Below are 113,975 nucleotides of genomic sequence, written 5' to 3' on the forward strand. Positions count from 1 at the left end.
TGGCGAGGCGTGGACGGCCTTCGAGGGCGACCTCCCCGACGAGGAGGCGGTCGTCGACGCCTTCCGCGAGCGGCGACCCCGAACCGTCATCCACCGCGGCGGAGCCGGCCACCAGCTCCGCGGGCTCGTCGAGTTCGCGCACCTCGGCTACGAGAACACGTGGGCGAAGCTCGACCGGATGTTCCTCTCGGGCAACGAGCCGACGCTCCCGTCGAACGTCGCCTACGAGGGCCGGTTCGACGACGTGAGCGTCTACGAGTAGCGACGGTCGGACGCCCGGGCCGCAGCCATCGACGCCGCCGAGCGGCGTCGCTACCGCGCGCCGCTCACAGTCCGAAGCCGGCCGCGGCCTCGGAGGCGGCGGAGAGGTCCAGGTCCAAGTTGACGACGTAGGTGTGAATCGCCCAGAAGGCCGCGAGCTCGATCGCGGTGATGACCACGGTGACGAGGTCGGCGTACTTGCTACTCGTCGTCACGCCGCTCGGCAGGCCGTACTCCGTGTCCGAGAGCGGGTGGAACAGCGCGATCCCGCGCCGGCTCCCCACCACGTCGAGGACGTAGTGGGTCAACACGCCGATCCACACGTACTGGAGGTTGCCGAAGACGATCGGGTACGCGAGGAAGACCGCCAGCACGGGGAGGCTGTGGAGCGTCTTGCGGTGCCGCCCGAAGGCCGTGTCGACGTCGGGGAACAGAGCCCCCAACACGACCGGGACGGTGATCTCGGCGACCGTCGTCGCGGTCGCGGCGTCGAGTCCGGGTTCGACGATGAAGCCGAGCCCCAAGGCGAGCAGCAGACCGTTGAGGACGTGGCCGCGTTTGTTCATGTCTCGGAGAACGGCCATCGGTAAGTCAAACCACCGGATCGCGGCGGCGGCCGCCGCGTCGAGACGGTCCCCCGCTGCGACGCGCGCTCCGGGCGAAAGAGCCACGGCGGGCGCGCCCGACCCGCCCGTATGGAGTACGAGGAGCCGAAGTTCTTCCACGTGATGCAGTACGCCGCGGCCGCCGACGGCGACGTCATCGACATGGTGAGCGGCAACCCTGACTGGGAGCCGCCCGCCGCGCTCCGTGAGGCGCTCCGCGAGTACGCCGACTTCCCGCCCGCCGACTTCCAGTACCCGCCGAGCGAGGGGCTCCGCGAACTCCGCGAGGCGATCGCCGAGCGCCGGGGCGTCGACCCCGGGCGCGTGGTCGTCACTAACGGGACCGGCGAGGCGAACTACCTCGCGATGGCCCGCGCCTTGGACCGCGACGCGGGCGACGAGGCGCTGCTCATGGACCCGGTGTACCCGTACTACCCCGGGAAGACCCACCTGCTCGGCGGGACGCCGACGCTCGTGCCGACGACGCGCGACGGCGGGCTCGACGTCGACGCGATCCGCGAGGCGGCGAGCGAGGACACGGCGCTCATCGTTCTCAACACGCCGAACAACCCGACCGGAGCCGTCTACGACCTCGACGCGGTCCGCGAGGCGGTCGCCGTCGCGGAGGCGGTCGACGCGCTCGTCGTCGTCGACGAGGTGTACGGCCGGTTCGACCTCTCCGGCTCGTTCGAGTCGGCGCTGGCGCTCGGCTCCGACCGCGTGGTCGTCACCGGCGGCTTCTCGAAGTCGATGGCGATCACGGGCTTCCGCGTCGGCTACGGGATCTTCCCCGAGGCGCACGTCGGCGACGCCAAGACGCGGCACATGCTGGTGAACGTCGCCGGCGCGCGACCCTCCCAGCACGCGGTGTACCACGCGCTCGCCGAGACGCCGCCGGAGTACTACGCCAAGTCGCGGGACCTGCTCGCGGACCGCGTCGCGGCGTTCACCGACGCTCTCGACGCGGCCGGCGCGGAGTACAGCCGCCCCGAGGGGGCCTTCTACGTCCTCGCGCGCTTCGACGACTTCCCCGGCACGATGGCGAACGTCAAGCGGCTGGTCGACGAGGCCGGCGTCGCCGGGATGCCCGGCGAGGCGTTCGGCACCGCCCGCAGCGATTGGATCCGGTTCGCCCTCGTGACGCCGCGCGCGGCCGAGGCGGCGGAGCGACTCGCGGACTACTTCGGCGGCGGACCCGCGCCGCGGTGAACACCCGTCTCGACGCCGCCCGCCGCCGGGCCCGACGCCGCGCCGCAACCCTCATCGACCGCGGACTCGACTCGCGACGGCCACCGACAAGACCGCGAGAAGGGCCGCGACGACCCCGAATCCGGGGTTTTGGTCGTCGGTGGTCCCGTCGCCGCCGTCGGCCCCGTCTCCGTCGCTTCCCGCCGCCCCGTCGTCGGAAGCGTTCCCGGTGTCCTCCTCCGACGGGTCGACGCCCGTCACCGTCACCGGGTCGGACGCCGTGTCGCCGTCCCGGGCGACGACCGTCCGGTCTCCCGCGGTCCGTATCGGCACTTCGAGTTCGCCGCGGTCGTCGGTCTCGCCGACGGCCTCGCCGTTCACCTCGACGGTCACGCCCGCGGCCGGCTCGTCGTAGGCGTTCCGCACCGTCACGCGCGTCGTCTCTCCGACGATGACGCGCTCGTTCGACGGGGTGACGGAGAGGGCGGCGTTCCGCTGTGCGGTGACGTTCGCGGTCACCGGCGACTCCCCCACCCTGACGCGCTCCGGCGACGCCTCGTACCCGTCCTTGACCACCGCGACCGTGTACAGGACGTTCACGGGAACGGTGAGCGAAGCCGACCCCTCCGTCACGCTCACCTCTCCGTCGTACACCGGCGAGGACACCTGAATCGCTCCCGTCTCGATCGGAGCGGGCGGGTCGAAGTGGTCGTCGAGCGCGCGCACGTCGAGGGTCGTGGTGCCCCGCTCTATCGACACCGTCGCCGCCGCGTTCGCGCCCGCCACCACCTCGCGCTCCACCTCGACGTACCCCGGCTTCACCACGGCGACCTCGTAGGTACCGCGCTCGAGGCGCGCCGTCTCGTAGACGCCCTCGTCGTCCGTCTCGCCGCGGTCGACCGTCCGACCGTCCTCGTCGCGGACCCGGACACTCGCGTCGGCCTGCGTCCGGTTCTCGCCGTCGAAGACGGTCAGCGTCGCGGTCCCGCTCCGGGCGACGCCGAGGTCGACGGTCGACTCGGTCGCGTTGGCGATCCGGAGGGGTCGGTTCCGGACGTACGTGTCGTCGTCGACGCGCAGCGTGACGCTCGACCCCTCGGGAACGTCGAGCAGGACGTTCCCGTTGGTCGCCGTCGTGCCCGAGGCGGTCCCCGTCTCGCCCGCGTCCGTCTCCCACGCCGCCTCGACCGTCGCGCCGCCGACGGCGTCGCCGTCCTCGTCGGTCACCGAGACGGTGAGCGTCACCGGGTCGGCGGCCATCGCGCCACCGGTCGCGGCGACCGCGATACAGAGTACTGTCGCGCCGACGAGCGCCGAGCGTGCGACATCCATGGACGAGTCGGACGGCAGTCGGCGGTATTGGTATGTGCTAATTACCCTGATAAACGTGACCGTACCGGTCCGCCGCGGAGACCGAGCCCCCGGCACCGGGGCCGCGTCGCGCTCGAACACGGGCGTCGACGGAACCGTCTTCACGACCCCGCCGCGGCGTCGACAGAACCGTTCCCACGACTCCGCCGTATTCAAATACGCGCGCGCAGACCAACGCGTATGGAGCAGATCGACGACCAGTACGCGCCCGCGGACGTCGAGGCCGCGGTCGACGAGTACTGGGACGACCACGACGCCTACGAGGCGGCGAAGGAGGCGCACGCCGACGACCCGCCGTTCTTCTTCGTGGACGGCCCGCCGTACACGTCCGGACAGATGCACCTCGGGACCGCCTGGAACAAGACGCTGAAGGACGCCGTCATCCGGTATAAGCGGATGACCGGCCACCGCGTCACCGACCGCCCCGGCTACGACATGCACGGGCTCCCGATCGAGGTGAAAGTCGAGGAGGAGCTCGGCTTCGAGAACAAGCGGGACATCGAAGAGTACGGGATGGAGTCGTTCATCGAGAAGTGCAAGCAGTTCGCCCTCGACAACCGGGCGGCGATGGACGAGGACTTCGAGTCCATCGGCGTCTGGATGGACTTCGAGGACCCGTACGAGACCATCTCGCCGGAGTACATGGAGGCCGCCTGGTGGGCGTTCTCCGAGGTCGCCGACAACGGGCTCGTCGAGCAGGGGAAGCGGTCCATCTCGCAGTGCCCGCGCTGCGAGACCGGGCTCGCCAACAACGAGGTCGAGTACGAGGACGTCGAGGACCCCTCCATCTACGTGAAGTTCCCGCTCGCCGACCGCGAGGGGAGCCTCGTCATCTGGACGACCACGCCGTGGACCATCCCCGCGAACACCTTCGTCGCCGTCGACGAGGGGCTCACTTACAACGCGGTCCGCGCGGAGAAAGGGGGCGAAGCGGAGCTCCTCTACGTCGCCGCGGAGTGCGTCGAGGACGTGCTCGGCGAGGGGCGCTACGAGGACTACGAGGTCGAGGCGGAGCTCTCGGGCGACGAGCTCGTCGGCTGGGCGTACGACCATCCCCTCGCCGACCGCGTCGCCGAGTACCCCGACTTCGAGGGGGCCGGGCGGGTGTACGCCGCCGACTACGTCGAGGCCGACCGCACCGGGCTGGTCCACTCCGCGCCGGGGCACGGGGAGGAGGACTTCCACCGCGGCACCGAACTCGGGCTCGACGTCCACTGTCCGGTCGGGCCGAACGGCGAGTTCGAGGCGGCGGCCGGCGAGTACGCCGGCCAGTTCGTGCGCGACGCCAACGACGACATCATCGAGGACCTGGTCGCGGACGGCCACATGCTCGCGCACGGCACCGTCGACCACAGCTACGGCCACTGTTGGCGCTGTGACACCGGGATCATCCAGCTGGTCACCGACCAGTGGTTCATCTCGATCACGGACGTGAAAGACGACCTCCTCGACAACATGGAGGAATCGGAGTGGCACCCCGGGTGGGCCCGGGACAACCGGTTCCGCGACTTCATCGAGGACGCGCCCGACTGGAACGTCTCCCGTCAGCGCTACTGGGGCGTCCCGATCCCGATCTGGGTCCCGGAGGACGCCGAGGCGGGAAGCCTCGACGAGGACATGATCGTGATCGGCACCCGCGAGGAGCTCGCCGAGCGCGTCGAGGAGGCGGTCGACCCCGACTCGATCGACCTCCACCGCCCCGCCGTCGACGGCCTCACGATCGTCGAGGACGGGACGACCTACCGCCGCGTCGAGGACGTGTTCGACGTGTGGCTCGACTCCTCGGTCGCCACGTGGGGCACCCTCGGCTACCCGAGCGACGAGGCCGCGCACGACGAACTGTGGCCCGCCGACCTCATCATCGAGGCGCACGACCAGACCCGCGGCTGGTTCTGGTCGCAGCTCGGCATGGGGACCGCCGCGGTCGGCGAGATCCCCTACGAAGAGGTGTTGATGCACGGCTTCGCCAACGACGAGGACGGCCGGAAGATGTCGAAGTCGGTCGGCAACATCGTCACGCCGGAGGAGGCGATCGAGCGCGCCGGCCGCGACCCGCTCCGCACCTACCTGCTCAGCCACGACCAGCAGGGCGTCGACCTCGCGTTCGAGTGGGACGGGCTCGGCGAGATCCAAGGCAAGCTCAACATCCTCTGGAACGTGTTTCGGTTCCCGCTGGAGTACATGGACCTCGACGGCTACGACCCGGCGGACGCCGACCTCGCCGACGGCGAGCTCGAGCTCGTCGACAAGTGGGTGCTCTCGCGGCTCCAGTCCGTGGAGGCCGAGGTCGCCGCCGCCTGGGACGACTATCAGGTGAGCGACGCCGTCAACGCCGTGATCGAGTTCGTCACGCAGGACGTCTCGCGCTTCTACGTCAAGGCGGTCCGCGACCGCATGTGGGAGGAGACCGACTCGGCCTCGAAGCGCGGCGCGTACGCCACGCTCGCGACGGTCCTCGACGAGGTGATCCGGCTGCTCGCGCCGATCGCGCCGTACCTGACCGAGCGGATGTACCAGCGGCTCGACGGCGGGGCGACGACGGTCCACGCGCTGTCGTACCCCGAGCCGGACGCCGACCTGCGCGACCCGGACCTCGAACGCGACGTGGCAGCCTTCCGCGACATCGAGGAGGCGGCCGCGAACGCGCGCCAGCAGGCCGGCCGCAAGCTCCGCTGGCCCGTCCCGCGCGTCGTCGTCGAGACGGGCGACGAGGCGGTCGCGGCCGCGGTCGACCGGCTCGAATCGCTGATCGCCGACCGCGTCAACGCCCGCGAGGTGGTCGTCACCGACGCCTTCGACGAGCTGGTCGAGACCGCGGAGCCGCAGATGGCCGCCATCGGGCCGGCGTTCGGCGGCGACGCCCAGAAGGTCATGGAGGCGGTTCAGGGCGCGACCCGGGCCGAGGTCGAGGGCGGCGCGGTCGCCGTCGACGGCGAGCCCGTCGACCTCGACGACGAGATGGTCGAGTACGTCGCGGAGCCGCCGGAGCACGTCTCCGGGGCCGACTTCGAGGGCGGCGCCGTCTACGTCGACACCTCGCTGACGCCCGACATCGAGTCGGAGGGGTACGCCCGCGACGTGATCCGCCGGATCCAAGAGATGCGCAAGGAGCTCGACCTCGACGTGGAGGCGCGGATCCGCGTCGGCGTCGCGGTCGACGACGACCGCGTCGCCGGCTTCGTCGACGACCACGCCGACCTGATCGCCGGCGAGGTGCGCGCCGACGCGTGGCTCGACGACGCGAGCGACGCCGCCGACGCGGAGGGCGGCCTCGTCGAGGAGTGGGCGGTCGAAGGCGTCGCGGTCACGATCGGCGTCGAGCCCGTCGCGTAGCGACCCCGCCCGCGTGATTCTGGCCCGACGGGTCGCGGTTCTCGCCCGGGCGATACTGTGGCAACAATTCGCATCCCGAAACCTATAGGTGCGTTCTTTACTCACGGTCGAACATGGATGTCCGGGCGGCTCGGCCCGACGACGCGGAGGACCTACGAACGGCGGTCTCGCGAGCCCGCGAGGAGTCGGTGTTCGACGACATCGGCGCGCCCTTACTGGACGTGTCCGCCGCCGGGGTCCGCGAGGCCGCCGCCGAGGCCGAGTGGTCGTTCCTGATGGAGCACGCTCAGGAGGGGCCCGTCGGTCTGGCGATCGCACACCCCGACCCCGACGGGACGGAGGCGGAGCTACTGGCGCTGTGGGTCCACCCGAACCGCGCCGGCGAGGGAGTGGCGGACGAGCTGCTCGCTCGCGTGGGGACCGCGCTCGCCGGGCAGGGCGTCGAGGTGCTCCGCGCGACGGTCCCCGCCGATCGACCGAGCGCGGAGGAGTTCTTCAGCGCGCACGGGTTCGCGCCCCGCGGGACTCGACGCAGCCCGGCGGGCGACGAGTCAATCGTCGTCGCCGACCCGCGCGCGCTCGCTTAGTCGCGGGCGCGACGGTCGAAAAAACGGTCGGCTCCGCGCCGACTACTTCAGTCGCTCCTGAAGGAACGAGGGATGGGCGGCGGTGACGCCGTCGACGCCGAGCAGCTTCTCGGAGATGACGTCGCCGAGCTCGTCGCCGTTGCCGGCGCGGATCTCCGCCATCAGCATGTGGTCGCCGGAGGAGGTGTACAGCGCCTGTACCTCGTCGAGCGACTTCAGCTCCCGCGTGGCCTCCACGTACTGGCCGGAGTCGACGTCCATCCCGACCATGGCGATCGACTGCGACGAGAGCTTCTTCGGGTCGACCTCCGCCGAGTAGCCGACGATCACGCCTCGCTCTTCGAGGCGGTCGATGTACTTCCGCACCGTCGGCTTCGAGACGTCGGCTCGTTCGGCGATCTCCCCGCAAGACGCCTGTGCGTCCTCTTCTAACACAGAGAGGATCCGTTCCTCCGTCGATACCGTGCTCATACGAGTACGTTTGTCACCAATGAAAAAATACCTTGCGAATCAAAAAACGAACCCGCCGCGCCGTGAACGGCCACCGACTCCGTTCAGGCGTGTTTGTCGAGGAACATGTCGTGGGAGCGCTCCCACTCGTAGTCGTCGTCCCAGTAGCGCTCGGCGAGCGGCTCCTCGGGCATCTCGCCGATCGTCTGCTTCTCCTGGCCGTAGGAGGGGCGATCCTCGTCGACGTAGAAGCGGCCGGTGAGGACCTCGCCCTCGTACAGCGACTCCTCGGTCTCGCGCATCATCTCCGCGGCCTCGACGCGGTCCGTCTTGTCGAACTCGTAGTCGTCGGAGTCGTTGACGTCGATGTACGGGACGTACTGGCGCGCGTCCTTGTTCCAGGTCGGGCACTGGGTGAGGAAGTCGACGTGCGCGAACCCGTCGTGTTCGATCGCCTCGGTGATGATCTCCTTCGCCTGGTTCGGGTTCACCGCGGCCGTGCGGGCGACGTACGAGGCCCCGGCGTTGAGCGACATCGAGAGCGGCTTGATCGGCTCCTTGGCGCTGCCGGAGGGCTGCGTCTTCGACTTGTGGCCCTTCGGGCTGGTCGGGGAGGTCTGCCCCTTCGTGAGCCCGAAGATCTCGTTGTTGAAGACGATGTACGTCATGTCGTGGTTCTCCCGGGCCGTGTGGATGAAGTGGTTCCCGCCGATCCCGTAGCCGTCGCCGTCGCCGCCAGCGGCGATCACTTCGAGGTCGGGGTTCGCCAGCTTCGCGGCGCGGGCCACGGGCAGCGAGCGCCCGTGGATCGTGTGGAACCCGTACGTGTCGAGGTAGCTGTTCAGCTTGCCCGAACAGCCGATCCCGGTACACAGCAGCGTCTCCTCGGGCGTCCGCCCGACTTCCGGGAGCGCCTGCTTGAGCGCCTTGAGGACGCTGAAGTCACCGCAGCCCGGACACCAGGTCGGCTGCGGCTCCACGCCGGGCGTGTACTCGTCGCGGTCGATCTCTCGCTCCTCTCCGATCGCTGAAAACGTGCTCATTGGTTAGTCACCTGCGGCTGGGACGAAGGTGGTCTGGTGGCCGGGGGCGTCGCCGTCGCCCTCGACGATCGCGGCCTCGAACCCGTCGACGACCTCCGCCGGCTCGAACGGGTTCCCGTTGTACTTCAACAGGCTCGACAGCCGCTCGCCGTAGCGGCCGAGGTTCTTCTGGACGAGCCCGCGGAACTGTCCGGACGCCGTCATCTCGACGACGAGGACCTCGTCGACGCTCTCGACGAACGCCTCGACCTGCTCGGTCGGGAACGGCAGCATGTCGGAGACGCCGTACGACTTCACCGAGACGCCGGCGTCGTTGAGGCGACCGACCGCCTCCTCAACGGTCCCCTGCTGGCTGCCGAACGTGAGGATGCCGTACTCGGCGTCCTCGGGGCCGGCGTACGATCCCGTGTCCTCGGTGTCGAGGTCGTCGCGGATCGCCGCCAGCTTCTCGGCCCGCCGGTCGATCTGCGCGACCCGGTTCTCCGGGGACTCGCTGATGTGACCGGTCGGGTCGTGCTCGTTGCCCGTCGCGAGGAAGCGGCCGCCCTTCTGGCCGGGGATCGACCGCGGCGAGACGCCGTCGTCGACGTCGTGCTGGAAGCGGTGGAACTTCCCGTCCTCGCTGTGGGGCTGCTCGGACAGCGCGTCCTCCGAGAGCGTCTTCCCGAGCGTCGGGTTCGGCTCGCGGTCGAAGTGACTCTTCGGAACGTTCTTCAGCTCGCCGCCGAGCTTCTGGTCGTACAGGAGGATCGTCGGGATCTGGTACTCGTAGGCGAGCCGGAAGGCGAGCCGCGACTGCTCGTACGCCTCCTCGACGGTGCCGGGAGCCAGCACGACGCGCTGGGAGTCGCCCTGCGAGGTGTAGAGGACGTGTTCGAGGTCGGACTGCTCCGGTTTCGTCGGCATCCCGGTCGAGGGACCGGCGCGCATGGCCTCGACGAGGACGACGGGCGTCTCCGTCATCTCGGCGAGCCCGAGCGGCTCGGACATCAGCGCGAACCCGCCGCCCGAGGAGCCGGACATCGCCTTGACGCCGGCGTGCGAGGCCCCGACCGCGAGCGCGGCCGCGGCGATCTCGTCTTCCACCTGCTCGGAGATCCCGTCGAGCTTCGGCAGGTTCTGGGACATGATGGTGAACACCTCGGTCCACGGGGTCATCGGGTAGCCGGAGATGAACCGGCAGCCCTCGTCGATGGCCCCGTAGGCGATGGCGTCCGACCCGGACATGAGCAGCTGCGTCTCGTCGTGTTCGCCCGTGGGGACGGAGACGTCGGGCGCGTCGACGTCGTACTCCTCTTGGACCTGCTCGTAGGCGGTCTCGAGGATCTCGAGGTTCGGATCGAGGATCTTCTCCGGCATCGCGTCGCGCATCAGGTCCTCGACGTGGTCGAGTTCCATGCCGGTCAGCGCGCAGGTCGCGCCGACGCCGGCCGTGTTGCGCATGACCTCGCGACCCATGTCGCGGGCGAGCCCGCGGAGGTCGAGAGGGTATACGTGCCAGTCGTTCTCCTCGACCCGTTCCTCGAAGTTCGGAATCTCCGAGGCGTCGAGCAGCCCCTCGTCGTAGATGATGACGCCCCCCTCGCGGAGTTCGTCCAAGTTCTCCGAGAGCGGTTTGATCTCCTCGTTCCCGTAGACGGCTTCCTCCTGCGGGTTGCGGGCGAACGAGTCGCCGAGCGCGAGCAGGAAGTTGTACCCGTCACCGCGGGATTCGACGGGGCCCGCCGACGCGCGGACCTCGGTGTACGTGTGACCGCCGCGGATCCGCGACGGGTAGTGGCGATGCGTGAAGACGTTGAGCCCCGATCGCATCAAGGCCTTCGCGAAGTTCTGGCTGGTCGAAGCGATCCCGTCACCGGATCCCCCCGAAATCCGCCAGATGAGTTCGTCGTCAGTCATAGTGGTATGTGAGCCCGAGTGGGCCTCGTGGTCCGAAGTTATGCTGGTTCCCTCTTAGGGCTTGCTATGGAATCCCAAGGGACAATGATGAAGGTCTATTAGGGTGTCAAACTTTCGCACACCACCGGGCGAGGGTTCCGCGCCCTTTTACTTCGCCGCGCGCCGAGCGCTCGCATGCTCACGTTCATCGGACTCGGCCTCTACGACGAGCGCTCCGTCACCGTCGAGGGGCGCGAGGCGATACGCGAGGCCGACCGCGTCTTCGCGGAGTTCTACACCAGTCGGCTGGTCGGTGCCGACGTCGCGGACCTGGAGGCGCACCACGGCGTCGACGTCGAGGTGCGCGACCGCCCCGGGGTCGAGCAGGACCCCGAGGCGATACTCGCGGCGGCCGAGTCCGGCGACGCCGCGTTCCTCACCGCCGGCGACACGATGATCTCGACCACCCACACCGACCTCCGCCTCCGCGCCGAGGAGCGCGGGATCGACACGCGCGTGATCCACGGCGTCACCGCCCAGTCGGCGGCGTCGAGCCTCACCGGCCTCCAGAACTACCGGTTCGGCAAGGCGACGACGCTCCCGTTCCCGTACGCGCACGGCGGCGACGACGTCCCGGGGAGCGTGGTCGAGACGATCGAGGCGAACCGGGAGCGCGGGCTCCACACCGTCGTCTACCTCGACATCAAGGTGGGGACGGGCCCGACCGGCCCGGACCCCGACCACGAGGAGTACATGACCGCGGACGTCGCCGCGGGCCTGCTCGCCGACGGCTGGCGCGACGAGCTCGCGGTCGTCGTCGCGCGCGCCGGCTCCCCGGACGCGGTCGTCGCGGCCGACCGGCTGAGCGCGCTGGCCGACCGCGAGTTCGGCGACCCGCTCCACCTGCTCGTGATCCCCGGCGACCTCCACCACGTCGAGGCGGACGCCCTCATCGGCCTCGCCGGAGCCCCCGAGTCCCTCGCCGACGAGTGAATCTCTCGCCGACGAGCGAGCCACTCGCGGTCGCGGCGCGGACCGTCCCGAACCGACCGCACGCTTGATTACCGCGGCCCACGTTACCACGCGGCATGAATGATGTGCCCGTGGACCGACTCATGTCGACCGAGCTGACGACTATCGAGCGGGGGGCCGACGCGGCCGACGCGGCGGAGCAGATGCGCGAGACCGGCGTCGGCTCGATCCTCGTCGTCGAGCCCGACGGGGCGCTGGCCGGGCTGATCACCGCCACGGACTTCGTCGCCCTCGTCCGCGACAACGACCCGAAAGACCGGACGCCGGTCGAGGCGTTCATGACGACCGACGTGGTCACCGTCGGCCGCGGGGACACCGTCGCGGAGCTGGCGGAGCCGACCGCGCACGGCTACACCCACCTCCCCGTGACCGACGACCGCGGGAAACCCGTCGGGATGGTGTCGACGACGGACCTCACGGCGTACCTCTCGCGGGTCGGGTGACGCGTCCCGACTCCGGCCCGCCACCTGCCCGCCCGATCGGTCGGCCGGTCGACGCCGCCGGTTGTGCGTTCCGGAAGAGTAATGACACGAGATAACACACGTCGAGGCATGGATCTCGACGACAGGACCCGCGTCGAAGACGTGATGTCGACGCCGCTGGAGACGATCGGCGCGGACGCCCCGCTCCGGGACGCCGCGAGGCGGATGCGAGACGAGAACATCAGCGCGCTCGTCGTGACGACCGGCGGGGGGTGTATCCTCACGCAGAGCGACGTCGTCGGGGCGGTCGCCGACGGGCGCGACCCCGAGGCGACGACGGTCCGAGACGTGATGACCGAGGACGTCGAAACGGTGACGCCCGACCTCATGCTGGAGGAGGTCGCCGCGATGATGACGATGTACGGCGTGAAACACCTCCCGGTCGTCGACGGCGACTACGTCGGGATGATGTCCTCGACGGACATCGCCGAACACCTCTCCTGACGCGGGCCCGTCCGGACCGGTAACGCGCCGCGGCCGACGCCGCTCACAACAGCAACAGCGGGAGCCCGGCCGCCACGCCGACGGCGATCAACAGGAGGTTCCAGAGGAACACCGGCCTGACCAGTTCCCGCGCGATGCTCGCCGCGAACGCGGTCTTCACGAGGATGCTCGCGGCCGTCCCGGCGACCACGCCCGCGACCGCGGCGTCGACGCCGATCTGGCCGGTCCCCAGCAGCGAGATGGCCGTGGTCGTCGCGGTCCCCGACGACACCAGCCCCGCGAGGAAGGCGGTGGCGACGAATCCGCCCGCGCCGAATGCCCGCTCGGCGACCGCGGAGACGAGCAGTACGATCAGGAAGAGCGCGCCGAAGGTGAGCGCGTTCCGGAGGCTGAACGGCGAGGTGAGATCCGCCTCCATCGACGTGCGCCAGTCGCTGCGCCACACCGCCACGCCGACCCCGGTGAGGGTGATCGCGCCGAGCGGCGCGCCGACGACGAGCGCCGCCTCGGGGACGAAGACGGCCACCACCGCGGCGTTCCGGAAGGCCATCGCGGCGTTCGCGAGCAGGATCGACCCCACCGCGATCTCCCCGAGGTCCGCCCGTCCCTTCGCGCGCTCGGCCATCATCGGCGACGACCGCCGTCGAGTTGACGAGCCCGCCGAAGAAGCCCGTCACCGCGTAACCGCGGCCTTGGTACCGCTTCACCAATACGTAGTTGACGAAGCCGATCGCACTGACCGCGACCACGAGCGACCAGACGAGCCGCGGCTGGACCGCGTTCCACGGGTCGACCGTCTCCGCGGGCAACAGCGGGAAGACGACGAACGCGAGGATGGTGAACTCCACCGCGCTGCGGACCTCCTCGCGCGAGAGCCCCCACGCGAACTGGTGGAGCTCCCGCTTCAACACGAGCAGCAGCGACGAGAGGACGGCCACCGTCACCGACTCGATGAACAGCCCCTCGGCGACGAGCACGCCGACCCCGTACGCGACGAGCAGCGACGCCGAGGTGGTCAGAGAGAGCCCGCCGACGTCGGGCTCCACGAAGCTCCGGACCGCGAGCAGCACCGCGCTGGCGACCACCAGCGCGCCGCCGACGACGAGCAACCCCGGCTCGTCGAGCAGCGAGAACACCGCGGCCGCGAGGCTGACGAGCGCGAACGTCCGGATCCCCGCGGACTTCTGTGACCACTCCCGCTCCAGCCCGAGGAACATGCCGAGCGCGGTCGCCAACACCAGCTTGGCGACGTTCGTCTCCAGGTAGACGAACGGGTCGACTCCGTCTAGCACCGCCGTTCACCCCCGCGCCGCACGCCGCGGCCGGAGCCCGGCGGTCCGTCCCGCGTCCTCGGAGCCATGATCGCCCGTACCCGACCGGTATGGCTATAGTTTGCTATATAGCGGTATATAGACTCACGAGCGACCGGGGTCCCGGCGCCGGCGCTACCGGTTCGTCGGTTCGCGCGGGAGGTCGAGCGCCTCCGTCAGGTCGTGTTCCTCGCCGGTGAGGAGGTAGAGGACGTCCTCCAAGATGACGGCCAGCTCGGGGAGCTCCCGGACCGCGAGGAAGGTGATCGCGATGAGCGCCACCACCGCCAGCAGCTGGCTCATGATCCGGTCGGAGACCAGGAAGGAGACCCGGTACGGGTCGGTCGCGCCGAACATCGTCAACACGAGGTCCGGGTACCAGTGCATGTACTGATTGCCCGCCACCACCGAGATGAACGTCGTCCGCAGGATGTTCAGGACGTAGATGAGCGGGATCGACACCGCGAGCGCGCGGAGCTTCCGGGCGATCGGAGCCTCGACCGCGGCCACGAGCCCGCCGAAGATGGCCATGCTCCCCAACCCCGTACACGCCAACACGATGTGGATGACGACGGTGTGGCCGTCGTCGAGGGTCCACGAGTACGCCGCCTGGTATCCCTCGCTGCTCGTCACCGCCTCCGGCGCGTACCCGAGGAGGTCGATGAGCGCCCCGGTCTGCGTCGCGACGACCTCGATGAGGATCCGACGGGGTTCCGGGACCGCGACGCCGGCGAGCGTGAAGGCCGGGATCGTCTCGAACGGGAGGTAGATGAAGAGCATGATCGCGATGGCCCGGGTGAGCGTGAACAGCGACGCCCGTCCGTCGTAGAGGAGGTATCCCGCGTACACGCTCGCCGGGAACCCGACGAGCGCGAGGATCGACTCGACGTAGCTCTGGTGTTCGAGCGCGAAGTACGGCACCGTCGACAGCCAGAAGAGCCCGAACAGCGCCCACGTCGCGGCCGCGAGCGTGCGCCCCGCGGCCAGCCCGCGGCTGTCGAGCAGCCACGCCGTCGCGAAGAGGATCGCCACGATCCACGCGAACGTGAACGTGTCAGAGATCACGCTCAACACCGCCGGCACGCCGTGGCCGAACATATCCGTGAGGTCCGTCGTCGTCGAATAAAGCCCTTGTCGTTGCGTGCGACGCCGGCGTCAGATCGCCGGGCCGGGAGGCGTTCCGTCACCGCCGGCCGAGCCGCTCGGCCGGCCAGCGACCTTACCGCTCCTCGCTGTCGAGGACGCGGATCTGGTCGCCGCGGACCGTCACCGGGATCGGGACGGTCGCCTCGTACAGCTCGACGGTCACCTGGTCTTTCCCCTCGTCGATGCGCTGGACGCGCGCCTTCTCGCCCTTGAACGGGCCGGCGATCAGCTCGACGATGTCGCCCTCGCCGATCCCCTCCACGTCCGGGGTCGGCGAGAGGAAGTGCTCGACCTCGGAGAACGGGCTCTCGGCGGGCCCGTCGCCGCTCTGGATGACGCCGCGGGCGTGCGGGATCTCGTCGAGGATGCGGCCGAACGCGGTCCCGTCGGTCGCCTCGACCATCACGTAGCTCGTGAGCTGGTCGGGGGCGATGACGGCCTGGATCTCCGGTGCCTCCTTCTCGGCGAGCATGTCGGCGACGGTGCGCTCCTGACTCGCCGTCGTCTTGACCGAGTAGATCGGCATTACGCGCCGACCCCCGGGAGCAGGCTCATGATCGCGAAGATCAGGAACCCGATGAACCCGATGAGCAGGATACCCGCGCCGGCGATCTTCGACACCTGGAAGAACTCGTCGGTGCTCGGCGTGCTCGCCAGCTTCAGCACCCGAATGTAGCTGTTGAGATCGTACGGAACGTCCATGTTACCAGCGGATTCGAGACGAGACGGTTTTTACCTTTTGATGCGGCCCCGGACCGGCACAGCGCGCGTCGCCGGCGGCGTACGAGCGCCGACGCGCCCCGACCGACGCCTATTCCACGTAGTCGATGTCCTCGACGTCGTTCGGCGAGGCACCGCCCTCCGGAGGCTCGCCGTTGCTCCCGTAGATCTGCGGCGACTCGACGCCGGTCACGACGATCATCGTGCGCATCTCCCCTTCGAGCTCGTCGTCGACCGAGGTCCCCCAGATGATCCGGGCGTCGGGGTCGATCCGGTCGTAGATCTCCTCGACGACGCCCTCGGCCTCCTCGATGGACATGTCGGTGCCGCCGGTGACGTTCACCAGCGCCGAGTTCGCGCCGGAGATGTCGACGTCGAGCAGCGGCGAGCGGAGCGCGGACTTCACCGAGTCCTGCGCCTTCGAGTCGGAGTCGGACTCGCCGAGCCCGATCATCGCGACGCCGCCCTTCTCCATCACGGTGCGGACGTCGGCGAAGTCGAGGTTGACGAGGCCGGGCATCGTGATCAGCTCCGTGATCCCCTTCACCGAGCGCATCAGCACCTCGTCGGACACCTTGAACGCCTGCCGGACGGGGAGCTTCCCGACCGCGTCGAGCAGGCGGTCGTTGGGGACGACGATGACCGTGTCGCTCACGTCGCGGAGCCGTTCGAGGCCGGCCTCGGCGTTCGTCCGTCGGACCTCGCCCTCGGCCGTGAACGGCGTCGTGACGATGGCGATGGTGAGCGCCCCCGACTCGCGGGCCGCCTTCGCGACGACCGGGGCCGAGCCGGTCCCGGTGCCGCCGCCGAGCCCGGCGGTGACGAACACCATGTCGGAGCCGTCGATGGCGTCTTGGATCTCCTCTTGGGACTCGATGGCGGCCTCCTCGCCCACCTGGGGGAGCGAGCCCGCGCCGCGGCCCTGCGTCTTCTGCTGGCCCATCAGGATCTTCGTGTCGGCCTCGATGTTGACGAGGTGCTGGACGTCGGTGTTGGCGGCGACCAGCTTCGCGCCGTGGATCCCCTCCTCGGTCATGCGGTTGACCGTGTTGCCGCCGGCTCCGCCGCAGCCGACGACCGTGATGTTCGTCTGGAGGTCTTGGAGGACGTCCTGTAGCTCGTCGTCCGTCATCGTCCCGGTCTGCGGCGGCGCGCCGGCGCTCCCTCCGGCGGCGCTCTCGCCGGCTCCCCCGGCGTCCTCTGCGGGGGCCTCTTCGGCTTCGTCGATGGCGTCCTCAACGATAGAGTCCATTATGTCGTGTCGTTGCGACCCGGACGTATTTATTTTTGCCCGATCGTCTGACGCAGGTCGGACGCCGAAATCGCCGGCGTTCGCGGCCGACCACCGAGTGTACGGCTATCACACCCGCATTCCCCGGGGGCGACGCCGCTTATAAATCAGTCGAGCGCGCGCCCGTCGACGGGGAACCGGTCCGTCCGCGTCCGCGACACCTCTCCCGGCTCGACGGTCTCGCCGTCGACCTCGACGGGCTCTCCGTCGGCGAGCCGCCCGAACGCCGGCCCCTCCGGAACGCTCCGCTCGGCCGCCAGCGCCGGATCGAACGCGTCCGTTCGAGCGACCACCGCGTTCCGGTCGGCCGCCACCTCGACCGCGTCGTAGTCGGCCTCCAGCACCTCCGCCAGCCCCGTCACGAGGTCGCCGTACCCGGGCGTCCCCGGACCGATCGCGAACGCGACGCGGCCGGCGGCGCGGGTCCCGCCCTGCTCCGTGTCGAACGCGACGGCGACCCGCTCGACCGCCTCCCGCGCGGCCCCGGCGTCGAGCCCCTGCGCCCGGGCGAGCAGCTCCGCCGGGAGGTCGCGGACGCGGACCGCCGCCCCGGAGCCGGCGTCGTCGTCCGCGCCGTCATCGGCGTCCGCGACCGCCCCGGTCTCCTCGCCGGGGCTGACCGCCCCGAACGCCCCGGCCGCCTCGTCGACGACCGCGCCGAACCGCAGCCCCTCGTCGACCGGACCGATCGCCGCCTCCAACCGCTCGACGAGCGGGAGCGGAGCGTCGCCGACCTCGCGCACCCACGTCTCGCTCACCACCCGGTAACCGAGGTCCTCGACGACCTCGGTCAGTTCCGGGCGGTCGCCGTCGATCACCGCGCGGTCGGCGCGGCTCCGCTCGAACGCGGCGTCGATCACGTCGCGGTTCGCCGCGGGCGCGCCGAGGTCGGCGAGCGCCCAGTCCGCGCCGACGTGACCCACCGCCCACTCGGTCTCGCGGACGATCCGGGTGAACCGCGGCGCGTAGTGGCCGCCGCCGAAGCCGACGACGTGGCGGGGGCGCGCCTCGGTTCCGGCGTCGCCGAGGTCATCGCCGGCGAGGTCCGCGCCCGTCCCGCGGAGGTCGAGGACCGCCCGCGCCACCGCCGCGGCGGCCTCGGCGTCCGCCCACTGCGGCTCGTCGGAGCCGAGTTCGACGAACAGCGACGGGACGGAGACGGCCGTCGGCCCGTGGTGCGTACACTCGATACCGACCTCGTACCCCTCCGGCGCGTGTCGCGCGAGCGCCTCGACGACGCGCTTCTCCGCGCCGGGGGCGGCCCGCGCCAGCGACTCGGGGTCGCCGCCGTACTCGGCCCCGCCGAAGTTCCCGGTGACGTGCGCGGTCAGGAGTTCGCCCGTCTCCCCCGAGTGCCTTGAGACGAACGCGAGGAACGCGGGGTCGCAGTCGAACGCGGCGGTCGGGTCCGACAGGCGGATGTGGAGTTCGTCGAACTCGCGGAGCTCGAACCCGTCGGTCCGGTAGTACGTTCCGCCCCCGTCGGCGTCGGGGCGCGACTCGTCCTCGCGCGCCTCCCAGTCGCCGACCTCCAGCAGCCGCTCGCCGATGTGCGCCGAGGCGCTGTCGGCCCGGCTGACGACGATCGCTATCACGACACGGACTCCGCCGCCCGCGGCCGAATAGCCGTCGATTCCGGTTACCGACCCGGCTCCGTCGGGCCGCGTCGACCCGGTTCCGCCCTCCCCCGCTACGGGAGCAGCAGGTAGACGAAGACCCCGTAGCCGACGGTGAGGCCGACGCCGTCGACCCGGGTGATCCGTTCGCTGTACGCCATGATGCCGACGACGACGGCCGTGAACGCGAGCAGCGCGGGAAACTCGAAGCCGCGGACGTCCGGGGCGACGCTGATAGGGGTCACCACGGCGACGATGCCGATGACGGCGAGGACGTTGTAGATGTTCGAGCCGACGACGTTGCCGACGCTGAACTCCGCCTCGCCGCGGACCGCGGCCACGACGCTGGCCGCCAGTTCCGGCAGCGACGTGCCGAGCGCCAGCACGGTGAGTCCGATGAAGATGTCCGAGAAGCCGGCGGCCGCCAGCAGCGACTCGCTGCCGTCGATCAGCCAGCGCGAGCCGAGGACGAGCGCCGCGATCCCGGCGACGACGATCGCGGCGTCGCGGCCCTTCGCGTCCGGCATCTCGTCCCGCTCGCTGTCAGTGATCTCCGACTGGTTCTCCCGAACGCGTCGCAGCACCGCGACGGTGAACGCGACGAGCGTCCCGAGCAGCACGACGCCGTCGACGAGTCCGATCCGCCCGTCCCAGCCGAGACCGACCAACAGTAGCGCGGCCAGCACCATGAACGGGACGTCCCGGCGAAACACCGTGTCGGAGACGTCGAGCGGGCGTATCAGCGCCGACACCCCCAACACGAGGCCGATGTTCGCGATGTTCGAGCCCACGATCGCGCCGAGGCCGATGTCGGTCGACACCGTGACCGCGCCGAGCAGGGAGACGAAGAGCTCCGGGGCCGTCGTCGCGAACGCCACGACGGTGACGCCGACCGTCGACGCCTTCAGTCCCACGGCGAGCGCGAGGTCCCTCGCGCCCGCCACGAGCAGTTCCGCGCCGGCGTAGAGGAGGGCGACGCCGCCGGCGATCAACAGCAGTTCGACGAGTGGCGACCCGGGCAGCACGGCTCCGCGTTCGCGGGCGGGTTTCAAAAGGGTCGTGATCCGAGTCGTGATGCCGAACCGCGTGCGGTCGCCTCGTTACGGATCCGCGATCAGGCGTGCGCCGAGCGGAACTCGCCGTGTTTCACGCCGATCGCGAACGCGAGTGCGCCGAAGACGAGCATCGACGGGACGACCATCATCAGCGTCGTCTGGAGGGGCATCATCCCCGCCCCGATGAGGCCGCCGGCGCCGATCGCGACGATCAGTACGAGGACCGCTGCCGCGCGTGGAAGGTCGAACTCCATATCGCTCGTACGTCGCGAGCGATCCTAAACGTTCGGTCTGCGGCGCGGGCTCACGCCTCGAGTATCTCGTCGTCCTCGTCGTCGGGAATCCGGATCTCGCCGTCGAGCGCGACCGACGCGCGGCCGCCGACGCGGACGCCGTCCCCTCCGACGCGCACGCGAACGTGTCCCGGTCGGTCGAGGAAGTGGCCCTGTTCGAACCGGAACTCGTCCGGCTCGTCCCCGTCGAAGGCGTCGACGTGCCGGAGGTACCCGCCGACCGCCCCGCTCGCGGTGCCCGTGACCGGGTCCTCCGCGATCCCGAGCGACGGGACGAACGCCCGGCCGTGGAGCGTCGAGTCGGCGTCGAGCGCGTCGAACGTGAACGCGTACACGCCCGCGACGTCGAACTCCTCCGAGAGGCGCTCGACCGCCGCGTCGTCCGGGTCGGCCTCGCCCAGCCGCTCTAAGAAGTTCACCGGGACGACGAGGAACGGCAGCCCGGTCGACGCGACCGCGACGGGGAGGTCCGCCCCGACGTCGCGCAGCGCCGCGGGATCGACTCCGAGCGCCTCGCCGAGGCGGCCGGCGTCGACGTCGACGACCTCGACGCTCGGGGCCTGCTGCCGCATCCAGACGGTGCCGTCGTCGTCGACCGCGACCGCGAGGTCGCCGACGTTCGTGCGGAGCGTGCGCTCGCCGCCGTCGATCGCTCCCTCGGCGAACAGGGATCCGTAGGTCGCTATCGTGGCGTGCCCGCAGAGGTCGACCTCCGTGGTCGGCGAGAAGTAGCGGAGCCGGTCGTCGGCCGCGTCGTCCCCGTCGGTCAGGAACGCGGTCTCCGAGGCACCGAGTTCGGCGGCGACCGCGGCCAACTGACCGTCGCTCAACCCCTCCGCGTCGGGGACGACGCCGGCGGGGTTGCCGGCCAGCGGCTCCGCGGTGAACGCGTCGACGAGCAGCGCGCGTCGGGTCTCCATGTCGAACCCCTCCGCGGGTCACGGACAAAAATCCTCCCGAGCGCCGCGGCGAAGCGGTCGTCGTCTGCGGGGGCCACTCGAACGGGCCCCTCACTCATCGTTCGCGCCCCCTACCGCGACCGCTTGGATACGTGGGTGTCCGGTCTCGCCGCCGATTCCCCCACCGCCGATGTCAATCCTTTTGCCTACGACCGCGGATGGGTGTGTATGGGCCTCTTCGACCGGCTGCGAGGGAACGACACGCCGCGCGTGGCGTTCATCGGGATCGACGGCCTCTCGTACCGGGCCGTCGCCGACAATCCGGAGACGTTCCCGACGCTGTCGGCGATCGCCGACGACGGCGAGGGCGGACGGATCGACAGCATCGTCCCGGCGGAGTCGAGCGCGTGCTGGCCGACGCTCACGACGGGCAAGAACCCCGGCGAGACGGGGGTCTACGGGTTTCAGGACCGCGAGGTCGGCTCTTACGACACGTACGTGCCGATGGGACGCGACGTCCAGATCCCCCGCGTCTGGGACCGGGCGACCGACGCGGGGCTCGACGCGACCGTCATGAACGTCCCCGTCACGTTCCCGCCGCAGCGAACCGTTCAGCGGATGGTCTCGGGCTACCTCTCGCCCGACCTCGACGCGGCCGCGCACCCCGAGGAGCTCCGCGAGTACCTCACCGACAGCGACTACCGGCTGTCGGTCAACGCGAAGCTCGGACACAAGCAAGACAAGACGGCCTTCTTGGAGCACGCCCGCGCGACGCTCGACGCCCGCGCCGCGGCCTTCGAGCGGTACGTCGAGCGCGACGACTGGGACCTCTTCGTCGGGGTCTTCACCGCCCCCGACCGCGTCAACCACTTCCTGTGGGGCGACTACGAGGACCGCGGACCGTACCGCGATGAGCTGCTCTCGTTCCACGCCGCGCTCGACGAACACATCGGGTCGATCCGCGAGGCGCTCCCGAGCGACGTCACGCTCGTCGTGGGCTCCACGCACGGGTTCAGGCGGCTTCGCCACGATGTCTACTGTAACGAGTGGCTCGAACGCGAGGGGTGGCTCTCCTACGCCGACGAGGACCACGACGCGCTCGCCGACATCGACGACGAAACCCGGGCGTACTCGCTCGTGCCGGGCCGGTTCTACCTCAACGTGAAGGGGCGCGAGCCGGACGGCGTCGTCCCCGAGTCGGAGTACGACGAGACGCGCGCCGAGCTGCGCGAGGCGCTGGAGTCGTGGACGGGCCCCGACGGGAACCCGGTCGCCGACCGCGTCGTCGACCGCGAGACGGTGTTCCGCGGCGACCACGACGCCATCGCTCCCGACCTCGTCGTCCTCCCCAACGACGGGTTCGACCTCAAGTCCGGGTTCCGTCCCCACGACGGCGTGTTCGATTCCGACGGCCCCCGCACCGGGATGCACGCCTTCGACGACGCCGCGCTGTTCGTCGACCACCCGGACGTGACCGTCGAGGACGCCGACCTCCTCGACGTCGCGCCGACGCTCCTCCGGCTCCTCGACGTCGACTACGGCCGCACGGACTTCGACGGCGCGAGCCTCGTCTGAGTCGCTCGCGCCGGCCCCGCTCGACCGCTTCGACCGCGCTCTCCCCGCTCGCCCGTCCCGACCGCGCCCTTCCGGCCTGCCCGTCCCGACCGCACCGGGCGACCGAATTGAAGTGAGTCCGCCCCCACCGCCCGGTATGGAGCGCACCCCGGACGGGACCCCCGTCGGCGTCGACGACCCGTACGCGGTCGCGGGCGTCTGCGACCACCTCACCGACGACGGTCGGTGCCGCTTCGCGCTGACCCGGGCGGGAGACGACCCCGCGTTCGCGGCCGAGAGACGCGCCGACGGCTACGACTGTCACGTCGGTCCCGACGGCGAGTGGCGCGCGTGCCCGCACTATCGGTCCACGACCGACGCGAAGTCCTGCGTCCGATGCGGGCTCGCGGACGTGCGACTGGCGCACGACGAGTCGCGGCCGCTCGTTGAGGAGCATCACCTCTCGTACGGCGGCGACGACTCGCACGAGGTCACGGTCGGACTCTGTCGCTGGTGTCACGCGAAGGTACACGACTCGATCGCCCGGATCGACGACGACGCGAGCCCGGACCCCGAGGCGATCGCGGAACGCGAGCGACGCCGCGAGACGGAACGGTCGGCGTCGGCGTTCGAGGCGGCCAGCGAAAACTACGACCCGGAGGACTGAACGCTCCGTCGACCGACGCGGCCGTCCGGTGCCGCGCGTTTCAGGCGTCGTCGGCCGGCCGGATCAGGTTCGCCAGCGCGACGAGCAGGCCGAGGAACCACCCGAGCGGCACCGAGATCCCGATCCACATCAGTACGTACCCCAAGCCGGGGAGCCCCCACTGCTGGCCGAACGTCTCGAGGTCGAACGCGCCACGGAGCACCTCGTTTATCCCGCCGACCGAGAGGAACGTGTCGAGGATCCACCGCGCGAGTTCGTAGCTCGGGGGGAGGATCAGCTCCTCCAACGTGGGCGTGACGAGGGCGGCGACGACGGGCGGCAGGAACAGCGCGGTCATCGCGAACGGATACGCGAGCAGGACGCTGACGAACCGCCCCCCGACCTTCGAGAAGCCGGCGGCCAGAGCGGCCGAGACGACCGCCACGACGCTGGCCGCGCCGACCGCGATCACGGCGTCGAACGGCAGTTGGAGGTGCGTGACGACCGTCAGTCCGCCCCAGACGACGGCGGCGACGAGGACCGCGCCGGCGACGCCGATGCGGGTGACCGCCGAGTCGAGCTTCGCCGCGTAGTAGCGCGTCGCGAAGCCGACCAACAACAGCGGGTACGTGACCGTGACCAAAGGCGCGCCCAGCACCGCCCAGAGGTAGTAGCCGACCGACTGGACGGTCGTCTCGGGCTTCCACTTGCCCAAGACCGCGCTCGGGTCGAGCTGTCGCGGGAAGACGACCTCCATCCACGTCTCGTGGAGGCGAATCACGTCCAGGAAGAGCGCTTCCACCAGCCCGGTTTGCCCTCGGCGTTCCATTTGCCTCACGTCGCACACGCCACGACGTGAACTTTGTGCCTTCGGCCGCGGCGTTCTCGCGACCGATATCCGCGCCGATAGGCTTAAAGAAGCGTACACGCCTACTTCAAGATATGAAACGACGCGGACTGCTCGCGGCACTCGCGGCGTCGACGTCGGTCGCGCTCGCTGGGTGTGCCGGCGAAGACGGGAGTTACGAGTTCGACGCGGAGCCGGCAGAAGTACCGGAGAGCGCGTACGTGGACGGCTACACCGGATCGGAGCCGGAGTCGTACACCATCGACCGGGAGTTCAACGTCACTGGCGTGAACGCGCGGGTGACGGCGACCACGTGGGTCGCCCGGTACTCCAACCCGACGACTCAGTCGGCGCTGTTCGTGGCGAGTACCCCGAACGCCTCCGTCGCCGGACAGTCGGTCAACCCGCTCGTCAGGGTCGAGGGCGCGGACCTCATCCAGCGGCTCCTCGACCAGATCAATCAGCAGGACGTCGGCGGCGGGAACGCCGACATCGAAACGGACGACATCGAGTCGCGCGGCGAGGAGACTCGGACGATACTCGGCGAAGAGACCACCGTCTCCGTCTTCGCGACGACGATCAGCGCGGAGGTCGAGGGCGCGGGCAACTCGACCGGCTCCGTCGAGGACATCCCCGTCCTCCTGTACATCGCTACCGTCCAACACACCGCGGCCGACGCGGACAGCGAAGACGTGATCGCGGTGGCCGGCATCCACCCGGAACAGGTCGACCAGTCCGATCAGTTGCTCTCGATGATGGAAGCGGTCGAACACTGACTCGCCCCGTCGTTTCCCGCCTCCAGCCCCATCCTGCCCGTCTCCGGTAACACCTCCGCGTTTCCTCGACTGTCACTCGACTGCGTCGCGCCGTTGTCGTGCGATTATTTCTCCAGACGGAAGCTTTCACGTCCGTAAGCCGCTTATAAGCGATCGGCCCGAGTGAGAGATCCCGCGGTGTGACAGGAGCCGCTTCGTGGGGCCGGGTTGAGCACCGACGCCGCGCCGCCCCGAGAGCGATCGCTCTGACATCCGTGGCTCGTTCGCTATGATGGGGACGCGATCGCTTGGATGGTTGACGGCCGGTATCGTCGCTTGCTTCGTGATCGCTGGCGTTGTGCTATTAATTGCTTCAGGAACACCCACAGCTTCCGGGCAACTATGGGACGTGGATAGTGCGAGCGATCTTGAAGTTGGAACTCAGCAGCAACAATCAATCACCAATATTGAGGTTCTTGACGCCAACGAGCCGGTTAAGATTCATGTCGGAGAGCTTGTTGAAGCTGGAGCGAGGCTAGACCACAACACAACATCCTATTGGATAGATGCTGAGAAAAACTCAGTGTATTCTGATGTATACATAGAAAACCCAAATAGCCAAAATGCGACCGTCGTTGTATCTGATTCGGCAATTTCTAGCCCCGGTCGATTTGATCTTCACATTGATAATATTGATACAACAAATGTTACGAGATATAATCAGAGTGGCTCGAAGGCCAATCGCAACATCTCTTATATCGCTGAACAGGGAAGAATAAGATCAGTTGTTGAGTTCGGCGTGTCTTTTCGGGACTCTATCGACATCAATCCAAAAAGGTATAATGAGTCCACTCAATCTATCTCTTACAATTATTCTCATAATAAATTGGATTCAAACTATTCCATTACAATTTGGGAAAATGGGACCACTGGAGGTATTGGAAGAAAAATCAAAACAATAGAGGAACCCAGTGGAAATCTATCTCTCAGAAGTACAGATATTGAGGGCAAAACAGAACTAATCATTGGCCTACATTCTCCATCAAACAAACACGGTTTAGATGCCATTTATGAACTAGACAGAGTAGATCTTAACATTACTGTGCCCGCCGATCTTGTTGAAGGCCCTTTTTACTATAAAAAATCTGAAAGTGAAGACAGAACTTACAGTACTCTTCTATTCGAATTTAATACGAATCTCTCTAATTCGCAGGGGAAAATCAGAACGAACTTTTCTACAAGAGAGACAACAACAGTACGTCTGGGTACTCACTCTAAGAGTTATCATATAGACGACAACCTGCTGTATGTTTATCCAAGTGTAGAGCAAGGTGACCAAAACAACAACATCCAGCCAGAAATTAATGGCATATCAATTGAAAACATTCGATCCACTACAAGCAACACTCTGTATGAAGATAGAAATATTACAGTAAGACGCGTCGACCAAATCATCTCGGAAAATAAAGAATATTTAATAAATCATGGTTCAGATATTGGATTCAATCTAAAAAAGCGAGGTAGATACATTTTCTCAAAACCTAGTGGAGAGTCTATCAAACATATAAACGCCTCTAACTCGACTCACATTCATAAGCTGAATACTGGCAGTTTATCAACCGGTAACTACTCTCTGAATTCTAGTTCTAGAATTAGTAACGCCACAGTCAAGATTCTAAATTCAACGTTCTCAGTTGAGTCAACCGATACAGTGAGCGGGTCTCAGATACCGATTAGTATCTCTGCGAGCGGAACCAAACGGACTGCCGTCCTCAGTCTCTCTAACTCCAATAAAACCGAAGTGTATCTGGAGGAATTTCTCTTAGACAACGCCTCAAACATCAGTAGGTCCATTCCTGTTTCTCAGTCTGGCATCTATACTGTCGGAGTACGCGATCTAAATACCGGTCTCAGTACTACCCAAGATGTTAATGTTGCCAAAGGTAGAACCGCTGCTGTCCGTACGGGCTCTCAGGGTAATCCCCATAGTGGAGGCCATCTCAACCTATCTCTTAATTCAACATATAACCGCTCATCAGTTCATGTAACTGGACCTAATAACACCACTACCACACTCAAGCTGAAAACCACGAATAGAGGCCCTACACCAGTCGAGCTCAACACCTACGCGACACCCCGGTCTCCCTCCGAATTCGTCTCTACCGGATCCGGGGTCAGCGTCGAGTCGGTCGCGGGCGATACCGATCCGCTCTCGCCCGGAACGTACGACCTCACGCTGCGTTCGGAACACGGTACCGCGGTCACCAACGACACCGCGACGGTCACCGTCGAACCTCGCTCGACGAACGACCTGTCCGTGTACACCACGCGGCGCGTCGCCCCCGGCGGCTTCGGGAACGCGACGGGGGTTCGAGACGCGATCGCCGACGGAACGCTCGCCCCCGCGACGTCCGCGACCGCGAACGACACGGTCGTCTACGCGGTGAACGCGACCGGCCTGACCGGGCTCCCGGCGAGCGCGAACGTCTCGCTCGACCGCGGCGCGGACCTCGCCCGACTCGACGGGCTCTCGTTCGGCGTCGCGCCGACGAACGCGAGCACTGCCGACGTTGACGCCGCCGCCGACGGGCTCGGACGAGTACCGAACGAGTCCGCGGTCCACCTCGACCGTCGCGGTCTGTACCTCGTCGCCGACGGCGACCGCGCCTTCGGCACCGAGGATCCTCCCGCGACCGGCCGGTCGTTCGAGGCGACGTTCCGGGTCGACGACGACCGACTGCGCCGGACCGCGACGGGCGACGACCACCGGGTGACGGCCCCGCTGCGTTACGCGTCGGCCGCTCCGGGAGACGACGCCGACGGAAACGAGACGGGAGACGATCCGACGGGGGCTCCACCGGTGAGCGGCGGGCCGAACGACCCGGAGGCTCCGGGCTCGTCCGGGCCGTCGGACGGCTCCGGAGGGTCGGGCGCATCCGGCGGCTCCGGAGCCTCGGGAGGCTCGGCCGGCGGCGGGTCGACCGCCGGCGGTGGTCCGGTCGGGGGCTCGGGCGGGTCGGGAGACCCCGCCGGCTCTCCCGGCCCGGTCGCCGACGGCAACGGTACCGGCTCGGGCGTCCCGTTCGGAACCGGTGGATCGCCGGAGCTGGACGCGAACGGTTCCGCGACCGGCCCGGGGAGCGAGATATCGATCGCTCCCGGCGTGTCCGACCTCCCGCCCACGGTTGGTCCGCCGGAACTCTTCGGCACCGGCCGGTTCGATCGCGGCGCGGACGGCCTCTCGGCGGTCGGGCCGCGGCCGACAGACGGGGGGTCGACCGACGCCGGCGAGCGGGAGAGCAACGACGCGACCGGAGCCGGCTCGGCCGACTCGGCGGAGTCGACCGACGCTCCGGGGGACAACGATCCGTCTCCCGACGAGGCCGCCGCGCGCGACCTCGGATACGACGAGGCGCCGATCCGTTCGACCGCGTACGATCTCCCCGGTTTCGGCCCCGTCGCGTCGCTCGCGGCCCTGGCCGCCGCGTCCTTGGTCGCCCGGCGTCGCGGACGCGGGTCGTAACGCCACGCCCAGCGGCTGCTCCGTCTGCGCGTCGCCGGAACGGGTCACCGCGGTCCGACGACCGCCGGTACGCTTTTGCGCGGCGACGCCGTTCGACCCGGTATGAACGCGACGATCACACCGCCGAAGGAGCGCGCGTGCGAACTGTGCGGGCGCGAAGAGCGGTGGGACGACGAGGCCGACGGGTGGCGCATCGCGGACGACCCCGGCAACGTCTACTGTATCCACGAGTGGGACATCAACGGGACGTTCGTCCCCCTCGAAGAGTGATCGGCGGCTGAACGTTCTGCCACTTCTCTCGGAAAACGTGAAACGTTCGAGACGCGTCGCCGGTAGACGGGTTGGATTGGTACTCGGTACCGCGTAACTTCTGATCGATCCCAAAGTGTGTGATCTATTCACCACCCGTTATGAATAATTACCTTATATTCCCTAATGTGTGTACGATGGATCCTACCCCTATCAGGGTCATACCTTTACCTGTTCACTCGTGAGCAGACGTATGACCAAGTCACGTAGTACCACCCGGGGCGTACGCGACTCGGAGTCCTCGGGTCAGGAGGGGGGACTCGCGGATCCGACGGACGACCGTTCGAACTGCGGTATCGGCGGGGTCGTCGACCTCGACGGCGCGCCGACGCACGAGACCGTCACGGACGCGGTCACGCTGCTCGAGAACCTCGAACACCGCGGGACGACGGGCGCGGAAGAGAACACCGGCGACGGTGCGGGGATCATGGTCGCGCGGCCCGACGAGTTCTTCCGCGAGGTCGTCGACGCGGACCTGCCGGACGAGTACGCCGTCGGCTCCGTGTTCATGCCGCCCGAACCCGGCGTTCAGGCCGAGATCCACGACGTCATCGCCGAGGTGTGCGCGGTCTACGGGCTGGAAGTGCTCGCGTGGCGGTCGGTCCCGACCGACAACTCGGACCTCGGCGCGACGGCGCTCGACTCGGAGCCGGAGGTGTCGCAGGTGTTCGTCGCGCCCGTCGAGGGCGCGGGGCTCGCCCAGCGGTTCACCGAGGTGGGGAACCGCCCCGACGACGCCGACCCCGACCTGCTCGGTTTCGACCGCGCGCTGTACGCCGCCCGCCGCGAGATCGAGAACGCGGTGTCCGGGGTCGACGGCGCCGGCCGCTTCTACGTCTGCTCGCTCGACCGCCAGCGCGTCGTCTACAAGGGCCTGCTGATGGGGTCGCAGATCGCCGACTACTACCCGGACCTGACCGACGAGCGGTTCGCGAGCCACGTCGCCTTGGTCCACGCGCGGTTCTCGACGAACACGCTCGGCGCGTGGCACCTCGCGCACCCGTACCGCAACATCGTCCACAACGGCGAGTTCAACACGATCCGCGGGAACGTCAACTGGATGCGGGCCCGCGAGAACGACCTCGACCACCCGGCGTTCGGGGCCGAGCTCGACACGATCAAGCCGGTGATCGACGACCCGAACCAGTCCGACACCGCGAGCGTCGACAACGCGCTCGAACTCCTCCTCCAGACCGACCGCGACCTCCCGCACGCCCTCCGAATGCTGATCCCGGAGGCGTTCCGCGGCGACGACCTGATGGACGAGGACCGCGCCGACTTCTACGACTACCACGCGTCGCTCGTCGAGCCGTGGGACGGCCCGGCCCTCGTCATCGGCTTCGACGGCGAGCGGGTCGCCGGCGTCCTGGACCGCAACGGCCTCCGCCCGTGCCGCTACGAGGTGACGACCGACGACCGACTCGTCGTCGGCAGCGAGGTGGGCGCGCTCCCGACCGAGCCCGCCGACGTGCGCCGCCGCGGGCGGCTCCAGCCCGGCGAGATCTTCGTCGCAGACCCCGAGGCGGGCCGGATCGTCCCCGACGACGAGGTGTTCGAGGAGCTCACCGACGAGAAGTACGGGGAGTGGGTCGACGACGGTCAGGTCGCCCTCGACGAGATCGCCGAGGAGGACGACACTGCGGCGGGGGTCGGTGCGGACGACGACGCGGTCGGAACCGACGCGGACGCCCCTGACGGCGGCGACGCGGACGGTCCCGAACCCACCGTCCGCGCCCATCAGGCCGCGTTCGGCTACACGACCGACTCGCTGAACCACCTCGTCGAGCCGATGGCGAAAGAGGGGAAAGACCCCGTGGGGTCGATGGGCGACGACACGCCGCTGTCCGTGCTCACCGACGTCGACCGCCCCCTCTTCACCTACTTCAAGCAGCTGTTCGCGCAGGTGTCGAACCCGCCGATCGACTACATCCGCGAGGAGCTCGTCACCTCGCTCGAGACCCGGATCGGGAACCAGCGCAACCTGCTCGCGGAGACGCCGGAACACGCCGAGCAGATCGTCTCCGACTCCCCGGTCCTGACGGACGCCGAGACGACCGCGCTCCGCGACCTGCCCGGCCCGGGCGAGCGACGTCCGAGCGGGCCCGACGGCGACTCCGACGGCCCCGCGTTCACCTCCGTGACCGTCGACGTCACCTACGACCGCGACGACTCGCTCGTGGACGCCGTGAACCGCCTCCGCGAGGACGCCGCGGCGGCCATCGAGGACGGGGCCGACGTCGTCGTCCTCTCCGACCGCGCCGTCGGTCCCGACCGGCTCGCGGTGCCGAGCCTGCTCGCGACCGGCGCGGTCCACCACCACCTCGTCCGGAACGGGCTGCGCAACCGCGCGGGGCTCGTCGTCGAGTCGGGCGAGCCGCACGAGGTCCACCACCTCGCGACGCTCGTCGGCTACGGCGCGGACGCGCTCGACCCGTACCTCGCGTACGCCTCCATCGCCGACGTGGTCGCCGGTCCCGACGGAGCCGCGGAGGACGAGGCGCTCGCGGCGTACCGCCACGCGCTGGAGGACGGCCTCCTGAAGACGATGGCGAAGATGGGCATCTCGACGATGGAGTCGTACCAGGGCGCGCAGATCTTCGAGGCGGTCGGCCTCGACTCCGACTTCGTCGCCGAGTACTTCGAGGGGACGGAGATCCGCACCGAGGGGATCGGCGTCGAACAGATCGAAGACGACCTCCGGACCCGCCACGCGATGGCGTTCGGCGCCGACCCCCAACTGGAGACGATCGGCGAGTACGAGCACCGCTCGTCCGGCGTGAAACACGGCTGGAACCCCCAGACGGTCGGGACCCTCCAGCAGGCGGTCCGCGGCGGCGACTACGAGCAGTATCAGGAGTTCGCCGACCTGGTGAACGACCAGACCGAGGAGCTCCAGTCGCTGCGCGGCCTCCTCGAGTTCGACTCCGACCGCGACCCGGTTCCGGTCGAGCAGGTCGAGCCGGTCGAGTCGATCGTCGAGCGCTTCTCGACGGCCGCGATGAGCCTCGGGAGCCTCTCGCCGGAGGCCCACGAGAACAACGCCATCGCGATGAACCGGCTGGGCGCGAAGTCGAACACGGGCGAGGGCGGCGAGCCCCCGGAGCGGTTCGACACCGAGAAGGAGTGTACGGTCAAGCAGGTCGCCTCCGGTCGCTTCGGGGTCACCTCGGAGTACCTCGCGAACGCGGAGGAGCTCCAGATCAAGATGGCGCAGGGGTCGAAGCCGGGCGAGGGCGGCCACCTCCCCGGCGAGAAGGTGAACGAGATGATCGCGCACGTCCGGTGTTCGACCCCCGGCGTCGGGCTCATCTCGCCGCCGCCCCAACACGACATTTACTCCATCGAGGACCTCAAGCAGCTCATCTTCGACCTGAAGGCCGCCAGCCCGGAGGCCGACGTCAACGTGAAGCTGGTCTCGGAGGCGGGGATCGGCACCATCGCGGCCGGGGTCGCGAAGGCGAACGCGGACGTCGTCCACGTCTCCGGTCACGACGGCGGGACGGGCGCGTCGCCGAAGACCTCGATCAAGAACGCCGGGCTCCCGTGGGAGCTCGGGCTCGCGGAGGCGAACCAGATGCTCCGCGCCACCGGGCTGCGCGACCGCATCCGCGTCTCCGCGGACGGCGGGCTGCGCACCGGGCGCGACGTCGCGGTCGCGGCCGCGCTCGGCGCGGAGGAGTACATCTTCGGCACCGCGTCGCTCGTCACCTCGGGCTGCGTGATGGCCCGGCAGTGCCACGAGAACACGTGTCCGGTCGGCGTCGCCACCCAGCGCGAGGACCTCCGCCAGCGGTTCCCCGGCCAGCCGGACCACGTCATCAACTACATGACGTTCATCGCGCAGGAGCTGCGCGAGATCATGGCCGAGCAGGGGTACACCGAGCTGGAGGAGTTCATCGGCCGGCCCGGGCTGCTCGCCCAGCGCGAGACGGACCACGAGAAGGCGAAGCACCTCGACCTCTCGGCGGTCATCGCCGAGCCCGCCGGCGAGTCCCGCACGAAGGTCCGCGAGCAGGCGCACGGCGGCATCGACGACCTGCTCGACTGGGACCTCATCGACGAGGCCGCGCCCGCCATCGAGGACGGCGCGCCGGTCGCGCTCACCCGCGACGTGCGAAACGTCGACCGCGCGGTCGGCGCGACGCTCTCGAACCGGGTCGTCTCCGAACACGGCGGCGACGGGCTCCCGGACGACACGGTCTCCTGCCGGTTTAACGGCGAGGCCGGACAGAGCTTCGGCGCGTTCCTCGCGCCGGGGATCACGATGGAGCTGTCGGGCGCCGCCAACGACTACGTCGGCAAGGGGCTCTCCGGCGGTCGCATCGTGATCGACACGCCCGCGGAGGCGGCGTACGACCCGACCGAGAACGTCGTCGCCGGGAACGTCTGCCTGTACGGTGCGACCTCGGGCGAGATGTACGTCAACGGCGTCGCCGGCGAGCGGTTCGGCGTCCGCAACTCCGGCGTGAAGGCGGTCGTCGAGGGCGTCGGCGACCACGGCTGCGAGTACATGACCGGCGGCGTCGTCGCCGTCCTCGGCGACACCGGTCGCAACTTCGCGGCCGGGATGTCTGGCGGTATCGCGTACGTGTACGACCCGGACGACCGGTTCGCCGACCGCGTGAACCGCGGCATGGTGTCGGTCTCCGAGACGCTCGACGAGTCCGACGAGCGGATGCTCCGCCGCCTCGTCGAGAACCACCGCGCGTACACCGACAGCGGGCGCGCGGCCGACCTGCTCGACGACTGGAACGCCGCGCTCGACGACTTCGTCCGCGTCTTCCCCGACGCGTACGCCGACGTCATCGCCGAGGGGGTCGGCGAGGACGTTCGCGAGGACCCGCCCGCGCCCGCCGCCGCGGTGCCGGGGGCCGAGGCCGACGCGGCCGGGCAGGTCTCGGGCGACGACTGAGACGCAGCAAGGAGAGACCGCCGGTCAGTCCGGCGTCTCCGAGTCGACCTCGGTCTCGGTCGCCCGCTCGACCGCCCGGTCGACGTGGCGCTCGCGGGCGCGCTCGACGAACTCCTCCGGGAGCTCGTCTATCTCGCCGGCCTGAACGCCCCAGAGCTTCGCGTAGAGGCCGTCCGCGGCGAGCAGTTCGTCGTGGCTCCCCCGCTCGACGACCTCGCCGTCCTCCAGCACGAGCGCGGCGTCGGCGTCGGTGACCGTCGAGAGGCGGTGCGCGATGACGAACGTGGTGCGGTCGGCCGCGAGGCGGTCGAGCGACCGCTGGATCAGCATCTCGGTCTCGGTGTCGACCGCCGAGGTCGCCTCGTCTAAGATCAGGATCGCCGGGTCTTGGAGGACGACTCGGGCGATGGCGAGCCGCTGGCGCTGGCCGCCGGAGAGCTTCACGCCCCGCTCGCCGATCCGCGTCTCGTAGCCGTTCGGCAGCGAGGCGATGAACTCGTGGGCCTCCGCGGCCTTCGCGGCCTCAACGACGCGGTCGCGGACCTCGCCCTCGTCGACGTCCGCCTCGTCGATCCGCGTGAACCGCCCGTAGCGGATGTTCTCGGCGATCGTGCCGTCGAACAGCGTGGTGTCCTGCGCCACGTACCCCACCGACGAGCGGAGGCTCTCGACGGTCACGTCGCGGACGTCGTGGCCGTCGACGCGGATCGCGCCGTCGGTGACGTCGTACAGCCGGAGGAGGAGCTTGAGCAGCGTCGACTTCCCCGCGCCGGTCGGGCCGACGAGCGCGACGGTGTCGCCCGGGTCGGCCGAGAAGGAGACGCCGCTGAGGACCTCTTCGTCGGCGTCTTCCGGGTCGACGAGCGCGTTCTCCGGGTACGCGAAGGAGACGTCGTCGTACTCGACGGCCCCCGCGACGCCGCCGTGGTCGGGGTCGCCGGCCGGCGTCACGCCGCCGTCGTTCCGGGTCCCGCCGTCGCTCTGCGCGCTCCCGCCGAGTTCGACCGCGTCCCCGTCGTCCTCGATGCGGACCGGGATGTCGCGCAGGCCGAACACGCGCTCGCAGGAGGCCTTCGCGTTCTCGTACTGGTCGATGATGTTCGACACCTCCGCGAGCGGGGCGACGAACTGCTGGGTGAGGAGGACGAACGTGACGAACGTCCCGACGGTCAGTTCGGTCGTGAAGGGGCCCGGCGGCCCGTTCGCGAGCCAGAAGCCGCCGACCGCGAAGGTGGCGGCGAACGCCAGCCCGGCGAGCAGCTCCATCCCCGGTCGGTAGACGTAGTTGAGCCGGAGGATCGACATCGTGCGTCGGAAGTACGAGAAGGAGGCGTCCTCGACGCGCTCGCTCTCGTGGGCCTCCGTGTTGGAGGTCTTCACCAGCTCGACGCCGGAGAGCGCGTTCTCGAGGGCGGTGTTGAGGTCGCCGACGACCGAGCGCTGCGCGACGTACCGCGGTTCGACGGCGCGCATGAACCACAGCGTGAAGAGGAACATCAGCGGGATGGCGGCGAGGGTGACGACCGCGAGCTCGTAGTTGTAGTAGACGAGGACGGTCGCGATCCCGACGACCATCACGCCCAGCCGCGCGGAGTTCTGGAGGGCGTTGTCGAGGAACACCTCCAGGTTCGAGGCGTCGTTGTTGAGGACGGACATGACCTCGCCGGTCTGTTTGTCGTCGAAGAAGGTCATGTCGAGCCGCTGCATCTGGTCGAAGGAGTCGGTGCGGACCGCGTGCATCACGCGGTGCGCGAAGTTGTTCGCCGCGATGCCGTAGACGTACGTGAACACGCCCGTCACGATGAACGACCCGAAGATGAGCAGCACCGAGAGGCGGAACTGCGCGGGCTCGGCGGTCGGCAGCCACGCGTCGGGGACGATCGGGAGCGTGTAGGGGCCGGAGCCGGTGAAGACGGCGTCGATGGCGACGCCGAGGACGACCGGCGGGATCAGCCCCGCGACCCGGGCGACGACGTTGGCGACCATCCCGATCACCAGCCAGTGCGCCTCGGAGGCCCCGTACTCGCGGAACAGCCGGCCGAGCGGTCGGTCCACCCTGTCGCGGTACACTTCGAAGGCGTTGCGGTCGTCGGCAGCCATAGCCGTACGAGCGCCGGAAGCCCCATGTATCCGGCGGCTTCGGCGGCCCGTTCCGGGTCCCGCCGAGCGCGATTCTCGATCTGCGATCGTTTATAAACACCAACTGAGTGTGGCGGCGCGTGCCGACGAGCAGCCGTCGGCTGCGAGTCGCACGCGCGAGGGAGTCGCGGTCGCCGGAGCGACGCGGAGGCGACCGCGACGAGGCTGGGGAGGCGTGAGGTGCTGTGCGATGCGGTCGGGCGGGACTCGAAGGGGCAGCCGCGAGGACGAAGCACGGCGACGCACGCACTGGAAGGAGCGAGCGGAGCGAGCGACTGAAGCGCACAGCGAGTCGCGCGAGTCCTCGCGGCTGGGGCTTCGATGGCGTTCACCGTCACTCCGCAATCGACGGCGAGTGCGACGGGAACAACCCCGGAACCCTCGGTCGCCGGACGGTTTAATAAGCGTCGCGCGAACTCACGTACGTGGACGAACTCGTCGTGAGCACGGAGGTGTACGCCGACCCCGAGGACGTGTACGCGTTCCTGCTCGACTTCCCGCAGTACGCGAACTACTCCGAGTACCTCCGGGAGGTGAAGACGGTCACCGGCGACGGCGGCCCCGGGACCCGGTACGCGCTCACGTTCGCGTGGTGGAAGATATCCTACACCGCCCACTCCAGGGTGACCGGCGTGGAGCAGCCCGAGCGGATCGACTGGGAGATCACGAAGGACATCGACGCCGGGGGCCGCTGGCGGGTGACGCCGGCGGCGACCGACGGCGGCGACGCGGACGGAGACGCCCCCTGCGAGGTCGCGCTCGAAGTCGAGTTCGACCCCGGCTCCGCCAGCCCGGACGCGCTCGACATACCGCGGCTCGTCTCGTTCGACTGGGTGTTGAAGAAGGCGATCCCGCTGATCAGAGGCGAGGCGGAGCGCGTCGTCGAGCGCGCCGTCCGCGACCTCGAGGGGTCGACGCGGGACGTCGACCTCGACGTGTACGTCGATTCCGACCGGATCTGATCGACGGCCCGGCCGCGTCGCCGAGTCGAAGGCCTTAATATATCCAGCGGGGAACGAACGAATGCGTTCGAGGGCTCGTAGATCAGTGGTAGATCATCCCCCTGGCACGGGGAAGGCCCGGGGTTCAAATCCCCGCGAGTCCACTCGACTCACTTCGTTCGTCTCGTTCCCTCGCGTGGTCCCACTCGCTCGCTGCGCTCGCTCGCGGGACCCCCGCGAGTCCATGATTTTGCGCCGCGAGCAACGTCGCGAGCGGCGCACATCTGTAGTGAGCGGGGAGTTGAACCCTGCCAGTCGCGCGCAGCGAGCGGAGCGAGCGAGCACGTCTGGTTCTGGTTCAAATCCCCGCGAGTCCATTCCTTCGCTCACTTCGTTCGCTCAGTCATTCCCTCGCGTGGTCCCACTCGCTCCCTACGGTCGCTCGCGGGACCCCCGCGAGTCCACTCGACTCACTTTGCTTGGTAGTCTTCTCTCTCGTAATCGTCGACGGCGACGGCGCGACCTCCTACGTGTGGGTTGTCGACGACACGCAGACGGAACCGGACTACGGCGAGGTTCTCGAAGCGGCCGCCGCGGCCGCCGCCTGACCCCCCGCGGCGAACCCCTCCCGGCTCACCCCGACTACACCTCCCGGCTCACGCCGGCCACGCCTCCCGCTCCCGACGGTCCGTCTCGTCCGAGAGCGCCGGCGGCACCTCCTCCAACAGCACCGGCGCGAGCGACGCGCCGACGTGCCACGCGACGACCTCGCTGTCTAACTCCTCCAAGCGCACGTCCTGTTGCCCGTAGAACTCGCCGTCGACCGTACAGGACCCGCCGCCGTCGGCGAAGCAGACGTCGCCGCGGTCGTCGTAGGTGACCTGGACGTGCACCTCCCGGGCGCTGTCGACGAACTCCCACGCGAACCCGTCGCTCCCCCTGATCTCGTCGCTGGCCGCGAAGTAGTCGAGCGCCTCGGCGACCTCGTCCTCGACGCGCGTCGGAACGTCTCCGCTCTCGGCGCGGAGGTGGACCTTCACCGGGCGGTGGGTCGCGAGCGTGCTGGTCGCGCTCATCAGCCCGGCGGGCTCCTCCCCGTGTTCGAGCCCCTGAACGTGGCCGAGCTCGTGGATGATCGTCGCGTTCATCTCCGCGTCGGAAATGTTCGGCTCGACGGTCGCGGTCATCGGCGTCCGCGGCTCGTCGACGAGCAGGTCGGCGCAGCCGAAGTACCGCGCGTCGCCGTCCTCCACGCCGCAGCGGTCCACGCGGTCGAACCGGAGGACGACGTCGGCGCGGTCCGCGTCGGCCACCCGCTCGTAGGCGACCGGATAGCCGAGGTAGCGCTCGTCGTTCCGCTCCCAGTAGCCCGTCGCGGCCGCGACGACCGCGGTGACGTTCCGGTCGACCGCCTCGTCGTCGACGTAGAGCCCGAGCGTCGTCTTCCCGTACGGGCTCGGGTGGACCACCGACACGGTCCGCTCCCGCGTCCGGTTCGCCGTCGTCACGACGAGCGGGTGGTCGCCGCCGTCCAGTCGCACGGCCGCGAGGGAGACGGACACCCGCGCCTCCGCGCCGCCGTCGAGCGCGACCGTCCGGTTCGCGCTCGCGCCGGTCCCGTATCGAATCCGGACCGTCTGTGTGCCCGCCAGGTCGCCCGCGTTGGTCACGGTCGCCGTCACCGAGAGGGGCTCGCCGTAGTCGACGCCGTCCGGGACGTCGACGTCGGAGACGACGAACGTCGCCGCCCGCGGCTCCGCGACGACCAGCCGCCGCGTCGCGTTCGCCTCCCCGACGGACACCCGCAGCTCGTGCTCGCCCGGGTCGAGCGTCGCGGCGTCGACCACCGCGGTCACCGTCATCGTGCCGTTCGCCGGGACGGAGCGGTTCTCGGCGAGCAGCGTCGTCTCGTCGACCCGGACCGCCGTTCGAACTCGACCGAGCGTCTCGTTCGATCCCTCCGCGCTCGCCGAGTCGCCGCCGTCCGCCACCCCTTCCCACCGCACGGTCGCCTCGACCGTCGCGCGCTCGTCGTGGCCGAGCGACTCGGGCGCGGAGACGGACTCGATTGACGGCGACGGGTCGCCGAGCGGCCCCTCACCGGTAATGTCCCCGGCCAGCCCGCCGCAACCGGCGAGCGCGACGAGCAGCGCGACGGCAGCGACGGCGACAGTGGTGCGCATCGTTCGTCCCGTTCTCCGAGACGGAGACACATAACGTTCGTTTCACCCGCCGATCACTTTTCGAGGCGACGACCGCTCGCCGCGGTCGGCCTCGACTCGCCTCGCCGTCGGCCTCGTCGGCCTCACCCCATCGCTGTCGGCCCGTCAGAACATCGCGGGGAACAGCAGGTAGACGAACCCCGCGGTCAGCAGTCCGCCGAAGCCGATGTAGTAGGCGACGGGGATCAGGTTCAGCCGGACGACCCGGCCCGTCTCCCCGACGAGCCCGACCGTGGCGAGCGCGGCGATCACGTTGTGGATCGCGATCGTGTTGCCGATCGCGGCACCGATCGTCTGCGCGCCGACGAGCAGCTGCGTCGAGAGGCCGAGCTCCCGCGCGATCTCGAACTGGAACGCCGCGAACGTCACGTTGCTCACGGTGATCGAGCCCGCGATGAACGCCCCGAGCGTGCCGACGGCGGGCGCGAGCAGCGGGTACGCGGCCCCGAACGTCGAGGCGGTCGCGTCCGCGAGGACGACGATCATGCTGCCGTCCGCGGTCGCGCCCGGGTGCGCCGCGGTCTGGAGCATCACCTCGACCATCGCGATGACGAACACCAGCGAGACGGCGGGCGAGACGATCTTCTCGCCGGCCTCGCGCCACGCGCTCGTCACGTCGCCCGCCGACATCCCGAACACCGGGACCGCGATCAGCGCGCTGACGAGGAGCCACGTCCCGGGCACGTACGCCCAGCCGATCGCCCCGTCGATGGTCGTGCCGAAGACGCCCGACGCCGCGATCGTCATCCCCGGCCCCTCTTGGAGGAACGTCGCGACCGGACCGATCACGCGCGTCCCGATGAGGAGGACGACGAGCGCGACGTACGGCGACCACGCCCGGACGAGCGACATCTCCGTGTCCCCGCCGAGGCTTCCCGCCCCCGTCGCTGTGTCCTCGACGTCGACGCTCGCCTCCGTCGACCCGTTCTCGCCGCCCGGTTCGATGCCGCCCACCCAGTGGTCGGGCCACTCCTCGCGGGGCGGGAACTCCCACTCCTCGTCGGGCAGCAGGTAGCCCGCCTGGAGCGTCGCCACCACGACGCCGCCGCCGAGCATCGCCGCGATCAGCGACGGGAGCTCCGGTCCGACGAACCACGCCGCCGCCGCGTACGGGACCGCGAACGCGACCCCGGCGAACAGACACAGCGGCGCGACGGCGAGCGCGGGCCCGAGCGACCGCTCGTCCGGGTCCGTCTCCCCGAAGAAGTACACGACCATCGCCACGGCGAGGAACGGCATGAGGGTCCCGAGCAGCCCGTTGAACACGGCCGCCCACCCGCCGGCGGCGGTCGAGTACGTCGCCACCGACTCGAAGCCGCCGCCGGTGATCGCGTCGGCGACCGCGCCGAGCGGCTGCTCGAACCCGACGATGATCGGCGTCCCGACCGCGCCGAACACGGTCGCGACCGCGTGGCCGATCAGCGCGGCGACGACCGCGGCGAACGCCGGGAACCCGAGCGCCAGGAGCAGCGGCGCGACCACGGCCGCGGGGGTCCCGAAGCCGGCGACCCCCTCGATGAACGTCGCGAGGAAGAACCCGAGCAGGACCACCTGAACGCGCCGGTCGTCGCTTATCGACGCGAAGCCGGCGTTGATCCGGTCGACCGCGCCGGAGTTCATCAGGGTGTACAAGAGCACCAGCGCGCCCAAGACGATCCACAGGATCTCGACGGCCGCCATCGCGCCGCTCACCGAGGCCGCGAGGATCCACTCCACCGGCATCCCCCACGCGAGGAACGCCACCGCCGCGGCCGCCGCCCACGCGACCGGCATCGCCCGAGAGGCGGGCCACAGGAGTCCGACGAGGAGCGCGGCGACGACGACGAGCGGCACCAGCGCCAGCGGCGCGCTCGCCCCCAGCGTCATCGCCGCCCACCCCTCGCGCCGCGGTCGAAACGTTCTCTCCTCCCCTCGATCCGACGCACCCGAGCGCCGTCCGCCGACTTTCTTCGTCGACTCATGTCGGTCTATGTGAATTATCTGTGTAATAAACGCCACGGCCGATTCTCGCCGATCGGGTCCCGGCGCGGCGTCCGCCGCCCGCGGTCGGGGCCGCCCCCCCCCCGCGGCGGCGTCGCTCCTCGCCCGCGACCGATAGCGGCTTGTCGCCTCGCGACCAAGCGTGCGCGTGACGCTCCGACGCGACGTCCTCGCGGCGATCGACGCCGACCGCGGAGCCTTCCGGACCCGGGTCTCGGCGCTGATCGACGAGCACGATATCGACGCCGTCTCGGTTCCGACGGAGTCCGATTCGCCCGCCGTCTCCGCCCCCGCGGCGTCCGACCACCCCGCCGACCGGACGGAGCGCGAAGCGGTCCTCGTCGACCGGGTCCGCGCGCTCGACGACTTCCCCCTCGGGCTCACGCTCACCGGCCCGGCGTACCGCGACACGCCCGTCGTCTACGTCAACCGTTGGTTCCGGGAGTGGACCGGGTACGCGCTCGACGAGCTCCGCGGTCGAAACCCCCGGCTGTTTCAGGCACCGGACGCCGACGCGGACGCCCGCGCCGACTTCCGCGAGGCGCTCTCGACGTGGTCGACGGTCACCGTCGAACTCCGCAACCGACGCCGAGACGGCACCCCGTTCGCGAGCCGCGTCTCGCTGCGGCCGCTGTTCGGTGACGCCGGCACGGTCACGCACTGGATCGCCGCCCAAGAGCCGGAGCCGCTCTGAGCGGCCGACGCGCCCCTCACCGCAGCGTCGACGTCGGGACGACCGACGGGAGCACGCCGCTTCCCGTCGCGTCCTCGACGACCGCCTCGGAGACGTGCTCGCCGCTGAGTAGGCACATCGGCATCCCGATGCCGGGGTTGGTGTACGCGCCGACGTAGTAGAGGCCGTCGACGCCGGGCGCGCGGTGCGCGGGGCGGAGCGGCCCGGTCTGTTCGAGCGTGTGCGACAGCGCCAGCGCGGTGCCGCGGGGCGCGTTGAACCGCTGCCGGAAGTCGGAGACGCAGGCGGTCTCCTCGAAGACGATCCGGTCGCGGAAGTCGACGCCGGCGTGTTCGGCGAGGTCGTCGAACACCAGCTCGCGGAACCGCTCGCGCGTCTCCGGGTCGTCGTCCAGCCCGGCGGCCAGCGGGACGAGCAGGAAGACGGCCTCGTGGCCGTCGGGGGCCGCCTCCGGGTCCGTCTTCGAGGGGACGTGGACGTAGTAGGCCGGGTCGTCCGGCCACGCCGGCTCGTCGAAGATGTCGTCGAAGTGCGGCCGCCAGTCGGTCGGGAACACGAGGGTGTGATGGTCCAAGTCGACGTCGCCCTCGACGCCGATGTACGAGAGGTACGCCGAGGGGGCGTACGTCCGCGACTCCCAGTACGACTCGCGGTCGACGGTCCCGGCCGGGAGGAGGTCGCGCTCGACGTGCGGCGGCGGCGCGTTCGCCACGACGCGGTCGAAGCGGTCGGTCGGCTCCTCGCTCGCGGTCTCGACGGTGAACGTCGGCGTCGCCGCCGGGACCGACGGCTCGATCGCGGTCACCGGCTCGCTCGTCCGGATCGCGACGCCCAGCTCGCGGGCGAGGTCGGCCATCGCGTCGACGACGCTCGCGATCCCCCCGACCGGGTGGTAGACGCCGAGGTTCATGTCGACGTGGCTCATCAGCGTGTAGATGGCCGGCGTGTTGTACGGCGAGCCGCCGAGGAAGACCAGCTTGTACTCCGCGATCTGCCGGAGCTTCTCGCTGTCGAAGTAGTCGCCGACGTAGTCGTCCATCCCGCGGAGCTTCGGGAGCGCCCGCCCGGACCGGAGTACGTCGGCGTCGACCATGTCGCGCAGCCGCGACCGGCTCGGGTAGACGAACCGGTCCATCCCGAGCTCGTACGCCTCCGCGGCGTCCGCGAGGTACTCGTCGAGCACGCCGCCCGCGCCCGACTCGTACGACTCGAACAGCGCCTTCTGCCCCTCGCGGTCCGCCGGCATCGACGCGCGGTCGCCGTCCTTCCAGATCACCTCGTACAGCGGGTCGAGTTCGACGAGGTCGTAGTAGTCGTCCGTCGACCGGCCGAAGTGTTCGAAGAACCGGTCGAACACCTCCGGCATGAGGTACCACGACGGGCCGGTGTCGATCCGGAATCCGTCGCGCTCGATCCGCCCGGCGTACCCGCCGGGGTGTTCGTTCCGCTCGAACAGCGTCACGTCCGCCCCCGCGCCGGCGAGGTACGAGGCCGCCGAGAGCCCGCCGAAGCCGGCTCCGACGACCGCGATCGACTCCCCGGCGAGCGGCTCGCCCGATAGGTCCGCGTCCGGTTGGGGTGTCATTACGTTCTCCTACGCGTTCGGGGACGTTTACCCTGCGGTCATACCATGTTAGGGACGCCGCAGTCGTGCGATTTCCTCGTCCGCGTCAGTCGCCGCCCGCGTCAGTCGTCGTCCGCGAGGCCGTCGCCCTGAAGCCGCCGCGCGCCGAGCGCGAACAGCCCCAGCCCGATCAGGTAGAGCCGCCACCCGGCGTTCGCGACCGGGAACCGCCGGTCGACCGGCTCCTCGACGTCGAGGTCCGGGTCGCGCGGCTGGACGGGGTTGTTGACGTGGACGGACTCGCTGGTGCCGCCCGCGCCCGCGTCGACGGTCCGCGACCCGGTCTCCGGGTCGACCCGCACGTCGACGAACGTCTGGACGAACCCGTCGGCCGTCGAGTAGAACGCCTCGCCCTCCAACTGGAAGAACCGGTCGCGGAGCGGCCAGAACGCGTTCACGCCGTCGAGGTGCGTCCAGTCGATCCCGACGTGCGCGAACGCGTGGACGAACAGGGCGACCCACGCGACCGCGATCCACCGCGCCGAGAGCCGCTCGCGGAGCCACGACCGCTTCCGGACCCGCGTGTCGACGTACAGCGCCAGCGCGGCGACCGCGGGGAAGACGAAGTTGTGGCCGACCGTGCGGTGCGCGCCGGGCATGACCGCCCCGAGGAAGCTGTCCGCCTCCGGCAGGACGACCACGACGAGCAGGACCGCGAGCGCCCGCCGGTCGAGGTCGTCGCGCAACAACGCGGCCGCGAGCAGCAGCGCGAACCCGGCGTGAACGATCGTCGAGGGCATTCAGCGGGTCACCCCCGAGTCGCGGTTCCGGGACCAGAACCGGACGGCGAGCGTCGCGGCCGCGGCGGCGACGGCGACCGACTGCCACCCCGACTCGACGAGCCGGAACTCGCGGGTCGCGCCCGCGTCGAGCCCGGGTCGCCCGTCCGGATTCACCCACGAAGCGACCGGGTCGGCGACCGCTCCGCCGACGCTCCGGAGGGGTAACGCGCCCGCGCCGTCGGCTCCCGGAACCAGGAACGTCTGGACGACGCCGTCCCGCGTCGAGAACACGAGCCGCCCGCGGACGACGTAGCGCGCGTCCTCCAGCGGGTACAGGAGCGACGCCCCCTCGCCGGCGAACAGCGCCGCGCCGATCCCGGCGACGACGTACGACGCGAGCGCGACCCACGCGACCCGCACGCCGCGGGGGCCGAAGCGCCCGCGGAGGGCCGACGCCGGCCGCAGCGCCGCGTCCCAGTAGAGCAGTCCGCCGGCGAGGAGCGGGACCCAGACCGCGTGGAGGAGGGCGTTGGTCGCGCCCGGGACGGCGAGGCTCGCCGCCGCGTCGAGCCCCGGGAGGAGCGCGGCCGCGACGACGACGGCGACCCCGCGGCGGTCGAACGCGGGGCCCAACAGCGCGGCCGCGAGCAGCGCGCCCACCGCCGCGCTCACGAGCGTCGGGGCCATACCGGTCCTGACGCTCGGAGGCGAATAAGCGCTCCGGGCGGGTCAGTCCGCCTCGCCCCGGTCGACCGCCGCGCCGGCGCCGCGGTTGTCCCTCCCACCTCGGTCGGCCACCTCGCGGTCAACGGTGACAGCGTCCGCCTCGCCGCCGGCGGCCGCCCCGCCTTCGACGCCGAGCAGCGCAACGGCCATCAGCCGAGCGCCGCCCGCGATCAGGTTCGTCAGGTGGAGTCCGACCAGCACCCCGGCGACGCCGACGGCGGCCGCGAGGGCGGCCTCGGGCGCGGCGTCGACCGTCCACACCACCGGGTCACCGTTCACCTCGCCGAACCGCTGAGCGAACGGGTACCGGGCCGGCGCGACGACGAGGGGGAGCGCGTTCGCGAGGACGAGGACCGGTGCGAACACCAGCAGCGCGACCCAGAACTTCAGCGAGAGGAACCCGAGCCCGCGCCACGTCGACGCCGCCGCGAGGTACGCCCGGACAGTCGCGGTCGCGCTCGCGGCCCCGTCGTCCGCGGCGGCGGGGAGGTCGTCCGGCGCGGCCAGATCGGTTCCGAGCAGACGGTTCGCCAGCCGGCGTTCGAGACCGGCGACGAGCCGCGAGCCGATCACCGCGACGATCAGGACGCCGATCCCGACGAGGACGACCGAGAAGACGAGCCCGAACGCGAGCGCGAACGTGGCGAGCCCCGAGTAGACGAACGCCGACAGGACCGCGATCAGCAGGTACAGCAGGTGGCGATACGTGCGGCCGTCGGCGACGACGCCGACGACGGGGAGGGACGTGAGCGGTCGGAGGGAGACCATACCGCGACTGGTCGTTCGTCCGACAAAAATCGGTCGCTCCCCCGGCGACTCACCCGAGGAAGAAGTCGATCGCGTCGCCGGACGACTGTCCCTTGTACAGCTCGGAGTAGCCGCAGTTCGCACAGGAGACGACCAGGAAGCTCCGGTTCTGGACGTCGAACATCTTGGTGAGCCCCGTCCCGCTGGTGGCGATCTCGTCGGTCTCCGTCTCGGTGCCCCCGCACTTCGGGCAGCCGTCACCGCCGTCGCCGCCGAGGGAGGCGGGACGGTCGTCGGAGCGGGAGCCGTCGCCGCGGCCGCCGGAGTCGTCCCGGCGGCTCCCGCCCTCGTCGGTCTCGTTTTCGATCAGTTCGTCGTCGTCGAAGAGCGAGTACTTCTCGTCGTCGGTTTCGGAGGGCATCGCCCGTAGCTCCCGCACCGAACGACAAACCTCTTGTGGCGGATCGCCCCTTCGGGCCGTGCGCTCCGCCGCGGCACGGTCGCGACCGGCCTTACTCGTCGATCTCGTCGACGAGCTCGTCGGCGACCCCGGTGTAGCCGGCCGGGGTCAGCGCCGTCAGCTCCGCGCGAACCTCGTCGTCGACGTCGAGGTCGGCGAACAGCTCCCGGAAGTCGTCGAGCGTCACCGACCGGCCGCGCGACAGCGCCTTCACGCGTTCGTACGCCTCGGTGTCGCCCTCCCGACGCAGGATCGTCTGGACCGCCTCGCCGATCACCTCGGGGGTCGCGTCCAGCTCCTCGCGCATAACCGCCTCGTTCGGGACGACCTTCGCGAGCCCGTCGGCGGCCTTCGAGTAGCCGATCAGGCAGTGCGCCAGCGCGGCCCCGACGTTGCGCTTGACGGTGGAGTCCGAGAGGTCGCGCTGGAGCCGCGAGCTCGTCACGTAATCGGCGAGGAACGTCAGGTCGCCGTTCGCCTTCGAGAGGTTCCCCTCGCTGTTCTCGAAGTCGATCGGGTTCACCTTGTGCGGCATCGTCGAGGACCCCGTCTCCCCCTCGACGGCCTCCTGACCGAGGTAGCGGTCGGAGACGTACAGCCACGCGTCCACGTCTAGGTCGAGGAGGACGTTGTTGACGCCCCGCAGCGCGTCGAACAGGGCCGCGAGGTCGTCGCAGGGGTTCACCTGCGTCGCGAGCGCGGTGTGTTCCAGGTCGAGGTCGCGCACGAACGACGCGGAGAACGCCCGCCAGTCGACGTCGGGGTAGGCGGCGCGGTGGGCCGCGAAGGTGCCCGAGGCCCCGGCGAGCTTCCCGGAGAGGTCCCCGTTCGCGACGACGACCCGCCCGAGCGCGCGGCCGAGCCGCGCGGCGTACACCGCCATCTCCTTGCCGAACGTGGTCGGCGTCGCGGGCTGGCCGTGGGTGCGCGCCAGCATGGGCGTGTCGCGGTACTCGTGTGCCAACTCGACGAGCGCGTCGCGGACCTCGCGGACCGCGGGGACGATCACCTCGCGCACCGCCGGCCCGACGAGGAGCCGGTGGGCGAGGTTGTTCACGTCCTCGCTCGTGAGTCCGAAGTGGATCCACGGGTACAGCGACTCCGCGTCGTCGAGCGGCGCGTCGGGGTCCTCTGCGACGTCCGCCAGCCGGACGCGGAGGAAGTACTCGACCGCCTTCACGTCGTGGTTGGTCGCGTCGTACCCCGCGGCCCCCTCGATCTCGAGGGCCTTGATCAGCCGCGCGTCCTCGGCCGAGAACGCCGCGTACACCTCGCGGAGCGCCGCCGCGGTCGCCTCGTCGAAGCCGATCGGCGTCGCGTCGAGCGCGCCCAGCGCGAGCAGGTACTCGACCTCGACGCGGGTCCGGGCGCGCATCAGCGCGGCCTCGCTCGCGTACGGGGACAGCGCCGCCGTTCGGCCGGCGTAGCGCCCGTCGAGCGGCGAGACGGCCGCGAGCGGGTCGTTCCGAGACAGCCCCGAGATGGCGTCGGCGGCTGTCGGTTCGGAGTCGTCGGTCATGTCCGCGACTGCCCCCGGAGCCAGCAAAAGCGTGTCGATGGGGCGACGCACGGACGTGGATCCGAACTCCGGTCGAACCGCGCCGAAACCGTGTTCCGATCCCCGATCGTGTACATGCGGGCGACGCGGACCGCAATCGATATACCCGATCGGTCGGACGTTCGCGTATGAAGATCGCCGGACTCGCGAGCAACAGGGGACGGAACCTCAGGCACATCGCCGACGCCGCGCCCGGCGGCGCGGAGCTGTCGGTCGTCCTGACGAACCGCGAGCAGGCACCGGTGTTGGAGGCCGCGACCGAGCGCCGGATCCCCACCGAGGTGGTCGCGCGCGAGGAGGAGGAGTCGCGCGAGTCGCACGAGCGCCGGATCGTCGAGCGCCTCGCGGACTACGACGTCGACCTCGTCTGTCTGGACGGCTACATGCGCGTGCTCACCGACGCGTTCCTCGACGCCGTCCCGACGACGCTGAACGTCCACCCGTCGCTGCTCCCGTCGTTCCCCGGCACCGACGCCCACGAGCAGGTGCTGGACGCGGGCGTCCGGACGACCGGCTGTACGGTCCACGTCGTCACCGAGGAGGTCGACGCGGGCCCGGTCGTCACGCAGGAGCCGATCCCGGTGTACGAGGACGACGACGTCGACTCGCTGAAGGCGCGCGTCCTCCGCGAGGCGGAGTTCACGGCGTACCCGCGGGCGGTCCGCTGGTTCGCCGAGGACCGGGTGACTGTCGAGCGTGACGCCGACGGGACTCCCGCCGACGTCGCGGTCGAGGGCGACGTGGGCGGCGACTTCCCGGAGCGGCGCTTCGTCTCCGAGGAGCGAACCGCCACGCTGCGGTACGGCGAGAACCCGCATCAGGACGCCGCGCTGTACGTCGACGACGGCTGCGAGGAGGCGAGCGTCGTCGACGCCGCGCAGCTGAACCCCGGCGCGAAGGGGATGGGGTACAACAACTACAACGACGCCGACGCCGCCCTGAACCTCGTCAAGGAGTTCGACGACCCCGCGGCCGCGGTGATCAAGCACACGAACCCCGCGGGCTGCGCGGTCGGTTCCGACCTCGCGGACGCGTACGACCGCGCGCTGCGCACCGACGCGAAGTCCGCGTTCGGCGGCATCGTCGCGTTGAACCGCGAGTGCGACGCCGACACCGCGACCGCGGTCGCCGACTCGTTCAAGGAGGTCGTCGTCGCGCCTGGCTACACCGACAGCGCGCTCGACGTCCTCCGCGAGAAGAAGAACCTCCGCGTGCTCGACGTGGGCCCGCTCGGCGCGGGCGACGACCGCTTCTCGGAGCGGTTCACGGAGAAGCCCATCGTCGGGGGCCGCCTCGTTCAGGAACGCGACCGGCAGTCGCCCACCGCCGACGACCTGGAGGTCGTCACCGAACGCGAGCCGACCGACGAGCAGGTCGAGACGATGCTGTTCGCGTGGAAGACGCTGAAACACGTGAAGTCGAACGGCATCCTCTTCGCGACCGGCACGGAGACGGTCGGCGTCGGCATGGGACAGGTCTCCCGGGTCGACGCGGTCTCGCTCGCGGCGATGAAGGCCGAGAAGGACGCGGAGGGGAAGTCCGCCGAGGGGGCCGTGATGGCCTCGGACGCGTTCTTCCCGTTCCCGGACGCGGTCGAGGAGGCCGCCGACGCGGGCATCGAGGCCGTGATCCAGCCCGGCGGCTCCGTCAACGACGAGGACGTGATCGCCGCGGCCGACGAGCGCGACATGACGATGGCGTTCACCGGGTCGCGCTGCTTCCGACACGACTAGCGCCGTCGACGCCGCCGCATCGACGCGTCAGCCGCTCCGCCCGCCGTCGGGATACCACACGGCCCGCCCCGGCGTGTGGTGGTGCCAGTAGTCGTCGTCGCGGAGGAGCCGCGGGTCGCGCCACCGGAACCGGGCGTTGGCGACGTACGAGAACGGGTCCGGCGTCTCGACCGGGGTCACGAGCGAGCGCTGACAGGCGGTGAACCCCCGACGCGTCCGGTCGCTCGTCGGCGCGAACCGGTGGTCGACGGCGTCGTCGGCCGCGTCCTCCTCGCGTCGAACCGTCAGCCCGTTACTCTCGCCCCTCGGGGGCACGGTCGCGTGGAGCCGCTCGTCGAACGACGCGACCAGCCGAACCTGATCGGCCGCGTAGCGGTCGTCCCCGCCGTCGACGGTCCCGCCGCCGCGGATCGTCCCCCGCATCGAGAGCGCCACGCGCGACCGGTCCGGACCGGGAGCGACGCGGACCGCGTCCCGACGCGTGAAGCGGGCGACGTCGTTGCGGCCGTGGACGTACGCCGTGCCGAGGGTCCGCCCCCGGTCGTCGAACCCGTCGGGGTACCCCGGCAGTTCCGGCTCGACCTCGCAGCCGGGACGGGGCGGGTTCAGGACCCGGTCGAGCGCGTCGGAGAGCTCGCTCGGCACGGTAACGCCCTCGAAGAGGTGCGTGGCGAGGACGTCGCCGTACGGGACGGCGGCGGCGACGCGCGTCGTCGCCCCCCAGCTCTCGCTGGCGATCCCGTACGCCCGCCCGTCCTCCGCGCAGACGTCCGCGAGCGTCGCCTGCGCGCTGCGGCCGACGAACGCGACCGGCGTCGCCCCCCGCAGCGCGGCGAGCGCCTCCTCCCGGTCCGCGTCGACCGCCGGAAACAGCGCGACGCGTCCGCCCGTCGGGTCCTCGACGGTGAGGGGGTCCGAGCCGTCCGGGAGGGGCACCCCGTCGGCGACGTAGAGGGGATCGACCTCGTCGAGCCGGGCCGAGGGCCGAGACGACGGCCCCCCACCGAGCGGGGCGTTACAGCCGGCGGCACCGCCGGCGAGTCCGGTCGCGGCCGTCGCGAGGAGGGCGCGACGTGAGTGCGGGGGCATACGCGGCCCGTTACTCCGCCCCGACACGTCAATCTCGGGGTTCGACGCGCCGGGGCTCCCCCTCCCAGTCCCGCGGGACGTACTGGCCGAACTCGGGCTCGGCCGAGCGGGCGGCGGGGCGGAACGCCCGCTCGCCCGCCACGCGGAACTCCTCGATCACCGACTGGCCGGGACCGGTGAGGAACCCGACGTACGACATCGCGAGCGCGTACGCCACGTCGTGCCGGGCGGGGTTGACGGGTATCACGGCGTACTCGTTCCGCAGGAGCGGCGGCGGGTCGTCGATCCCGTAGTCGACGTGGCGCGCGAGGCCGCCGCCGGCGCTCACGGCGAGGAACGTCCCCCGGTCGGTGAGCGTGTAGGCGTCGGACCGCGCGGCGGCGATCAGCGTGTCGCCCATCCCCTGTCCCGTCTCGACGTACCACTCGCCGCCGGGCTCGACTGCCGCCTCGTCCCAGATCCGGCGCTCGCGGACGTGCGTTCCCGACTGGTCGCCCCGAGAGACGAACGTCGCCTCGGCGTCCGCGATGGCGCGGAACGCCGAGACGGGGTCGGCTCCGGCCACGCCCGCGGGGTCGTCGGGAGGGCCGACGACGAGGAAGTCGTTGACCATCACTCGACGCCGGTTCACGCCGTACCCCGCCCGGAGGAACTCGTCTTCGAGGGGGCGCGCGTGGACGAGGACCACGTCGCAGTCGCCGTCCCGGGCGGTGCGGAGCGACGCGCCCGTCCCGCGCACGAGCGCGTCGACCCGCGAGCCGAAGCGGTCGGCGTACGCGCGGTGTAGCACGTCGAGGAGGCCGCTGTCGTAGGCCGTCGTGGCGGTCGCGAGGGTCACCGCCCCGAGGTCGGGCGCACTCTCGCGACGCCCGCTCCCGCCCGCGCAGCCGGCCAGCGAGAGGGCACCGCCGACGCCGAGCGCGCGGACGAGCCGTCGACGTCGCATGGAATATGTAACTACGAAAGCACACACTTACTTAACAATTAATCTGTTTCGGTTATTCTCACGCGGGGGCGACAACCCCACGCGGACCGCCGGATCGACGGCGCTTTTTTCCCGGGATATCGTTGGCTCGAACAGAGAGGACCGTGGCGCAGTTCGGCAACTCGGTACGGCTGCTCGGGGACCGGGAGTTCGCGGCGCTCGCCGGGACCGCGTTCGCCCGTAGTCAGGCGTACTCGACGATCCTCATCGCCCTGGCGCTGTACGCCGACCTGTTCGGGACCACGGGGTTCATCGAGGGGCTGTTCGGGACCGCGTTCGCCGTCGTCCAGCTCGTCATCGTCCTCCCGCTGGGCCGGACCGTCGACACCGGCAACGCGAAGCGGTGGCTGCTCGGCGGCTTCCTGATCAACGTCGCCGTCTTCGTCGGCTTCGCGCTGGTCGACAGCTCCGTCCACATCATCCTCGTGCGGATGGTCCAGGGGCTCGGCGCGAGCGTCCTCTGGATCACGGGCGCGACGGTGATCGGCGAGATCAGCCCGGACGACGAGCAGGGGCGCTGGCTCGGCTCGTACAACCAGTTCGCCTCCGTCTCGTCGCTCGCGGGCGACCTCGTCGGCGGCTACCTCCTGTACGCCTACGGGTTCACCGAGACGTACGTCGTGTTGACCGTCGTCACGCTCGCCGCGTTCGCGCTGGTGTTCGCGTTCCTCCGCGACAACCCCGGCGGCCGGAAAGACCCCGAGGACGCCGGCGGGATGGAGACGTTCCGGTCGCTGCTCGGCCGCCCGATGTTGCGCGCGCTCGTCTTCTTCCGGTTCACCTTCAGCGTCGGCAAGATGGCGGTGATCATCTTCCTCCCGATCTACGCGCGCACGACGTTCGGCATCTCCGCGTTCGCCATCGGCTGGATCATGGCGGGCGGGAAGGCGACGAAGGCGCTCACGCAGGGGTTCGTCGGCGACCTCACCGACCGCTACGAGCGCACGTACCTGTTCGTCGCGGTCGGCGCGCTCCTGTACGGAGTCGGGACGGCGATCATCCCGCTCGCCGCGTACTTCGAGGGGACCGTCGCGCCGGTCACCGTCTCGTACCTCGGCGACTCCCAGACGCTCGGCGGGGCCTTCTTCGCGCTGTTCGCCGCCTACTCGCTGCTCGGGGTCGCCGACTCGATCCGGCTGCCGGCGAGCATGTCGCTGTTCGTCGACGAGGGCGAGGCGTACGACTCCGTCGCCAGCGCGATGAGCTTGCGCTCCGTCTCGTGGAAGGTCGGGCAGGTCGTCGGGCCGGTGCTGGTCGGGACCACGATGGACTGGACGACCACCGAGACCGGGTTCCTGCTCGCGGCCGGGTTCATCGCGTTCGCGACGACCGGCTTCGCGTGGCAGGCGCGCGGGGCCTACCGCGCGAGCCGGGAGCCGAGCCCGGCCGCGCCCGGCGACGACTGAGCCGAGTTCGAGACCGAGGAGCGACTACAGCGTGTAGTCGTGGTCGCCGGTCTCGGACTCCAAGAAGGCGGTCAGCAGGTCGATCGTCGCCTCCACGTCGCCGCCGTCGGCGGTCTCGGTGACGGTGTGGAGGTACCGCGTCGGGATCGAGATCGCGCCGACGGGCTTCGCGCCCGCCGTGTTCTGGAACCCCGCGGTGTCGGTGCCGCCCGCGGGCAGCACCTCGTGCTGGTGGTCGATCTCCGCGTCCTCGGCGACCTCGGTGAGCCGGCTGTGGACCTTCGGGCTGGTGATCACCGAGGAGTCCTTCAGCTTCACCGCCGTGCCCGCGCCGAGTTCCGTGACGGCGTCGGCCGGGTCGCCGACCTGCGGCACGTCGTTGGCGACGGTGACGTCGAGGGCGACGGCGAGGTCGGGGTCGACGTCCACGCCGAGCGCCCTCGCGCCCCGCAGTCCGACCTCCTCTTGGACCGTCGCCGCGAAGTGGATCGTCACGTCGGGGTCGTCGATGCGCCGAGCCGCTTCGAGCATCGCGAACACGCAGATCCGGTCGTCGAGCGCCTTCCCCGTGACGCGGTCGCCCATCCGCGTCGTGGTCTGGTTGAGGGTGACGAGGTCGCCGACGCTCACCGCCTCCGCGACCGCCTCGGCGTCGCGCCCGAGGTCGATGAACACGTCCTTCACCTCGTCGTCCTTCTCGCGCTGCTCCTCGGTCAGCGTGTGCGGCGGGACCGAGCCGATGACGCCCGTCAGGTCCTCGTCGCCGTGGACGGTGACGCGCTGCGCGCGCAGCACCCGGGCGTCGAAGCCGCCGAGCGGGTCGACCTGGACGAATCCCTCGTCGGTGACGTGGCGGATCATGAACCCGATCTCGTCCATGTGGGCCGCGACGGCGACCGAGTAGTCCGAGTCGCCCTCGATCGTCCCGACGACGTTGCCCATCGCGTCGGTCCGGACGCGGTCGACGCTGTCGGCGAACTCTCGCCGGACGACCTCGCGGACGTCGTCCTCGTAGCCCGGGACGCCGCGGGCCTCGGTCAGCTCTCGGAGCAGGTCGAAGTCGAACGCGAACTCGCGTGCCATGGATCCACCTGATTCGCCAGCGACAAAGGTCCGCAGGATCCGGCACGACCGTCGGCCTTCGGCACCGCTCCGGGACCGACGCCGCTCCGAGCGCGCCCCTCAGATCCGCGGCGACGGTTCGATAGGTAAATATCCGCGCGCGACGCCGAGAATCACTTATAAACGCGGTGGCGCGTGCCTGCGAGTGGCCGCCGAAGGCGGCCGCGAAGCCAGCACGCGCGAGGGACGCGGTGAGCGCTCGAAGAGCGCGAACCGCGAGGCTGGGGAGGTGTGAGGTGCGGTTCGGGGCGGGGCGGGACTCGAAGGGGCAGTCGCGAGGCGGGCGCAGGCGACGGTAGGACCGCAGGGAGCGAGCGAAGCGAGCGACTGAGGACCGCCCCGAGCGTGCGCCCGCCTCGCGACTGGGGCTTCGGGAGCGTTCGCGTCGATCGGCGGTTTATAAGCCGTGACGTATGGCCGAGCGACTGGGGCTTCGGGGGCGTTCGCGTCGATCGGCTGTTTATAAGCCGTGACGTATGGCCGAGCGACTGGGGCTTCGGGAGCGTTCGCGTCGATCGGCGATTTATAAGCCGTGACGTCTGGCCGAGCGGCCGAGGAGTCGCCGGTGTTCGCCGGCGAGCGCGCAGCGAGAGCTTATCAACCCTAAATATGTTTACTGTTGTTCCGCAACCCTTTTGCGGGCGCTCGCGGGAAGTCGTGTGTATGAGCGACGTGAAAGCGGAACTCCGCGAACAGTTCTTGGACGCGTTCGGCGGCGCAGATTTCCCCGTCGAGAACCAGATGGACCTCGTCCCCGCGCTGCCGGACGGTCCGGGGACGAAGTTCGAGGCCGGCGACGTCAGCTTCACCGCCATGGAGATGGCGGCGAAGCTGGGCAGCGAACAGGAGTTCCCCTACGACGACGCCGAGTCGCTCGTCGACGACATCATCGACGGGCTCGAAGCGAAGGGAATGATCTGAGCCGGCCGCCCGACCGGCCACGTTTCTCTTCGCGATTCACCGCGTAGCCCCGCCGCTGCTCCGGCGGGAGGTTGATTACCGCGGAGCCGCTACGGCGGGTGTGTTCGCCGAGCTCACGAGCCTGGTGCCGCGGTGGGTCCTCTGGGGGGTCGGCCTCGGTGGGATCGCCACCGCCGTGGTCGCCCTCGCGTTCTACCTCGGGGACCGGTTCGTCCCGGCCCCCGCCGCGTCGACCGGTCGCCGCGGTGCCGCCGGCGACGAGCGCCGCCGCCGCGAGATCCGCACGTACCTGGACGCGGCCGGCGAGCGCTTCGACGAGGACCACGCGTTCGACGGCGTGTCGGTCCCCTTCTTCCTCCCCGACCGCGGCGTCGCGATCACCTTCGACGCGCACGACTACTTCCGGCTGGAGGGCGAGGGCGTCTACACCGTCCTCTGTGAACACGAGATGCCGGGTCGCGGGCTCGGCCGCCGGCTCCCGTTCGACGTCGACGAACCCGACTGGGCGACCGACGAGTCGCCCGGTTCCGGGGGCGGTCGGTCCGCCGACTTCGGCGGCCGCTTCGGGGCGGAGCGGTCGACCGCCCGCGGCCCCGCCGGGCGGGCGGACCCCGTCGGCGACGCGTTCGACGAACTCGGGCTCGACCGCGACGCCGACGTCGACGCGGTGAAGGGCGCGTACCGCGAGCGCGTCAAGGAGACGCACCCGGACCAAGGCGGCGACGAGGAGTCGTTCCGCCGCGTCCGCGAGGCGTACGCGACCGCTCGCAACCACGCGGACGGCGGGCCGAGCCCGGGCGGGGGCGACGCGGACCGCGAGGCGGGCCGCCGCCGCGAGCGCTCGTCCGGATTCGGCCGGTGAGCGCTCCCGATCCCGGGCCCGGCCCGACGTTCGCGGACCGCGCCGTCTACCTCCCGGAGGCCGACGCGCTCGTCGTCGCCGACCTCCACGTCGGCCGCGGCGAGGCCTCCGCCGTCTCGCTCCCGCTCGGCGAGCGCGCGGACCTCGTCGACCGGCTCGCCGCCCTCCTCGACCGGTTCGACCCCGAAACGGTGGTCGTCGCCGGCGACGTCGTCCACACCTTCGACCGGGTCACCGACCGGAGCCGCGAGACGGTGAACGCGCTCCGCGACGCCTGTGAAGAGCGCGGGACCGACCTCGAACTCGTCGCCGGCAATCACGACAGCGCCCTCCAGAGCGACTGGGACGGGCGGGTCCGCGAGGAACTCGTTCTGGGCGCTCGCGGCGACCGGGGGGCCGAAGCCGACGCGACGCGCACGGTCGTCTGTCACGGCCACGAGGAGCCGTCCGCGACGGCGGACCGGTACGTGATCGGCCACGTCCACCCGACGATCGAGATCGAGGGCGACCGCCGGCCCTGCTTCCTCCGCGGCCCCGGAACGTACCGCGGGGCCGACCTCCTCCTGCTGCCCGCGTTCACCCGGCTCGCACCGGGCGTGGCGGTCAACGACATGTCGACCGACGCGTTCGACTCACCGCTCGTGACCGACGCGGACCGCCTCGCGCCGGTCGTGGTCGACTCCCCGGCGGCGGGCTCTGACGGCGACCCCGACGCGGGCGGCGCGGGGGAGGCCCTCCGGTTCCCGCCGCTCGGGGAGTTCCGCCGGCTGTTGTGAACGCTTTTGCCGCGCCACACCCGGACCGATCCGCTGAGCCCGATGGCTCCCACCGACGACGGCGGGAACTCCTCGCTGTCCCGTCAGACAGGCGACTATAACGAACGTTTATGCTACATGCCTGCGAGTCGTTCGCACATGGAAGCAGCCAGACTCCACGAGTACACGGACGACATGAGCGAGGGGCTCACCATCGACGAGGTCGACCGGCCGACGGCGACGGACGCGGACGACGTCATCGTCGAGGTCGAGGGCGCGGGCTGGTGCCAGACGGACAACCACATCATCGAGGGGATGTGGGCCGAGTACGTCCCGCAGGAACTACCGATGACGCTCGGCCACGAGAACGCCGGCACCGTCGTCGAGACGGGCGAGAACGTCGATCTGGTCTCGACCGGGGACCCGGTGATCTGCCACCCGGTCCAGACCTGCGGCACCTGCCGACCCTGCCGGCTCGGCGAGACGATGTACTGCGAGAACGACGCGTTCAACGGGCTCACGACCGACGGCGGCTTCGCCGAGTACCTCCACACCAGCGAGCGCTCGGTGATCCCGCTCCCGTCCGGCGTCGACCCGATCGACATCGCGCCGCACGCCGACGCCGGGATCACGGCGTACCACGCGGCCAAGAAGGCGGTCGCCGACCTCGACCCCGGCGACCACGCCGTCGTCATCGGCGTCGGCGGACTCGGCCACATCGGACTCCAGTGCCTCGACGCGATGAGCGCGGCCAGGATCACCGCGGTCGACCTGAAGCAGTCGGCCCTGAACCTGGCGGACAGCTACGGCGCGAACCACCTCGTGAACCCGAGCGACGACGACGTCGCGGCCGAGATCGAGGATATCACCGACGGAACCGGTGCGGCGCAGGTGCTCGACTTCGTCGGCGAGGACGTGACGACCGCCTACGCGCCCGACATCACCGCCGCCGGCGGCGACCACCACATCATCGGCTACGGGGGCCACGTCCACGAGCCGGCGCAGGCGCTGGTGAACGGCGAGTTCTCCTTCGTCGGCAACATCGTCGGGCGGTACGCGGAGCTCCAGGAGCTCGTCGCGCTCGTCGAGCAGGGCGACGTCGACCTCCACACCAGCCGGTACGACCTCGACGAGATCAACGCGGTCGCCGAGAAGCTCGAACACCGCGAGATCGACGGTCGAGCCGTCATCACGCCCTGACGACGCGGTCCGGGGCCCGACGGCCACGCGCTCGGCGAGGGCGACGCCGCCGGGGAAGCGCAAGGAGTCGTTTCACCCTCGGAAAGACCTTTACTTCGGATCAGTGACATTCGGACATGTCCGATTCGCTCCGATCCGAGTCCGGTTCCTCGTCCGCCCTCCGGTGGTCGCTGTACGCCGGCGGGTACGCGTTCGGCTGCGCCGCCCTCACGACGTTCCTGCTCTCTGACCTGCTCGGCCTGTTCGCCGAGGTGATCGGCCTCCCGCTCGCGGCCGCGATGCCGCTCCTCGGGACGCCCGCCCTCGTCGTCGGCGCGGTCGTCTGGTGGGCCCTCGTCGAGCGGCGGGACGCTCCCACGTACCCCCGAGGGGCCGCGTTCGGGCTGCTCACCGCGCTTCTCACCGGCGCGCTCTGGACGATGCGGTTCGTGTCCGTCTGGAGCGTCGAGATGCTGACGGCCGGCCCCGTGCCGCTGCTCGTCGGCGTCGTGTTCGGCGCGGTCGCCGTCGCCGGCGTCCTCGTCGGGCTCCCGATCACGTACGTGCGTCGCCGGAGCCGGCGGGCGTCCGACGCCGCCGCGACCGCTAACTCCTTGTGACTGCGGCGCACACCCGTTGCGCATGGACGAGAACGGCGTCGACGCCGCTGTCGACGGCGCGGCCGACCCGCTCGCCGACGAAGACGTCGCCCGCGTGCTCGGGCCGGACGGCAGCCCCCTGCCGGACGCGACGGTCCCGGACCTCTCGGACGAGCGGTTCCGCGCCATCTACCGCGATCTGGTCGTCACGCGCCGGTTCGACGAGCGCGCCGTGAGCCTCCAGCGACAGGGACGGATCGGGACGTACGCGCCCTGCGCGGGGCAGGAGGGGTCCGCCGTCGGGTCGACCCACGCGCTCGCGGACGACGACCTGATCAGCTACCAGTACCGCGAGCACGGCGCGGTCGTCGTCCGCGACCTGCTCGACGCGTACCTCCCCTACTGGATGGGCCACGAGGCCGGGACGGAGGCGATCGCCGACGGCGACGTTTTCCCGCTGAACATCGGCATCGCGGCGCACCTGCCGCACGCGGTCGGGGCCGCGTGGGCGTTCGACCACCGCGACGAGGACCGCGTCGTCGCCTGTCACTTCGGCGACGGCGCGACCAGCGAGGGTGACTTCCACGAGGCGATGAACTTCGCCGGCGTCTTCGACACGCCGACGCTGTTCTGCTGTCACAACAACGGCTGGGCCATCTCGATCCCCGAGGCGCGACAGACCGCGAGCGACACCTTCGCGCGGAAGGCGACCGCCTACGGCTTCGACGGCGTCCGCGTCGACGGGATGGACCCGCTCGCGAGCTACGCGGTCACGCGGGAGGCGGCCGAGCGAGCCCGGCGCGACGGCGGAGACGCGGGCGGAGACGGCCCCGCGGACGGCCCGCGGCCGGTCCTCATCGAGTTCGTGGAGTACCGGTTCGGCGCGCACACGACGGCGGACGACCCGACGGCCTACCGCGAGCCCGACGACGTGGACCCGTGGCGCGCGCTCGACCCGCTCGACCGGATGGAGGCGTTCCTCCGCGCGACCGGCCGGATCGACGACGAGGGCGTCGTGGCGGTCCGCGACGAGGCCGACGAGGTCGTGGCCGAGGCGATAGACGCGGCGGAGGCGGTCGCGGCCGACCCCGCCGAGATGTTCGACCGCGCGTTCGCCGAACTCCCCCGCGAACTCCGCCGCCAGCGCGACGACCTCCTCGCGGCCGTCGAGGAACACGGCGACGAGGCGTTCCTGCGCGAGGAGTGAGCGGACCGAGACGAGGCTTCTCCTATAAGTACCCGCCCGCCGCGCTCGCCGCCGTCCGCCCGCTTTCGAGCCCCCCTTGGATCGACGACCACTCCGTGTAGTCGCCGGCGAGGACGACCGGGCCCTCGGGGTCGTCCGGGTCCGGGAGGTCGGCGTGGACGCCGGGCGGCTGCGCGAACTGCGCGAACCGGACCCGGTGGACGTCGACGGTCTCCAGCCCGGCGAAGTCGCGCTCGGGGTACCACGCCTCCAGCGCGTCGCGGACGTCGGCGCGGAGCGCGTCAGCGGGGCGGTCGAGGGAGTCCTCGCCGAGGAACGTCGCCGCGAGCAGCGCGCGGTCGTCGGGCGCGTACTCGGGCGCGACCTCCGACATCGGGACCACGGCGTTCGGCGACTCGGCCGCGGCGTTGAGCAGGATCCGCCCGCCGGTCTCGAACGACTCGCCCGCGGGGAGCGCGTACCAGCCGGTGACGTTCGGCACGCCCTCGGTCGGCACCGACTCGACGCCGGTGAGCCGCCGCGCCTCGGGCGGCGAGGCCGCGACGACCACCGCGTCCGCCTCGCGCGTCGAGCCGTCCGCTAGCTCGACGGTCGCGCCGTCGGCGTCGGCGGTCCGGAACGGAATCCTGCCTTGCCCGGCGATCCGGACCGCCTCCACGTCCTCGCCGGTCTCGATCGCGACCCCGGCCTCGCGGGCGCGGTCGGCGAGCGCGGCGGGGAGTGCGGCCATCCCCTCGGCGGGGACGCCGATCGACCCGCGGCCCATCGCGCGGAACGTGTACTCGAACACCTGCTTCGAGGTCGAGAGGCTCCGGTCGAGCGTGATCCCCCCGTAGAACGGCTCGACGAAGTTCTCGACGTAGTCGTCGGCGAACCCCCAGTCGCGGAGGTACTCGCGGATCGGGGCGTCGCGCCCGGCGAAGAACTCGCCCTCGTCGCGGTTTCCGAGATCGTACCGGAGCGCGAGCGTCCGGAGCTTGTCGGAGAAAGAGACCTCTCGGTTCAGCAGCGAGGGGAGCGCGGACAGCGGGTCTCGGAGGGGGTCGCCGAGCACCGACCGCGAGCCCGGCCGGCAGATCGTCGCGCCCGGCGCGAAGGTCCGGAGGTCGAGGTCGTCGAGCCCCTCGGAGCCGAGTTCGCGCTCGACGGCGGGGTAGCTCGAAAAGAGGACTTGGAAGCCGCGGTCGAGCGTGAACCCGTCGACGGTCTCGGTCCGGACGCGCCCGCCGACCTCGGGCCGTCGCTCGAACAGCGTCACGTCCGCGCCCGCCTCCGCGAGCCGCGTCGCCGCGACGAGCCCCGCGAGCCCGCCGCCGACGACCGTGGCGTCTCCGTTCATACGAGACGTTTCGGGGCGCGGGTTGATAAGCGGCGGCGGGTCGAGACGGACGCTCCCGAAGCCCCAGCCGCTCCGTTATGAGTACTCGACGACGGATCGGTGGTGACCACTGCTGACGCCTCAGTCGCTCGCCGGTACGCGATCGATACTTCCGCGGTGAACACCTCTGAAGCCCCAGCCGCGAGGACTCGCGTGACTCGCTGCCCTCCTCGGTCGCTCGCTCCGTTCGCTCCCCGTGGCGCTTGCGTCGTCAGGCTTCGCCCTCGCGGCTGCCCCTTTGAGTCCCACCCCGCACGTCAACCGCGCCTCACGCCTCCCCAGCCTCGCGGCTCGTTCGGGGCTCCCTGCGGTCGCCCCTCACTCACCGCGTCCCTCGCGCGCGCTCCTCGCGGCCGCCTTCGGCGGCCACTCGGAGGCACGCGCCACCGCCGTCCGGAGCCTCGTCGAGACGGCCGTCCGCTCCCGAGTGCGAAGCGATTAGTCGCCGCCGCCGCAAGGTTCGGTATGGATATCACCGAGACCACGCCGGCGTTTCGCGGGCTGGAGAGTCGGGCGTCGGGTCGCGTCCACGAGACCGCCGACTCGGCGGCCATCGACGACGACGAGCGCGCGCGCGGCCTCGACCCCGTCTACGACTACGACGCGGTCGACCCCGACGACCTCTTCGACCCGGCGGCCCGCGGCGGGAGCGGCGACGCCCGGACCGCGCCCGCGACCGCCCGCGGCCACTGGCGCTTCGACGCGCTGCTGCCCTTCCCGGCCGGCGAGGCGCTCACCGCCGGCGAGGGCGGCACGCCGCTCGTGGCCACGGACCGGCTCGCGGACGAGCTCGACGTCGACGCGGTGTACGTCAAAGACGAGGGTCGCAACCCGACCGGGACGGTCCTCGACCGCGGCCTCTCCGTCGCCGTGACCGCGGTCGCGAAGCGGGCGGCGGCCGAGGGGGTCGACGTCGAGCCGCTCGTCTGCGCGAGCCCGGGGAACGCCGGGCAGTCGATGGCGGCGTACGCGGGCCGGGCGGACCTGCGGTCGTACGCGTTCGTCCCCTCGCGGTGCGCCTTCTCAAACAAGTCGATGACCAACGTCCACGGCGGCGAGATGCGCGTGGTGGGCGGGCGCTTCCCGGACGCGGCCGACGCGGTCGACGAGCAGCTCGCGACCGACTACACCGACCTCGGCGAGTTCGCCACGCCGTACCGCCACGAGGGCGCGAAGACGGTCGCGTTCGAGCTGGTCGCCGACCTCGGCGACGCCCCCGACGTCGTCGTCGTCCCGACCGGGTCGGGCGAGGTCGTCGCGGGCGTCCACAAGGGGTTCGTCGAGCTCGACCGGGTGGACGCCATCGACGAGACGCCCCGGATCGTCGCCGCGCAGGCGGCCGGCTGCGCCCCCGTCGCGGCCGCCGTCGAGCGCGGCCTCGACGAACCGGAGCCGTGGGGGACGCCCGACACCATCTGCGGCGAACTGGAGATCCCGGACCCCGCGGGCGGTGCCGCGGCCGTCGAGGCCGTCACCGAGAGCGGCGGGACCGCGGTCGGCGTCGACGACGACGACATCCTCGCGAGCGCGGTCGCCGTGGCCCAGAACGAGGTCGTCGAGATGGGCGCGACGGGCGGCGCGGCCCCCGCCGGCGCGTGGGCGCTCGCCGAGGACGATTTCTTCGACGGCGACGAGACCGTCGTGCTCCTCAACAGCGACGCCGGGCTGAAGACGCCCGACATCCTGCGCAGCCACCTGATGGGTCAGGGGATCTGAGGAAAAGCGTCGGTTAGGGTTCGGTGCGGCTATCGCGGGTCGCTCACTCGCGCCGCGCGAGCAGGCCCGTCGCGAGCAGCGCGAGCGCGGCCGCGACGACGCCGAACCCGGGCGACTCGGCGCCGGTGTCGCCGGCGCTGCCGCCCGCGTCCGTCTCGTTTCCGTCCATGTCGTCGGTCGAGGAGTCGTTCTCGGTCGCGTCCCCGTCGTCGGACGATCCGTCACCCGACGAGCCCTCGTCGGACGAACTGTCGTCCGACGACTCGCCGCTCGTATCTTGGAGTTCGACCACCGCGTTCGACAGCGTCTCCGTCGACACGATCACGCTGCGCGGCGCCGGTTGGTTGAGGTAGTTCACGTCCATCACGACGTAGTTCCCCTCGACGCCGGCGGTCGTGCTGGCGTACGGCTCCTGTTCGAGGATCGCGGCCTCGGGGTCGGTGACGAGGATCAGTTCGGGGTCCGTCTCGAGGATGACCTCGTCGGAGAGCTGGGGGTACGCCTCGTACTCCGCGGCGACGTTGTCGGTCCCCCCGGCGTTCATGATCGCGTCGATGAACGTGTTGTTCGCGGCGACGTAGCCGCCGCCGAGCGGGTAGAGCGCGGCGGGGCGGTCGACGTCGGCCGTCCGGTTCTCCGCGGCCGCGACCGCCTCGTTCATCTCCGCGTTGGTCTCGGTCGCGGCCTCGCACGCGCCGACGAGCCGGCCGATCGTCTCCGTCTTCTCGGCGATGTCCTCGACGGAGGTCGCGGCCGGGAAGTGGTACACCGTCAGCCCCTGCTCGCGGAGCGGCCCGACGTCGGCAGCCGAGGAGTTCGGGGCCAGCACGAGGTCGGGCTCGGTGTCGACGACGCGCTCGACGCTCGCGCCGAACTCGGCGGAGACGTTCGCGCGCTCCTCGGCGCCGTCGAGGTAGAACGCGAACCGGCTCACGCCGACGACGCGGTCCTCTTGGCCGAGTTCCCACAGCGTCTGCGCGGCCGACGGGTTGAGCGTCGTGATCCGCTCGGGACGCTCCTCCAGCGTCACCGTGGTCCCGGTCGCGTCGGTCGCGTTGAGCGGGAACCCGCAGGCGTCGTCGGTCTGCGTGGGGCCGGCCGCCTCCGCGGCTCCGACCGCCGGCTGCGCGCCCGCGGTCGGTCCGTCCGTCGTTATCGTCGGCTGTGCGCCCGCGGCCGTCCCCGCGACGCCGCCGAGGAGGGCGGTCGTCACCAGCGCGGCCATCGCGATCGCGAAGCTGTTTCGCATCGGATCGAGGACCGAACTCGTCCAATAAGTATTTACCTACTACAAGTTGTGTTGGGAAACGTATGCGACCCTGGGTGCGGTCCGCCGGATGGTCCGCGGCGGTAGCCGCGCTGCTGGCGGTCGTGATCGTCGTCAGCGCCGCGATCGGACCGGTCCGCATCCCGCCGGAGACCGTGGTGAAGTCGGTGCTGAACGCGCTCTCCGTACCGGCCGGGATCGAGGCGAGCGCGAGCGGCGTCGGGCCGCTGCCGGTCCCCGGCGTCGGGCCGCTCACGCTGCCCGGCGTCGACCTCGCGTTCGCGTCGCCGTTCGCGTTCCCGGTCGACGCCGTCCACCAGCGGATCGTCGTGGGCGTGCGGCTCCCGCGGATCCTGCTCGCCGCGCTCGTCGGCTTCGCGCTCGCGGCCGCCGGCACGGTGATGCAGGGCTTCTTCCGGAACCCGATGGCGGACCCGTCTATCATCGGCGTCTCCTCGGGGGCGGCGGTCGGCGCGGTGACGTTCATCGTCTTCCCCGTCGCGCTCTCCGCGACCGTCGCGCTCCCGCTCGTCGGCCCGACCGAGGTCGCGCTCTCGCGCGGCGCGGGGACGAGCCTCTTCGCGTTCGTCGGCGCGCTCGTCGCCGCCTTCGGCGTGTACGCCATCGCGACCCGCGGCGGTCGGACCCCGGTCGCCACCCTCCTCTTGGCCGGCGTCGCGGTCCAGACGTTCCTCGGCGCGGTCGTCTCGTACCTCCAGCTACAGGCCGGGGAGTCGCTCCGCCAGATCGTCGCGTGGCTGATGGGCCACCTCTCCGGCGCGGCGTGGAGCGAGGTCGCCGTCACCGCCGCCGTCGTGCCACCGCTGTTCCTCCTGCTGCTCGCGTACGCCCGCGACCTCAACGTCCTGCTGCTCGGCGAGGAGGAGGCCCGCGGGCTGGGCATCGCGGTCGAGCGCACGAAGCGGGTGCTGCTCGCCGCCTCGGCGCTGGTCACGGCCGCCGGCGTCGCGTTCGCCGGCGTGATCGGGTTCGTCGGCCTCATCGTCCCCCACATGCTCCGGCTCGTCGTCGGGCCCGACCACCGGGTGCTCCTCCCGACCGCGGCGCTCGCCGGGGGCACGTTCCTCGTCGCGGCCGACACGCTCGCGCGCTCGGCACCCGCCGAGTACCCGGTCGGGATCGTCACCGCCGCGGTCGGCGCGCCGTTCTTCGTCTACCTGCTCGTCACCCGGGAGGTGACGGAGCTGTGAGCGCGGACCCCACCGCCGACATCGAGGGGACGGACGCGGAGACGACGGACACAGAGACGACGGGCGCGGAGGGGGCGGCCGCCGCGCGCGGCGACCCCGCGTCGCTCCCCGACACGTCGCGCTCGTTCGGCGACGAGCCGCTCCTGTCGGCCGCGGACGTGGCGGTCTCGTTCGGCGACCTCGACGTCGTCTCCGGCGTCGACCTCCGGGTCGAGCCCGGCTCGCTCGTCGGCCTCGTCGGGCCGAACGGCGCGGGCAAGACCACCGTGCTGCGCGCGGTGACCGGCGCGGTCGAGCCGGACGCGGGAACCGTCCGGATCGGCGGCGACCCGGCGGCGTCGCTGTCGGCCCGCGAGGTCGGCCGGCGCGTCGCGAGCGTCCCGCAGGCGACGAACCTCGCGTTCGACTTCCGGGTGCGCCACGTCGTCGAGATGGGCCGGACGCCCCACCTCGGCCGCTTCGACGCGCACGGGACCGAGGACGACGCCGCGGTCGACGCCGCCATGGCGGCCGCCGCCGTCGAGCGCTTCGCCGACCGGTCGATCACCGAGGTCTCCGGCGGCGAGCGCCAGCGCGTGCTGCTCGCGCGGGCGCTGGCGCAGGCGGCCCCGCTCCTCCTCCTGGACGAGCCGACCGCGAGCCTCGACGTGAACTACGCCGTCGAGACGCTCGAACTGGTCCGCGAGTTCGTCGACGGCGGCGACCGCGGGGCGATCGCCGCGATCCACGACCTCGACGCCGCGGCCCGCTACTGCGACGAGGTGGTCGTCCTCGCGAACGGCGGGGTTCGGGCCGCCGGGCCGCCGGAGTCGGTCCTGTCCGCGTCCGCCGTCGGCGCGGCCTTCGACGCGGAGGCGTTCGTCGGCCGCAACCCGGCGACGGGGACGCCCGCGGTCACGGCGTTCCCGCGGAGCGACGTCGACCCGCGGCGCGTCCACGTGATCGGCACCGGTCCCCCGGCCGCGCGCGTCGTCGCTCGCCTCGCCGCCGCGGGCCACGAGGCCTCGGTCGGCGTGGTTCCCGCGGGCGACGCTGCGGCGGCCGCCGCCNCGCCGCCGCGGACGCGGACGCGACGGCGGTGACCGCGCCGCCCTTCGAGCGCCCCTCCGCGGAGACCGTCCGAGCCGCGCGCGACCTCGCGGCCGACGCGGACGCGACGCTCGCGGTCGCGCCCGACGACGGCGGGGATCCGACCGCGAGCGGCCCGAACGACGAGGTCGCCGCGGCCGCGGACCGCGTCGTTCCCGTCCCCGCCGACGTCGACGACGCGGCCCTGCTCGACGCGGTCGCGGCCGCGACCGCCGCCGCAGCGCCGGAGTGACCCCGGCCGCTCGGGTCCTCGCCGCCCGGGCCGCGAAGCGTCACCGTTTATTCGCTCGCCCGCGTCCCTCCGACGATGAGCGTTCCCTGCGTCGCCGTCGCCCGCGAGCGCGGCGAGACCGTCCGGAGCCGGCTCGCCGACGCCGACGCCCTCGACGGCGACCACCAGATCGCCGTCGACGGCGACACGATCTACATCCCCGTCGCGGATCGCGGACTGGTCCCCGCGGAGTTCGCCGACCGGCTCGTCGAGCGCGACGCCGAGCGGCGGGACCGCCCCACGACGCCCGCCGAGATACTCGGCTACGAGCCCTCCATCGAACGGCTGGGTGACATCGTCATCGTCGACGAGGACGACGACGAGCGCGCCCGCGAGATCGCCGAGGCCGTCTCGGCCTCCGACGTTCCCTGCGAGACCGTCCTCAACCGCGCGTCGCCGATCGAGGGCGAACTGCGGGTCCGCTCGTGGGACGTGCTGGTCGGCGACGACACGGAAACGGTCCACCGCGAGTACGGCCACGAGTTCGCGCTCGACGTCGCCGAAGTGTACTTCTCCCCGCGGCTCGCGACCGAGCGCCACCGCGTGGTCGAACAGGTCGACTCCGGGGAGTCGGCGATCGACATGTTCGCCGGCGTCGGGCCGTATGCGGTGCCCGTGGCGTCCCGCGGCGCCGACGTGGTCGCCTGCGACCTCAACGAGCGCGCCGTCGAGTACCTCCGCGAGAACGCCGCGCGCAACGGGGTCGCGGACCGCGTGACCGCGGTCGCCGGCGACGTGCGCGACCTCGTCGACTCGCACGCCGACACCGCAGACCGCCTCGTGATGAACCTCCCCCACTCGGCGGACGAGTTCCTCGACGCGGCCGTCGCGCTCGCCGGCGACGACTGCGTGATCCACTACTACGACATCCAACACGAGGACGACCCCTTCGGCCCGGGGCGGCGCGCGATCGAGGCGGCCGCGGGCGACGACTACGCGGTCGCCGTCGAGACCGAGCGCGTCGTCCGGTCGTACGCCCCCCACGAGTACAACGTCTGTCTCGACGTGCGCCTGACGCGGACCGCCGACTGATCCGGCCTCCTGCGCGGGCCCGGCGGTCCGCGAACGACACGTCAGGGCATATACTTATGAGTGCGACTATCTAACACGTATCCGTATGAGCGACGCCGCAGACCACGAAGAGCGAATCGACGAGACGACCACGTGGCCGGAACTGGCGATAGGGCTCTACGACCGGTTGACCGGCCGAAACGCCGAGATACACTATCAGTTCGAGGACATGACCGTCGAGGTGCCGAGCGGCACGGGCGACGACGCCGAGCACGCCGAGTGGCGCATCGACGGCGGCGTCCGGGTCACCACGAGTGAGTCGGAGTGAGTCGGGGCCGCGGCTCTCGGTCGAGACCGAGGACCTGACGCTGTCGGTCGACGGCGTCGAGGCCGCCGTCCACGCGACGGACCGGCGGCTGTTCGTCGAGGTCGAAAGCGTCGGTGACGCCCTCCGAGTCGCCCGCCGCCTCCCGGACGACTCCGTCGCCGACCGCGCGGTCGCGGAGTTGGTCCGCGGGGGACTCACGGCCGAGGTCAGGGTCCGCGGGCGGACGGTCGCGGTCGCGGGCGCGGACGCGCGTCCCGGACCGCTCTCGCACCGCCTCGGCGTCGCGCCCGCGGAGGTGCGCCTCGCGGGCGCCGTCGGCGCCGGATATGGCGGGCTCTCCGCCGCGGTGCGACGCGCGCGGCGACTGTTCGCGTAGCTCGGGTCGTCGCGCGTCGCTCGGCGATCTTCTACCGAAAGCGAGACGCGTCGCTCGCGGGAGCGATCTGAACAGCGAAAACGCCGCGCCGCCCCGAGGGGGGTCGGGGCGGAGCGGCTGGGGGCCCGTCACATGACAAGCGGCCGCGGCGACGGTCGGCGGACCAGAGGCGATTTTGCGCTTGGCGCGTTCGAGACGCGTTTCACACGGTAGCCGCGGCGGAACGCTGGTTGGGATGACGGCCGCGCCGGGTCGCCGCGGGGACGACGACCGACGAGACCCTCGCCGCCCGGTACGGGCTCCGACCGGGCAGGCATCGCCGGGGGATTCGATCCCCGCCGTCTCGGCACGCGGGCGATGTCATCACACTACGGTTGAGGTCTGAACAAGTATTTAGTCTTTATCCTTATATACCTGTATTGTTTCCCGATTCTCCTTGTGTATCTAGTTAGAAATCGGATAGAACAGTTACGAACGTGTATTCATTTCCGGTCACACTTTCCGGTTCACGGCCCGAAAACGACCCCACGGCTTCCGGCTCGTCCCCGTCCCGTCCCCGTTTCGGAACCCTTATTTTTCCGTCGGGGAATTATTCGATGCGCGCCGGGGTAGCTCAGCTGGCAGAGCGATTCCTTCGTAAGGAATAGGTCGAGGGTTCAAATCCCTCCTCCGGCTCTCGCTTCACTTCGTTCCGCGAGGGAGTACAAACACCACTTAGAGGCGCTAACACTTGGCTTTTCGCATTTAACCACCACCCGGAGAGCGACATTTGATTCGGTCTCGCGGTCAGGTTTGCCGCCAATATTTGATTCGGTACAGGGGTCGCGGGTGAGCCGTGATGTGGTCTCGCCAAAGGAATGCGATCGGTCGGTCAGGTGGTGTCGGGGCCAACAGCTGGTAGCCCTCTGTGTAGTCTCCGCTGCGAGAGAAGCCCCGAGATAGTTGAGTGGATTGTAGCCGGTGTATGAAGGACGACAACATCTCCGTGGAGGACCGACGGGATGCCCTCGATCGCATGGGCTGAACGCCGAGACGGCTGGACTATTCTCGTCCACAACCGCGTTCTCTCCCCGTCACTTATGCTAATGGGGTGATAATAATCTGTAAATTCTCGATCCTATCTATCTGGAAAGGACATAGTTTCAATGCTATCGAAAGAAACGAACATTTCGCCCCTTTGATCAGAATACGTTCCGCCCTTCGGAACCTGTTCAAGACTCAAGGATTCCGGATTCACGAAGTGTACTGCTTCATCTAAAAGAAATCCCGGTGGGAGGGTCATCACCTTCTTAATGTCACCCTCTATCCCGTATGTTACTTTGGTAGCCTCGGTTGGGTCTTCGCTACTCACTTCTATCTGTGTGTATTCAATTCTGACTGACTCACCGCGATATTCCTTCCAGTAATCGATAGCTTTCTTTACTCCTTCAGTCAATCCCTTGGCCACGCCACTTGGCAATCCGTCCATGTTTTATTGAAATATTAGTGATATATAGGTGTATCGTCCACTCGTTTCAAGCCAATATCAGAGTCACTCCGGGATTGTCGCTGACCGTGACTCATCTTGTTCAAATCGTATCTGTGTTGATCCGTCGAACCAAGCTTCAACATCCACGCCGATTAGAGTTGCTTCTGTAACATTTTCCGGGACTTGGAACTGTGCCCACGCCTCATACGTCGCCTCGGGTCGTACCGTTTGGTCCAACTCTGACAAGTTTGGGATAGAACGGCCGTCGTACACCACACCCTCGGACTCAAGACCGATGGCACTTCCATACACATCGATTTCGCCCTCAACCTCACTTTCGACCTCCACCTCGGCATTCAGTATAACGAACTTGTTGCCGCTGTCAGGTGACCTTGCTGGTGAATCTGGCGGGTTTAATTCGGCTGTCGTATTCGTTGAGTACCGGAGCGTAAGCGTGTTTATTGCGTTTTCTTGTCCGTAATTCTCACCAGATACGGATACCTGTGAGACATTCGGTGTGTCGGCCTCATCATCCCCGGAATTGTCTCCCCCGTCGCCGCCTCCCGTACATCCAGCAAGACCGAATGTGATACCCGCAAACATTGAACCGACGAGTGTCCTCCGATACATATCGGGTTTATCACCTCAAGAAAGTTAACTTTGGTGTCACTTTAAACCGAACAAGCAACAACTGAGTTCCCCGTTGTCGTCTCCAGTAAACCGCGTCTATCTGACTGTCGAACGAGGTTAGATCATGAACAGGATAGAACAGCCGTGAGTACCGTTAGTAAAGAGGTTTTGGCGGCTATTCTGTCCTTTGTCCGGGTAGCTTGCGCCGGCCGTCGGAGTAACAGTTGAAGCACGGGAGCCTGTCACCGTCACACTCGCACCCGCCGTCAGTAGCGACGCCGAGAACCGGGCTTGAGCCCTCGAAGTCTACGGCCGCATTCAAGACCGTAGGCCCGCCAACAATCGCGAGCGCGGTTTTGTGCTTACAGTCCGAGTCGTGGTGAACGTCGGCCGGGCAGTCGCACTCGGACGGAACTGCGATGCCGTCCCGTACTTCCACGCCGACGGTGTACGAGTGATCTTCTTTCTCGAAACCGTAGCTCGCGTTCGTGACTTCGATCAGGTGCGGGCCGGTTACGGTGAACTCCCACGATTCCCACTCGACGCGTTTCAGAGTTCGTGGGGTGTAGTCGAGATGTTTCAGAGCGTTGCGCTTATCTGCCGTAGTGTCGTTCTCTGTCATGGCTTTCTGGTATCCACCGAAGGCCACCGTCCGGCGTCCCACCGCCGGGCGTTTCTGACACGCCCCGAGAGACGGGTCCTTCTTGCCATTACCTACGTAGGAATAGGATATAGCTGTATCGGTTACCCTCGAAGGAACTGGAAACGACTATCTTGGTTGGGATAGAACCGCCCGACATGACTGACGACAACCGCGAGCGGTCGGACGATGGGACCTACTCCGAGACCGTTACTCCCGAGGATGTACTGGCGCTGTTCACCGACGCCGAGCCCCGGACCGCAACCGAGGTAGCGGACGAACTCGGGATCGTGCGCCGGACCGCATTGAGCAAGCTGAACGAACTGGCCGATGAAGACCGGATTCACAAGAAGAAGGTCGGAGGTCGAGCCGTCGTTTGGTGGGTATCTGGCAACGACGAGTGACCGGACAGGGTCGCCTCAGACGGCCAAGGATGCCCCGTACGGGACCCCCGGAACGGACCGCATGGAAGGCTCGGCGTTCCTCTCTGACGCGCACCACGGGGCTCTCCGGCGACCTGCGAGCGGACGAACCCCCCGGCGCTGGTGGACGATCGCAGGGTAGGTTGGAACTTGGTCAGGCCGGGCCCTCGCGTGGCATAGAGTTGGCCTCTCGCGATTTTTTGGGTTTTGAGCCTCCTCTATGCGATTCTGTGTGGTGGAGAGGTTTTACCGGGGTACTTGCCAAGTCCCCAAGCGAGTCGGTCCCGAGTCGCCCACGGATCAAGCTTGCGGTAGTTGTTGGGGACGGCAGTTCTATCGCAATGCTGGCTCTCTTTCCGGACACATCACACCCTATAATAGGTGTAGTATGTCCGAACAACGGGTAGGCGAGTCTACTGATAATTGAATACAGGACTACGGCTTTCCGTACATCAAATAATAGGAGTTGAGTGTGGTCAGTCTGACCGAACAGAGGCAAACAGATCGAGAGTTGTCGCGTCGGGGTTCATCCACGTCCTGAAGTCAGAACGGCACCCATAGCAGATAAAATGGGATTCGTCCTGTGCGTATCCGAGCGCGTAGTCAGGCGGTCGCTCCACGCAATCAATCATCTCGTATCCGTACTCCCCGTCGATCGGATCTCCACACCGGTCGCAAGTTCCAGAAGATAGTTTCGCAGACATGTTTTCAATTCGGAAAAGCAGGCTATCCACTACACCGAGGATAGACGCTATTGTGTAGAGCAATTTAGCGTTCGGCATGGTAGAGTTGCTTCCCCGACATTAGCTGGATTTACGTCAATATAAGCGTATCTGAGAGTAGGTCTTGGTCTGGCCTACACCACGCATTTACCGACAACCGATAGAACCCCGCCAGTTGTTTCAGAACCTCTCGTAAACCATAGAAGGAACCAGCTTAGGTGCGAATGGGTGAGCTGCCTTGCCGCGTTCCGACCTTGAGTCAGACCTGTGCCGAGGTAGCGGAGGCTGTCACCTTGGGCGTCGGTTCTATCCTAGATTAGTGAAGAAACGGATCGCTAACTCAGTCCTTCCATGCTTGGGCTACTCATGTAGAAGCCTATGTTAGGAACGACCAGCACCCACTTGAATAGACGGGGGTATATAAAGGTGGGTCTAAGCAAGAACCGGTTCTGGAGGGTTGCGCTTCGGACGATTCCCGAGAAAGTTCTTAATCCATGATTTGGCGGGAAGTTTCTTGATCCACCTTCGAATCTGCTTATCGTTGAACCCGAATAGATTGGCTACTTTATCAAAGACAGCGTCCTCGGATTTCGAACTCGGGTGTCGCGTGAACTGTCTGCCGTCCTCCCGACAAACGATGACCGCCAACATGAAGATCGCAAACTCTCCATTCAATCCCATGTTTTTACCACGAGATTCCTCATAGAGGTAATGTACCCGCAGTTTTTGATAGGGAGTTAACTCAAGCAACGCACAGAGGAGTGCGCAATCCTTCCAACGGATTTGTGTTCGGACGATTTTCTGCCTGTTCCACTCATATGTTCTTGTGTCGTCGTTGATTGCTCGGGTTCTATCGGTTGCCGGGAAATTCGGGAGACTAGGTAGTGTGTTCCAATAACTTCGATTCTGATGGGGGTGCCACCAACTGGCGTTCACTCTCGGAGGATACCTCCACGAACGTTTGCCGGCTTTCCCGATATTAATGGCAGAACCGAGCCTGCCGGTACTAATCCAATCAACATAATCACCGTCTGTTCTGCTCGCTAACGGGATTGGACTCGGCAAGTAATCTTCCGGTGGGGTCGGTTCTGGACCGCGCGCAACGTTCTTCCAGTCGGTGAACCGGACCTGACTCATAGGGAAGTATAGTTGGAACACATAATAACCGCCTCGGTGCGATAGGTAGGGTATCTCGACAGGGCAAAGCCCGCAATAGTACTCAGAATAAGTGTAGCAACTGGATAGGTTCTTCTCCCTATACCGTTTTCAATCTGGAGCGGATGACCGGAATAGCTATTATATGATAAACACATAGTTTGACGAAGTATTATGACTGGAGTATCAGATACCGGATTTACTGATCCCGTTCAGAAAGAATTAGCAACGTATGAAGTAAGAAGGCGAACTCATGAGATTCCACTTGATTGGTTCCTTGTCCGTAAAGATTTAGTATGGTTTACATCATACGACAGACACTTGAAGTCAGATGGTTCCCGAGAGGAAGCAGAACAATGGTCAATAAAATACGCTGAATTCGATTATTCGGCAAGCCGCGTTGCCGACGGAACTGGGAAGCCTTTCAGAATGTATTGTACAGATCCCGAGGGAACAGAGAGACGAATCCATTTTCGAACGCATAGGGTACTGGAATTATTAGACTATGATCGGAGTTCTTTCGAAATGATTGAAATCGTTGCTAATGATTCGAACCGTGGCGTACTTGTGACAGTTCAAGAACGTTTTTCTGTCGTTCCAAATGAATCAGGCGTCGGCTCAAGCGGGAACGCGTAACGTGCCCTCAGCTGTAGAAGATGGTTGGAGAGTTGAATGGGCTGCTGAGACACGCGATAATGGGTACCGTGATATGATGGTTCTGACCCGTGACCAAGCTGAGGAGTATGGAGATCGCTTGGTGTACGCGATTCATATCGATGGTGAGATCCTTCGAGAGTGGGATTTAGACCCGGCAGAACCGTTTGTGTGGCGGATTAGTAATGGTGACATAATAACCGAACAGATCACACGGAACAAGTTTGAACAGGTGGCAAATAGTGATCATGAAGATGCTTTCTACGCGAAAAGAGTATTGAAATACAGAGCAGAAAGAAGACAGAGGCGGTTAGATAGGGGGGATCCGGTCTAAATATCTCGCAGGTATCCTTTCCGACGCTCAGCCTTCTCGTCGTGAGTGCCCTTGTCGTAATGCTTGTCTAATATCGACCCACTCATGTTCACTCTATCGCCGGTCACGTCCTTCGGCTGTCCTGCGTTCCTCGCGGCCGTAACGTAGCCTCGGCGGAGCGCGTGGGGACTGACCGAGCCCGGACACTTCGAGGCGTGACCCCATTGTGTCGCTCGGCAGTCCGAGGGATCTTCGTTGAACGGGCAGGTTCCGCCGTTAGAGAAGCACGGAGAGGTGGACAGGTAGACATGCTTGGTGATAGTCGTCCGGCTCGCGCGGCCGTAGTCGGTGGCGATCAGCGGCTCACGATCATGGTCATCGGTTACGTCGGGCCGACGGTTCCGGATGAAGTCGGCCACCACGTCGGCGGTATCAGGCCGGATCAGTACGTCGCGCTCGCTGTTCTGTTTCCGTTTCAACGGGGTCCCGGTCTCTGGCCGGTGCCGAATCTGGACTGCGGGCCGTCCCTCGTCGAAATCTCCCACGTCGAGGGCACGGAGACCGCCAATTCGCATTCCACATTTCCACAACAAGAGGAGAGTGACGTGCCGGAGGCTCGCGTATTGGTACTTATCCAGCTGATCGAGAATCTGGACTGCTTCCTCTCGCAGAAGAACATCGTCACAAATCTCGTCCTCCTGCTTGACATTCGTGATCTGGATGAGTTCGTGGAGACCGACGGGCACAGCTTGGATCGACTCGCAGAACTGAATGAAGTTCCTAATCGTCCGCATGTCGTTCCGGGCTGTGATCGGTTTGACCGATTCCAGCCGCCACTCCTCGAACCGGGCGATCGTGTCGCTGGTCACGTCGCGCATGTCTGCGGTTCCTTCGCTATCTAAGAACCCGATGAACCGCGTGAGCGCAGTATCGTAATTGTAGATCGTCTTCTCGGTGACGTGTGTCTGCTTCTTGTTCAGGTACCGGCTCCGTGCGTCCCTCGGGGGTGTGGGCTTGAGTTCCATTGCTTGCTCCTGAGTACTCCCCCCGCAGAACGCCGCGTTCGTAGGGCTCCTGTCGGTGTTCAAATCCCTCCTCCGGCTCTTCTATCGACGCCCGTCCGAACGGAGCCTCGGTCACCGACGCTCTCGTTCCCCGCGTTCCGTCTTACTTCCGATCGTTCGGTCACCGGCCACCGCCATTTAATTTATACCATCTAAACAATATTAGGCGTGAGATTATCTACCACGGGAGCGTACGAGCCGATATGCGACCAGAATACGAATCCCACGGCGAAGAAGTGTACGAGTGTTTCAAATGCGGTCGACGGACCGACTCGCCGGGCGAGTGCGAGTGCGGCGGCGAACTGCACCACCTCGGCCGTTCGAGGGACCTGTGACCGGCGTCCCGCTCGACCGTCCTCCGCTCGACCGCGGTTCGATCAGTCGCTCCCGGTAGCGCCGGCCCCGCCGTCACCGCCGGAGTCGCCGCCCTCTCTCCTCTCCCCGTCGTCGCCGTCACCGCTCGCGTCCGCCTCGGGGTCGTAGTCGGGCAGCGAGAGGACGTTCTCCCGGCCCAGTCGGAAGCCGTCGAGGTCGCCCTCGTCCCGCAGACCCGTCACCACCTGACTCGTCTTCGCGGCGGTCCACTCCAGCTCCTCCGCCACCCGCTTCTGTTTCATCCGCCCGCCCCGCGACTCGACGAGGCGAAGCACCTGCTCCTCGTTGCTCAGCAGGTCGCTGTCGACGGGCGGCGCGTCGGCGGACTCGTCCGACGCGCCGGCGTCGCCGCTGTCGGACTGAACCGCACCGCCGGAGCCGTCCCCGCCGCTGTCGGCGGCCGTCGCGCCCGTGTCCGTCGCGTCTCCGCTGCCACCGCCGCCCCCTTCGGCCGTTCCGCCGGTCTCGTCGGTCGCGATGACGCCCGCGCCGTCGTCCGCGGCCTCGCGGCGACGGTACGCGACGCCTCCCGCGACGACGAGCGCGGCGAGGAGGGCGATCAGTCCGGCGGTCGGGACTCCCGAGAGCGGGCTCGCGGGCGCGACCGTGATCCGCGGTTGCCCCGTCGAGAAGTCGACCGGGCCGTTCCAGACGACCGACCGGTCGCGGACCTCGCTCGGGTCCGGCGACGTCTCCCCGAGCCGGTACTCCGCCGGCCACGAGACGGTGAGCGACGAGGAGCCGTCGAGGAACAGCCCGTCGACCGCGTCGCCGACGCGCAGCCGGTCGCCGTCGACGGCGGCGAAGTTCGTCCACTCGAACCGGTAGGTCAACACGCCGTACGCCTGCGGGAGCTCGCGTCGCTCGGCCGTGACGGTCGCGTTCGACACGGTCATGTTGCGGCCGGTCGTCGACTCCGCGGTCGCCGCGGTCGAGGCCATCCGGTCGCGGAACCGGGTCGTGTACGCCTCGGTGTCGTTCTCAACGTCCGCGCGGAGCTCCTCGAACGCCCGCTCCTCCTCGTCGGTCGCGAGCCGGATCCGGTACTCCACGGTCCACTGCGCGTCGCCGTCCGGCCCGACGTCGGCCGCTATCGACACGTCGTCCGGTTCGACGTCCATCTGGGCGAAGCCGCCGTCGAACGGCGCCGCGCCCGCCCCGCCGGCGGTGAGCGCGAGACCGACGACTCCGAGGAGGGCGACAACGACGAGGAACATCGGCGCTCGCTGCACGGGCTACGTCACACGGAGAGCCGGTAAATTCCTTCCCATCCGCGACGCGGCCGGCCCCCGACTACCGGTCGACTCGCGCCCCGCCTCGGGTCCGGACTCCGCGCCGGGTTCGCGGTCCGACGCCTCACGCATCGAGGCGCGAGGGGCTGCCGGCGGCGATCGACGGCGCGTCCGGTGCGACTTCGACCGAGGGAGCGCCCGCACCGCCGTCGGAACCGTCACCGCCGCCGCCCGTGCCGGTCCCGTTTCCGGACCCGCCCGGCGAGTCGGTCGCGTTACCGGCTCCCGGCCGACCGGACGGGCCGGAACCGTTCGCGGTGCCGCTCCCCGAGGCGTTCTCAGAGCCCGGCGCTCCGGCCGAGGCGTTCTCAGAGCCCGAACCGTTCGAGCCGGTCGCTCCGTTCCCCGTTCCGGGGGCTCCGGCCGAGCCGTTCCCCGCTCCGGGCGCTCCGGCCGAGCCGTTCCCCGCTCCGGCTGATCCGTTCCCCGCTCCGGCCGAGCCGTTTCCCGGACCACCGCCGACCGCGCCCTCGCCCGGCGGTCCGGCGTCGCCCGGCGGCCCGCGTTCGGTTCCGTTCCCCGGCGGCCCGCGGCGGTCCGGGCCGACCGGCCCGCCCACGCCCTCGCCGGCCACGCCGCGAGCGATGGCGGCGACCTCGGGGCCGCTGAGCTCGTTCGCGCGCTCCCGCAGCGTCGTTAGCCGCTCCTCGTCGACGCCCGTCTCGTTCCGGACGGCGGGGGGAAGCTCCGCGGCGGCGCTCGCGCTCCGGTTCAGCCCACGCGAGAGCGTCTCGATCCGCGCGGTCGTCGTCGCCATCCGCGCGGCGTACGCGCCCTGACTCAGCTCCCCGGACTCGCGGCGCTCGCGGAGCTCCTCCTGTCGCTGCTTCAGCTCCGCGAGCCGCTCTTCGGTCCGATTCAGCCGGTCCGCGACGACGACGGCGCGGCTCTCGTTGGTCTCCGACTCCCGGAGCGCGACCTCGAAGGCGCGCGACTCGACCTCGCCTTCGATCTCAGCGCCCTGGACCCCGACGACCCCGGCGAGACGCTCACCGGGCGTGAGGTCGGTCGTCGCGTTCCCGGCGCTGCCCGAACCCGCGCCGCTCCCGTTACCCGGTTCGGTCTGTGCGGTCACCACGCCCGCCGGCGCGGCGGCGGCGGCCCCGACGACCAGGACCGCGGCGACGGCCGCGACGACGAGACTCGCAATCCAGCGGTTCATTACAACCCCGTACACGCTCCGATCCTATATACCCGAAACTCCGTTAAGCCGGATCAACGCGGATTAATCGCCAGACCCGACGGGGACGGGGTGATAGCTCGAAAAACGGCGCAGCCGCGGGCCGCCCTCGCGGCGGACGGGTCGCCGGGCTCAGTACGTCTTCGCGAAGTACGCCGTCCGCTCGGCGGCCTCGTCGCACATCGCGCACGTCTCGTCGTGGTCACCGTCGGCGAGCGGGTCCTCGTCATCGAAGGGGACCATCACGATCTCGGCGGCCAGCGGCTCCTTGATCGGCTCCTCACAGGCCTCGTCCCCGCACCACGGGGCCTTCACGTAGCCGCCGTGCTGGCCGAGCGTCCCGAGGATCTCGGCGCGGTCGTCGGCCTCGCGCACGCCGTCGTCGAGCGTCTCCTCGGCGGTCGCGTACAGCTTGGCGTATATCTCGTCGAACCCCTCGCGGACGGTCTCGGCGACGCCCGCGCGGTCGACCTCGACGCTCTCCCCGTCGGGCCGGTGGACGAGGGTGAGCTCCTCGTCCTCGACCTCGTGGGGGCCGATCTCGATCCGGAGCGGGATCCCGTTCAGCTCGTGTTCGTTGAACTTGAACCCGGGGTTGCGCTCGTCGCGGTCGTCGAGCTCGACGCGGATCCCGGCGTCGTCGAGGTCGTCGGCCACGCCCTCGGCGTAGTCGAGGACGTCGTCTTTCGTGTCCTCCTGCCAGATGGGGACGACGACGACCTGCGTGGGCGCGACCGTGTGCGGGAGGACCAGTCCCTGCTCGTCGGAGTGGGTCATGATGAGCGCGCCGAGCGCCCGCCAGGAGAGTCCCCACGAGGTGGTGTGGGCGGTGCGCTCCTCCTCGTCCTCGTCGGAGTACGTGATGTCGAACGCCTCGGCGAACGACTGGCCGAGGTGGTGGGAGGTGCCCGCCTGGACCGACTTCCCGTCGGGCATCAGCGCCTCGACGGTCGTCGTCGTGTCCGCGCCGGGGAACTTGTCGTGGTCCGGCTTCTGGCCCTTCAGGACGGGCATCGCCAGCAGGTCGTCGTAGACGGACTCGTACTGGTCGAGCCGCGTCATCGTCTCCGCCCACGCGTCCTCGCGGGTCGCGTGCGCGGTGTGGCCCTCCTGCCAGAGGAACTCCTTCGTGCGGAAGAACGGCTTCGTCTCGGTCGCCTCCCAGCGCACGACCGAGCACCACTGGTTCACGCGCAGCGGGAGGTCGCGGTGGCTCCGCACCCACTGCGAGATGTACGGCGTGATGATCGACTCGGAAGTGGGCCGGACCGCGAGCCGCTCTTCGAGCTCCTTGTTCCCCGCCTCGTCGACCCACGCCACCTCGGGGTCGAACCCCTCGACGATGTCCTTCTCCCGTTCGAGGTACGACTCGGGGATGAACATCGGGAAGTAGGCGTTCTGGACGCCGGTGTCCTTGAACTTCGCGTCGAGGAACCCCTGAAGCCGCTCCCAGACGGCGTACGCCCGCGGGCGGGTGACGATGAAGCCGCTCATCCCCTCCGGCCCGTAGTCGGCCAACCCGGCCTTCTGTACGACCTCGGCGTACCACTCGCCCGTGTTGTGCGTCTTGGACTCGGTGATCCCGAGCTCCTGGTCGTCGTCGCTCATTACTCCCGAAAGCGGGTGTCGCGGGCTTAAAAGGTCCGAACCCGACCGCCACCCCGCGCCCGCCGGACGCGATCCGTCGAGCGGTCTACCGGCCGGGTCCGTGCGCTCCCCCGGCCGCCCAGCCCGGTAAGGACCCATTATCGCTCCAAAACGGGATAAAATGAGTCGAATTCGAGTCCACCGTCGCCCCGGTATTTCACCCTGCCCGCCCTCCCCCCTCCCATGTCACAGGCGACTCGGATCCTGCTGCTCGCGGCCGCGATCGTCGCCCTCTCGGCGCTCGTCGGGACGGTCATCGGGCAGGCCGCGCCGGCGTAAGCGGTCGCCTCGGCGCGAGCGGGCGCACTGGCGCGAGCGGCCGTCCCGCCGACGCCGTCGAGTCACCGCCGGCCGCGGTATTGTCACACGTTCACGTTCGGCGCGGACGGAATTCGCGGAAACGTTAACCGCCTCGCGTCGCCTATCTCGCGTATGGACCTGTCGGGGGTGCGCCGCCACGCGCCGCAGTCGCTCGCCGGGCGTCGGGAGGCGGCGGTGCTGGCGCCGGTGATCGCGCGCGACGGCGACGCCCACCTGCTGTTCACCAAACGCGCCGCGCACCTCGGCGAGCACCCCGGACAGATGAGCTTCCCCGGCGGCGGCCGCGAACCGATCGACCGGACGCTGACGGACACCGCGCTGCGCGAGGCCGACGAGGAGGTCGGGATGCGGTCGACGGAGGTCGACGTGATCGGCCGGCTCGACGACGCGCGCACCTCGTCGCAGTACGCGGTCCGCCCGTTCGTCGGCGTCGCGCCCGACCGCGAGTACGTCCCCGACGAGTCGGAGGTCGCGGAGGTGGCGGTGCTCTCGGTCGACGCGCTCACCGACCCCGCGAACTACGAGTCGGAGCGCCGCGTCGGCCACCCGGAGTACGGCGACCACCGCGTCCACTTCTTCCACGTCGACGGCTACACGGTCTGGGGGGTGACCGGCCGGATGGTCGTCCAACTGCTGGAGCGGACGACCGACTGGCGCGCGCCCGCGGAACCCGACCGCGTGGTCGGCGCGGACGCCGAGCTACCGATCTAGCTACTCGCGAACGAAACGATCCCCGGCCGCGTTACTCCGCCGGCTCGACTTCGAGCCGCAGCGCGAGGTCGGCCCCGTTGGCCAGCGCCGCGACGAGGTCGCGGTTGAGGTCGGCGGCGGCGGCGTCGCCGTCGACGAGGATCGTCCGCTCGTCGTCGGTGTAGTCGCTCGTGCGCCCCACCATCGAGCGGTCGTCGAGCAGGGTCAGGTCGGGATCGCCTCGGCCGGCGATCGTCTCCCGGAACTCGTCGTCGCCGTCGTCGACGACGAGCGTCGCCTCGACCGTCGCGTCCGCGTCCCGGCACGCCTCGCGGAACGCGGCGGAGAAGTCGCGCGGCGTCCGGTCGGCCTCGACGCCGACGATACAGTCGCCGGCGGGCGTGAGCCAGTCGTCGGTCGTGAGTTCGAACGTGCTCGCGTGCTCGGCGGTGACGTTCTCGTGGCCGGTCGCGCGGACGACTTCGACGTGGGGGTCGTCCGCGCCGGTCCGCGAGGGGGCGGCGTCCTCGTCGCTCATTGTCGTCGGTCGACCGCGGCTGGATAAGTGCGCGTCGCTTCGGGTTCGACCGCCGCCTCAGGCGTCCGCGCCCTCGGCGAGCGCGGGCACGAGGCGGGCGGGGTTCTTCGCCAGCACGCGGCGCATCAGGTCCTCGGAGACGTCGAGCGTGAGCACCTCCATCACGCCGACGTTCGGGTGGACGTCGGGCGCGCCGGAGCCGAAGAGGACGCGGTCGGGGTGTTCCAACACGCCGCGTTCGAGCACCTCGCGGTACCGCACCGCGCTCGTGTCGACGTACACGCGGTCGTGTTCGTCGAGGAGGTCGAGCGTCCGGTTCATGAGATCGGTGTCGAGGGGATACCCGCCGAAGCTCCCCAACACGAGCGGGAGGTCGTAGCCGAGCAGCTCCGTCTCGACCGCCTCCGGCGGGAACTCCCGACCGGCGTGGACGAAGAGGGGGAGGTCGGCGTCCTCCAACCGCGCCAGCACGTCCTCGTTCGGGAGGCCGTCGACGTGGGGAGCCAGCGTGAAGCCGTGGAAGCGGTCGTCGTAGGAGTACTGTTCGACGTCGTCCGGGCGGGCGTGGTGGTCGTCGCGCTCGGCGCGGAGGTTCCGGACCACCGAGGCGGGACCGGTCCCCGGGTCGCGGGGGCCGTTGAGGCGGGCGAACGCGACGAACGGGCGGTCGATCGACAGACGCGCGACCGCGTTGTTCGCGCGGAGGTAGCTCCGGCCGGCGGCGCGTTGCCCGGGGCTCGCGACGGCGCGGACGATCCCCGCCTGGAGCATCTCGCGTTCCAGCCGCTCCGGCGAGATGTCCCGCCCGTGGGTGGCGACCGACGACTCGTCGGGGTCGAGGGTCGCGCGGGTGTCGACGATCCGGAAGTCGTGTTCGAGCCCGAGCATGGCCGCTCTCTACCCGTCCGTCTCGGGCGACCCGCATGTGCCTGTCGGTCGCACGGCGGAAAGCGACGCCGCCCGCGGCACGCGACGGCGACGGACCACTGCTCCCCCGTCGGTCACGGCCCGGCGGTCGAGACGACCTTCACCACGTCGCCCTCGGTCAGCTCGTGGTCCTCGCCGATCCGGCGCGAGGCGCGCGCGTCGACCGCGTGGAGGTATCCCTCGCCGATGTCTGAGTGGACCGCGTACGCGAGGTCCCGGGGCGTCGCCCCCGAGGGCAACAGGAACGCGTCCGGGAGGACGTTCCCGGTCCCGTCCGTCCACTTGGCGGCGTCTTGGACCGGGTAGGCCGTGATCCGGTCGAGGAGGTCGTAGACGGCCGCGTTCAGCGCCGACTGGACGCCCGTGCCATCGTGGGCCGCCATCGACTCGCCGAGGGCGTCGAGGCCGGCGCGCTGGTCGTCGGAGACGTCGCCGACGATCTCGAACGACTCGTCGCCCGGATCGTAGTCGACGACGCCCGCCTCCGCGGCGCGGCGCAGGGCGAGTTCGCCGTCGGCGGTCGCCGGGATCACCGGCTTGTCGGTCCCCTCGCGGACGCGGTCGACCGCGCCGTCGGGGGCCGCGTCGACCTTGTTCGCCACGACGACGATGGGCTTCGTGCGGCGACGGACCGCCCGCGCGAGCGCCTCGCGGTCGGCGTCGGTCCACGCCTTCGGGTCGTCGGGGTACTCCAGGTCGCGCAGCACCCTCGCCACGTCGTACTCGGTCGCGCCGAAGCCGGTGAGCATGTCCGAGAGCGCGGCTTCGAGGTCGAAGTCGGGCGAGCGCGACTTCCGCTCGACGCTCTCCCAGTTGCGGTCGACGATGCCGGCGAGCCACAGGTCCATCTCCTCCTCGACGAAGTCCACGTCGTCGAGGGGGTCGTGGCTCCCGACCTCGACGGGTTCGCCCTCGGCGTTCGTGGCCCCCGAGGCGTCGACGACGTTCAGGACGACGTCCGCGTTCGTCAGTTCGTCGAGGAACTGGTTGCCGAGGCCCTTCCCCTCGTGCGCGCCGGGGACCAGTCCCGCCACGTCGAGCAGTTCGATCGGGACGTAGCGCTTCCCGTCGCGACAGTTCTCGTTCCCGCAGCGCTCGTCGCGGTCGAGACACGGGCAGCGCGTGCGGACGTGGGTCACCCCGCGGTTGGCGTCGATGGTCGTGAACGGGTAGTTCGCCACGTCGACGTCGGCCATCGTGGCGGCGGTGTAGAAGGTGGACTTGCCGGCGTTCGGCTTGCCCGCGAGCGCGACCGTGAGCATACCCGACGGTCGCGGCCCCGCGAAAAGCGCCTTTCGGTCGGGCGCGGCAAAGGAAGCGAGCGCGATTCGGGGACGAACCGAGACACGACCCGGCCTGTGCGGTGGCGCGTGCCTGCGAGTGGCCGCCGAAGGCGGCCGCGAGGNGCGACGGCGACCGACGAGGCTGGGGAGGAACGAGGCTGCGGTCGCCGTGCTGGGTGGGTGGGACTCAAAGGGGCGGCTGCGAGGACGAAGCACGACGACGCAAGGACCACAGGGAGCGAGCACCGCGAGCGACTGAGGACCGCAGCGAGTCGCGCGAGTCCTCGCGGCCGGGGCTTTGGGGATGGTCACCGTCGATCTCGTATGAAATATTTAAACGACCGTCGGAACCGACTGCTCTGCCGGCGTAGATATATCGCTCTATTTCCGCGCGACGATCCGCAACACGTCCTCGTCGGCGAGCTCGTGGCCCTTCCCGACCTGCTGGTCGTCGTGCTTGGCGCTCTCGCCCGAGACGCGCGCGAACTTGAACCGGTCGTCGAGTTCGCCGCCCAGCTTCGTACAGGCGTCGCCGACGGTGTCGCCCTCGAAGAGGACGAGGGGCTCCTCGTAATCGACGCCGCGGCCCGGCTTGTCCATGTAAATCCGAATAACCCCCAACTCCTCCCAGAGGCGCTCTTTGAGTCCGTCGAGACCGAGTCCCTTCTCGGCGGAGATGAAGAGCACGTCGTCGGGGTCGAGGTCGCGCTCGCGCAGCTCCTCCTTCACGGTCGGGAGGTAGCTCTTGTCGATGAGGTCCGCCTTGTTCACCGAGACCATCGAGGGGAGGTACTCGCGGTTGTCCATCACGGCGTCGACGAGCTCGTCGATCGTGAGGTCGTGGGGGATGGTGACCTTCGCGTTGACGTAGCCGTACTCGCGGAGGACCTGCTTGATCGTGTCCTCGTCGAGGCTCACGTCGTCGCTCATCGTCACGCCGAGCCCGTCCTTGTGGGTCTTCCGGATGTTGATGTTCGGCGGCTCGGTGTCGAGGCGGATGTTCGTGTTGTACAGCTCCTCGCGGAGCCGGTCGTACTGCTCGATCTCGAAGACGGAGAGCATGAACACGACCAGATCCGCGGTCCGCACGACCGAGAGGACCTCCTTCCCGCCGCCGCGCCCGCCGGCCGCGCCCTCGATCAGGCCCGGCACGTCGAGGATCTGGATGTTCGCGCCGCGGTACTGTAGCATGCCCGGGTTGACGTCGAGGGTCGTGAACTCGTAGGAGCCGACCTCGCTGTCGGCGTTGGTGAGGGCGTTGATGAGGGTGGACTTGCCGACGCTCGGGAACCCGACCAGGGCGACCGTGGCGTCGCCGTGCTTCTCGACCGCGTAGCCGTGGCCGCCGCCGGCGGAGGACTGGTTCTCCAGCTTCTCCTTCTTCTCCGCGAGCTTCGCCTTCAGCCGCCCGATGTGCGCCTCGGTGGACTTGTTGTAGGGCGTCTCGGCGATCTCCTCGCGGAGGTCTTCGATCTCCTCCTCCAGTCCCATTACCCGTCTCTCGGCCGGTCGGCTCGTTAAAGGTGTTCCTTCGGGTCGCCGGCCCGCCCGCGGCGTCGGACCGCCGACTCGTCGACCCCGGACCGACGGCTCTCCGCCGAGAGAGTGGTTGGAGCGCCGATACTTCGACACGGTTATATCGGCAACGAATAATGCCTATCTACGCCGAATGCCAGATCCGTCGAGTCTCCGCGACAGCACGCAGATCGTCCTCCCGCGCCGGGCGCTCGACGGGCATCGGGAGTGCCTCGAAGACCGGTTCACCGTCACCGTCGTCGAGACCGCGGAGCAGTACCGGATCATCGGGAGCCCCGTCGAGATCAAGGCCGCGAGCGACTACCTCACGCGCAACGGCGTCGCCGTCGCGTAACGCCGCCGATACGCGTTTCTCGCCGCGCTCCCGCATCGATACTACTCCCGGACCCCCACGCGGGCTGCGACTTCCGGATCCCCCCGGCGGCTGCTGGGGTCCAAACCCTATTCTATTCCATGCTCCAACGGGGACCGTGACGAACACCAACCGCGAGTGGCTTCTCGCCGAGCGGCCGACCGGCGAGCCCGACGCCGACAGCTTCGAACTGCGCGAGACGGACGTCCCCGCCCCCGCACCGGGCGAACTCCTCGTTCGCACCCGGTTCCTCTCGGTCGACCCGTACATGCGCGGTCGGATGCGCGACGCCGAGTCGTACGCCGAGCCGTGGGACGTGGGCGACGCGCTCAGGGGCGGCGTCGTCGGCGAAGTGGTCGAGAGCGAGAGCGACGCGTACGCGGCCGGCGACCTCGTGACGGGCGAGGGGCGCTGGGCCGACTGCGCGACCCTCGACGCCGACGACGTCGCCCCGGTCGACCCGGCCGTCGCCGACCCCGAGGCGTACCTCGGCGTCCTCGGCATGCCCGGGCGGACCGCCTACTTCGGACTCCTCGAGGTCGGCGAGCCGAAGCCCGGCGACACGGTCGTCGTCTCCGGCGCGGCGGGCGCGGTCGGCTCCGTCGTCGGCCAGATCGCGAAGCGCAACGGCTGCCGCGTGGTCGGCTTCGCCGGCAGCGACGAGAAGACCGCGTGGCTCACCGACGACCTCGGCTTCGACGCCGCGATCAACTACGAGACGACGGACGACTACCGCGCCGCGCTCGACGAGGCCGCGCCCGACGGGGTCGACGTCTACTTCGACAACGTCGGCGGTCCGATCACCGACGCGGTGTTCACGCAACTGAACGTCGACGCGCGGATCGCGGTCTGCGGGCAGATCGCCCACTACAACGACGAGTCGGTCCCGACCGGCCCGCGGAAGCTCCCGCAGATCGTTCCGACCCGAGCCCGGATCGAGGGGCTGCTCGTCGGCGACTTCGCGACCCGGTTCGGCGAGGCGAGCGAACGACTCGGCCGGTGGGTCGCGAGCGGCGACCTCGAACACCGCGAGACGGTCGTGGAGGGGTTAGAGAACGCTCCCGACGCCTTCCTCGGACTGTTTTCCGGCGACAACATCGGCAAGCAGGTGGTGCGGGTGTCCGGGCCGGACGGGACGTAGCGACCGCACCGAGCCCGTCAGAGGCGGTCGAGGGCCTCGTCCAGATCGAACTGCTCCGTCGATTCGCCGAACTCCTTCTCTTCCCCGTCGCGCTCCGACGCCGGCGTCACCAGCCCCACGAGGTCGTCGTCTATCGACTCCGCGGTCACGGTCGCGTCGAACCGCTCGCGCTCGCTCGCCGGCCCCTCGAACGGCTCGACGCGCTCGACGCCCTCGACCGAACACGCCACCGCGAGGCACACCGCCTCGCGGAGCCGATCGGTCGTCGCCCACCCCGCCGGCGGGACGCGGGGCAGTTCGCGTTCCCTGAACTGCCACGTCTCGATCACCAGTTCCGCGTCGCGAGAAGACATTACCAGTCGTACGCGGACCGCGGACAAGTGGGTTTTGCCGGGACCCTCGGTCGCGTTTGACCGGCCCCGGCCGGCGCGCGCGGCACCGGCACGCCCCCGCGGTCTACCCCCGACTCACTCCTCGAAGGCCGTCGGATCGAAGGGGTCGGCCGCCTCCCAGTAGCCGGAAAACGTCTCGGCCGCCCACTCGCGGACCGCCGGGTCGTCGGTGTGGAGCGAGGCCCGGAGGATCCCGCCGTCGTCCCGGACGAGGAGGTAGACGGTCCCGTCGGCGACGGTGACCGCGAGCGGCAGCGGTTCGCGGCGGACCCGGATCTCCGCGTCGTCGCTCTCGGCCAGCGCCCGCAACTGCCGCCAGAGGGCGTCGTCGCCCGCGAGCGCCTCGATGGCGTCGGTCGAGAGGACCGCCTCGAACGCCTGTGCCCCCGCGGCCACCCGGTCCCGGGCCGTCGCGAGGCTCTGCTCGTTGAGCGTGTGCGAGAACGCGCGCAGCGTCCTCGCGTCCTCCATCGCGTCGAGCACGCGCTGGAGCGGCGCGCTGGGCCGCGTGCGACTCGGGACCGTCACGGTCGCGTCGGCGAGCCGGCGGAGGTCGAACCCCAGTTCCGCCGTCGGCAGGTACGCCACGACGTCGCGCAGCTTGGCCTCCGTCTCGAGCACGGAGACGAGTTCTTCGACCCCGTCGGCCACCAGCTCGCCGGTCGCGGTGGCGACGTACTCGCTCCCCTCGCGGGTGACCCACGACCGCTCCGCGAAGTCCTCGAGGATCCGTCCCAGCGTCGCCTGCGACGCCCCGGTCGCCGTCGCGAGGTCTCGGCGCGTGTGCGGCCCCGACGCCAGCAGCTGTAGCACCTCGACGCGGTTCGTCGAGCGGGCGAGAAACTCGATCTCCTCGAGCGGGGCCTCCATACGCGATCCAGCGGCCACCGGAATAAACCGGCTTCGCTCGTCGGCGGCGTTTCACGCCGTGATCGATCGGCACGGCGTGTGGCGCGTTTCTCCGCGTGGAATATTTTCCGAGATCCGTTATGAGCGTCCGGATACTACGACTGATCGTGGCGAGAAACTCGTTCCAAGCCGATCGTTCGTTCGAAACCGTAGCCGGGGTGTCGCGGTAACGTGTTCACCCGACGCACCGGCGCGCTGCTTCTCGTCTCGGCGGTCCTCTTCGGCGGTACCTTCGTCGCGGCGAAGGCCGGACTGGCCCACCTCCCGCCGCTGTTCTTCGTCGCCGTCCGGTTCGACATCGGCGCGGTCGTCCTCGCGGCGTTCGCGGCGACCCGGCTCTCCCGCGCGGACCTGCGCCCGCGGACCTGGGGGGACGTCGTCGGCATCGTCGCGACCGGCGTGATCGTCATCGGGCTGACGAACGCGCTGCTGTTCGTCGGGCAGCAGTACGTGACGAGCGGCGTCGCCGCCGTCGTCTTCAGCCTGAACCCGATCCTGACGCCGGTGTTCGCCGCGGCCCTGCTCAGCGGGGACGGGCTCTCGACCCGCGGGTTCGTCGGGATGGGTCTCGGGCTGTTCGGCGTCGCGCTCGTCGCCGACCCCGACCCCGCGGCGCTCCTCGCCGGCGGCGTCGGCGTCCCGCTGCTGTTCGCGGCCGCCGTGACGAGCGCGCTCGGCGCGGTGCTGATCCGCCGCGCGGACGCGACGCTGTCGAGCACGGCCCGAACCGTCTGGGGCGTCCCGCTGGCCGCCGTCCTCACGCACGCGATGAGCCTCGGGGCCGGGGAGTCCGTCTCCGGGCTGTCGGTGCCGCCCGTCGCGGTCGCGGCGCTGCTGTACGTCGGCGTCTTCTCCGGGGCGATCGCCTACCTCGCGTACTTCGCGCTGATCGACGAGACCGACGCGACGCGCGCGAACCTCTTGTTCTACTTCGTTCCCGTCGTCTCCGCGGTCGGCGGCTGGGCGCTCCTCGGAGAGACGCTCTCGGTGCGCTCGCTCGCCGGCTTCGGCGTCATCTTCGTCGGGTTCCTCCTCGTCAGCGGGCTCTCCGCGGCCCCCTCGCGGCTCCTCCGTCAGCTGGTCCCGGCGCGCTTCGTCGACGACGGCCCGCTGTGAGCGGCGGCGGACCGAATTAACCGGCGGCCGACCCGCTTAACTCTCGGCGGCCCTCCGCCGCCGACGGTACAGCTATGCCTTCGCGGAACGTATCAGTGACATGAACAGATTGCGACTGGTCGCGGTCGCCGCGGTCGGGATCGTGATCGCGGTCGTCGCCGCGTACGCGGTCTTCGCCGGGGTGCTGATCGGGGCCGACGTGGCGTCGTACACCTCGGACGGCGTGACCGTGTCGGACCTCGCGTACGAGGACGCGCTGGAGGGGGCCGACGCGGCCGGCTACGCCGTCGAGCGCGTCGGGTCGAGCGGCTTCCACCCGGCGGGGATCGACGACCTCGACGCCGACCTCGGCCCCGAGTACGAGGCGTTCAGGGTCACGTACGACCACTCTGCGTCGACGCGACTGTGGGCGACGTTCTACGACGAGGAGGGGATCACCGTCGTGACGCTGTTCGCGGACGACGCCGGCGGCGACCTCACCGTCGACGATCTGCCGCCCGACGAGTGGCTCGTCGACCGGCTCACGCTGCTGTTCGAGATGGACGAGGCGACCGCCGCGGCGTACGTCGAGGAGCTCAAGACGACGGTCCGGACCGGCGACCCGACCGAACCCGGTGCGAGCACGCCGAGCGTCGACGTCGACGAACCGGTCGCCTTCCGGACCGCCTACGACGACCTGACGGCGCGCGCGACGGCGGTCAACGCGACCTCCACGCCCGGGTCGGGCTGGCACGAGCGCGTGTATCGCGCCGGCGACGAGCGACTCGGGAGCGCCGAGTTCGTCCTCTCCCGCGCGACCGTGACGCACGAGGTCGACGGGTACACCTACCGCGTTCACGTCGACTACCACGGCGGCGTGGCGGTCGACGCGCAGACGCGCGCGTCCCGAGCGTTCGAGGAGGACGCCGTCCGGGTAGCCTTCCGAGAGATGTTCGAGGCGATGGGCATTCCACCCGAGACGGCCGACCACATCCAACTCTCGTACCGGGGAAGCGTGTGGTGACCGGCGTCGTTTCGCTCGGTCTTATTTAAAAACGGCGTCGAGACTGCCCTCCTCGCGAAGTGCTCGGAGACGCATGCGCGGGACCGGATTCGAACCGGAGGAAGACGTGCTCGCTCGCTTCGCTCGCTGTGCGCGACTTCCGGGGTACAAATCCGCTCCTGCTCTTCGCTCACTTCGTTCGCTCATGCGCGGGACCGGATTCGAACCTCAGTCACTCCGCTCCGCTTCGTTCCCTGCTTCGAATCCTCGGCACGCATTTGCGGCTCACGGATTGTTCGCCGCAAAATGCGCGGGACCGGATTCGAACCGGCGGACCCCTACGGGATAGCGTCCTAAGCGCGACTTGTGCCATCGCGCTTGGCAACCCTGAGACGCTTATCGACCGCACACCAACCACATGCGCCATATCGCGTAGTGCGCCGGGGTCTATCGCCCGTTCTGAGCGCTTACGGCGTCTTGCGGCTTTGCTTGTATCTCGGCGTCTCACTCCAACTACTTAAAAATAATCGCGGCGTAGCGTGCTGCGATACAGGGACTCAATCGCACCCTCCGGGGTCCGCAGGTTGCGAATCCGGTCCCGCGCATTTCTGTTCGGACGGGCTATCTCACTCGTCCCCTTGACCGTGATATCGCTTCAGTACATCTGCGTCATCTTCGCCCTCGTGTTCGCACCTGGGGCCATCGAATCGAGTGTGATTGATCAGCGCGTCGACTCGCAGCTTTAGCTCCCGGTCTAATTCACTGTAATCGAGCTCCCGGTTCTCTGCGTCGTACGCATCTCCCGCCTCGTGCTCGCAGAGATTGACAATCTCGATGCTGGCGCTTGCGTCCTTCGTCGCCCCTTCCCCCTCACGCTCAATCTCGATCAGTATACTCGTCGGAGAGATACTCTCCCCGAGCCTGACTCTGTCCTTCGGCGGCCCCATCGATGCCGTTACTATATCGTCCTCAACGTCGTCGAATCCGCTCGGGTTGTCGTCTGCCATGCACTTGTCGACGTATGATCGACCGTCAAAAACAATCGCAAATCGGTTCGTCGCGGCTCAACACACAGCAGTGTTTTGTCGCGTCCTCTCGTAGGGACAGGCATGCTCTGCGACGCGGTTGGTCCTCGGCAGGCGTTAATACTCTCAGTCGGGCTCGCTATGGTCGCCGTCGGACTCGTCGGTGTGTTGACCACCCTTTAGCCGTCATTGCGTACTGATGTCAGCGAGCGCTTCATCGACACGCTCGTTGTCGGCTCTCGCATCGAGATACCACCCGCGTCGCTCATCGTCCTGATGGATGCGCGAGAGGCTCTGCCGAGTCATCGTAAGCCCGCCTGCGGTCGCTCTGTAGCTCGCCCCCTCCTCCTCACGGTCAATCTCGATCAATATCCGTGTCGTCGATATCGCACCTCCGAGCCTGACGGTTTCCGGGCTCGGACCCATCATCGATGCCGTGACTAACTCGCCCTCCTCTCCGACGTCGTCGAATCCGCTTTGAGTATCGTCGTCTGCCATGCACTTGTCGACGTATTATCTGGTCAAATAAACAATCGCAAAACGTTTCGTCGCACCCTCAATACACACGATCGCTACTGAATCCAAAAGCTACAGAGTCGTCACTCGTCGGCGTTCCCTGCGCCCCTCTGAATCGTTTCTCTGTGGTCCCGGGCGATGGGGTCGTCTCCCTCATCGAGTGGCACTGTGTCCGCGTCGTCGGCTGCCGCGACAAGTCGCTCCATCCGGTCGATGACTTGCTCGCCGTCGTCAGAGGTCATGTCCGCACATTGGTCCGAACCCTAATCAAAATCGGCCCATGTCTGCTGCCCGGGATACCGCCTGAAAACAGTGATTTGACTAATCTCGCCGAACGGGTGGTCCGCTCGTCGATGCCGACTGACTACTTCGCACTGATCGGATGCGGGTTCCCAGGGAGCGTTATAAACGATGAGACCGCCCGGTTTGGTGACTCTGCACAACTGATAGAATTGCTTCCATCGGTCAAAGTAATCCATGCCTCGCCAGGGTGGGTCCGATATGACGGCGTCGAATTCGGCGGGTGGAAGGTCTAAATCCATCATATCGCCCTCCTCGATGTCCTCGCTCTGTGGTTCTGCATCGACCAATACGTCCCCGAGACGGCTACTGCCAGCTGGCACGTTGAGCACGCGCGCGTCCTCGTCGCGGGGGAGTTGCTCTCGGATGAATCGTTCCACGGACTCAGGCCACTGCCACGCGTCCGTATACTCATGTACGGATGGGATGTCCCGGGTGTCCATACTATCTCTCGCCTCCTACACGATCGTGCGCGTCGTCGCCGTCGTTGACAATTTCGAGCGCTTCGCTCACCCGCGCGTCGTCGGCTCTCGCATCGAGATACCACCCGCGTCGCTCGTCGTCCTGATGGATGCGCGAGAGTGTCTGCCGCGTCATCGTTAGCCCGTCCGCGGTCGCTCTGTAGCTCGCCCCCTCCTCGATGGCTTCGAGGGCTGCTCGTATCTCAAGATATCCATCCTCGTCGGGGTCCGGGTTGAGAATCGGTCGGAGGTATCCTTGGTCGTTTCTCTCGAATCCACCGGGAGTTTCGCCCAACCACTTCCCCTGCTTTCGAGCTCGCTTAATGCCCGAGTTCACGCGAGAAATGAGCTTCCGTCGCTCCTCCTCTGCGACTGCCGCACTGATATCTGCGATGAGTTTGCCGGTCCCATCGGGTCGAATGGTGTCGGTCCACCCGTTCGTCACGTTCACAACTACACCGGCGTCCGCGGCTGCCTCGAAAAACTCCTGGTACGTCGACCCAAGTCGGCTTAGGCGGCTGATCTCCCACGTAATAACACGGTCGTACTCCTCTCGCTCAACGGCGTCGATGAGCGCACGGAATTGCTCGCGCCCGACGTCGGTGCCTGATTTGGCGTAGTCCGCGTATCGGTCGATTTGAGACGTGTCGATGCCGTTCCTCTCGGCCCATTCATCGATGTCATCGAGTTGGTGTTGTTCGTCCTGATCAGCTGTACTTGAGCGCACGTATGATGCGACGTCCTCGTCTGTTGTGTTCATGATTTACAACCTCTCGATTATCTCCTCGAAACACTCCTCGCAGAGCAATTTCCAACAACCGAACCACTCAGTATACACAAGTTCGGTGTCCTCCGCCCCACAGTCGGGACACCCCCCTCGCAGCTCCGTCATACACTCGCCCCTCCCAGCGGCTCCTCGATATCTTGAGCAAACAGACTGAGCTGGTTAGTATACTGAGTCTGGCAGCTATTGCAGACACGTGTCTCCTCAACGGTGTCGGTGGACCACTCAGTATACACACGATCGGTGTCGTGCGTCTCACAGTCGGGACACTGCCCCCGTCGCCCCGTCATGCGTTCGCCTCTCCGTCGCCCTCTCGGAGCGCGAGCATGGTCGTGTTGACTGCGAGGTCCCAGGTGCGGTCGTCAACATCGAGCGACATCCGTTCGACAGCTATTGCGACCCATCGAGCGGCGGACGTGGGTCCCGCGTCACCCGCGAGTTCGAGCGCCTCGTCAACGATGTCGGCAGCGACATCGAGGTGCCCGCGTCCGTCGTCGTCGATTATCTGCGGGAGTTCGCCCGTTTCGACGTCCGAATTTGGGTTTTTCATCTACATACATCGGTAGGTGATCACAACGCATAAAACGGGCAACCCGCGCACAGGTGTGTACGGACTAGTGTCTGTATTCACCAAAACTAGAACACTAACTGCGTCTGCTCAAAGAGCCGCGAAAAACGAATTCACTCGTCGCCGTCGTCGTCCTCGTCCTCAACCTCGATGACCGCGAGCGTCACCTGCTTGCCTGCCTTGTCCGGGCCGATTGCGACGCGCCCCTTCGCATCTGCCTTCCGTTCGACTAGATCAGAGACTTCGACTTCTACTTTCATCTGTGTTACTCCACGTGGAATTTGTCGCTGTTGCAACGGAAGTTTAATCGGTCGCGGTCGACGGTCCGTCGCTCCCCGGTGTCTGTAAACTCGATTGTAACCTCGGTCCGGTCCGGCGATACCGACTCAACCCAACACTCGCGCCGACCGTGGACCCCGTAGTCACCCATACGCGCATCGTCCGCGACATTGTCTCGTGCCATACATCCCACTTATTCCCCCATTAACTTAAATCTATCCCACCTAATCCCACCTATTGGGGTTAGAACACTAACTGCGTCTGCGCGGGGTGCCTGCTCTGCGCCGACTCGCCCGGACGGTCGTAATCGAGCGAATACGCACTGCCGGGGTTGTTGAGCGCGTCGTGTACGTTGGTGAGACTCGCCTCAACACGTTCGTAATATCCGACGTCGTCGCCCGTGTCGAACCAACACCTTCGGTCGCGGGTGTGTGGTCCGAATTGCGTCGGAGCAAAAACATCGCCCATACTCGCACCCTTGAAGACTGCCGCGCCGTCCGCACTGTCGACACGATCGTGTAGGATTTTGATTGCTCGCAACTGAGTAATTGGAGAACCGCCGAGTAAATGAATTGAATCGCATCCATGGTAGTCCGTGATTTGATGCTCGTCGTCGCTCCCGAACGACGCGAGCGGGAGTCCGACTCTCCACTGTTCGGGGACGTCCCCCGGGTGGATACTCTTCGGGACCACTATCACCTCATCGGCAAAGTCACTGAGCTCCCGCGCCTGCTCATACACGTCCTGCGCGTCTCGCCCGCGCTCGATGTCCGGTGCGACGGTGACCGCGGGCTCGATGCCCGCGACCGTCTCGCAGTGCTCATCGAATGATTGGTCCTCTTTGCTAAATGGATAATCGACGAATTCGATTCCCTCCGATTTGATTTGATGCTGGTTCTGTGACTCGATTCCCAGCTGCGCATCTGACCGTTTGACCGCCTCGCTCGCCTCGCTGCCGCCGTTCACTGTCGCAAAAACATCGAGGGTCACACTTCTGCGACGTCGAACCCCCGGAGTCGGACGTCGTTAGACCGTTCCACACACGGATATATCGTTAGTAGCGGTATCTCGGTCCTATCTCGGAGCTCGTGAATAGTCATCGGACCGTCGTTGCGCACTACCTCCTCGATGAGCCGTCTCGTCGCGCTCATCGACCCACCTCTATAAGTCCGGGTATGAGGGCTATAGTCACAGTCCCTACAAAAAAGGAACCCGCACTGAATGCGAGGGATTTCAGTAGCGGTATATCGCCTGTAAGTCCCAATACGCAGTAAATCAACGGCGTAAACATTACCACTGGGTGTGTAACTACCTCCCCGATGGGCTTCCGCGCCATGCTCATCGATACCACCTGAGAATTTGATCTAGTATAGGTATTTGAATCGCCACTTCCACCTCCGAAAGGTCGATTTGTTCCATTTGCTCCTCATCCATCACGTCTGTATATTCCATCAGGCGGTCGAAATCACCTACTGAAGTGTCCGTAAATGGCACTTGGATGTTGAACCGGGTGTAACCACGGTGTCTTTCGCAGTGAGCATGAAGTGATCCGATGTTCGTCGATATGTGATCACACTGCCGGCAGCGGTATATCTGTAATTCGTCATGCGGCTCGAACAGTTCTCTATACTCCTCGATGTCCATCGTCATCGTCATCGACTCTCACCGGCAGAACCCTGCCCTTGCGCCGTCTCGCGTTCGCCTGCTGGCGCGGCACACTGTACGCACCACTCCTCTCCTCGCCCGCCCTCCACGGGCGTCCCGCACGTGCTACAGCGCTCTGTCTGTGCGTCGCCGTAGTTGTACGCATCAAGCGTGTCTGATCCGCCTGCGTGTTGTGGTTTCTCCATATATTCGGTAAGTGATCACAACCCATAAAACGGATAGCGGCGGACCCTCATCGACCCACAAGAACACTGTCCCCCTCCCCCGGGGACCCCCGGGGCTATGCGCGAGCGTGCCCGCGCGCACGCGAGGGAGTCGCCTCACACGATCGTGTCGGTCGCCCGCCTGTCATCGTTGACAACATCGCTCCTGCCGGCGCGATACCTGGGGTTCGTGTTAGTATGAGCGTATCCTGGCCCCTCAGTATCTGCAAAAAGAGCCCGCGTCCGTTAGTCGTCGGCGTCGTCGTCGCTCTGCTCGCGCGTCCATCGTAGTTCGTCGGCGACGACACGCGCAAAGTCGGCATACCCGTCCACTGCGAGCTCTAAGTCTTTGATCTCCGCGTCGGGCACACCGCACTGCGACAGTCGCTCACGCGCCTCTGCGTGTCCGTACATACATGCTCTCTCCTGTTCGACCCGGTCGTCGGCGTGTGTTGTGTGTGACATTGTAATCTCTAAGCGTTGACCGGCGCGTCTGCAGCTTCAATCTCGTCCGGTGACCAACCGAATTCGTCGATAAGCGCCTCACGGGCGTCGTCGTCGCCGTTTTTAGCGTACTTGAGCGCGTTCTCTTCAAGCCCCGACTGCGCCTCGCGGTAGGACGTCGTCCGGTCGTCGACGCCCTCCTCTTCGTCCGTACGGTCGCCTACGATGGACTCCCGGTTCTTTCGCGCGGCGTCGCGCGCCTCGTTGACCGTCTTGAGGTCCTCGCTCCACACATCGAGCCATGAGCTCCCGTCGATGCCCTCGCCCCGTATCGCCCCCTTAGCCCGTTTCGCGGTCGGGAGGTCGGTTTTTGTGAAATCGATCCGTTTTCGCTCCTCGTCCGTGATATTGATTTGGCCGGACCCACCCTCAACCTCCTGTCTCATATCCTCCGCATCGAGTTGGATGAGCTCCTCCGCGCGCCGGGGCGCGGCTTCTGAGAGTTGGATCTCGGTCTCTCGCCTGTCATCGGTCGGCGAGAGTACATCCTCGCCGAACTTATCGATGAGCTCGTCTCGCACTGAGTTAGCGATTGGTCGGGCGAATAGCTCCGCGCTCTCGCCGTCTCGATACCGGGCTAAGGCAAAGCCCTCCTCGCGGAGTTCGGCGGTCTCCTCGTCGCTCAACTCCTCGGGATCGACCTTTCCGACCGGACCCAAGTAGTGCCAATATTGCCCGTTAGAGCCCGCCTTAGGGTGGTCTGAGCCGTGGACTCTGTACGCATATGGACCATACTCCTGCCGCATCACTGTTTGTATCGATGTCATGTTAGTTGACAACCTCGTTAGCGTCGTCCTCGCCGCCGCTGATTATCTGCTCCGCCATTCGCTCCGCCCGGTGTCGATTGACAACGTCGCCGACGTCTCCCGGGCTGTCTGCTTGCAGTGCGGCGGCGATGAGGGCTTCATCGTCGTCGTCGCCCTCTCGCTCACCGGTCACTGCCTGTGTCGCTTTCAACACGCCCGCAAGACCTTCGAGCGGGGTCGCGCGCCGGGCGTCGTCCGTCACATCACCATCATCGTCGTCGCTACTGTCCGTTAATCGCGGATCCGGATCGCCATTCCACTGGTGTCGATGAGTTTGGCAGTATCCGCTTTCGTGGGTGACGTGCGTCGTCCCGCAGCGCTCGCCGCGCTTGTTCGTCCCTCGGCACTTCACCCGCCGGTCCTCGCCCGTTCCGTCGGGGTCATCGGCGTCATCGCGGTCCTGGTACTGCTGCCAATCCTCGATGAGCTTCCCTCGCCGAATCTGCTCTCTCGGAGAGTCCAAATCCGGTTCGAAGTACGCAAAGTAATTCGTATCGGCTCCCCAGATACTGGCGTCATCGACGTCCTGTAGCCCTCTAAGGGTGAATTCCTCGTCGCCGGTGACGTAGTCATCCCACCCGGCATAGATGTGCGCACGATCGGCGAGACCGTCGTCGGCTTTGCCGGCCTTCTCGATGACAACATCGCTCTGCGTGCGGAGGATTGAGGCGATGTCCGTGTCGTGCTCGTGCCCGACTATCATGAGGCGGGTCGAACCCCCTCGACCCTTGCGTAAGGCGTTAATGAAGCGGCTCACGGTCTGTCGGACGTCGCCCCCAGGATGCGCGTTGGCATTCATCGTCGTGGACCACTCGTCGCCGATCACCAATTTCTCGCCGGGGGTGTCACGCACCCACTCAAGCATCTCCGACATGGTCTCCACGAACGTGACCGCGGGGTGTTCATCGGGTCCTTTGATGTTGGTGGCGATTTCGAGATCGCCGTCAAACTCCGCGTACAACCTCTTAGCGGCGTCCAACACAAATACGGTCTTGCCGCTCCCCTTCGGGCCTTTAACGAGTATCTGCTGCGCGGCGGGGGTGAGGCGGTTGACAAGTAAGTCGTAGCCCGTCGCCTCGACAGAGCTCTCCCCGAGCCCTGTCGCCGCGTTCAAGGTCGGAGCATGCCCCTGCTTGCGGGCTTTCCTGAGCGTGTGCGACGTCGATGCCCGGGATAGGAGCGCGTACAAGGGGCTCCCCTCGTCGTCGATGCCCGCTCTCTCCGCGGCGAGCATCATGTTCGCCACGGGGTGCTCGTCACTGAGCACTGAGTCGATATTAGCGTCAATCTCTCCCCCTCGAATCTCGTCTGCCGTTTTGGCTGTCTGATAGTCTGACATCAGTTGTCGTCCTCCTTGTCGTCGTCCTCGTCCCCGTCGCGCGGGTCGATGAGGTCGGCGAGACCGCCCTCGTCGTCGCTCTCGTCGTCCTCATCGGTGTCTGTGTACTGCCCTTCGAAGCGCGTGCCCTGGCTCGCGCGGTCTAAGAGCCCATCAATCGCCCCGCTGTCGACGGTCGCCATCTGCCGGAGCTCCTTGTCTACAGCTGCCATCGCCTGCGTGTCGCTCGATGTGGCGATTGCTGGCAGCGCACCCACCAACGTTCTAAACATCCGCGACTCGTCGCGGAGTATCTCCTTGTTGGCGTCAATCTTCGAGCGCTCGGCGATGATCTCTGCGTCGTTCGCAGTGCCAACCCAACACCCACGGGCGACGTTCCTCTGTGGGTCGAATTCGTTGACAATCACGGCCCGCCCGCCGGGCACCCTGATCTCTGCGGGCTCCCCATCGACATTCATCTGACTCACACGATCGGGGCTGCCAGAGTATATCGCAGTGATTGTCGCGTCCTCGATGCCTTCGAGTTTGTCTGCGACGTCGTCGATGTCGTCTGCCGCCTCGATGCGCGCGAGCCCGCCGTCGGCTCCGATGCCTGCATCGAGCACGTCGCGGTCATCGAGCTCTAAGACGAATTCCGTGGCGGGGTCCCAGAGACGGTCTAGCACGACGTACGCGGGAATGAATCCGAACACGATGAGCGCCAGCGTACTCGCCGCGAAGACCCTCTGCACGTCGTTGAGGGTGTCCCAAAACGACGCGGGCGACGGAACGACACCCACACGAACTGCGAGCAAGTACGCCAGAATACCGGCGATAGCGACGAGCGCGATACGGTGATTCGAAAACCACCTTTTCACACTCCCCCAGAATCCTGCGACAGGGTTAGATTCGACAGATATCCGCTCTTCCGACGTGAGCTCTTTGTAGGTGTTTTCGTGTTTTCGCTTCTTCATTCCCGCGCCGAATGCACTGGCGAGCAACACGCCGAACCCACCGCCGAGCGCGCCACTCTGTACGGTTTGCGTATCGGCGGGGTTCGTGATTATATCGATGAGCGCGCGGTCACCGGAGTCGGCGAACATGACCCCACCTTGTTGGATGGTTATGAGCTCGTCGTCGCCGCGGAGCGGGAGTCGGAGCTCATAGACGCCCTCTCCCTTCGAGTAAGACTGAAAGCTCACACGCGCGCCGTCATCGCTCCCTAAACCTTTGACCGCGCCCGAGTCGGTCAGTGTGACGGTGGAAGGCTCATTGTACCGCGCCGTCACGATCGCCGTCGAATTACGGTATTCGACCGAGGCGATGTCGACTGAGTCAAGCTGGTACTCGATACTCTCGATGTCCTCGCCCGGCGCATCGACCGCGGTCGAATTCGGAGCTGGCGATGTGGACTGTGCCGCGCCGAGCCCCGCAGCCATGCCGAGCCCGAGCCCGATCGTGACGATGACGACGCTGAATATCGCCACGTATCGCATGATCTCAGCGTACGTCCACCCGCGTCTCATGCCGTCACCCCCGGGGTATGGGCCGACTCAATCGGTATTGTCAATCCTCGCAATCCGTCGCCGTCGTGTGTGTTGTGTCTCATTGTGAAATGGGTGCGTGAGTGTGGTTAGAAGCCTACCAACGACCGGGCGAGCCCATCGAGGAGCCCCGCGTCACCGAGGAGCACAAGCACCCCGAGCCCGAGCGCCCCGAGGAACACGAGGCGGACTGCGAGCCCGATTACACTCGTGTACAGCCCGATTGGTGTGAGCGCCAACTCAATCACCCCCGAGCCCGAGCGCGGCGATAGTCGCTGCGAGCCCGCCCCCGAGCGCGTACACGAGCGCGTTATCGCCGAGCGGCCCACCGCCGCCCGCCGCTCCGCCGCCCGAGCTCCCGTCGTCGATGATGATCCTGTCGTAATCCTCCGCGGCGTCCTGCCGCCGGTCGTAGAGGTCCTGTAGGTCGAAGTTATTCAGCGTCTCCGGCGCGTACGTGCGTATCGGTAAGAGCGGCAGAGACTCGCCCTCTGCCGTCTCGAACGCCTCGATGACGAATGCATCCGCTGCATCGAGCGACCGCGAGCCGTCCTTGTCGTGGATGTTGATGTTCCCAACCGCCTCAGAGTCCGCATCGTACGCCTTGCCGACGATGAGCCCACCCACCTCCGCGGGTAGTTCTGTCTCGCTGTCGTTGACAAGTTCGCTCGTGTCGATTTGCTCGCCGGTGTTTTGCACGACCGGGTAGGACTCTGTGTACCGGTCGTCAGCCTCCATCGAGTCCGTGATGTCGGCGGCATTGGTCGATTTGTACACTGCGACCGTCGCTGGCCCGTCCGCCGCATACCGCCCCTGCGACAGTTCGAAGTAGCGCGTATACGCGGCGTCGCCGGTAATCGCCCAATCCTCGCCCGCCTCGGTGAGCATCCCGCCCGGGGTTCGGTTTTTGGGGTCCTCGATTTCATCTGGGTCGATGTTCGCATAGTGGTTCGTGACGAATTCCTCGATTTCAGTCTCGATTGTATCGACGAGAGTGACGAATTCGTCATAGAGCGCATTAACGTCGTCTAGACCCCATTTGCCCTGAGTATCGAATACATCAGATTGACTGGGGTATGTCAGATCGAGGTGTATTTTTGATTGCCCCGGCGGTTCGTAGTTTAGGAATAGTGTGTGGTTGGGATATCCCTCACTCCCGTAGGTACCCTCGCTCCATAGGTCCATATCTGGGAATAGATCGTGACCCGTGTTCTGATGTGCGAGCATCAGCGGCACAAGCTGCCAACTGCCGTTGGCCTTCGTTTGGATGTTCATGTGCTCAATCTCAATTGTCTCGCCGTTCACGAGGGTCAACTCGCCGGTTAGCGTAGTGTTGAGTGATTGAATCCCCCAATCATCGGCAGTATGATTCGAATAATTCAGCCCGTAGTAGTTTGCGGGCTGCCAGTTGTCGTCGCCCGCTTGCGCGGTCATATGCCAGCCCCAATCTCCGGTTAAGCGGATTCCTAGCTGCTCACACGTACGAGCGTAGTTCTCTTGCCAGATTGCGATGCGGTCGTATGCCGCCTGCCGGACGTGTCCAATCGCCTGCTGCTCGCCCATCTGCTCGCGTCGCGCTTCCACCGTGGCGACTTCGATGATATTGTATAGTATCGCGTACAGATCATCGAGGTCCATCATCACCGTTATCAGGTCGTTAAACGTCTGATACGACCCCTTCATGTCGTAGTAAACCTCGTTGTCGACGACCTGAGCATTCGGGGATTTGGTTTCCACCTCGAAGGGTCCGAAAATGTACTCTTGCATGTAGTCGACAGTGGTGTGGTCCGGGTCCGTCGCACCCGCCACTGCCGCGGACAAGACGCCGAGCGGGCTCGCGGTGTATGCGATACCGAGAGACTCCTTCTGCGTCGGCGTCTGAGCGGCGTAAATGCCGTTGTCCGTAGCGATGTAGTTCCTGATCTCCTCGCTGCTCTCGAAGCGATCCGTGTCCGTCTCATTTTGCGCGGCGACCGTCCCCGCCCCCCCGCTCCCGAGCGCTCCGACCGCCGCCGTGCCAACCGCCGCCCGCTTCATGAACCCCCGGCGCGACGTCCCGCTCACACGATCGCTACCGATCGTGTCGCTGTCGTCACTGCCGTCGTTGACAATATCGTTACCATCGCCGTCTGCGTGTTGTGTGTTGTTTTCGTCTGACATCAAAAATCACCGTTTCACGGGTGTCTGCGGGTTGTTACTCTGCCTTTGCTGCGAGTCCGAGGAACGCAAGCACTGCGAGGACACCGCCGATAAAGACGGGGTCCGTCGCTGGCGAATCAGCCGGTAGCGATATTGCGCCCGCGAGAGCGCCCTCCTCCTGCACCGTCAGGGTCGCCGGCTCGGAGTTGTACTCGCCCCAACTAACACCGACGTCGTACTCGTCGCCGATCGTGACGTTACCATCGATGTCCGACTCGTTGATCTCGAATTCAACGGAGCCGGTCTCCCCGGCGCTAACGTTGACGGGGTCAACGGTGTCGGTGTACACCATGTTACCGTCGGCGTCGGCGACAGTGATCTCTGCGGGCCCCGAGTAGGATGACCCGTCCGTCGCTGCGAGGTCCGCCGAGAACATCGTTGAGCCGTTTTTCACGATCGTGTCGTTCGAGACCCCGGACACGCTCGGCTCCGCGGGCGGCTCCTCGACCGTCAGACTCGTCCGCTCTGCCGTGCCGTTGACGTTGGCGTCGAGGTCGTAGTCACCCGGAGACAGGCCCTCCTCGGACGGATTGAGCTCGAAGGACACCGTCTCGCTCGAATCCGCAGCTGGGCTTACGGTCTTACTGAGCGAGGTGACCGCCTCGCCGTTCTGCACGACAACTAGGTCCACCGGTTGGTCAGTGAGTCCGTCCGCGTCGGCTGTCACAGTGACATCGACAGTCGTCGCACTTCCGTCTGTCACCGCCGTATACCCGCTGCCGTCATCATTAGCGAACTGTACGCCCGACGTCCCCGCCGCGGCCATGCCGACCCCCAAGCCGGAGAGGAGCACGGCTCCCGCAAAGACGAGAGCCATGACCACCGTCATCGAGTCGCCGATATCTCGGAACACGATTTACTCCGTGATACCCGCCTTATCGGCAAGGTCGTAGGCCCCGATCCCAAACAAGAGCGTGGCGAATACGATTCCCAGCTCCGGGCCGGCGATATCCAAGAGCCCGTAGCCAAACGCAGCTGGCAACCACATAATCGAGCCAGCAGAGTTGAGCGCGGTCTTGGCGAGATCAACTGGTGACATTGACATTGCGCTCGTTGATTAGGCCCTAAACCCCCAAAAACATCGCATTCAAAGGTGCTCACGGGTGATCAGGGGTGCGCACAGGTGCCCGTTTTATGGGTTGTGTCCGGGTAGGTAGCAACATGCACATCAGGGTGTTACAATCCGGGGGGAGCAGTGGGTCCGTGCGCCTCAACGTTCCAAAAGATGCGCTTGATGAGTTGGAACTCGAAGGGGGCGACTCAATCGCTATCTCAGTCGACTCAGACTCCAAAAAAGTCGAGCTGCAGTCGTGCGACGAACTCGGACGCTAACCGACTACGCCTCTTGCTTGTGGTCCGCCTGAGAGCCGCCAGCAGACGCGCCAGCGTATTCCGTCAGTGTGGATTGGTGGTTGGTCGTCTGAGCCCCCGACGAGCTCTGCGACCGGGCGGGGGACGGGTCGGACGATGTTGTCAATTCATCGCGGGCGAATACCGGACGAGACATGTCGACTCCGTGCCGTTCACTCATGTACTCGGCCAGCCGCTCTGTCGAACGATATCGCCCGTCATCGAGGCGGACGAGGAGCCCCGCGTCGCGGAGCGCGATACCGATGCTCGGGTCGGCGACCCCGCGCCCGTGCCGGGCGACGAAGACGTCTGACCACCGCCACGCGTCCGCCTCAGGCGCGGGTATGAGCTCGATGTCGCTCACATACCACGCGATTTTACTCTTGATCTTCCGTGGGATTGTCTCTGTGCGTGTCATTCCGCCACCTCACCGGTTTCGACTGTAAACAGCTCGTCCTCCGCTGGGTGCTCGATGAGCGTCCCGGAGCGTCGCAGGGCCTGTATCGCTGCCTCGACATCGTCCTCGTCCGCCGCGGGCGATTCACTACCGCGGAAATCGTACATTAGCGACGACATGTGAGCGCGCGGCTTGATTGCGCCCCTGCCTGCCATCTTGTTCAGACGTTGTGACACGATCTCTACTATCTCGTCACTCACACGATCGTGTGAGTCGACGTCCGTGTCGTCGTCGTTGTCGCCTTTGACAATGATATCTCCGCGGTTCTTGAGCTTCTCAATCCGGCCTTTAATCACGTGTAAGTTGTCGGTATCGACGTCTGCGCTCACCTCGCCAGCAATCGCCGCGAGCGACTTCTCGCCGCTATCGTCGCTGGCGTCGATTATCGCCTCATCGAGCTCTTCCATATCGGTCTCCTCGTCACGATCGTGTGAGTCGACGTCGCTGGCGGCGTTGACAACATCGTCGCCGCCGTCGTCATCGTCGTCATCGAGGTCGTTCTGGTCGTCATCCGTCCCGCGCTCGATGCGTGTCACGTCCGACATTCCCGGGATTAATTGGAGTTTGGTCTCGCCGTCCTCTTCGAGCGCGGCGACGTCGCGGATGACGTACCACTCTCCCTCTTCGAGAGAGATCCCGGGCGCTTGCACGTAGTATCGGATAGTGTCCTCGTCGTCGCGGAGCACACCCTCCTCATGCCGCCCGTAGGACGTCTTCCCCGTCGATGAGGTGACCTTTACCTTCACACCCTCGCGTCGCCCGAGCTCGGTGTCCTCTCGAATCTCTTTGAGTGTCTCCCGAGCGGGTCCGCCTTCACCCTCATCGCTGGCGTCGACGTAATAGTGCTTTATCGACTCAGGCACCCATGCATCGAGTGCCTTCTCGCTGAACCCAACCCCAAGGTATCTCGTCGGTCGTCCATCGAACGGATTATCGCGCGAGCGGTCACGTACGACCGGGTACTGCGGCATCTCAGAGATGTAGTCATACAGGTCCGAGAGCTGTTTGCCGGCGTGGTCTTTCGCTTCTGCAAACCCGTCGAACGCTGTCTTGAGGTGCTGCGCTTTGATACCGTGCTCGTCGTCTGGCGCGGGGACAAGCGCGTTTCGCGCAAAGTCGTGTGCCGGGTCGGAGAACGACTCATACTGGTTAATGCGCTCCTGACGAGACCGTTTGTCCGTGATCCCCGGCTCGCCGCCCCCGTCATCGTGGAGTAGTCGCACGAGCCCATCGAGTCCGAGGTATAGCATCGCCTTGAGGCGTTCCTCAGCGCGCAATTCCTCCTCGACAACCGTCTTACCCCGCTCTTGGAGCTGTAGCGGGTCGTTCGGGTCCGGGTCGGGTACGTAGCTCGCCGGGAATTCGATAGGATGGAAGCGTCGCCCCAGCGCGTCCCCGTCCTGGTCTGAGGGGAAGCGTGGCGGGGAGTCGCTCGCAAAAATCATCGTCGCGTCGTTGTAACTGTTATACGCATTTTCTCTCTTCAGCTCGACTTCCGTCTCCTCGCCGGACGAATACGCCTTTAACGTATCTATCGATTTGATTTGCTCGCCACTAAGCTCGGTGCTGATGTTCATCCTCATCTCGGGGATCGGTTTCCCAGCCGCGAAGTCCGCGCTTTCGATCTGCTGTAGCGTCCGCACGCCGACGTTATCGCCCCCAATCATCTTCTTAATCACCTCTAGCACCTGCGATTTACCACTGCCGCCGGTCCCGACCGCGATCGCAAATGCGTCTGTAGGATACCCAGGATACAGCGCGTGTCCGACCAATTCATAGAGCACTGAACGCTCGTTCTGCGTGCGAATTATGTCCTTGAGCCACGACCTGACGGCGTCGATATCGGCGTTCTCAGGGTCCCATTCGGTCTGTATCCGGTAAAGGAAATAGTTGTCCGGGTCCATATCTTCGACCACAACACTATCGGGGTCGATGTGCACGCGGCCCTCGTCGTCTGTTCCATCGAGCTCGATTTCATCGACGTTTATCGTCCCATTAGCGACTGGGATTAGTGTGTCATCGGTGTCCCCGCCGTTCACTTCGTCCTGCGAGATATAGTTGCGCCGGGCGAGTTGACTCCTGTAATGCCCGTCCTCGGTATCTGTGGCTTTGCTCCCGAGCTCTCGCGCGGTGATCTCAGAGATATACGTCGATGCATCATCTTGCCACCCCTCGTCCTCGTCCCACCGATGTAGGGCGTAGTGGTTGCCGGGCTCCGAGCGTTCACGGATAGCTACCCATTCCGTCTCTTCTTGTAGCGCATCGACAACGCTGTCGCGGGCATCCGCACGCGTGATCGGCGACGACTGCAGCCGCGCCTCCGCATAGCGGGAGGCGGCGCGCCGCCAGGGGTCATGTTCGTCGTCGTCATCGTCATCCTCGCCGTCGTCTCTGGCGTCTGCTCGAATAAGCGGGTCCGCGTGCCCGTCAACATACTCCGAGCTCACATCGAGCTCGATTTCACACCCGCCACCGTGCGCGTCGCTAATCTCACTCACAGTGCCGATCGTGTCGGTGACGAACGTGTCGCCGGGCTCCCCGCCCGTCTCCGACTCGATTAACGCCCCCACAGCGACGCCGTCTAACGCCTCGCTCGCCCCTGAGTAGGTGTCTCGATGCATTCGCACGTCTTCGAGCACTTCATTCATCCCGCTAACACCGGGACGTCGAACCTCAGGCTTCTCATCGCTTGCGACACTTAGGTCGAATGTCCACTCCCAATCGTCGTCCCCCATACCCGTCTGGTGGGTGTATACGCGGATAACGAGGTCGTGTTTGCGGAGCACCCGGGCGTCGCGGTCGTTGAGGTCCTCGATGTCCTCCTTAGTGATATCGATATCAACATCGTCGGGCTCTCCGCGTCTGTTTATCGCATTTTCGACGTCGTCCGCGGAGGCGTCCGGGTGCGAGCGACCGAAGTGTGTCTTCGCTCCGTGCGCGCTCTTCACGACAGCCTCGCAAATCGTGCACATCCACTTCCCTTCCTTGTTGTGCTCAAAACGGGATTTGAGGGGGCGAGCGGTCGCCACTCGGAGGTCGTCCGAGTTTCGAATGTATCCGTCGTCGTCGTTGGGGCCGTCCCCGTCGTCCGTGTCGTTGACAACATCGTCGCCGTCCGCCTCACCGCGCGCCCGAATCTTCTCCGCTTCCTCGTCGCTGAGAGCGTCCTCCTCGACGTTGTTCACACGATCGTGTGAGTCGACGTCCGTGTCGCCGTCGTCATCGTCGGGAGTATCGGGATGTTCGCTGTATCGATCCGCGAGCGCGTCGTCCTCCGCGCCCGGTATCTCGACCCCCGAAAAGTCTGTATCGACGTCCTCGACGTCGTCCGCGGGCTCGCCGCCGTCCGTCATCAACCGATTCGCATCCGCAAATGCGTCGATGGTAGCCTGCTCTGTGCTCGTGTTCGTGTGGTATCGTGACATTAGATATCGCCTCCGTCTGCCGCTAATTCGTTCTCTTCCACGGACTCGTCGATTGCCCGAGCGCCAGCTGGGCTTTGCGCAATTACAGCTACATTGCTCAGGGGAATTTTGACATCGATTCCCCCGTCTCGCTCGTCGATATGCAGCCCGAGCGTCTGCTCGCTCGGGTTGATTACGTGATTCACCGCGTCGTATGTCTGATTATCGCGCGTTTCGACTCGTGCTGGCTTCAGAGTGAAGCCATCCGTTTTATCAGCGTTCGTATCGTAGTCTTGCATGGGGTGCGGCACACCTCTCAGGGCGACGCGTTGATGGCGCGTCGTCCACTTGTGGACGATTCACTGACGCCCCGAGCGGTGCTTATCTCACCCTATCTTTGCCTTACGTATAAAACCTCGTCAGCAATCTTCTATTCTTACTCTAATGTAACGCTATATTCGATCAGATGATCGAATATTTATAAACCTCCGTGTGGCGCGGTTGCAACCACACACTGAGAGTTACCCGACTACAACTACAGCAAAGTTTGGCGGCGACGCGCGGGCGTCCGCACCTCACCGGCGACCGCCTCGGTCCCGGTCGAATTCGAACAGGTGGACAGGCCGGACAACCCATTTTGAAAACGCCTGTCCACCCTTTAGGACAGATAGAGGGCCTATACCGTCTGTTTTTAGAGGGTGGACAACCGGACAGGCTGTTTGGGGAAACTCAGGATAAAGTTGGTAAAAGCTTTGTTTATAGATAAAGCATGTCGCAATAATACTTTTAGCTTTTACAACCTGCTGTGTGGCTAATATCGCCATTTCGCCTGTCCGGTTGTCCACCCCCAATATTCGAAGCTTACAGGGCTCAGTACTGCCGATATCGGTGGACAGGGGGATTTGGGGGTGCCTGTCCACCGTTGTCCGGGGCAGTGCCCGCGCGTCACCCGCCGGTCTTTGCGGTTGGCGGTGCGACGCGGCGCGACGTCAACTCCGACAACCGTGACAACCACACGATTCACACGATCGTGTCGGAGCGGTCGCTCCTCGATGGGATTGACAAGAAAAGAGCCGGCGGCCTACTGCTGGGGGATATCGAAGAGGTCGGGTCGCTTGTTGATTGTGTTTGTGATTGTGCGCCGCGTACAGCCAATCTGCCGCGACGCCTCGCTCTTCGACAAGTCATCAAACACGACTCGATGAATCAACTCACGGACGTCGTGGTAATTGTCGCCCTTGACGAGCTGTCCATCGATGACTTCGGTCGCAACCGGGGGGCGGCCTCCCGACCACTGCTCTTTGAGTATCTCGTCGTCGTTGCGGGTCGTCTTGCGCGTTTTGACCGCTGCCATAGTCCGATGTATAGTCTCGGGCGACGCGCCTCGTTCGATGGTGATCCGCTTCGAAGCGATTGTGAGCTTATCGACTTTCCTGAGATATTCGTAGGCTTGTGATGCCTGTATTATGTGGGGCTTAGCGTCTGCGACTATCATCTCGCCCACACCCTGACCGAACGCGGTCGACATAACCTCGCCTGCTGTCTCCCCGTCCCGGTCGATGTCCAACCGCTCTGCGACGAAACGGATGTCTGGTTTGTCGTCGTCCGCGATTGGGACATTGACCGCTGCGGACCGCTTGAGTCGGCGGAGATGGTCCGCCTTGCCACCCTCGCCTAATGACTTGTCTGTACGGTGCTCGATGAGCTCCACACACTGCTCGTATTGCTCTGCTATCATCTCGTCGCTGCTCCCTGTCAGATATACCAGCGTCTCCTGCGCCATACATATCCATAATCTTGGATCGGTAAAAACGGTGGGAGATACTCGACGCCCGGGGTGGGATAATTGTGTGAGATTCTATTTTTGATGGTTGAGATTTACAAGTTTCTTCCGCCGCGTTTCTAAGAGTCTTTTAGAGTTTCTAAGAGTTTTTCAAGTGGCGGATTGGGTATCTCACATGGATTATCGCCCCCGATTTCGTCCTAAGATGTGTACTGGTGTCGGACGGGATTTACCCACCCAAAGAGACACTCACGCGCCGTTGGGCTTCGGGGGTTGCGTGCGCGGCTGGGGGCGAGAGCGCTCGCCTCCTACACGATCGTGTTGGGTGCGACTACAACTACAAATTTTGGGAGGGGGTGGTTCCGGAATTCCCTCACAGAGCACACCCGGTTTTATGAGATATCGGAGACTAGTATCTGATAGGACTCGGGTCGCACCCTTGCCTCTGTGGCTGGGTCCGACCCGCGAGCACGTGCGGTCATAGCGCACGTGCGATGACGTCCATCGACTCAACCACTGTAGTTACAACTACATCTTATCGAGCGCGTCTCGACGTTGCTCAGGTGGAACCTGATCGTACTTGAGCGTGGTCTGTGCTGATTGGTGTCGCAACTGCGCTTGGGTCGCTGCGAGGTCTCGCTCTTGCGTCATGTACGTCCCGGTTGAGTGCCGGATTGCCAGCCAGGTCACGTCCCGCCCGCCCGCCTCGATGTCCGCCTCATCAAAGAGTCGCCTGAGTAGGCGCGCGAGGGCTCGGGAATTGTACGTCGTCGACTCTCTCGTAAGCCAGAGTGCGTCCGTGTCGGCGTACTTATCGATATCCTCTCGCTCCTCTAGCCAGTTCTCTAATGCAGTGGCGGTCCTCGAAGTAATCGATACTCTCCAATTGTCCGCGTTCTTCGAGGAGTCCTCGCGCGGGATTCTGAGAACACGGTTGACAATATCGACCCACTCGGTTCGGGCGCGACCAACCTCGACCGGTCTCAACCCTGCATCGAGGCTCACACACACGATCGATGCTATCTTCCATCCGTCGTCTTCTGCGAGCGCCTGCTCGCGGACTAGGCGTCGCTCTCGCCGGGTTAGGTAGTCGCGTGGCGCATCGCCCCCTCCACTGCTAAAGAGTTGGTCGTGCTCCCACTCGGCGACGTGAGACGTCTGTGCTACCCACCTCATATATCGCGTCAATGCCTCCTCGATTTTGCCCTTCGTACTGTTGCTCACGTCGCGGTATACGACGTCGTCGTCGATGTACTCGCTCGCGTGCTCACCGGTCGGTGGGATGGTGTATCGGTCCTCATCGGCCCATACCCACCTATCAAATCGAGCGCTCTTGTACGCGGTTTCATAGACCGTATAGTCGCTGTATCCCTCCCGCTTCTGCGGATGCTTACCCTGCTCTCGAAGCCATTTGATCCACCGTCGTCGATACCCGACATAATCGACCAATTGCTTTTCGTTGAGCTCCTCGCGGTTCGTCTCGGGAACGATTTTGAGGCTCCGTCCGTCGTCTAGATCAATCGAGTAGCGTTCTGAGTCGTCTGTGGTCATAGTCGTGAACACAACCAAAACCACAAGACGCGAAAGGGATTGAGTGCGCGGGATCGGATTTGAACCGATGGACCCCTACGGGATAGCGTCCTAAGCGCTACGCCTTTGGCCTGGCTCGGCAACCCGCGCGCAAAGCCGAGTACGCGAAACCGACTCAAGAACCTGACGAACCGCTAGCAGTGACGCGATTTATAAATGATTGCGGCGGCGCGTGCCTGCGAGCAGCACGCGCGAGGGAGTCGGTGGTCCGAAGCGAAGCGACGGACCACCGACGAGGCTGGGGAGGTGCGAGGCTGCCGTGCGGTACGGGTGGGACTCGAAGGGGCGGCCGCGAGCGCATCGAGCCCCCGCGACCGGGGCTTCGGCGGCGTTCCCCGAGCGAGCAGCCGTGTCTCACCGAGCCGTCGAACGTTCGCCGAGGCTTACCGACTGGCAACTACTTACGAGCAGTGTTCGCAGTCGCAGTACGCCTCGCAGACGGGGTTGTCGCAGTCGGCGTTGCGGGCCGAGCAGTGCTCCCGACCGTGTCGGATCAGGAGGACGTGGAGCGGGTAGATCAGTTCGTCGGGAACCCGCTCGTCCAACACGTCGTGGGCGCGCTCGTTCGACGCGGACTCCGGGACCAGTCCGAACCGCTTCGAGACGCGCTCGACGTGGGTGTCGACCGCCATCGTCGGCTTCCCGAAGTGGAAGTTCAACACGACGCTCGCGGTCTTTGGCCCGACGCCCTTGATCTCGGTGAGCCACGCCTTCGCGTCGTCGGTCGGCAGCGCGTCGAGGAACGCGAGCGAGTACGCGCCGCCGGTCTCCTCGCGGATCGCGGTCAGCGAGCGCTGGATGCGCGCGGCCTTCTGGTCCGGGAGCCCGGCCACGCGGATCGTCTCCCGCAGCTCCTCGTGGTCGGCGGCCTCGATCGCGGCGAAGTCGTCGTACCGCTCGAACAGCGCCTCCGACGCGCGACGGGTGTTCTCGTCGGCGACGTTCTGCGAGAGGATCGTCGTCACCAACTGGCGGACGCCCTCCCCGGGCTCGGCCGTCGGGTCCGCCCCGTGTTCGGCCACCCGGTCGACCGGCTCGTACAGCGCCACGAGGTCGTCGTGGAGCGCCCGGACCCGCGTCTCGTCCCACGTCTGCGTCGACATACGCGCGCTACGTCCGCGGGCGACTTCAGGGCGACGGCCGCGGCCGATTTCGGCGGGCAGGTCCGCACGCTCTCGACGCGGAACGGCCCGGCCGACGCGGCTCCGACCGCGCCGGACCGCCCCGCTCGACGCGGTCGTTTATATGTCCGCCTCGACTACGTGACGGTGTGTACCGGGCGAGCGATCGGGTCGACAACGAGGCGTGGATCGAACTGCTCGAGGAGGCGTGCGCGTCGCTCGACCTCGCCGAGGAGACCCGCTCGACCGCGGTCGACCTCTTCCTCTCCCGCGCGCCCGACGACGACCGCGGCAAGCGCGTCGCGGCCGCGGCCAGCCTCTACGCCGCCGGACTGATCCGCGGCGAGGAGCGGTCGCAGTCTGCCGTCGCCGACGCGATGGACGTCTCGCGGCTCTCGGTCCAGAAGCGGTGGAAGCCTATCCTCGAGGACGCCGGCTTCTCGCCGCCCTCGTGGTAACGTCCGCGAACGAGCGGACGCGACACCGTCGCTAACGTCCTCTCCGTCAGAATCTCTCGACGGCGATACTTTTATTATCTAACGTAAAGTGTCCTTTACTGTAAAGCGAGCTTTACACACGGTTCCCGCTCGCTTTACGATCGCCATGAGCGAACACACAACCCCCGCGACGACGCGGCCTTCCACGCGGAAACGGTACAAGCGCATCGCCTACGGACTGCTCGGCGCCGGGATCGGCGCGCTGTTCGTCGCCGTCGCCTTCGACCGGTTCGTCCTCGGCGTCGCGCTCTACTGGGCCGGCGGTCTCGGCATGGGGCTCGTCCAGCGGTTCAGCCCCGTCGAGCTGTACGACGAGCGCGACACGACCATCGAACGGGAGGCCGGCCACTACACGATGAAGCTGTTCGCGTACGTGTTCATCCTCGGTGCCCCCGGCGGACTGGTGCTGGAGGAGAGCGGCGTTCTCACGCTTCCGGGCGAGTTCTACGGCGCGATGTGGACGCTGTTCGCAGTCTTCGTCGCATACGGCGCGTTCGTGATCTACCACAAGTACCGGCTGTAAACCGCACATGAGAAACGACATCCCCGACAGACGCGCGGAGACCGACGAGAGTCAGGCCGACCTCGCCGCCGCGGTCGGGGTCACCAGACAGACGATCAACGCCATCGAACGCGAGCGCTACGACCCGTCGCTGGAGCTGGCGTTCGCGCTCGCGGACCACTTCGACTGCCGGATCGAGGACATCTTCGAGCCGGAGGAGTGATCACTTCGGCGTCGCCACGACGCCGAGGTGGTCCTCGTGATACCGGTCGAGCCGCCGCGTCTCCAAGACCTCGTACGCCTCCCGGAGCCGGTCGAGCGCGCCCTCGAACACCGCGTCCGGCTCCGCGGTCACGTCCTCGCTGCGCGCCTTGATCGCCAGCAACAGCCGCCCGTCGTCCGCCAGGAACCGCGCGTTGCGGACGGCCACCTCGGCCTGCCCGCGGGTGGCGACGTCCTGAACGATCGCGTCGACGTCGGCCTCGACGACGTGCGCGTACCTCTCCGGCTTCCGCGCGTCCTTGAGCAGCGGGAACAACCGATCTCGGCTCGCCGCGGCGTTGAGCAGGTCGCGGGCCGGTCGCGGCGCGAACTCCACCGCGTACGTCGGGCCCGCGAAGTCGGCGACGTGGCTGACCGTCGTCCCGCTCGCGGCGCCGAGGTAGAGGACCGTCTCGCCGCCCGACAGGCCGGTCTCCAGTCCGAGTTCGAGCATACCGCCGAGCTTCGACCGCTCGGGGTCCCACGCGCGCCACCCGTCGGCGGTCGGCTCGCCGTACACCGGCTCGCCGCGGGTCGCCAGCCGCCGCTCGCCGTCGATCTCGCGGCGCTCGACGCCGCCGGGGAGCGCGGGCTCACTCATCGTCGGCCCCCGCGACGTCCGGCTCGTCGGCGTCCGCCCGCGCCCGGATCGTCGCCATCCGCTCGCGGAGGTCGTCGTGGAGCTGTGCCCTGCGCTCGCCGGCGTAGTGGTCGGCGCGGGCCGCGAGCGCCAGCTTTCCGGCGAGCGCGCGCGCCGCGGAGCCGCGGTCTTCGGGCCGCGTGCCGCGGACGAACTCGTGCGTGTAGATGATGCCGTGTTTCGGCGAGGGCGCGCGCCCGGAGAGGTGCGCGAACAGCGCGTCCTCGGCTCCGAGCACCTGAACCGTGCCCGACGGCTTCTTCGCGAGCGGCTCCAACCCGCCCGCGAGCGCGATCAGCCGCGCCGCGAGCTCCGGGCCGGCCATCTCGGCGAGATTCGGTGCGACCGCGGGCGCGATCCGCGCTATCGTCTCCGCGAGCGCCGCGCGTTCGTCGTCGAGCGCCGCGGCGCGGGCCGCGAGGGAGACGGCCCGCCGCTCGACGTCGCTCTCGGGGTCGCGCGCCGCGATTGCCCGCGCGCCCTCGACTCCGGAGTCGACCTCGTCGAAGAGCGTTCCCGCCCACTCGACGGCGCGCTCGGCCAGCTCGTTGGCGACGCGCTCGGCGTCGTCCATGGCCCGG

Annotated in this window: 106 protein-coding genes, 3 tRNA genes and 3 pseudogenes (1 of these 112 running past the window's edge); 44 read left to right on the plus strand and 68 right to left on the minus strand. The window is 67.5% G+C overall.

The genetic code is table 11. The features are described from left to right. Positions 1–262, plus strand: a pseudogene (locus tag C464_RS07575) (PHP domain-containing protein); the annotation flags it as partial. A 64-nt stretch (positions 263–326) separates the two neighbouring features. Here the strand turns inward: C464_RS07575 and C464_RS07580 are convergent. Beyond that, the gene (locus C464_RS07580; protein WP_006113052.1) at positions 327–827 is read right to left on the minus strand and encodes a metal-dependent hydrolase; all 501 of its coding nucleotides are present in this window, start codon (positions 825–827) and stop codon (positions 327–329) included. A 129-nt stretch (positions 828–956) separates the two neighbouring features. On the opposite strand from C464_RS07580, the gene C464_RS07585 reads away from it, so the two are divergent. Then, positions 957–2,075: a pyridoxal phosphate-dependent aminotransferase gene (locus C464_RS07585; protein ID WP_006113053.1), complete on the plus strand. Its 1,119-nt coding sequence runs from the start codon at positions 957–959 to the stop codon at positions 2,073–2,075. A 51-nt stretch (positions 2,076–2,126) separates the two neighbouring features. Here C464_RS07585 and C464_RS07590 read toward each other — a convergent pair whose 3' ends face one another. Beyond that, positions 2,127–3,386 carry a carboxypeptidase-like regulatory domain-containing protein gene (locus C464_RS07590; RefSeq protein ID WP_006113054.1) on the minus strand — a complete coding sequence of 420 codons (1,260 nt, stop codon included), beginning with the start codon at positions 3,384–3,386 and terminating at the stop codon, positions 2,127–2,129. Positions 3,387–3,605: 219 nt separating this feature from the next. Between C464_RS07590 and ileS the strand changes: the two genes are divergently transcribed. After that, entirely contained in the window at positions 3,606–6,758 is a 3,153-nt protein-coding gene (gene ileS / locus C464_RS07595; RefSeq protein WP_006113055.1) for an isoleucine--tRNA ligase, read from the plus strand. 113 nt (positions 6,759–6,871) lie between these two features. Beyond that, the gene (locus tag C464_RS07600) at positions 6,872–7,345 is read left to right on the plus strand and encodes a GNAT family N-acetyltransferase (protein WP_006113056.1); all 474 of its coding nucleotides are present in this window, start codon (positions 6,872–6,874) and stop codon (positions 7,343–7,345) included. Between the two features lie 42 nt (positions 7,346–7,387). Here C464_RS07600 and lrpA1 read toward each other — a convergent pair whose 3' ends face one another. From lrpA1 to C464_RS07615, 3 genes are all read right to left on the minus strand, one after another. Beyond that, positions 7,388–7,816, minus strand: coding sequence for an HTH-type transcriptional regulator LrpA1 (gene lrpA1 / locus C464_RS07605; protein ID WP_006113057.1), 429 nt, complete (start codon positions 7,814–7,816; stop codon positions 7,388–7,390). An 83-nt stretch (positions 7,817–7,899) separates the two neighbouring features. Further along, a complete protein-coding gene (locus C464_RS07610) occupies positions 7,900–8,838 on the minus strand; it encodes a thiamine pyrophosphate-dependent enzyme (protein WP_006113058.1) in 939 nt (312 codons plus the stop codon). Between the two features lie 3 nt (positions 8,839–8,841). Continuing rightward, positions 8,842–10,737 carry a 2-oxoacid:acceptor oxidoreductase subunit alpha gene (locus C464_RS07615; protein ID WP_006113059.1) on the minus strand — a complete coding sequence of 632 codons (1,896 nt, stop codon included), beginning with the start codon at positions 10,735–10,737 and terminating at the stop codon, positions 8,842–8,844. Positions 10,738–10,911: 174 nt separating this feature from the next. On the opposite strand from C464_RS07615, the gene dph5 reads away from it, so the two are divergent. From dph5 to C464_RS07630, 3 genes are all read left to right on the plus strand, one after another. Beyond that, the gene (gene dph5, locus C464_RS07620; RefSeq protein WP_006113060.1) at positions 10,912–11,709 is read left to right on the plus strand and encodes a diphthine synthase; all 798 of its coding nucleotides are present in this window, start codon (positions 10,912–10,914) and stop codon (positions 11,707–11,709) included. Between the two features lie 95 nt (positions 11,710–11,804). After that, complete coding sequence (locus C464_RS07625) at positions 11,805–12,191, plus strand: CBS domain-containing protein (protein ID WP_049910952.1); 387 nt, start codon at positions 11,805–11,807, stop codon at positions 12,189–12,191. A gap of 108 nt (positions 12,192–12,299) precedes the next feature. Further along, positions 12,300–12,674: a CBS domain-containing protein gene (locus C464_RS07630; RefSeq protein ID WP_006113062.1), complete on the plus strand. Its 375-nt coding sequence runs from the start codon at positions 12,300–12,302 to the stop codon at positions 12,672–12,674. 43 nt (positions 12,675–12,717) lie between these two features. Here the strand turns inward: C464_RS07630 and C464_RS07635 are convergent. The 9 genes and pseudogenes from C464_RS07635 to C464_RS07675 form a co-directional block, all read right to left on the minus strand. Next, positions 12,718–13,966: pseudogene (locus C464_RS07635) on the minus strand (MgtC/SapB family protein). Between the two features lie 153 nt (positions 13,967–14,119). After that, positions 14,120–15,082: an archaeosortase A gene (artA, locus tag C464_RS07640; protein WP_006113065.1), complete on the minus strand. Its 963-nt coding sequence runs from the start codon at positions 15,080–15,082 to the stop codon at positions 14,120–14,122. Between the two features lie 121 nt (positions 15,083–15,203). After that, positions 15,204–15,656 (minus strand): transcription elongation factor Spt5, encoded by a 453-nt coding sequence (locus C464_RS07645; RefSeq protein WP_006113066.1) that lies wholly within the window; start codon positions 15,654–15,656, stop codon positions 15,204–15,206. Beyond that, positions 15,656–15,832: a protein translocase SEC61 complex subunit gamma gene (locus C464_RS07650; RefSeq protein WP_006113067.1), complete on the minus strand. Its 177-nt coding sequence runs from the start codon at positions 15,830–15,832 to the stop codon at positions 15,656–15,658. Before C464_RS07650 ends, C464_RS07645 begins: the two co-directional genes overlap by 1 nt. A 109-nt stretch (positions 15,833–15,941) precedes the next feature. Then, positions 15,942–17,102, minus strand: a complete 1,161-nt coding sequence (ftsZ, locus tag C464_RS07655; RefSeq protein ID WP_006113068.1) for a cell division protein FtsZ — start codon at positions 17,100–17,102, stop codon at positions 15,942–15,944. A gap of 146 nt (positions 17,103–17,248) precedes the next feature. Continuing rightward, the gene (locus tag C464_RS07660) at positions 17,249–18,736 is read right to left on the minus strand and encodes a D-aminoacyl-tRNA deacylase (protein ID WP_006113069.1); all 1,488 of its coding nucleotides are present in this window, start codon (positions 18,734–18,736) and stop codon (positions 17,249–17,251) included. A gap of 95 nt (positions 18,737–18,831) precedes the next feature. Next, positions 18,832–19,782, minus strand: a complete 951-nt coding sequence (locus tag C464_RS07665; protein WP_006113071.1) for a calcium/sodium antiporter — start codon at positions 19,780–19,782, stop codon at positions 18,832–18,834. 89 nt (positions 19,783–19,871) lie between these two features. Further along, positions 19,872–20,066, minus strand: coding sequence for a DUF7333 family protein (locus tag C464_RS07670; RefSeq protein ID WP_006113072.1), 195 nt, complete (start codon positions 20,064–20,066; stop codon positions 19,872–19,874). Between the two features lie 50 nt (positions 20,067–20,116). After that, positions 20,117–21,025 (minus strand): PhzF family phenazine biosynthesis protein, encoded by a 909-nt coding sequence (locus C464_RS07675; protein WP_006113073.1) that lies wholly within the window; start codon positions 21,023–21,025, stop codon positions 20,117–20,119. Positions 21,026–21,232: 207 nt separating this feature from the next. On the opposite strand from C464_RS07675, the gene C464_RS07680 reads away from it, so the two are divergent. After that, positions 21,233–22,579 carry an alkaline phosphatase family protein gene (locus C464_RS07680; RefSeq protein WP_006113074.1) on the plus strand — a complete coding sequence of 449 codons (1,347 nt, stop codon included), beginning with the start codon at positions 21,233–21,235 and terminating at the stop codon, positions 22,577–22,579. A gap of 136 nt (positions 22,580–22,715) precedes the next feature. Beyond that, positions 22,716–23,225, plus strand: a complete 510-nt coding sequence (locus tag C464_RS07685; RefSeq protein WP_006113075.1) for a DUF7097 family protein — start codon at positions 22,716–22,718, stop codon at positions 23,223–23,225. A gap of 40 nt (positions 23,226–23,265) precedes the next feature. Here the strand turns inward: C464_RS07685 and C464_RS07690 are convergent, their stop codons facing one another. Beyond that, the gene (locus C464_RS07690; RefSeq protein WP_006113076.1) at positions 23,266–24,006 is read right to left on the minus strand and encodes a hypothetical protein; all 741 of its coding nucleotides are present in this window, start codon (positions 24,004–24,006) and stop codon (positions 23,266–23,268) included. 140 nt (positions 24,007–24,146) lie between these two features. Here C464_RS07690 and C464_RS07695 point away from each other — a divergent pair, with 140 nt between their 5' ends. The 4 genes from C464_RS07695 to gltB all read left to right on the plus strand — a co-directional run bounded on the left by C464_RS07695 (position 24,147) and on the right by gltB (position 33,550). Then, a complete protein-coding gene (locus C464_RS07695; protein ID WP_006113077.1) occupies positions 24,147–24,827 on the plus strand; it encodes a DUF6517 family protein in 681 nt (226 codons plus the stop codon). Positions 24,828–27,123: 2,296 nt separating this feature from the next. Then, the gene (locus tag C464_RS19615) at positions 27,124–28,329 is read left to right on the plus strand and encodes a PGF-CTERM sorting domain-containing protein (RefSeq protein WP_006113079.1); all 1,206 of its coding nucleotides are present in this window, start codon (positions 27,124–27,126) and stop codon (positions 28,327–28,329) included. 102 nt (positions 28,330–28,431) lie between these two features. Beyond that, positions 28,432–28,599, plus strand: a complete 168-nt coding sequence (locus C464_RS19200) for an HEWD family protein (protein ID WP_006113080.1) — start codon at positions 28,432–28,434, stop codon at positions 28,597–28,599. 232 nt (positions 28,600–28,831) lie between these two features. After that, positions 28,832–33,550 carry a glutamate synthase large subunit gene (gltB, locus tag C464_RS07705; RefSeq protein ID WP_006113081.1) on the plus strand — a complete coding sequence of 1,573 codons (4,719 nt, stop codon included), beginning with the start codon at positions 28,832–28,834 and terminating at the stop codon, positions 33,548–33,550. A gap of 24 nt (positions 33,551–33,574) precedes the next feature. On the opposite strand, the gene C464_RS07710 is transcribed toward gltB, so the two are convergent. Then, on the minus strand, positions 33,575–35,650 hold the full coding sequence (locus tag C464_RS07710; protein ID WP_006113082.1) for an ABC transporter ATP-binding protein: 2,076 nt from the start codon (positions 35,648–35,650) through the stop codon (positions 33,575–33,577). A 464-nt stretch (positions 35,651–36,114) separates the two neighbouring features. On the opposite strand from C464_RS07710, the gene C464_RS07715 reads away from it, so the two are divergent. From C464_RS07715 to C464_RS19855, 3 genes are all read left to right on the plus strand, one after another. Beyond that, complete coding sequence (locus C464_RS07715) at positions 36,115–36,651, plus strand: SRPBCC family protein (RefSeq protein ID WP_006113083.1); 537 nt, start codon at positions 36,115–36,117, stop codon at positions 36,649–36,651. Positions 36,652–36,722: 71 nt separating this feature from the next. Then, positions 36,723–36,794: transfer RNA gene (locus tag C464_RS07720), tRNA-Ala, on the plus strand. A 315-nt stretch (positions 36,795–37,109) separates the two neighbouring features. Continuing rightward, a complete protein-coding gene (locus C464_RS19855; protein ID WP_006113084.1) occupies positions 37,110–37,238 on the plus strand; it encodes a hypothetical protein in 129 nt (42 codons plus the stop codon). Between the two features lie 48 nt (positions 37,239–37,286). Here the strand turns inward: C464_RS19855 and C464_RS07725 are convergent, their stop codons facing one another. Further along, a complete protein-coding gene (locus C464_RS07725; RefSeq protein WP_006113085.1) occupies positions 37,287–38,813 on the minus strand; it encodes a zinc metalloprotease in 1,527 nt (508 codons plus the stop codon). 144 nt (positions 38,814–38,957) lie between these two features. Then, the gene (locus tag C464_RS07730) at positions 38,958–40,718 is read right to left on the minus strand and encodes an L-lactate permease (protein ID WP_006113086.1); all 1,761 of its coding nucleotides are present in this window, start codon (positions 40,716–40,718) and stop codon (positions 38,958–38,960) included. A gap of 262 nt (positions 40,719–40,980) precedes the next feature. On the opposite strand from C464_RS07730, the gene C464_RS07735 reads away from it, so the two are divergent. Further along, positions 40,981–41,526, plus strand: a complete 546-nt coding sequence (locus C464_RS07735; protein WP_006113087.1) for a PAS domain-containing protein — start codon at positions 40,981–40,983, stop codon at positions 41,524–41,526. A 16-nt stretch (positions 41,527–41,542) separates the two neighbouring features. Here C464_RS07735 and C464_RS07740 read toward each other — a convergent pair whose 3' ends face one another. The 6 genes from C464_RS07740 to purB all read right to left on the minus strand — a co-directional run bounded on the left by C464_RS07740 (position 41,543) and on the right by purB (position 47,324). After that, positions 41,543–43,111 carry a phytoene desaturase family protein gene (locus C464_RS07740; RefSeq protein WP_006113088.1) on the minus strand — a complete coding sequence of 523 codons (1,569 nt, stop codon included), beginning with the start codon at positions 43,109–43,111 and terminating at the stop codon, positions 41,543–41,545. 101 nt (positions 43,112–43,212) lie between these two features. Further along, positions 43,213–43,890, minus strand: a complete 678-nt coding sequence (locus C464_RS07745) for a metal-dependent hydrolase (protein ID WP_006113089.1) — start codon at positions 43,888–43,890, stop codon at positions 43,213–43,215. After that, positions 43,891–44,559, minus strand: a complete 669-nt coding sequence (locus tag C464_RS07750) for a hypothetical protein (protein WP_006113090.1) — start codon at positions 44,557–44,559, stop codon at positions 43,891–43,893. It lies immediately after the preceding gene. Positions 44,560–44,601: 42 nt separating this feature from the next. After that, a complete protein-coding gene (locus C464_RS07755) occupies positions 44,602–45,366 on the minus strand; it encodes a sensor domain-containing protein (protein ID WP_006113091.1) in 765 nt (254 codons plus the stop codon). 49 nt (positions 45,367–45,415) lie between these two features. Continuing rightward, positions 45,416–45,766, minus strand: a complete 351-nt coding sequence (locus C464_RS07760; protein ID WP_006113092.1) for a zinc ribbon domain-containing protein — start codon at positions 45,764–45,766, stop codon at positions 45,416–45,418. 91 nt (positions 45,767–45,857) lie between these two features. Beyond that, the gene (purB, locus tag C464_RS07765) at positions 45,858–47,324 is read right to left on the minus strand and encodes an adenylosuccinate lyase (RefSeq protein ID WP_006113093.1); all 1,467 of its coding nucleotides are present in this window, start codon (positions 47,322–47,324) and stop codon (positions 45,858–45,860) included. Between the two features lie 167 nt (positions 47,325–47,491). Here purB and purN point away from each other — a divergent pair, with 167 nt between their 5' ends. After that, positions 47,492–49,096, plus strand: coding sequence for a phosphoribosylglycinamide formyltransferase (purN, locus tag C464_RS07770; protein WP_006113094.1), 1,605 nt, complete (start codon positions 47,492–47,494; stop codon positions 49,094–49,096). A 27-nt stretch (positions 49,097–49,123) separates the two neighbouring features. On the opposite strand, the gene C464_RS07775 is transcribed toward purN, so the two are convergent. Together C464_RS07775 and C464_RS07780 are read right to left on the minus strand one after the other, a co-directional pair. Next, on the minus strand, positions 49,124–50,185 hold the full coding sequence (locus C464_RS07775; RefSeq protein WP_006113095.1) for a hypothetical protein: 1,062 nt from the start codon (positions 50,183–50,185) through the stop codon (positions 49,124–49,126). 28 nt (positions 50,186–50,213) lie between these two features. Then, a complete protein-coding gene (locus tag C464_RS07780) occupies positions 50,214–51,131 on the minus strand; it encodes a substrate-binding domain-containing protein (protein ID WP_006113096.1) in 918 nt (305 codons plus the stop codon). Positions 51,132–51,274: 143 nt separating this feature from the next. Between C464_RS07780 and C464_RS07785 the strand changes: the two genes are divergently transcribed. Then, complete coding sequence (locus C464_RS07785; RefSeq protein WP_006113097.1) at positions 51,275–52,576, plus strand: MFS transporter; 1,302 nt, start codon at positions 51,275–51,277, stop codon at positions 52,574–52,576. A 24-nt stretch (positions 52,577–52,600) separates the two neighbouring features. Here the strand turns inward: C464_RS07785 and C464_RS07790 are convergent, their stop codons facing one another. Further along, positions 52,601–53,659, minus strand: coding sequence for a M42 family metallopeptidase (locus C464_RS07790; protein ID WP_006113098.1), 1,059 nt, complete (start codon positions 53,657–53,659; stop codon positions 52,601–52,603). Between the two features lie 702 nt (positions 53,660–54,361). Here C464_RS07790 and C464_RS07795 point away from each other — a divergent pair. From C464_RS07795 to C464_RS07820, 6 genes are all read left to right on the plus strand, one after another. Further along, positions 54,362–54,619 (plus strand): MTH865 family protein, encoded by a 258-nt coding sequence (locus tag C464_RS07795; protein ID WP_006113099.1) that lies wholly within the window; start codon positions 54,362–54,364, stop codon positions 54,617–54,619. 100 nt (positions 54,620–54,719) lie between these two features. Beyond that, positions 54,720–55,481 carry a J domain-containing protein gene (locus C464_RS07800; RefSeq protein ID WP_006113100.1) on the plus strand — a complete coding sequence of 254 codons (762 nt, stop codon included), beginning with the start codon at positions 54,720–54,722 and terminating at the stop codon, positions 55,479–55,481. After that, a complete protein-coding gene (locus C464_RS07805) occupies positions 55,478–56,257 on the plus strand; it encodes a metallophosphoesterase (protein WP_006113101.1) in 780 nt (259 codons plus the stop codon). Before C464_RS07800 ends, C464_RS07805 begins: the two co-directional genes overlap by 4 nt. Before the next feature lie 138 nt (positions 56,258–56,395). Continuing rightward, positions 56,396–57,436, plus strand: coding sequence for an NAD(P)-dependent alcohol dehydrogenase (locus C464_RS07810; RefSeq protein WP_006113102.1), 1,041 nt, complete (start codon positions 56,396–56,398; stop codon positions 57,434–57,436). 116 nt (positions 57,437–57,552) lie between these two features. After that, entirely contained in the window at positions 57,553–58,035 is a 483-nt protein-coding gene (locus C464_RS07815; RefSeq protein ID WP_006113104.1) for a hypothetical protein, read from the plus strand. A gap of 22 nt (positions 58,036–58,057) precedes the next feature. Next, positions 58,058–59,221, plus strand: coding sequence for a thiamine pyrophosphate-dependent enzyme (locus C464_RS07820; RefSeq protein WP_006113105.1), 1,164 nt, complete (start codon positions 58,058–58,060; stop codon positions 59,219–59,221). 22 nt (positions 59,222–59,243) lie between these two features. On the opposite strand, the gene C464_RS07825 is transcribed toward C464_RS07820, so the two are convergent. Beyond that, entirely contained in the window at positions 59,244–60,560 is a 1,317-nt protein-coding gene (locus C464_RS07825) for an NAD(P)/FAD-dependent oxidoreductase (protein WP_006113106.1), read from the minus strand. A 504-nt stretch (positions 60,561–61,064) separates the two neighbouring features. On the opposite strand from C464_RS07825, the gene C464_RS07830 reads away from it, so the two are divergent. Beyond that, positions 61,065–62,315, plus strand: coding sequence for a pyridoxal-phosphate dependent enzyme (locus C464_RS07830; RefSeq protein WP_006113107.1), 1,251 nt, complete (start codon positions 61,065–61,067; stop codon positions 62,313–62,315). A 43-nt stretch (positions 62,316–62,358) separates the two neighbouring features. Here the strand turns inward: C464_RS07830 and C464_RS07835 are convergent, their stop codons facing one another. Continuing rightward, positions 62,359–63,564, minus strand: coding sequence for a PGF-CTERM-anchored ABC transporter substrate-binding protein (locus tag C464_RS07835; protein WP_006113108.1), 1,206 nt, complete (start codon positions 63,562–63,564; stop codon positions 62,359–62,361). 62 nt (positions 63,565–63,626) lie between these two features. On the opposite strand from C464_RS07835, the gene btuC reads away from it, so the two are divergent. From btuC to C464_RS07865, 6 genes and pseudogenes are all read left to right on the plus strand, one after another. After that, complete coding sequence (gene btuC / locus C464_RS07840) at positions 63,627–64,793, plus strand: vitamin B12 ABC transporter permease BtuC (RefSeq protein WP_049910956.1); 1,167 nt, start codon at positions 63,627–63,629, stop codon at positions 64,791–64,793. Positions 64,794–64,813: 20 nt separating this feature from the next. After that, positions 64,814–66,114, plus strand: a pseudogene (locus C464_RS07845) (ATP-binding cassette domain-containing protein). Positions 66,115–66,189: 75 nt separating this feature from the next. After that, positions 66,190–67,185, plus strand: a complete 996-nt coding sequence (locus C464_RS07850; protein WP_006113113.1) for a class I SAM-dependent methyltransferase — start codon at positions 66,190–66,192, stop codon at positions 67,183–67,185. An 85-nt stretch (positions 67,186–67,270) separates the two neighbouring features. Then, positions 67,271–67,492 (plus strand): hypothetical protein, encoded by a 222-nt coding sequence (locus C464_RS07855; protein WP_006113114.1) that lies wholly within the window; start codon positions 67,271–67,273, stop codon positions 67,490–67,492. Beyond that, entirely contained in the window at positions 67,479–67,868 is a 390-nt protein-coding gene (locus tag C464_RS07860; protein ID WP_006113116.1) for a hypothetical protein, read from the plus strand. The genes C464_RS07855 and C464_RS07860 overlap by 14 nt, the downstream gene beginning before the upstream one ends. Positions 67,869–68,470: 602 nt before the next feature. Further along, positions 68,471–68,543 (plus strand) — tRNA-Thr (locus C464_RS07865). Between the two features lie 442 nt (positions 68,544–68,985). Here C464_RS07865 and C464_RS18470 read toward each other — a convergent pair. The 3 genes from C464_RS18470 to C464_RS07870 all read right to left on the minus strand — a co-directional run bounded on the left by C464_RS18470 (position 68,986) and on the right by C464_RS07870 (position 70,588). Continuing rightward, positions 68,986–69,336 (minus strand): hypothetical protein, encoded by a 351-nt coding sequence (locus tag C464_RS18470; protein ID WP_152420908.1) that lies wholly within the window; start codon positions 69,334–69,336, stop codon positions 68,986–68,988. A gap of 63 nt (positions 69,337–69,399) precedes the next feature. Beyond that, positions 69,400–69,939 (minus strand): hypothetical protein, encoded by a 540-nt coding sequence (locus C464_RS18475; protein WP_152420909.1) that lies wholly within the window; start codon positions 69,937–69,939, stop codon positions 69,400–69,402. Between the two features lie 202 nt (positions 69,940–70,141). Continuing rightward, positions 70,142–70,588: a hypothetical protein gene (locus tag C464_RS07870; protein ID WP_006113118.1), complete on the minus strand. Its 447-nt coding sequence runs from the start codon at positions 70,586–70,588 to the stop codon at positions 70,142–70,144. A 176-nt stretch (positions 70,589–70,764) separates the two neighbouring features. Here C464_RS07870 and C464_RS07875 point away from each other — a divergent pair, with 176 nt between their 5' ends. The 3 genes from C464_RS07875 (at position 70,765) to C464_RS17440 (ending at position 73,893) form a co-directional block, all read left to right on the plus strand. Further along, the gene (locus C464_RS07875) at positions 70,765–71,010 is read left to right on the plus strand and encodes a helix-turn-helix transcriptional regulator (protein WP_006113119.1); all 246 of its coding nucleotides are present in this window, start codon (positions 70,765–70,767) and stop codon (positions 71,008–71,010) included. A 2,069-nt stretch (positions 71,011–73,079) separates the two neighbouring features. After that, a complete protein-coding gene (locus tag C464_RS18930; RefSeq protein ID WP_161781667.1) occupies positions 73,080–73,541 on the plus strand; it encodes a hypothetical protein in 462 nt (153 codons plus the stop codon). A 1-nt stretch (position 73,542) separates the two neighbouring features. Further along, the gene (locus tag C464_RS17440) at positions 73,543–73,893 is read left to right on the plus strand and encodes a hypothetical protein (RefSeq protein ID WP_080510416.1); all 351 of its coding nucleotides are present in this window, start codon (positions 73,543–73,545) and stop codon (positions 73,891–73,893) included. On the opposite strand, the gene C464_RS07880 is transcribed toward C464_RS17440, so the two are convergent. Next, positions 73,890–74,897: a tyrosine-type recombinase/integrase gene (locus C464_RS07880; protein ID WP_006113120.1), complete on the minus strand. Its 1,008-nt coding sequence runs from the start codon at positions 74,895–74,897 to the stop codon at positions 73,890–73,892. The two genes, C464_RS17440 and C464_RS07880, sit on opposite strands and share 4 nt — an antisense overlap. A gap of 242 nt (positions 74,898–75,139) precedes the next feature. On the opposite strand from C464_RS07880, the gene C464_RS18480 reads away from it, so the two are divergent. Further along, positions 75,140–75,271 (plus strand): rubrerythrin-like domain-containing protein, encoded by a 132-nt coding sequence (locus tag C464_RS18480; RefSeq protein WP_152420910.1) that lies wholly within the window; start codon positions 75,140–75,142, stop codon positions 75,269–75,271. Positions 75,272–75,313: 42 nt separating this feature from the next. Here C464_RS18480 and C464_RS07885 read toward each other — a convergent pair whose 3' ends face one another. From C464_RS07885 to proS, 3 genes are all read right to left on the minus strand, one after another. Further along, positions 75,314–76,543, minus strand: coding sequence for a helix-turn-helix transcriptional regulator (locus C464_RS07885; protein ID WP_049910959.1), 1,230 nt, complete (start codon positions 76,541–76,543; stop codon positions 75,314–75,316). A 124-nt stretch (positions 76,544–76,667) separates the two neighbouring features. Beyond that, on the minus strand, positions 76,668–77,765 hold the full coding sequence (locus tag C464_RS07890) for a hypothetical protein (RefSeq protein WP_006113122.1): 1,098 nt from the start codon (positions 77,763–77,765) through the stop codon (positions 76,668–76,670). Between the two features lie 150 nt (positions 77,766–77,915). Continuing rightward, a complete protein-coding gene (gene proS, locus C464_RS07895) occupies positions 77,916–79,391 on the minus strand; it encodes a proline--tRNA ligase (RefSeq protein WP_006113123.1) in 1,476 nt (491 codons plus the stop codon). Positions 79,392–79,862: 471 nt separating this feature from the next. Here proS and C464_RS07900 point away from each other — a divergent pair, with 471 nt between their 5' ends. Next, complete coding sequence (locus C464_RS07900) at positions 79,863–80,462, plus strand: NUDIX hydrolase (RefSeq protein ID WP_006113125.1); 600 nt, start codon at positions 79,863–79,865, stop codon at positions 80,460–80,462. Positions 80,463–80,493: 31 nt separating this feature from the next. Here C464_RS07900 and C464_RS07905 read toward each other — a convergent pair whose 3' ends face one another. From C464_RS07905 to C464_RS07920, 4 genes are all read right to left on the minus strand, one after another. Then, positions 80,494–80,979: a DUF371 domain-containing protein gene (locus C464_RS07905; protein WP_006113127.1), complete on the minus strand. Its 486-nt coding sequence runs from the start codon at positions 80,977–80,979 to the stop codon at positions 80,494–80,496. Between the two features lie 57 nt (positions 80,980–81,036). Further along, positions 81,037–81,867 carry an amidohydrolase family protein gene (locus C464_RS07910; RefSeq protein ID WP_006113128.1) on the minus strand — a complete coding sequence of 277 codons (831 nt, stop codon included), beginning with the start codon at positions 81,865–81,867 and terminating at the stop codon, positions 81,037–81,039. Positions 81,868–81,980: 113 nt separating this feature from the next. Beyond that, complete coding sequence (locus tag C464_RS07915; protein ID WP_006113129.1) at positions 81,981–83,168, minus strand: redox-regulated ATPase YchF; 1,188 nt, start codon at positions 83,166–83,168, stop codon at positions 81,981–81,983. Between the two features lie 402 nt (positions 83,169–83,570). Continuing rightward, on the minus strand, positions 83,571–84,680 hold the full coding sequence (locus tag C464_RS07920) for an OBG GTPase family GTP-binding protein (protein WP_006113130.1): 1,110 nt from the start codon (positions 84,678–84,680) through the stop codon (positions 83,571–83,573). Between the two features lie 178 nt (positions 84,681–84,858). Here C464_RS07920 and C464_RS07925 point away from each other — a divergent pair, with 178 nt between their 5' ends. Both C464_RS07925 and C464_RS07930 read left to right on the plus strand, forming a co-directional pair. Further along, entirely contained in the window at positions 84,859–85,059 is a 201-nt protein-coding gene (locus C464_RS07925) for a VNG_1110C family protein (protein WP_006113132.1), read from the plus strand. 136 nt (positions 85,060–85,195) lie between these two features. After that, the gene (locus C464_RS07930; RefSeq protein ID WP_006113134.1) at positions 85,196–86,218 is read left to right on the plus strand and encodes an NADP-dependent oxidoreductase; all 1,023 of its coding nucleotides are present in this window, start codon (positions 85,196–85,198) and stop codon (positions 86,216–86,218) included. A gap of 17 nt (positions 86,219–86,235) precedes the next feature. Here the strand turns inward: C464_RS07930 and C464_RS07935 are convergent, their stop codons facing one another. Next, on the minus strand, positions 86,236–86,571 hold the full coding sequence (locus C464_RS07935; RefSeq protein WP_006113135.1) for a hypothetical protein: 336 nt from the start codon (positions 86,569–86,571) through the stop codon (positions 86,236–86,238). Positions 86,572–86,685: 114 nt separating this feature from the next. Beyond that, on the minus strand, positions 86,686–87,480 hold the full coding sequence (locus tag C464_RS07940) for a helix-turn-helix transcriptional regulator (RefSeq protein WP_006113136.1): 795 nt from the start codon (positions 87,478–87,480) through the stop codon (positions 86,686–86,688). A gap of 210 nt (positions 87,481–87,690) precedes the next feature. Between C464_RS07940 and C464_RS07945 the strand changes: the two genes are divergently transcribed. Together C464_RS07945 and C464_RS07950 are read left to right on the plus strand one after the other, a co-directional pair. Beyond that, positions 87,691–88,635 (plus strand): DMT family transporter, encoded by a 945-nt coding sequence (locus C464_RS07945; protein WP_006113137.1) that lies wholly within the window; start codon positions 87,691–87,693, stop codon positions 88,633–88,635. Positions 88,636–88,735: 100 nt separating this feature from the next. Then, complete coding sequence (locus tag C464_RS07950) at positions 88,736–89,638, plus strand: hypothetical protein (RefSeq protein ID WP_006113138.1); 903 nt, start codon at positions 88,736–88,738, stop codon at positions 89,636–89,638. Positions 89,639–90,243: 605 nt separating this feature from the next. On the opposite strand, the gene C464_RS07960 is transcribed toward C464_RS07950, so the two are convergent. The 24 genes from C464_RS07960 to C464_RS08055 all read right to left on the minus strand — a co-directional run bounded on the left by C464_RS07960 (position 90,244) and on the right by C464_RS08055 (position 111,476). Then, positions 90,244–90,624 carry a hypothetical protein gene (locus C464_RS07960; RefSeq protein WP_006113139.1) on the minus strand — a complete coding sequence of 127 codons (381 nt, stop codon included), beginning with the start codon at positions 90,622–90,624 and terminating at the stop codon, positions 90,244–90,246. 204 nt (positions 90,625–90,828) lie between these two features. Then, positions 90,829–91,140, minus strand: coding sequence for a hypothetical protein (locus C464_RS19620; protein WP_006113140.1), 312 nt, complete (start codon positions 91,138–91,140; stop codon positions 90,829–90,831). 101 nt (positions 91,141–91,241) lie between these two features. Continuing rightward, complete coding sequence (locus C464_RS18935) at positions 91,242–91,400, minus strand: hypothetical protein (RefSeq protein WP_006113141.1); 159 nt, start codon at positions 91,398–91,400, stop codon at positions 91,242–91,244. Between the two features lie 502 nt (positions 91,401–91,902). Further along, positions 91,903–92,679, minus strand: a complete 777-nt coding sequence (locus C464_RS07975; RefSeq protein ID WP_006113143.1) for a recombinase family protein — start codon at positions 92,677–92,679, stop codon at positions 91,903–91,905. Positions 92,680–92,989: 310 nt separating this feature from the next. After that, positions 92,990–93,253 (minus strand): hypothetical protein, encoded by a 264-nt coding sequence (locus C464_RS07980; RefSeq protein ID WP_006113144.1) that lies wholly within the window; start codon positions 93,251–93,253, stop codon positions 92,990–92,992. Positions 93,254–93,384: 131 nt separating this feature from the next. After that, positions 93,385–93,531, minus strand: a complete 147-nt coding sequence (locus tag C464_RS18940) for a hypothetical protein (protein ID WP_161781668.1) — start codon at positions 93,529–93,531, stop codon at positions 93,385–93,387. Positions 93,532–93,536: 5 nt separating this feature from the next. Continuing rightward, entirely contained in the window at positions 93,537–93,734 is a 198-nt protein-coding gene (locus tag C464_RS07985) for a hypothetical protein (protein ID WP_049910961.1), read from the minus strand. Between the two features lie 59 nt (positions 93,735–93,793). Then, positions 93,794–94,540, minus strand: coding sequence for a DUF6610 family protein (locus C464_RS07990; RefSeq protein WP_006113145.1), 747 nt, complete (start codon positions 94,538–94,540; stop codon positions 93,794–93,796). A 348-nt stretch (positions 94,541–94,888) separates the two neighbouring features. Beyond that, positions 94,889–95,194 carry a hypothetical protein gene (locus C464_RS18485; RefSeq protein ID WP_152420911.1) on the minus strand — a complete coding sequence of 102 codons (306 nt, stop codon included), beginning with the start codon at positions 95,192–95,194 and terminating at the stop codon, positions 94,889–94,891. Between the two features lie 470 nt (positions 95,195–95,664). After that, entirely contained in the window at positions 95,665–95,832 is a 168-nt protein-coding gene (locus C464_RS18945; protein WP_161781669.1) for a hypothetical protein, read from the minus strand. A 59-nt stretch (positions 95,833–95,891) separates the two neighbouring features. Beyond that, positions 95,892–96,689, minus strand: a complete 798-nt coding sequence (locus tag C464_RS08000) for a hypothetical protein (RefSeq protein WP_152420912.1) — start codon at positions 96,687–96,689, stop codon at positions 95,892–95,894. 1 nt (position 96,690) lies between these two features. Then, positions 96,691–98,067 (minus strand): hypothetical protein, encoded by a 1,377-nt coding sequence (locus tag C464_RS08005; protein ID WP_006113149.1) that lies wholly within the window; start codon positions 98,065–98,067, stop codon positions 96,691–96,693. Continuing rightward, positions 98,067–99,572, minus strand: a complete 1,506-nt coding sequence (locus tag C464_RS08010; protein ID WP_049910968.1) for a hypothetical protein — start codon at positions 99,570–99,572, stop codon at positions 98,067–98,069. The genes C464_RS08005 and C464_RS08010 overlap by 1 nt, the downstream gene beginning before the upstream one ends. A 107-nt stretch (positions 99,573–99,679) precedes the next feature. Then, a complete protein-coding gene (locus tag C464_RS18950; protein WP_161781670.1) occupies positions 99,680–99,829 on the minus strand; it encodes a hypothetical protein in 150 nt (49 codons plus the stop codon). 1 nt (position 99,830) lies between these two features. Further along, positions 99,831–101,750, minus strand: coding sequence for a twin-arginine translocation signal domain-containing protein (locus C464_RS08015; RefSeq protein WP_006113152.1), 1,920 nt, complete (start codon positions 101,748–101,750; stop codon positions 99,831–99,833). Between the two features lie 34 nt (positions 101,751–101,784). After that, positions 101,785–102,642 (minus strand): hypothetical protein, encoded by an 858-nt coding sequence (locus C464_RS08020; protein WP_006113154.1) that lies wholly within the window; start codon positions 102,640–102,642, stop codon positions 101,785–101,787. Between the two features lie 3 nt (positions 102,643–102,645). Next, positions 102,646–102,834 carry a hypothetical protein gene (locus C464_RS08025; RefSeq protein WP_049910971.1) on the minus strand — a complete coding sequence of 63 codons (189 nt, stop codon included), beginning with the start codon at positions 102,832–102,834 and terminating at the stop codon, positions 102,646–102,648. A gap of 291 nt (positions 102,835–103,125) precedes the next feature. Further along, a complete protein-coding gene (locus C464_RS08030; RefSeq protein ID WP_006113157.1) occupies positions 103,126–103,557 on the minus strand; it encodes a hypothetical protein in 432 nt (143 codons plus the stop codon). Then, positions 103,554–107,021, minus strand: a complete 3,468-nt coding sequence (locus C464_RS08035; RefSeq protein ID WP_006113158.1) for a DUF5906 domain-containing protein — start codon at positions 107,019–107,021, stop codon at positions 103,554–103,556. The genes C464_RS08030 and C464_RS08035 overlap by 4 nt, the downstream gene beginning before the upstream one ends. Further along, positions 107,021–107,299 (minus strand): hypothetical protein, encoded by a 279-nt coding sequence (locus C464_RS18490; RefSeq protein ID WP_152420913.1) that lies wholly within the window; start codon positions 107,297–107,299, stop codon positions 107,021–107,023. Before C464_RS18490 ends, C464_RS08035 begins: the two co-directional genes overlap by 1 nt. 782 nt (positions 107,300–108,081) lie before the next feature. Continuing rightward, on the minus strand, positions 108,082–108,783 hold the full coding sequence (locus C464_RS08040) for a hypothetical protein (RefSeq protein ID WP_006113159.1): 702 nt from the start codon (positions 108,781–108,783) through the stop codon (positions 108,082–108,084). 528 nt (positions 108,784–109,311) lie between these two features. Next, a complete protein-coding gene (locus C464_RS08045) occupies positions 109,312–110,334 on the minus strand; it encodes a tyrosine-type recombinase/integrase (RefSeq protein WP_006113160.1) in 1,023 nt (340 codons plus the stop codon). A 44-nt stretch (positions 110,335–110,378) separates the two neighbouring features. After that, positions 110,379–110,463 (minus strand) — tRNA-Leu (locus C464_RS08050). 311 nt (positions 110,464–110,774) lie between these two features. Then, the gene (locus C464_RS08055; RefSeq protein WP_006113161.1) at positions 110,775–111,476 is read right to left on the minus strand and encodes an endonuclease III domain-containing protein; all 702 of its coding nucleotides are present in this window, start codon (positions 111,474–111,476) and stop codon (positions 110,775–110,777) included. A 167-nt stretch (positions 111,477–111,643) separates the two neighbouring features. Here C464_RS08055 and C464_RS08060 point away from each other — a divergent pair, with 167 nt between their 5' ends. From C464_RS08060 to C464_RS08070, 3 genes are all read left to right on the plus strand, one after another. Then, positions 111,644–111,952, plus strand: coding sequence for a hypothetical protein (locus C464_RS08060; protein WP_006113162.1), 309 nt, complete (start codon positions 111,644–111,646; stop codon positions 111,950–111,952). A gap of 145 nt (positions 111,953–112,097) precedes the next feature. After that, on the plus strand, positions 112,098–112,514 hold the full coding sequence (locus tag C464_RS08065) for a hypothetical protein (RefSeq protein ID WP_006113163.1): 417 nt from the start codon (positions 112,098–112,100) through the stop codon (positions 112,512–112,514). 7 nt (positions 112,515–112,521) lie between these two features. Then, the gene (locus C464_RS08070; RefSeq protein WP_006113164.1) at positions 112,522–112,716 is read left to right on the plus strand and encodes a helix-turn-helix transcriptional regulator; all 195 of its coding nucleotides are present in this window, start codon (positions 112,522–112,524) and stop codon (positions 112,714–112,716) included. On the opposite strand, the gene C464_RS08075 is transcribed toward C464_RS08070, so the two are convergent. Together C464_RS08075 and C464_RS08080 are read right to left on the minus strand one after the other, a co-directional pair. Continuing rightward, positions 112,717–113,355, minus strand: a complete 639-nt coding sequence (locus C464_RS08075; RefSeq protein ID WP_006113165.1) for a fibrillarin-like rRNA/tRNA 2'-O-methyltransferase — start codon at positions 113,353–113,355, stop codon at positions 112,717–112,719. Then, a protein-coding gene (locus tag C464_RS08080) for an NOP5/NOP56 family protein (protein WP_006113166.1) crosses the window boundary here: on the minus strand, positions 113,348–113,975 show its 3' portion. The gene runs 317 nt beyond the window's last position; the window shows 628 of its 945 coding nt (coding positions 318–945); its start codon lies off the right edge, out of view; the stop codon is at positions 113,348–113,350. The genes C464_RS08075 and C464_RS08080 overlap by 8 nt, the downstream gene beginning before the upstream one ends.

Origin of the sequence: Halorubrum coriense DSM 10284, assembly GCF_000337035.1 — an archaeon.
Taxonomy (GTDB): Archaea; Halobacteriota; Halobacteria; order Halobacteriales; family Haloferacaceae; genus Halorubrum; species Halorubrum coriense.

Bases quoted from the DNA above. Each gene is read 5' to 3' on its own strand.
- C464_RS07580 (WP_006113052.1), bottom strand. From the start codon at position 827: ATGAACAAACGCGGCCACGTCCTCAACGGTCTGCTGCTCGCCTTGGGG.
- C464_RS07585 (WP_006113053.1), top strand. From the start codon at position 957: ATGGAGTACGAGGAGCCGAAGTTCTTCCACGTGATGCAGTACGCCGCG.
- C464_RS07590 (WP_006113054.1), bottom strand. From the start codon at position 3,386: ATGGATGTCGCACGCTCGGCGCTCGTCGGCGCGACAGTACTCTGTATC.
- ileS (WP_006113055.1), top strand. From the start codon at position 3,606: ATGGAGCAGATCGACGACCAGTACGCGCCCGCGGACGTCGAGGCCGCG.
- C464_RS07600 (WP_006113056.1), top strand. From the start codon at position 6,872: ATGGATGTCCGGGCGGCTCGGCCCGACGACGCGGAGGACCTACGAACG.
- lrpA1 (WP_006113057.1), bottom strand. From the start codon at position 7,816: ATGAGCACGGTATCGACGGAGGAACGGATCCTCTCTGTGTTAGAAGAG.
- C464_RS07610 (WP_006113058.1), bottom strand. From the start codon at position 8,838: ATGAGCACGTTTTCAGCGATCGGAGAGGAGCGAGAGATCGACCGCGAC.
- C464_RS07615 (WP_006113059.1), bottom strand. From the start codon at position 10,737: ATGACTGACGACGAACTCATCTGGCGGATTTCGGGGGGATCCGGTGAC.
- dph5 (WP_006113060.1), top strand. From the start codon at position 10,912: ATGCTCACGTTCATCGGACTCGGCCTCTACGACGAGCGCTCCGTCACC.
- C464_RS07625 (WP_049910952.1), top strand. From the start codon at position 11,805: ATGAATGATGTGCCCGTGGACCGACTCATGTCGACCGAGCTGACGACT.
- C464_RS07630 (WP_006113062.1), top strand. From the start codon at position 12,300: ATGGATCTCGACGACAGGACCCGCGTCGAAGACGTGATGTCGACGCCG.
- artA (WP_006113065.1), bottom strand. From the start codon at position 15,082: ATGTTCGGCCACGGCGTGCCGGCGGTGTTGAGCGTGATCTCTGACACG.
- C464_RS07645 (WP_006113066.1), bottom strand. From the start codon at position 15,656: ATGCCGATCTACTCGGTCAAGACGACGGCGAGTCAGGAGCGCACCGTC.
- C464_RS07650 (WP_006113067.1), bottom strand. From the start codon at position 15,832: ATGGACGTTCCGTACGATCTCAACAGCTACATTCGGGTGCTGAAGCTG.
- ftsZ (WP_006113068.1), bottom strand. From the start codon at position 17,102: ATGGACTCTATCGTTGAGGACGCCATCGACGAAGCCGAAGAGGCCCCC.
- C464_RS07670 (WP_006113072.1), bottom strand. From the start codon at position 20,066: ATGGAGTTCGACCTTCCACGCGCGGCAGCGGTCCTCGTACTGATCGTC.
- C464_RS07675 (WP_006113073.1), bottom strand. From the start codon at position 21,025: ATGGAGACCCGACGCGCGCTGCTCGTCGACGCGTTCACCGCGGAGCCG.
- C464_RS07680 (WP_006113074.1), top strand. From the start codon at position 21,233: ATGGGCCTCTTCGACCGGCTGCGAGGGAACGACACGCCGCGCGTGGCG.
- C464_RS07685 (WP_006113075.1), top strand. From the start codon at position 22,716: ATGGAGCGCACCCCGGACGGGACCCCCGTCGGCGTCGACGACCCGTAC.
- C464_RS07695 (WP_006113077.1), top strand. From the start codon at position 24,147: ATGAAACGACGCGGACTGCTCGCGGCACTCGCGGCGTCGACGTCGGTC.
- C464_RS19200 (WP_006113080.1), top strand. From the start codon at position 28,432: ATGAACGCGACGATCACACCGCCGAAGGAGCGCGCGTGCGAACTGTGC.
- gltB (WP_006113081.1), top strand. From the start codon at position 28,832: ATGACCAAGTCACGTAGTACCACCCGGGGCGTACGCGACTCGGAGTCC.
- C464_RS07710 (WP_006113082.1), bottom strand. From the start codon at position 35,650: ATGGCTGCCGACGACCGCAACGCCTTCGAAGTGTACCGCGACAGGGTG.
- C464_RS07725 (WP_006113085.1), bottom strand. From the start codon at position 38,813: ATGCGCACCACTGTCGCCGTCGCTGCCGTCGCGCTGCTCGTCGCGCTC.
- C464_RS07730 (WP_006113086.1), bottom strand. From the start codon at position 40,718: ATGACGCTGGGGGCGAGCGCGCCGCTGGCGCTGGTGCCGCTCGTCGTC.
- C464_RS07740 (WP_006113088.1), bottom strand. From the start codon at position 43,111: ATGACACCCCAACCGGACGCGGACCTATCGGGCGAGCCGCTCGCCGGG.
- C464_RS07745 (WP_006113089.1), bottom strand. From the start codon at position 43,890: ATGCCCTCGACGATCGTTCACGCCGGGTTCGCGCTGCTGCTCGCGGCC.
- C464_RS07750 (WP_006113090.1), bottom strand. From the start codon at position 44,559: ATGGCCCCGACGCTCGTGAGCGCGGCGGTGGGCGCGCTGCTCGCGGCC.
- C464_RS07755 (WP_006113091.1), bottom strand. From the start codon at position 45,366: ATGGTCTCCCTCCGACCGCTCACGTCCCTCCCCGTCGTCGGCGTCGTC.
- C464_RS07760 (WP_006113092.1), bottom strand. From the start codon at position 45,766: ATGCCCTCCGAAACCGACGACGAGAAGTACTCGCTCTTCGACGACGAC.
- purB (WP_006113093.1), bottom strand. From the start codon at position 47,324: ATGACCGACGACTCCGAACCGACAGCCGCCGACGCCATCTCGGGGCTG.
- purN (WP_006113094.1), top strand. From the start codon at position 47,492: ATGAAGATCGCCGGACTCGCGAGCAACAGGGGACGGAACCTCAGGCAC.
- C464_RS07775 (WP_006113095.1), bottom strand. From the start codon at position 50,185: ATGCCCCCGCACTCACGTCGCGCCCTCCTCGCGACGGCCGCGACCGGA.
- C464_RS07780 (WP_006113096.1), bottom strand. From the start codon at position 51,131: ATGCGACGTCGACGGCTCGTCCGCGCGCTCGGCGTCGGCGGTGCCCTC.
- C464_RS07790 (WP_006113098.1), bottom strand. From the start codon at position 53,659: ATGGCACGCGAGTTCGCGTTCGACTTCGACCTGCTCCGAGAGCTGACC.
- C464_RS07795 (WP_006113099.1), top strand. From the start codon at position 54,362: ATGAGCGACGTGAAAGCGGAACTCCGCGAACAGTTCTTGGACGCGTTC.
- C464_RS07810 (WP_006113102.1), top strand. From the start codon at position 56,396: ATGGAAGCAGCCAGACTCCACGAGTACACGGACGACATGAGCGAGGGG.
- C464_RS07815 (WP_006113104.1), top strand. From the start codon at position 57,553: ATGTCCGATTCGCTCCGATCCGAGTCCGGTTCCTCGTCCGCCCTCCGG.
- C464_RS07820 (WP_006113105.1), top strand. From the start codon at position 58,058: ATGGACGAGAACGGCGTCGACGCCGCTGTCGACGGCGCGGCCGACCCG.
- C464_RS07825 (WP_006113106.1), bottom strand. From the start codon at position 60,560: ATGAACGGAGACGCCACGGTCGTCGGCGGCGGGCTCGCGGGGCTCGTC.
- C464_RS07830 (WP_006113107.1), top strand. From the start codon at position 61,065: ATGGATATCACCGAGACCACGCCGGCGTTTCGCGGGCTGGAGAGTCGG.
- C464_RS07835 (WP_006113108.1), bottom strand. From the start codon at position 63,564: ATGCGAAACAGCTTCGCGATCGCGATGGCCGCGCTGGTGACGACCGCC.
- btuC (WP_049910956.1), top strand. From the start codon at position 63,627: ATGCGACCCTGGGTGCGGTCCGCCGGATGGTCCGCGGCGGTAGCCGCG.
- C464_RS07850 (WP_006113113.1), top strand. From the start codon at position 66,190: ATGAGCGTTCCCTGCGTCGCCGTCGCCCGCGAGCGCGGCGAGACCGTC.
- C464_RS07855 (WP_006113114.1), top strand. From the start codon at position 67,271: ATGAGCGACGCCGCAGACCACGAAGAGCGAATCGACGAGACGACCACG.
- C464_RS18470 (WP_152420908.1), bottom strand. From the start codon at position 69,336: ATGGACGGATTGCCAAGTGGCGTGGCCAAGGGATTGACTGAAGGAGTA.
- C464_RS18475 (WP_152420909.1), bottom strand. From the start codon at position 69,939: ATGTTTGCGGGTATCACATTCGGTCTTGCTGGATGTACGGGAGGCGGC.
- C464_RS07870 (WP_006113118.1), bottom strand. From the start codon at position 70,588: ATGACAGAGAACGACACTACGGCAGATAAGCGCAACGCTCTGAAACAT.
- C464_RS07875 (WP_006113119.1), top strand. From the start codon at position 70,765: ATGACTGACGACAACCGCGAGCGGTCGGACGATGGGACCTACTCCGAG.
- C464_RS18930 (WP_161781667.1), top strand. From the start codon at position 73,080: ATGACTGGAGTATCAGATACCGGATTTACTGATCCCGTTCAGAAAGAA.
- C464_RS07880 (WP_006113120.1), bottom strand. From the start codon at position 74,897: ATGGAACTCAAGCCCACACCCCCGAGGGACGCACGGAGCCGGTACCTG.
- C464_RS18480 (WP_152420910.1), top strand. From the start codon at position 75,140: ATGCGACCAGAATACGAATCCCACGGCGAAGAAGTGTACGAGTGTTTC.
- C464_RS07890 (WP_006113122.1), bottom strand. From the start codon at position 77,765: ATGAACCGCTGGATTGCGAGTCTCGTCGTCGCGGCCGTCGCCGCGGTC.
- proS (WP_006113123.1), bottom strand. From the start codon at position 79,391: ATGAGCGACGACGACCAGGAGCTCGGGATCACCGAGTCCAAGACGCAC.
- C464_RS07900 (WP_006113125.1), top strand. From the start codon at position 79,863: ATGGACCTGTCGGGGGTGCGCCGCCACGCGCCGCAGTCGCTCGCCGGG.
- C464_RS07905 (WP_006113127.1), bottom strand. From the start codon at position 80,979: ATGAGCGACGAGGACGCCGCCCCCTCGCGGACCGGCGCGGACGACCCC.
- C464_RS07910 (WP_006113128.1), bottom strand. From the start codon at position 81,867: ATGCTCGGGCTCGAACACGACTTCCGGATCGTCGACACCCGCGCGACC.
- C464_RS07915 (WP_006113129.1), bottom strand. From the start codon at position 83,168: ATGCTCACGGTCGCGCTCGCGGGCAAGCCGAACGCCGGCAAGTCCACC.
- C464_RS07920 (WP_006113130.1), bottom strand. From the start codon at position 84,680: ATGGGACTGGAGGAGGAGATCGAAGACCTCCGCGAGGAGATCGCCGAG.
- C464_RS07925 (WP_006113132.1), top strand. From the start codon at position 84,859: ATGCCAGATCCGTCGAGTCTCCGCGACAGCACGCAGATCGTCCTCCCG.
- C464_RS07935 (WP_006113135.1), bottom strand. From the start codon at position 86,571: ATGTCTTCTCGCGACGCGGAACTGGTGATCGAGACGTGGCAGTTCAGG.
- C464_RS07940 (WP_006113136.1), bottom strand. From the start codon at position 87,480: ATGGAGGCCCCGCTCGAGGAGATCGAGTTTCTCGCCCGCTCGACGAAC.
- C464_RS07950 (WP_006113138.1), top strand. From the start codon at position 88,736: ATGAACAGATTGCGACTGGTCGCGGTCGCCGCGGTCGGGATCGTGATC.
- C464_RS07960 (WP_006113139.1), bottom strand. From the start codon at position 90,624: ATGGCAGACGACAACCCGAGCGGATTCGACGACGTTGAGGACGATATA.
- C464_RS19620 (WP_006113140.1), bottom strand. From the start codon at position 91,140: ATGGCAGACGACGATACTCAAAGCGGATTCGACGACGTCGGAGAGGAG.
- C464_RS18935 (WP_006113141.1), bottom strand. From the start codon at position 91,400: ATGACCTCTGACGACGGCGAGCAAGTCATCGACCGGATGGAGCGACTT.
- C464_RS07975 (WP_006113143.1), bottom strand. From the start codon at position 92,679: ATGAACACAACAGACGAGGACGTCGCATCATACGTGCGCTCAAGTACA.
- C464_RS07980 (WP_006113144.1), bottom strand. From the start codon at position 93,253: ATGAAAAACCCAAATTCGGACGTCGAAACGGGCGAACTCCCGCAGATA.
- C464_RS18940 (WP_161781668.1), bottom strand. From the start codon at position 93,531: ATGAAAGTAGAAGTCGAAGTCTCTGATCTAGTCGAACGGAAGGCAGAT.
- C464_RS07985 (WP_049910961.1), bottom strand. From the start codon at position 93,734: ATGGCACGAGACAATGTCGCGGACGATGCGCGTATGGGTGACTACGGG.
- C464_RS18485 (WP_152420911.1), bottom strand. From the start codon at position 95,194: ATGGACATCGAGGAGTATAGAGAACTGTTCGAGCCGCATGACGAATTA.
- C464_RS18945 (WP_161781669.1), bottom strand. From the start codon at position 95,832: ATGTACGGACACGCAGAGGCGCGTGAGCGACTGTCGCAGTGCGGTGTG.
- C464_RS08000 (WP_152420912.1), bottom strand. From the start codon at position 96,689: ATGACATCGATACAAACAGTGATGCGGCAGGAGTATGGTCCATATGCG.
- C464_RS08005 (WP_006113149.1), bottom strand. From the start codon at position 98,067: ATGTCAGACTATCAGACAGCCAAAACGGCAGACGAGATTCGAGGGGGA.
- C464_RS08010 (WP_049910968.1), bottom strand. From the start codon at position 99,572: ATGAGACGCGGGTGGACGTACGCTGAGATCATGCGATACGTGGCGATA.
- C464_RS08015 (WP_006113152.1), bottom strand. From the start codon at position 101,750: ATGTCAGACGAAAACAACACACAACACGCAGACGGCGATGGTAACGAT.
- C464_RS08025 (WP_049910971.1), bottom strand. From the start codon at position 102,834: ATGTCAATGTCACCAGTTGATCTCGCCAAGACCGCGCTCAACTCTGCT.
- C464_RS08030 (WP_006113157.1), bottom strand. From the start codon at position 103,557: ATGACACGCACAGAGACAATCCCACGGAAGATCAAGAGTAAAATCGCG.
- C464_RS08035 (WP_006113158.1), bottom strand. From the start codon at position 107,021: ATGTCACGATACCACACGAACACGAGCACAGAGCAGGCTACCATCGAC.
- C464_RS18490 (WP_152420913.1), bottom strand. From the start codon at position 107,299: ATGCAAGACTACGATACGAACGCTGATAAAACGGATGGCTTCACTCTG.
- C464_RS08040 (WP_006113159.1), bottom strand. From the start codon at position 108,783: ATGGCGCAGGAGACGCTGGTATATCTGACAGGGAGCAGCGACGAGATG.
- C464_RS08045 (WP_006113160.1), bottom strand. From the start codon at position 110,334: ATGACCACAGACGACTCAGAACGCTACTCGATTGATCTAGACGACGGA.
- C464_RS08055 (WP_006113161.1), bottom strand. From the start codon at position 111,476: ATGTCGACGCAGACGTGGGACGAGACGCGGGTCCGGGCGCTCCACGAC.
- C464_RS08065 (WP_006113163.1), top strand. From the start codon at position 112,098: ATGAGCGAACACACAACCCCCGCGACGACGCGGCCTTCCACGCGGAAA.
- C464_RS08070 (WP_006113164.1), top strand. From the start codon at position 112,522: ATGAGAAACGACATCCCCGACAGACGCGCGGAGACCGACGAGAGTCAG.
- C464_RS08075 (WP_006113165.1), bottom strand. From the start codon at position 113,355: ATGAGTGAGCCCGCGCTCCCCGGCGGCGTCGAGCGCCGCGAGATCGAC.